The organism is Microbispora sp. H10885 (assembly GCF_014161415.1).
Lineage (GTDB): Bacteria > Actinomycetota > Actinomycetes > Streptosporangiales > Streptosporangiaceae > Microbispora > Microbispora triticiradicis.
The window spans coordinates 228899-321531 of sequence record NZ_JABBWY010000012.1 but is presented as its reverse complement, the minus strand read 5'-3'; the positions used below and the strand labels follow the sequence as shown (position 1 = coordinate 321531).

The 92633-nt window shown below is 71.9% G+C and carries 87 protein-coding genes (1 of these 87 cut by a window edge); 34 read left to right on the top strand and 53 right to left on the bottom strand.

The window, feature by feature from the left end:
• Nucleotides 1-482: 482 nt before the first annotated feature.
• Together HHX37_RS30050 and HHX37_RS30045 are read left to right on the top strand one after the other, a co-directional pair.
• Nucleotides 483-1643, top strand: coding sequence for an AI-2E family transporter (locus HHX37_RS30050; RefSeq protein ID WP_182887594.1), 1161 nt, complete (start codon nt 483-485; stop codon nt 1641-1643).
• A 100-nt stretch (nt 1644-1743) separates the two neighbouring features.
• On the top strand, nt 1744-2154 hold the full coding sequence (locus HHX37_RS30045) for a hypothetical protein (RefSeq protein ID WP_117409155.1): 411 nt from the start codon (nt 1744-1746) through the stop codon (nt 2152-2154).
• Nucleotides 2155-2189: 35 nt separating this feature from the next.
• Here the strand turns inward: HHX37_RS30045 and HHX37_RS30040 are convergent, their stop codons facing one another.
• From HHX37_RS30040 to HHX37_RS30030, 3 genes are all read right to left on the bottom strand, one after another.
• The gene (locus tag HHX37_RS30040) at nt 2190-3563 is read right to left on the bottom strand and encodes a hypothetical protein (RefSeq protein WP_182887593.1); all 1374 of its coding nucleotides are present in this window, start codon (nt 3561-3563) and stop codon (nt 2190-2192) included.
• A gap of 411 nt (nt 3564-3974) precedes the next feature.
• On the bottom strand, nt 3975-5450 hold the full coding sequence (locus HHX37_RS30035) for a carbohydrate-binding protein (protein ID WP_182877529.1): 1476 nt from the start codon (nt 5448-5450) through the stop codon (nt 3975-3977).
• Nucleotides 5451-5499: 49 nt separating this feature from the next.
• Nucleotides 5500-6960, bottom strand: a complete 1461-nt coding sequence (locus tag HHX37_RS30030; RefSeq protein WP_182887592.1) for a carbohydrate binding domain-containing protein — start codon at nt 6958-6960, stop codon at nt 5500-5502.
• A gap of 645 nt (nt 6961-7605) precedes the next feature.
• Here HHX37_RS30030 and HHX37_RS30025 point away from each other — a divergent pair.
• From HHX37_RS30025 to HHX37_RS30015, 3 genes are all read left to right on the top strand, one after another.
• The gene (locus HHX37_RS30025) at nt 7606-10470 is read left to right on the top strand and encodes a BTAD domain-containing putative transcriptional regulator (protein WP_182887591.1); all 2865 of its coding nucleotides are present in this window, start codon (nt 7606-7608) and stop codon (nt 10468-10470) included.
• Between the two features lie 279 nt (nt 10471-10749).
• Nucleotides 10750-12156 (top strand): NAD(P)/FAD-dependent oxidoreductase, encoded by a 1407-nt coding sequence (locus tag HHX37_RS30020; protein ID WP_182887590.1) that lies wholly within the window; start codon nt 10750-10752, stop codon nt 12154-12156.
• A gap of 69 nt (nt 12157-12225) precedes the next feature.
• Nucleotides 12226-12564: a hypothetical protein gene (locus HHX37_RS30015; protein WP_111701913.1), complete on the top strand. Its 339-nt coding sequence runs from the start codon at nt 12226-12228 to the stop codon at nt 12562-12564.
• A 49-nt stretch (nt 12565-12613) separates the two neighbouring features.
• Here the strand turns inward: HHX37_RS30015 and HHX37_RS30010 are convergent, their stop codons facing one another.
• From HHX37_RS30010 to HHX37_RS30000, 3 genes are all read right to left on the bottom strand, one after another.
• Nucleotides 12614-13759 carry a glycoside hydrolase family 18 protein gene (locus tag HHX37_RS30010; protein ID WP_220503256.1) on the bottom strand — a complete coding sequence of 382 codons (1146 nt, stop codon included), beginning with the start codon at nt 13757-13759 and terminating at the stop codon, nt 12614-12616.
• 230 nt (nt 13760-13989) lie between these two features.
• Nucleotides 13990-14589, bottom strand: coding sequence for a hypothetical protein (locus tag HHX37_RS30005; RefSeq protein WP_182887589.1), 600 nt, complete (start codon nt 14587-14589; stop codon nt 13990-13992).
• Nucleotides 14586-15974 carry a selenium-binding protein SBP56-related protein gene (locus HHX37_RS30000; protein WP_138463230.1) on the bottom strand — a complete coding sequence of 463 codons (1389 nt, stop codon included), beginning with the start codon at nt 15972-15974 and terminating at the stop codon, nt 14586-14588. Before HHX37_RS30000 ends, HHX37_RS30005 begins: the two co-directional genes overlap by 4 nt.
• Before the next feature lie 120 nt (nt 15975-16094).
• On the opposite strand from HHX37_RS30000, the gene leuE reads away from it, so the two are divergent.
• A complete protein-coding gene (gene leuE, locus HHX37_RS29995) occupies nt 16095-16838 on the top strand; it encodes a leucine efflux protein LeuE (RefSeq protein WP_182887588.1) in 744 nt (247 codons plus the stop codon).
• 19 nt (nt 16839-16857) lie between these two features.
• On the opposite strand, the gene HHX37_RS29990 is transcribed toward leuE, so the two are convergent.
• Nucleotides 16858-17703, bottom strand: a complete 846-nt coding sequence (locus HHX37_RS29990) for an LLM class F420-dependent oxidoreductase (RefSeq protein ID WP_182887587.1) — start codon at nt 17701-17703, stop codon at nt 16858-16860.
• Between the two features lie 281 nt (nt 17704-17984).
• Here HHX37_RS29990 and HHX37_RS29985 point away from each other — a divergent pair, with 281 nt between their 5' ends.
• Nucleotides 17985-18626, top strand: coding sequence for a VC0807 family protein (locus HHX37_RS29985; protein WP_150940329.1), 642 nt, complete (start codon nt 17985-17987; stop codon nt 18624-18626).
• A gap of 125 nt (nt 18627-18751) precedes the next feature.
• On the opposite strand, the gene HHX37_RS29980 is transcribed toward HHX37_RS29985, so the two are convergent.
• A complete protein-coding gene (locus HHX37_RS29980) occupies nt 18752-19210 on the bottom strand; it encodes a nuclear transport factor 2 family protein (RefSeq protein WP_165900768.1) in 459 nt (152 codons plus the stop codon).
• A 44-nt stretch (nt 19211-19254) separates the two neighbouring features.
• Between HHX37_RS29980 and HHX37_RS29975 the strand changes: the two genes are divergently transcribed.
• Nucleotides 19255-19980 (top strand): SDR family oxidoreductase, encoded by a 726-nt coding sequence (locus tag HHX37_RS29975; protein ID WP_182883839.1) that lies wholly within the window; start codon nt 19255-19257, stop codon nt 19978-19980.
• A gap of 73 nt (nt 19981-20053) precedes the next feature.
• The gene (locus tag HHX37_RS29970; protein ID WP_182887586.1) at nt 20054-20947 is read left to right on the top strand and encodes an aryldialkylphosphatase; all 894 of its coding nucleotides are present in this window, start codon (nt 20054-20056) and stop codon (nt 20945-20947) included.
• A 54-nt stretch (nt 20948-21001) separates the two neighbouring features.
• Here HHX37_RS29970 and HHX37_RS29965 read toward each other — a convergent pair whose 3' ends face one another.
• From HHX37_RS29965 to HHX37_RS29950, 4 genes are all read right to left on the bottom strand, one after another.
• Nucleotides 21002-22081: a sensor histidine kinase gene (locus HHX37_RS29965; RefSeq protein ID WP_182887585.1), complete on the bottom strand. Its 1080-nt coding sequence runs from the start codon at nt 22079-22081 to the stop codon at nt 21002-21004.
• On the bottom strand, nt 22078-22746 hold the full coding sequence (locus tag HHX37_RS37985; RefSeq protein ID WP_138463237.1) for a response regulator transcription factor: 669 nt from the start codon (nt 22744-22746) through the stop codon (nt 22078-22080). Before HHX37_RS37985 ends, HHX37_RS29965 begins: the two co-directional genes overlap by 4 nt.
• Nucleotides 22747-22752: 6 nt before the next feature.
• Entirely contained in the window at nt 22753-24459 is a 1707-nt protein-coding gene (locus tag HHX37_RS29955) for a serine hydrolase domain-containing protein (protein ID WP_182887584.1), read from the bottom strand.
• 78 nt (nt 24460-24537) lie between these two features.
• Nucleotides 24538-25509, bottom strand: a complete 972-nt coding sequence (locus tag HHX37_RS29950) for a helix-turn-helix transcriptional regulator (RefSeq protein ID WP_182883835.1) — start codon at nt 25507-25509, stop codon at nt 24538-24540.
• Between the two features lie 90 nt (nt 25510-25599).
• Here HHX37_RS29950 and HHX37_RS29945 point away from each other — a divergent pair, with 90 nt between their 5' ends.
• A complete protein-coding gene (locus HHX37_RS29945) occupies nt 25600-26004 on the top strand; it encodes a VOC family protein (protein ID WP_182887583.1) in 405 nt (134 codons plus the stop codon).
• Between the two features lie 13 nt (nt 26005-26017).
• Here HHX37_RS29945 and HHX37_RS29940 read toward each other — a convergent pair whose 3' ends face one another.
• The 6 genes from HHX37_RS29940 to HHX37_RS29915 are packed head-to-tail and all read right to left on the bottom strand — an operon-like array spanning nt 26018 to nt 32999.
• Nucleotides 26018-27412 carry an NAD(P)/FAD-dependent oxidoreductase gene (locus HHX37_RS29940; protein WP_182887614.1) on the bottom strand — a complete coding sequence of 465 codons (1395 nt, stop codon included), beginning with the start codon at nt 27410-27412 and terminating at the stop codon, nt 26018-26020.
• A gap of 16 nt (nt 27413-27428) precedes the next feature.
• Nucleotides 27429-28220, bottom strand: a complete 792-nt coding sequence (locus HHX37_RS29935) for an ABC transporter permease (RefSeq protein ID WP_111701945.1) — start codon at nt 28218-28220, stop codon at nt 27429-27431.
• Nucleotides 28217-29080, bottom strand: a complete 864-nt coding sequence (locus HHX37_RS29930) for an ABC transporter permease (RefSeq protein WP_111701947.1) — start codon at nt 29078-29080, stop codon at nt 28217-28219. The genes HHX37_RS29935 and HHX37_RS29930 overlap by 4 nt, the downstream gene beginning before the upstream one ends.
• Nucleotides 29077-30336, bottom strand: a complete 1260-nt coding sequence (locus tag HHX37_RS29925; protein ID WP_182877513.1) for a polyamine ABC transporter substrate-binding protein — start codon at nt 30334-30336, stop codon at nt 29077-29079. The genes HHX37_RS29930 and HHX37_RS29925 overlap by 4 nt, the downstream gene beginning before the upstream one ends.
• A 31-nt stretch (nt 30337-30367) precedes the next feature.
• Complete coding sequence (locus HHX37_RS29920; protein WP_182887582.1) at nt 30368-31513, bottom strand: ABC transporter ATP-binding protein; 1146 nt, start codon at nt 31511-31513, stop codon at nt 30368-30370.
• A gap of 52 nt (nt 31514-31565) precedes the next feature.
• Nucleotides 31566-32999 (bottom strand): gamma-aminobutyraldehyde dehydrogenase, encoded by a 1434-nt coding sequence (locus tag HHX37_RS29915; RefSeq protein WP_310738396.1) that lies wholly within the window; start codon nt 32997-32999, stop codon nt 31566-31568.
• Between the two features lie 223 nt (nt 33000-33222).
• Between HHX37_RS29915 and HHX37_RS29910 the strand changes: the two genes are divergently transcribed.
• Complete coding sequence (locus HHX37_RS29910) at nt 33223-33714, top strand: Lrp/AsnC family transcriptional regulator (protein ID WP_111701955.1); 492 nt, start codon at nt 33223-33225, stop codon at nt 33712-33714.
• A 7-nt stretch (nt 33715-33721) separates the two neighbouring features.
• On the opposite strand, the gene HHX37_RS29905 is transcribed toward HHX37_RS29910, so the two are convergent.
• Together HHX37_RS29905 and HHX37_RS29900 are read right to left on the bottom strand one after the other, a co-directional pair.
• Entirely contained in the window at nt 33722-34375 is a 654-nt protein-coding gene (locus HHX37_RS29905) for a cyclase family protein (protein WP_182883832.1), read from the bottom strand.
• 44 nt (nt 34376-34419) lie between these two features.
• The gene (locus tag HHX37_RS29900) at nt 34420-34623 is read right to left on the bottom strand and encodes a hypothetical protein (RefSeq protein ID WP_182887581.1); all 204 of its coding nucleotides are present in this window, start codon (nt 34621-34623) and stop codon (nt 34420-34422) included.
• Nucleotides 34624-34715: 92 nt separating this feature from the next.
• Between HHX37_RS29900 and HHX37_RS29895 the strand changes: the two genes are divergently transcribed.
• Entirely contained in the window at nt 34716-36239 is a 1524-nt protein-coding gene (locus tag HHX37_RS29895; protein ID WP_182887580.1) for a PucR family transcriptional regulator, read from the top strand.
• A gap of 77 nt (nt 36240-36316) precedes the next feature.
• Here the strand turns inward: HHX37_RS29895 and HHX37_RS29890 are convergent, their stop codons facing one another.
• Nucleotides 36317-37213: a sigma-70 family RNA polymerase sigma factor gene (locus tag HHX37_RS29890; RefSeq protein ID WP_182887579.1), complete on the bottom strand. Its 897-nt coding sequence runs from the start codon at nt 37211-37213 to the stop codon at nt 36317-36319.
• Nucleotides 37214-37296: 83 nt separating this feature from the next.
• On the opposite strand from HHX37_RS29890, the gene HHX37_RS29885 reads away from it, so the two are divergent.
• The gene (locus HHX37_RS29885) at nt 37297-37746 is read left to right on the top strand and encodes a carboxymuconolactone decarboxylase family protein (RefSeq protein WP_182883828.1); all 450 of its coding nucleotides are present in this window, start codon (nt 37297-37299) and stop codon (nt 37744-37746) included.
• 96 nt (nt 37747-37842) lie between these two features.
• Here the strand turns inward: HHX37_RS29885 and HHX37_RS29880 are convergent, their stop codons facing one another.
• Entirely contained in the window at nt 37843-38586 is a 744-nt protein-coding gene (locus HHX37_RS29880) for a GntR family transcriptional regulator (RefSeq protein ID WP_182877509.1), read from the bottom strand.
• A 249-nt stretch (nt 38587-38835) separates the two neighbouring features.
• Between HHX37_RS29880 and HHX37_RS29875 the strand changes: the two genes are divergently transcribed.
• From HHX37_RS29875 to HHX37_RS29845, 7 genes are all read left to right on the top strand, one after another.
• Complete coding sequence (locus tag HHX37_RS29875; protein WP_259406856.1) at nt 38836-39954, top strand: ABC transporter substrate-binding protein; 1119 nt, start codon at nt 38836-38838, stop codon at nt 39952-39954.
• 42 nt (nt 39955-39996) lie between these two features.
• A complete protein-coding gene (locus HHX37_RS29870; RefSeq protein ID WP_182877507.1) occupies nt 39997-41505 on the top strand; it encodes a sugar ABC transporter ATP-binding protein in 1509 nt (502 codons plus the stop codon).
• Nucleotides 41505-42464: an ABC transporter permease gene (locus HHX37_RS29865; protein ID WP_182877506.1), complete on the top strand. Its 960-nt coding sequence runs from the start codon at nt 41505-41507 to the stop codon at nt 42462-42464. Before HHX37_RS29870 ends, HHX37_RS29865 begins: the two co-directional genes overlap by 1 nt.
• Complete coding sequence (locus HHX37_RS29860) at nt 42461-43507, top strand: ABC transporter permease (protein WP_182883826.1); 1047 nt, start codon at nt 42461-42463, stop codon at nt 43505-43507. Before HHX37_RS29865 ends, HHX37_RS29860 begins: the two co-directional genes overlap by 4 nt.
• Nucleotides 43500-44384: a 3-hydroxy-5-phosphonooxypentane-2,4-dione thiolase gene (gene lsrF, locus HHX37_RS29855; protein WP_182887577.1), complete on the top strand. Its 885-nt coding sequence runs from the start codon at nt 43500-43502 to the stop codon at nt 44382-44384. Before HHX37_RS29860 ends, lsrF begins: the two co-directional genes overlap by 8 nt.
• A gap of 70 nt (nt 44385-44454) precedes the next feature.
• Nucleotides 44455-46146, top strand: coding sequence for a glycerol-3-phosphate dehydrogenase/oxidase (locus HHX37_RS29850; protein WP_182887576.1), 1692 nt, complete (start codon nt 44455-44457; stop codon nt 46144-46146).
• Nucleotides 46143-47696: an FGGY-family carbohydrate kinase gene (locus HHX37_RS29845; RefSeq protein WP_182883823.1), complete on the top strand. Its 1554-nt coding sequence runs from the start codon at nt 46143-46145 to the stop codon at nt 47694-47696. Before HHX37_RS29850 ends, HHX37_RS29845 begins: the two co-directional genes overlap by 4 nt.
• Nucleotides 47697-48037: 341 nt before the next feature.
• On the opposite strand, the gene HHX37_RS29840 is transcribed toward HHX37_RS29845, so the two are convergent.
• Nucleotides 48038-49441: a M1 family metallopeptidase gene (locus tag HHX37_RS29840; RefSeq protein WP_182887575.1), complete on the bottom strand. Its 1404-nt coding sequence runs from the start codon at nt 49439-49441 to the stop codon at nt 48038-48040.
• 155 nt (nt 49442-49596) lie between these two features.
• Between HHX37_RS29840 and HHX37_RS29835 the strand changes: the two genes are divergently transcribed.
• A complete protein-coding gene (locus tag HHX37_RS29835) occupies nt 49597-50343 on the top strand; it encodes an ABC transporter ATP-binding protein (protein WP_182887574.1) in 747 nt (248 codons plus the stop codon).
• Nucleotides 50340-51011: a hypothetical protein gene (locus HHX37_RS29830; RefSeq protein WP_182887573.1), complete on the top strand. Its 672-nt coding sequence runs from the start codon at nt 50340-50342 to the stop codon at nt 51009-51011. Before HHX37_RS29835 ends, HHX37_RS29830 begins: the two co-directional genes overlap by 4 nt.
• Before the next feature lie 56 nt (nt 51012-51067).
• Here HHX37_RS29830 and rlmN read toward each other — a convergent pair whose 3' ends face one another.
• Entirely contained in the window at nt 51068-52183 is a 1116-nt protein-coding gene (rlmN, locus tag HHX37_RS29825; protein ID WP_182883820.1) for a 23S rRNA (adenine(2503)-C(2))-methyltransferase RlmN, read from the bottom strand.
• Nucleotides 52184-52288: 105 nt separating this feature from the next.
• Here rlmN and HHX37_RS29820 point away from each other — a divergent pair, with 105 nt between their 5' ends.
• Complete coding sequence (locus HHX37_RS29820; protein WP_182887572.1) at nt 52289-53323, top strand: suppressor of fused domain protein; 1035 nt, start codon at nt 52289-52291, stop codon at nt 53321-53323.
• A 73-nt stretch (nt 53324-53396) separates the two neighbouring features.
• Here HHX37_RS29820 and HHX37_RS29815 read toward each other — a convergent pair whose 3' ends face one another.
• The 6 genes from HHX37_RS29815 to HHX37_RS29790 form a co-directional block, all read right to left on the bottom strand.
• Complete coding sequence (locus HHX37_RS29815; RefSeq protein ID WP_182883818.1) at nt 53397-54341, bottom strand: phosphatidate cytidylyltransferase; 945 nt, start codon at nt 54339-54341, stop codon at nt 53397-53399.
• Nucleotides 54342-54465: 124 nt separating this feature from the next.
• Complete coding sequence (gene frr / locus HHX37_RS29810; RefSeq protein ID WP_111701990.1) at nt 54466-55023, bottom strand: ribosome recycling factor; 558 nt, start codon at nt 55021-55023, stop codon at nt 54466-54468.
• 9 nt (nt 55024-55032) lie between these two features.
• Nucleotides 55033-55731 (bottom strand): UMP kinase, encoded by a 699-nt coding sequence (pyrH, locus tag HHX37_RS29805; RefSeq protein WP_244460937.1) that lies wholly within the window; start codon nt 55729-55731, stop codon nt 55033-55035.
• A gap of 118 nt (nt 55732-55849) precedes the next feature.
• Complete coding sequence (gene tsf, locus HHX37_RS29800) at nt 55850-56683, bottom strand: translation elongation factor Ts (RefSeq protein WP_111701995.1); 834 nt, start codon at nt 56681-56683, stop codon at nt 55850-55852.
• A 191-nt stretch (nt 56684-56874) separates the two neighbouring features.
• Nucleotides 56875-57786 (bottom strand): 30S ribosomal protein S2, encoded by a 912-nt coding sequence (gene rpsB, locus HHX37_RS29795; protein WP_138463255.1) that lies wholly within the window; start codon nt 57784-57786, stop codon nt 56875-56877.
• Between the two features lie 296 nt (nt 57787-58082).
• Nucleotides 58083-59657, bottom strand: a complete 1575-nt coding sequence (locus HHX37_RS29790) for a CoA transferase (protein WP_310740598.1) — start codon at nt 59655-59657, stop codon at nt 58083-58085.
• 287 nt (nt 59658-59944) lie between these two features.
• On the opposite strand from HHX37_RS29790, the gene HHX37_RS29785 reads away from it, so the two are divergent.
• The 5 genes from HHX37_RS29785 (at nt 59945) to HHX37_RS29765 (ending at nt 65073) form a co-directional block, all read left to right on the top strand.
• The gene (locus tag HHX37_RS29785) at nt 59945-60298 is read left to right on the top strand and encodes a YraN family protein (RefSeq protein WP_117409805.1); all 354 of its coding nucleotides are present in this window, start codon (nt 59945-59947) and stop codon (nt 60296-60298) included.
• 1 nt (nt 60299) lies between these two features.
• Complete coding sequence (locus HHX37_RS29780; protein WP_182887571.1) at nt 60300-61847, top strand: YifB family Mg chelatase-like AAA ATPase; 1548 nt, start codon at nt 60300-60302, stop codon at nt 61845-61847.
• Complete coding sequence (gene dprA / locus HHX37_RS29775) at nt 61847-63172, top strand: DNA-processing protein DprA (protein WP_220503254.1); 1326 nt, start codon at nt 61847-61849, stop codon at nt 63170-63172. The genes HHX37_RS29780 and dprA overlap by 1 nt, the downstream gene beginning before the upstream one ends.
• A 114-nt stretch (nt 63173-63286) precedes the next feature.
• Nucleotides 63287-64207, top strand: a complete 921-nt coding sequence (locus HHX37_RS29770) for a tyrosine recombinase XerC (RefSeq protein ID WP_182887569.1) — start codon at nt 63287-63289, stop codon at nt 64205-64207.
• Between the two features lie 146 nt (nt 64208-64353).
• Complete coding sequence (locus HHX37_RS29765; protein ID WP_220503253.1) at nt 64354-65073, top strand: cytidylate kinase family protein; 720 nt, start codon at nt 64354-64356, stop codon at nt 65071-65073.
• Here HHX37_RS29765 and HHX37_RS29760 read toward each other — a convergent pair.
• The 10 genes from HHX37_RS29760 to rpsP form a co-directional block, all read right to left on the bottom strand.
• Nucleotides 65053-65727: a M23 family metallopeptidase gene (locus tag HHX37_RS29760; protein WP_182887568.1), complete on the bottom strand. Its 675-nt coding sequence runs from the start codon at nt 65725-65727 to the stop codon at nt 65053-65055. The two genes, HHX37_RS29765 and HHX37_RS29760, sit on opposite strands and share 21 nt — an antisense overlap.
• 179 nt (nt 65728-65906) lie before the next feature.
• On the bottom strand, nt 65907-66230 hold the full coding sequence (locus HHX37_RS29755; protein WP_012888569.1) for a DUF2469 domain-containing protein: 324 nt from the start codon (nt 66228-66230) through the stop codon (nt 65907-65909).
• Nucleotides 66231-66308: 78 nt separating this feature from the next.
• Entirely contained in the window at nt 66309-67034 is a 726-nt protein-coding gene (locus HHX37_RS29750) for a ribonuclease HII (protein ID WP_182883813.1), read from the bottom strand.
• A 78-nt stretch (nt 67035-67112) separates the two neighbouring features.
• A complete protein-coding gene (gene lepB / locus HHX37_RS29745) occupies nt 67113-67805 on the bottom strand; it encodes a signal peptidase I (protein ID WP_310740596.1) in 693 nt (230 codons plus the stop codon).
• A gap of 80 nt (nt 67806-67885) precedes the next feature.
• Nucleotides 67886-68698 carry a signal peptidase I gene (gene lepB, locus HHX37_RS29740; protein WP_117409799.1) on the bottom strand — a complete coding sequence of 271 codons (813 nt, stop codon included), beginning with the start codon at nt 68696-68698 and terminating at the stop codon, nt 67886-67888.
• 158 nt (nt 68699-68856) lie between these two features.
• Nucleotides 68857-69222 carry a 50S ribosomal protein L19 gene (rplS, locus tag HHX37_RS29735; protein WP_117409798.1) on the bottom strand — a complete coding sequence of 122 codons (366 nt, stop codon included), beginning with the start codon at nt 69220-69222 and terminating at the stop codon, nt 68857-68859.
• A gap of 154 nt (nt 69223-69376) precedes the next feature.
• Nucleotides 69377-70225, bottom strand: a complete 849-nt coding sequence (gene trmD / locus HHX37_RS29730; protein WP_182887567.1) for a tRNA (guanosine(37)-N1)-methyltransferase TrmD — start codon at nt 70223-70225, stop codon at nt 69377-69379.
• Nucleotides 70226-70235: 10 nt separating this feature from the next.
• Nucleotides 70236-70751: a ribosome maturation factor RimM gene (rimM, locus tag HHX37_RS29725; protein ID WP_138463261.1), complete on the bottom strand. Its 516-nt coding sequence runs from the start codon at nt 70749-70751 to the stop codon at nt 70236-70238.
• Between the two features lie 189 nt (nt 70752-70940).
• The gene (locus tag HHX37_RS29720) at nt 70941-71183 is read right to left on the bottom strand and encodes an RNA-binding protein (RefSeq protein ID WP_117409795.1); all 243 of its coding nucleotides are present in this window, start codon (nt 71181-71183) and stop codon (nt 70941-70943) included.
• A gap of 1 nt (nt 71184) precedes the next feature.
• On the bottom strand, nt 71185-71640 hold the full coding sequence (gene rpsP, locus HHX37_RS29715; protein ID WP_117409794.1) for a 30S ribosomal protein S16: 456 nt from the start codon (nt 71638-71640) through the stop codon (nt 71185-71187).
• A 340-nt stretch (nt 71641-71980) separates the two neighbouring features.
• Here rpsP and HHX37_RS29710 point away from each other — a divergent pair, with 340 nt between their 5' ends.
• A complete protein-coding gene (locus tag HHX37_RS29710) occupies nt 71981-72649 on the top strand; it encodes a DUF4232 domain-containing protein (protein ID WP_182887566.1) in 669 nt (222 codons plus the stop codon).
• 10 nt (nt 72650-72659) lie between these two features.
• Here HHX37_RS29710 and ffh read toward each other — a convergent pair whose 3' ends face one another.
• The 5 genes from ffh to HHX37_RS29685 form a co-directional block, all read right to left on the bottom strand.
• Entirely contained in the window at nt 72660-74216 is a 1557-nt protein-coding gene (gene ffh, locus HHX37_RS29705) for a signal recognition particle protein (RefSeq protein WP_182877489.1), read from the bottom strand.
• 127 nt (nt 74217-74343) lie between these two features.
• Entirely contained in the window at nt 74344-74895 is a 552-nt protein-coding gene (locus tag HHX37_RS29700; protein WP_182887611.1) for a GTP-binding protein, read from the bottom strand.
• Nucleotides 74896-74902: 7 nt separating this feature from the next.
• Nucleotides 74903-75283, bottom strand: coding sequence for a DUF742 domain-containing protein (locus HHX37_RS29695; RefSeq protein WP_182887565.1), 381 nt, complete (start codon nt 75281-75283; stop codon nt 74903-74905).
• 3 nt (nt 75284-75286) lie between these two features.
• Nucleotides 75287-75703 (bottom strand): roadblock/LC7 domain-containing protein, encoded by a 417-nt coding sequence (locus HHX37_RS29690; RefSeq protein WP_208759341.1) that lies wholly within the window; start codon nt 75701-75703, stop codon nt 75287-75289.
• Nucleotides 75704-75708: 5 nt separating this feature from the next.
• Entirely contained in the window at nt 75709-78612 is a 2904-nt protein-coding gene (locus tag HHX37_RS29685) for a nitrate- and nitrite sensing domain-containing protein (RefSeq protein ID WP_310740595.1), read from the bottom strand.
• Between the two features lie 404 nt (nt 78613-79016).
• Between HHX37_RS29685 and HHX37_RS29680 the strand changes: the two genes are divergently transcribed.
• The 5 genes from HHX37_RS29680 to HHX37_RS29660 are packed head-to-tail and all read left to right on the top strand — an operon-like array spanning nt 79017 to nt 83441.
• A complete protein-coding gene (locus HHX37_RS29680) occupies nt 79017-79994 on the top strand; it encodes an ABC transporter substrate-binding protein (protein ID WP_259404199.1) in 978 nt (325 codons plus the stop codon).
• Entirely contained in the window at nt 79991-80764 is a 774-nt protein-coding gene (locus tag HHX37_RS29675) for an ABC transporter permease (protein ID WP_182887563.1), read from the top strand. The genes HHX37_RS29680 and HHX37_RS29675 overlap by 4 nt, the downstream gene beginning before the upstream one ends.
• Nucleotides 80761-81588 carry an ABC transporter permease gene (locus HHX37_RS29670; protein ID WP_310740594.1) on the top strand — a complete coding sequence of 276 codons (828 nt, stop codon included), beginning with the start codon at nt 80761-80763 and terminating at the stop codon, nt 81586-81588. The genes HHX37_RS29675 and HHX37_RS29670 overlap by 4 nt, the downstream gene beginning before the upstream one ends.
• Before the next feature lie 9 nt (nt 81589-81597).
• Complete coding sequence (locus HHX37_RS29665; protein ID WP_182884036.1) at nt 81598-82431, top strand: ABC transporter ATP-binding protein; 834 nt, start codon at nt 81598-81600, stop codon at nt 82429-82431.
• Nucleotides 82432-82436: 5 nt separating this feature from the next.
• Nucleotides 82437-83441, top strand: coding sequence for a methyltransferase (locus tag HHX37_RS29660; RefSeq protein ID WP_182887562.1), 1005 nt, complete (start codon nt 82437-82439; stop codon nt 83439-83441).
• A gap of 28 nt (nt 83442-83469) precedes the next feature.
• Here HHX37_RS29660 and HHX37_RS29655 read toward each other — a convergent pair whose 3' ends face one another.
• From HHX37_RS29655 to HHX37_RS29620, 8 genes are all read right to left on the bottom strand, one after another.
• On the bottom strand, nt 83470-84033 hold the full coding sequence (locus tag HHX37_RS29655) for a GTP-binding protein (RefSeq protein WP_182887609.1): 564 nt from the start codon (nt 84031-84033) through the stop codon (nt 83470-83472).
• A 7-nt stretch (nt 84034-84040) separates the two neighbouring features.
• Entirely contained in the window at nt 84041-84478 is a 438-nt protein-coding gene (locus HHX37_RS29650) for a DUF742 domain-containing protein (RefSeq protein ID WP_182887561.1), read from the bottom strand.
• 122 nt (nt 84479-84600) lie between these two features.
• On the bottom strand, nt 84601-85014 hold the full coding sequence (locus tag HHX37_RS29645) for a roadblock/LC7 domain-containing protein (protein WP_204288658.1): 414 nt from the start codon (nt 85012-85014) through the stop codon (nt 84601-84603).
• Between the two features lie 8 nt (nt 85015-85022).
• Nucleotides 85023-88367, bottom strand: a complete 3345-nt coding sequence (locus HHX37_RS37280; RefSeq protein WP_310738297.1) for a nitrate- and nitrite sensing domain-containing protein — start codon at nt 88365-88367, stop codon at nt 85023-85025.
• A 377-nt stretch (nt 88368-88744) separates the two neighbouring features.
• Nucleotides 88745-89329: a GTP-binding protein gene (locus HHX37_RS29635; protein ID WP_182887560.1), complete on the bottom strand. Its 585-nt coding sequence runs from the start codon at nt 89327-89329 to the stop codon at nt 88745-88747.
• Nucleotides 89310-89669 (bottom strand): DUF742 domain-containing protein, encoded by a 360-nt coding sequence (locus tag HHX37_RS29630; protein WP_111699516.1) that lies wholly within the window; start codon nt 89667-89669, stop codon nt 89310-89312. Before HHX37_RS29630 ends, HHX37_RS29635 begins: the two co-directional genes overlap by 20 nt.
• A 15-nt stretch (nt 89670-89684) precedes the next feature.
• Nucleotides 89685-90104, bottom strand: coding sequence for a roadblock/LC7 domain-containing protein (locus tag HHX37_RS29625; RefSeq protein WP_111699517.1), 420 nt, complete (start codon nt 90102-90104; stop codon nt 89685-89687).
• Nucleotides 90101-92633: the 3' portion of a sensor histidine kinase gene (locus tag HHX37_RS29620; RefSeq protein WP_259406869.1), read on the bottom strand. The gene runs 953 nt beyond the window's last position; the window shows 2533 of its 3486 coding nt (coding positions 954-3486); its start codon lies off the right edge, out of view — the gene reads right to left on this strand; its stop codon occupies nt 90101-90103. Before HHX37_RS29620 ends, HHX37_RS29625 begins: the two co-directional genes overlap by 4 nt.

Genomic DNA, 92633 nt, shown 5'->3' with positions numbered 1-92633 from the left:
CGATCAGCCATTCCGTGTCAAATCCGCCCTGTTCAGAACCGACTTGACCCGAAACCCGCCAACCGACAGGAATTCGACCGCCCCGTTTCCGGGGCAACCCCTCTAACTTACCCGAACCCTCACCCCGGCGCAAAACCACCGGTGCGAAGACCCAGAAGCCACAGGAGACGCCGGCCAACCGGCCGCGCACACACAACACAACCACCCAGGTGATCGAAGAGGAGTGCGCCGGACCGCGCCGACATCACAAGATTACCAGGCCCTGTCACTGTCTTGGCCCGGTTCGCGTCCAACGCACTCGCGCACGGATCTGTTCCCAGCTCAGTGCCGGGAAGGAAGTTCCGCGGAGCCACGGGCCCCGGTTGAACGACGTGCCGCCCGGCGTCATTCCCGTCACGAGTCACGTACACGCGCAGGGGCAGAGACAGAGGCGTGCTAGGACTGGTCCACCTTGGGTGGCGAAGAAGGGGTAGGAGCCGGACGTGATTCGACAGGGATTCCCTCGTGCCCTGATCGTGCTGGTCGGTACCGCGGCCGCGGTCATCACCCTCGCCGGTGTCCAGGCGGTGGGTTCGATCGTCGGCCCGGTCGTCCTGGCGCTGACACTCGTCATCGCCGTCTCCCCGGTGCGCGGGTGGCTCGTCCGCCGCCGGGCCCCGGTGTGGCTGCAGGTGGCCGTACCTCTGGCGCTGGTGCTGCTGGTCCTGCTCGGCATGGTCGCGGTGCTCAGCATCGCCGCCGCGCAACTCGCCATCCTGGCGCCGACCTACACGGTCCAGTTCAACGCCATGGTCACCGACCTGCAGCACTGGGCCGCCGGGCTCGGCTACGGCAGCGACCAACTCAACAAGGCCCTGTCGTCGCTCGATCCCGGCAAGCTGATCGGCGTCGCCCAGAGTCTGCTCAGCAGTCTCCTCGGCGTGCTGTCGAGCCTGTTCCTCATCGTCGTCCTGCTCCTGGCCATGAGCCTCGACGCCCCCGTCATCACGCGGATCGTCGACGCCGCCTCCACAGAGCGGCCGGCGCTCACCAACGCCCTCAAGACGTTCAGCTCCAAGACCCGCCGCTATCTGATCGTCTCGACGGTCTTCGGCCTGATCTGCTCGGTCCTCGACGTCACCGCGCTGTACATCCTGGACGTGCCGCTCCCACTGCTGTGGGGCGTCCTGGCCCTGATCACCAACTACATTCCGAACATCGGGTTCATCCTCGGCCTCATCCCCCCGGCGCTGCTCGGGCTGCTGGAGGGCGGGCCCAAGACGATGCTGCTGGTGATCGCGGCCTACATGGCGATCAACGTGGTGATCCAGTCGTTCATCCAGCCGAAGTTCCTGGGGGACGCCGTGGGCCTGTCCACGACGGCCACGTTCCTCTCGCTGATCGTCTGGGGATGGGTGCTGGGCCCGCTCGGCGCCCTGCTCGCGATTCCGCTGAGCCTGCTCGTCCGCGCTCTGCTCGTCGACAGCGATCCGGACGGCGCCTGGACCGCCGCACTCATCTCCGGGCGGCTGCCGGAACGCTCTTCGCAACCCCGCCCCGATACGCATCCCGATACGCACCCCGACCCGCACCCCGACCCGCGCCCTGACCCACGCCCCGAAACGCGTCCCGGAACGCGCTCGGAGCAGTCCGGCGATCACTGACGGCGCTCCGGCCGGGCACGGCCCGGCGCTCCCCGACACGGAGCGGTTCCGCAGGGTACGGCGGGGGGTACGGCGGGGCGCTCCGGCTTAGGGTCTGGTCATGCGGCGATGGGACGACGACGAGCGGCTGACCGGGATCACGGACGCCTCGGCGATGGAGCCACAGGTGCGGGCCCTGCTCGACGCGATGGGGAGGGACGGGTGGGTCACCGAGGAGCCCGAGGCGCACCTGCTCCCCCATCTGCGCCGGGCGTGCGGCTCGGAGTGGCTGCTCACCGGTGAACGCCTGCTCGACGACGGCGTGTACGAGGTGACGGTCTCGCTGGCCGGCGACAGGGAGGGCGTCCACGTGCACCGCGACGTGATCCGTCTGCTGTCGTCGATCGCCGAGACCGCCTTCTTCGTACGGGAGGCGGGGCCGGGCGTCTTCGAGTGCGTGACCGGGCGGCTCGACGGCGATCCGCCCGGTTACAAGAGCCATGGTCACCTGGTCCGGCTCATCGTGACCTGAGCGGCCTTCGCGAAACCGAACCCAGTCGGCCGGGCTCAGGCGGCCTGTACGCGTGCTCTCCCGTCCGGCGAGGGCAACGGCGCGCCCTCGGCGTACCTGCGCTTCCACGGGATGGCCGCGGCCAGCAGCGGGAAGACCAGCAGCGAACTGATCGCCCAGGGCGCGTGCAGTTCCATCCAGGCGGGCCCGTGGAACTGGGTGAGCACGATGTATCCGGCCGCGGCCCACAGCGTGCTGCCGAGGATCGCCGGCCAGGCCCAGCGGGTGGGCCGGGCGACCAGGAACGGCATGAACCACAGCAGGTACTGCGCGCCGAGGCGCGGCGTGAAGATCATGAAGGACAGCAGGATGGCGATCGTGACGTCGACGGGGTCGGCCCTGCGCCACCAGACGAGGCAGGCGACGATCGAGGCGTAGATGAGGTACTGGCCGATCCGCGCCGGAGTCGGGTCGAGGTTCCAGTTGCCGCCGCTGACCAGCGCGGTCCAGCCCCAGTCTCCGGTGATCGGGCGGACGTCGCTGGGCCGCAGGCCGATGGTGTTCAGCACCTCCGGCAGCTGCCGCCACTCCGTCCAGCCGCCGATCGGGAGCGTCAGCAGGAAGAACACCGGCGGTACGGCGACGGCGACCAGCGAGACCAGCCGGCTGCGCAGCCCCGGCAGGAACATCAGCATCGCCGGGACGAGGATCACCGGCCAGCTCTTCGCGCACAGCGCGAGACCCATGAGCACGCCCGCCCAGGCCGCCCGCCACATCGCCGCGCTGTCCTCCTCCGACGGGCGGACGAGCCTCCGGACGATCTCCCCCGGCGGGATCCACGGCAGCGGCAGCGCGCGGTCCGCGATCCGCAGGCGGGCCCACGGCAGCGGCTCCGGCCGCCGCCAGTCGCCCGGGCCGCGCGCCACGACGTACGCCGCGACGCCGAAGACCAGCGACACCGGCTCGACCTGGCCGTGTACAGAGGCGACGAGGATCGCGAGGGGACTGCAGGCGTACTGGAAGGCGCGCAGTTTCGCGGTCCGCCCCCCGGCCAGCCTGCCGACCAGCGGGATCAGCACGATGTCGGAGACGACCGTGACGATCCGGCCGGCGTAGTCCCAGGTGACGCCCAGCCACAGCAGCAGGCCGTACAGGTAGGGGATCATCGGCAGGAAGTGCCAGCCGCCGTTGCTTTCGAGCACCGGGTCGCGACCGTCCACGATCGCCCGGCCCGCGGGCTGGAAGCTGTTGACGTAGTCGACCGGCTGGAACCTGGTGTCCTTCGCCGCGAGAATCATGATCAGCACACGTACGGCGATGCCGAGCGTCAGCGTGACGGCCAGAGACGGCCGCCAGCCCTTCCACTGGGCGACGAGCGCCAGTACGACGCCGGCGGCGAGGACGATGCTGGTGGGGATCGCGTATTCCATGACGCTGCCAAGCCTGCACGACGAACGGCAAAACCCGCGACTCAAGGGCGTATTCGGTCGTCCGACCGTCGCGCTACGTCACCTTTCGGGGTACTGTGAGCACGGAGCGTAGCATTCAGGAGACCTCGATGAAGATTCGCCTCTGGATCACTCTTGTCATGGCCGTGATCGTCGGGATGTTGATCGGCCTGCTGGCCCCCACACACGGGGGCGACCGGCGCGACGCGTAGGGGGTGTCGGGCTCGCGGCGCCGGCCGCCTGCCGAGGAGCGCCCGGTCTCCCGGGGCGCGCGGCCGATGCGGTCGCGGGTTGCGTGGCCGTGTCGAGTGGCCGTGTCGAGTGGCGGGGGCCGGGCCCGGTGTGCCGGGCCCGGCCCCTTTCACCAGGGCCTGCTTCTCCCGGTCGCCGGGGTCAGAAGCCCGCGGTGACCCGGGTGAAGTCCCAGTCGCTCTGCGCGATGCCGCTGCAGTTCGACACCACGCCGCCGCCCGGGCAGCCGCGGTCGCGGTTGACCGACCAGAAGGCGAGCCGGCCCAGGCCCTTCGACTTGGCGTAGTCGCGGATCTGGGTCCAGGTGGATACCGAGGTCAGCTCCTGCTGGTCGGACAGGCCGTTCATGCCGGAGATGCCCATGTGGGCGTACGCCTGGGCGTCGCTCCAGCCCCAGGCCGACTTGAGCGCGTTCTTCAGGCCCTCGGCCGCGTTGACGGTGTTCTGGTACATGTTCGCGCCGCCGCCGAAGTCGAACGGCATGATCGTGTAGTTGTCGATGTTCACGCCGAGCGCCTTGGACTGGTTGATGAGCCGCGTGCCCCACCAGCTCGGGCCGGTCGTGCTGGTGCCGAAGGTGACGACGACCTTGACGTTCGGGTTGTTCTGCTTGACGATCTTGAGCCCGCCGAGGATGCGGTCCTGGACGGCCTCGTTCTCGAACTCGTCGGTGTTCTCGATGTCGAAGTCGACCGCGGCGGGGTTGTACGCGTTGATCACCTGCTGGACCGCCGAGGCGAAGGCGGACGAGCTGGAGCAGTTCGGGCCGAGCTTGTTGCCCTGCCAGCCGCCGAAGGAGATCTGGACGTTGCCGCCGGCCGCCTTGATCTGCGAGATCGCGGTGGCGTCGGCGCTGCCGGACAGCGGGCGCGAGCCGTCCCACGCCGGGACGCAGCCGCCGCCGGAGAGCATGAAGGCCATCGTGAACTGCTTGACCCCGGTGGCGCTCATGACGGTGGCCGGGTTCGGCGGGTTCCCCCAGCCCTCGTACAGGTAGGGCGCGCCGGGAAGCTTGCCGCCGCTCGCGGGGCAGCCCGTGGTGGTGCCGGTCACCGACCCGCTCGCCGCGGACTCGCCGTTGTTGTTGTACGCCTTGACCGTGTACGTGTGGGTGGTGCAGGTGCCGAGGCCGGAGATCGTGGCGCTGGTGCCGCTGACGGTCGCCCGGACCGACGTGCCCTCGTAGACGCGGTATCCGGTCACCGTGCCGCTCGACGCCGACCAGGACAGCGAGATCGACGAACTGCCGGTGCCGGTGACGGACGGGTTGCCCGGCTTGCCCGGCGCGCCCGACGGCGGCGTCGGCGAGGGACTCTGCGACGGCGTGCCGCCGCCGACCGGCTTCCAGAGCGCCGGGACGATCGGCGGCTCCCAGCCGGTCAGGGAGGTGTGCGCCTGGATGCACTCGTAGTCGACGCCCTGGTAGGTGACGCGGGCGCCGATGGCGTACCAGGTGTTCGGGGCCCAGGCGGGGTAGGCCAGCACGACCAGGCCGCTCGGCGCCGCCGAGGCGGAGGCGGTGGTTCCCGCGACCAGTCCGGCGACCGCCAGGAGGAGGGAGGCGACCAGGGCGAGCGCGGCCCTGACGTGCCGGCCCGTACGGAGGCGAAGCTGCATTCTTCCTCGCAAGGTGGGTTGGGGGGTGAGTGGGGGGATCGAGGAGGGCTCAGCCCGTGAAGGCCTTGAAGATGTTCGTGAACTCGTAGGCGGACTGGGAGACGCCGCTGCAGGTGGGCGAGAGGGTGCCGTTCGGGCAGCCGCCGTTGTCCCGGCCCACCGACCAGAAGCCGATCCGTCCCACGTGGTTCGCCTGCGCGTACGACAGGAGCGTGCGGGCGTCGGCCTGGTAGGTCACCTGGCCCGTGTCGTTCTTGCCGATCATCGGGGTGAGGCCGAGCATCCGCCTGATCTGCGCGTCGGTCTTCGACGGCCAGATCTGCTTCATCTGGGCCACGGTGGCGTTCGCCGCCCCGACCATCGCGGCGCCCCAGGAGCCGGAGTAGCCGAAGTCCATCAGCATCGGATTGACCAGGACGTTCAGGCCCTTGGCCGCCGCGTCCTGGAGGATCTGCACCGAGAACGGATCGACGCCGTAGTCCTGGCCCTGCACCCGCAGCGTGTAGCTGATCACGGTGCCCCGCTCGGCCTGCAACTGCCTGAGCGCCGTGTTGACCTTGCCTGCGTCGATGGCCGCCTCGACGTCCACGTCGAGGTAGTTGGTGCCGACCGTGTCCAGCACCTTCTTGTACGCCGCGAGCAGCGCCGCCGAGGTGCCGCAGCTGTGCTCCAGGTAGGGCCCCACGGCGCCTCCGGTGGCCACGATCACCTGGCCGCCCCTGGCCTGCAGGGCCTTGACGTCGTTGACGATCCGCGCGTCGCCGATCGGGATCGTGCCGCCCCAGGCGGGGTTGCAGCCCGTGCTGTCCCCCAGCGCGAAGGCGAGGGTGTAGTTCTTCACCCCGGTCGCGGTGTACGCGCTGACCAGCGACGGCGTGGTCATCGTGATGTCGACGTACGGCGCGAAGGTGATGGCGCCCGGGTCGGGCGGCGGCCCGGAGGGCGACGGGCTCGCACTCGGCGAGGGCGACCGCGACGGACTGGCCGAGGCCGACGGGGACGGCGACGGTGACGGCGAGGGCGCGGTGCCCGGGCCGTCGAGGACGACGTCGTCCGCGTAGTAGGTGCCCTGGCCGTACCAGCCGTTGAGGTAGACCGTCACGCTCGTCGTGGCGGACCCCGTGGTGAAGGACGTGGTCAGGCGCGACCACGCCGACCCGGGTGAGCCCCATGTCTGGACTTCGACGGCGGCGCCGGTCGCGCCCAGGAACACGTAGTTTCCCTGCACCCAGGCCGACAACGCGTACGTCGTGGACGGCTTCACCGCGATCGTCTGCTGACACCGGGCGTAGTCGTTGCCGGCCGGCGTCGCCGACAGCGCCTTCGACCCGCCGTGCACCGGGCTCGACACCACCTGTGCCGTCGGCGCGCACGTCCAGCCCGACAGGCCCGACTCGAAGCCCGGATTGGCGGCGATGTTCGCGGCCCGGGCCGTTCCGGTGAAGGCGCCGGTGAGCAGGGCGGCGAATGCGAGGGACGCCGCCGTGGCGATGCCGACGAGCTTTCTCATGCGCGCCGTCCCGGACGCGGGGCGAGGGTCGTGGAGGACGCGCGGCGCGGATTCGTGATCTGCATGGTCACAACCTCTGTGGGGGGTGAACGGGAGGTTGGCGGAGCTCCGTACGACCGGCGCCTGACGGAGGCGGCCGATCGGGGGACACCGGCCGTACGGAAGCCGGGAGCGCGACGGGACGCGAAGAGGAGGAGACGTCAGGGATGGGAAGAGGCCATGCCGGCTCCCGGAGGGCTCTCTTTTAGGAAAGTTTCCTAAGAGTTGTACGGATCGTAGCCTCGTGGTCGCGGGTCTGCAAGACCCAATTCGACAGCGTTCCTAACGGAGACTGTCAGGCCGGGGTCGAGGCCACGGGCGCGTTATGCGGGCGTTAAGGACGGGCTGTTCGTCCGTTAAGCGGACATCTCCCCCCGCCGCGCCACACCTGCCACAGGAGCACGGACGGCGGCGACAAGCATCGACCGATCAAGGGAGTGTCCTGTGATCACGTTCGCGGCATTATTGCCTCATGGCCGAACCGGTGCCGTTAGACGGCTGCCCTCACGTCCCTCGGACGACGGTCCCCCGGGTGTCCCGCGGAGGCGCGCCGCCGCCGCGCTCGGGGACACACGTCCCGGCCGGTGATCCGGGGAGGGTCCGGCGGTGAGCGTCGCCGAGAGCGTGCGGTTCGGGGTGCTCGGCACGCTGCGCGCGGAGGTGGACGGACGCCCGGCACACCTCGGCGGTCCCCGGCAGCGGGCCGTGCTGGCGATGCTGCTGATCGCGCGGGGCAGGAACGTCTCCGCGGAGCGGATCCTCACGGACGTGTGGGAGGACTCCCGGCCGCCCTCCATGACGACCCTGCACGGATACGTCGCCGACCTGCGCAGGGTGCTGGAGCCGGAGCGGGCGTCCGGCGCCCCGGCCCGGCTGCTGGTACGCGAAGGAGCCGGATACGCCCTGCGCGCCGCCCCGGCCATGGTCGACGCCGAGCGCTTCACGGACCTGGCCGCGCGCGGCCGGCGCGCGCTGGAGGACGGCGAGCCGGACCACGCCGCGGAGCTGCTCGGGCAGGCACTCGCGCTCTGGCGTGGCCCCGCCTACGCGGAGGTGGCCGAGGCCGCGTTCGCGGTGCCCGACGCGACCCGGCTGGAGGAGCTGCGGGCCGCCGTGCGCGAGGACCGGCTCGCCGCCGTCGTCGCGTCGGGGCGGCACGTCGCCGCCGTGGGCGAGCTGGAGGCGCTGGTCTCCGAGCAGCCGCTGCGGGAACGCGGCTGGGAGCTGCTCGCCCTCGCCCTCTACCGGTCGGGACGGCAGGCCGAGGCCCTCGCCGCGCTGCGGAGGGTTCGCCGGCGGCTGGCGGACGAGCTGGGCGTCGAGCCCGGCCGCGGCCTGCGCGACCTGGAGGCGGCCGTGCTCGCCCAGGACCCCCGGCTGGCCCCGCCGCCCGCGCGGTCCGGCCCCGTGCGTTCCCCGCGGGTCGCGGAGCCCCCGCCGCCCTCGGGCAACCTGCCGTTCGCGCTGTCCGGATTCGTCGGCCGTCACTCCGACCTCGCGGCCGTCGCCGGCCTGCTGGAGGAGCACCGGCTCGTTACGCTCACCGGGCCCGGAGGGGTGGGCAAGACCCGGCTGGCCCTGGAGGTCGCCCGCGCCCGCGCTCACGACGGCACCCGCGACGGCGGCGACGGGCCCTGGCTCGTGGAGCTGGGCGCGCTACGCGCCCCCGATCTGCTGGCGGCGACCGTCGCGACCACCCTGGGCCTGCCCGCCGCGTCGTCCGCCGAGCAGCTGGCCGCGATGCTCGCCGGGCGCGACGCGCTGCTCGTCCTCGACAACTGCGAGCACCTGCTGACTCCGGTCGCGACACTGGCCCACACCCTGCTGACCCGTTGCGGAGCCGTACGGATCCTCGGCACGAGCCGCGAGGCTCTGGGCCTCACCGGTGAGGCGGTCTACGAGGTGCCGCCTCTGGACGCCGCCACGGAGGCGGCCGACCTCTTCCTCAGCCGTGCGTCCGCCGCCGTTCCCGGCTGGACGACGGGGCCGGACGACAGAGAGAGGATCACCGCCCTGTGCGCGGGGCTCGACGGGATCCCGCTGGCCATCGAGCTCGCCGCCGCGCAGTGCCGCACGCTGTCCGTGGACCAGATCGCCGACGCGCTGGAGGACCGCTTCACCCTGCTCGTGGGCGGGCCGGCCGGGCGTCCCGACCGCCACCGGACCCTGCTGGACACGATCGCGTGGAGCGACCACCTGCTGCTGCCGGACGAACGCCTCCTCTTCCACCGGCTCGGGGTGCTCGGCGGCGGCTTCGACCTGGAGACGGCGGCCGCCGTCGGCGGGATCACGCCCGTCCTCCCCCCGCTGTCGGCGCTGGTCCGCAAGTCGCTGGTCACCGCCGAGCCCGGCACGACGCCGCGCCGCTACCGGATGCTGGAGACCGTGCGCCAGTACGCCCTGGCCGCGCTCTCCCCGGAGGAACTGGAGGAGACGCGGGCCCGCCATCGCACCTGGGCGCTCGCGCGGGCCGAGAGCGTCGAACGCCACCTGCGCGGCCCCCAGGGCGCGGCGTTGCTCGACGGGCTGAGCCGCGACCAGCCGGAGTTCCGCGCCGCGTTCGCCTCCGCGCTGGCGGCGGGCGACGGCGACTACGCGCTGCGGCTGGGCGGCGCGCTCTTCTGGTTCTGGTTCCGGATGGGTCACGTGGCGGAGGGCCTGGCCTGGCTGTCGGAGGCGTTCGCCGCCGCCCCGGAGGCCGGGCCCGGTGTCCGCGCACGTGCCCGCTTCGCCATGACGGCGCTGCTCTACCTGGCCGGGCAGACCGCGCGGTCCCACGAGGCGGCCCGTGCGGCCGTCGAGGAGGCCCGCGAGGCCGGTGACCCGGTGACGGAGGCGGGCGCCACCGCCTACGGCGCGTACACGGGCGTGCTGGCCGGCCTGCCGGTCGACGCCGCGGCCCTGACCGGGCGGGCCGTCGAGATCGCCCGGAACACCGCGCTGTCCTGGCTGGAGGCCGAGACGCTCATGGTGCGGGGCATGGCGCTGCGGGCCCTGGGAGACCTGCCGGCCGCCGACGCGGTCTTCCAGGAGGCGATCGCCGCCGCCCACGCCAGCGGCCACGACTGGGCCGCGGACGGCGCCGCCTGGTGCGACATGAAGACCGCTTCGGACCGCGGGGACGGCGCCAGGGCGCTGGCCGTCGCGGGGGACCTCCTGGCGGCCATGGACCGCTACGGAGACATCTCCTTCTGGCTGGTGACGGTGCACAGCACGGCGCGGGCGCTGGCGCTGACCGGCCGGGCGGAGGAGGCCGCCGTGCTGATGGGGGCGGTGGAGGCGATCGGCGCCCGGGCGGGCGTGTCCCCTGAGCTGATGGACCCGCTGGACGGCCCGCGCGAGGCCGCCGCGGTCCGCGGGGCGCTGCCGCCGCACGAGTACGAGCGCCATGCCGCCCGCGGGCGGGAGCTGTCCCGGGAGGAGACGAGCCGCTTGGTCAGGACCCTGGTCCCGGGCCGCCGGTCCCGGTGACGCGGACGACGGTCCTCCCGGCGACCACGGTCTTCCCAGCGACCCAAGTCCTCCCGATGTCCATGGCCTCGCCGAAGGCCAGGACCTCTCCGTGACCAGGGTCTTCCCGGCGGCCGGGGCCTTCCCGGCCGCCGGGCACCACTGGGAAAGCCGCTGGGAAACCCGCTGGGAAAGCCGGTTCCCAGCCGCCCCCCAGCGGGCCCGCACATCCTCGTCGTCGTGAGCAGGCGCCGCCTTCACCCGGGCGGCCTGACGACGAGGAAGACCATGATCAAGCGAGTGACGCGCACCACGGCCGAAATCCGGCCGGACGGGCACGCCGTCGTCGCCGGGGCGGGAATCGGCGGGCTGCTGGCGGCCCGGGTGCTGACCGAGACGTTCGGCCGGGTCACGGTGATCGACCGTGACGAGCTACCGGACCAGGGTGTCCCCCGGCGGGGGGTGCCGCAGGGCCACCACGCCCACGGGCTGCTGTCCCGGGGCTGCGAGATCCTCGAGGACCTGTTCCCCGGGCTGACCGCGGACCTGATCGCCGCGGGCGCCACCCCCTGTGACATCCAGAACGACGTCCGCTGGTACAACGACGGCCGGCGACTGCGGTCCGCGCCCTCGCGGATGCGCGGCCTGACGGTCAGCAGACCGCGACTGGAGGCGTCCCTGCTGTCCCGGGTCGCGGCCCTTCCCGGCGTGACGATCCTGGAACGCCGCGAGGTGGTCGAACCGGTCACCGGCTCCGGCGGCGCGGTGACCGGCGTACGGCTGGCGGGCGCCGGTCGTGAGGCGGGGCACGGGCCGGAGGAAATGCCCGCGGACCTCGTGGTCAACGCCACGGGCCGGGGCAACCGGGGCACCGAGTGGCTGCGCCGGCTGGGGTACGAGCCCGCTCCCGAGGAGCGCGTCGACTCGCGGCTGGTATACGTCTCGCGCGAGTACCGGCGCCGTCCCGGTGACGCCGAGTTCGTCGCCCTCATCGTGGGGCACACCGCGTCGGTGCCGAGGGGCGGGGTCGCGCTCAGCGGGGAGGGCGACCGCTGGCTGGTCACCCTGTTCGGCATGGGCGACGACGTGCCGCCCGTCGACCCGGACGGCTACCACCGCTTCGCCGCCCGGCTCCCGGTGCCGGACCTGCACCTCCTCCTGGAGCGCCTGGAACCGCTCGGCGAGCCGCGGCTGATGCGCATTCCGGTGAGCATCCGCCGCCGCTATGAACGACTGGACCGTTTCCCCGAGGGCTACCTGGTCTTCGGCGACGCGCTGTGCCAGTTCAACCCGTCGTACGGGCAGGGCATGACGGTCGCCGCCTGCGAGGCCGCCGCGCTGCGCGAATGCCTGGCCGGCGGCGGGGGCACCGGCCTGGCCCGCCGCTTCTTCGAGCGCGCCGGGCGGATCATCGACGTGCCGTGGGACATGTCGGTCGGCGGCGATCTGCGGTTCCCCTCGGTCGAGGGACCGCGCACCGCGCGTACGAGGCTGCTGAACCGCTACATCTCCCGGCTGCACGTGGCGGCGGAGGCGGACCCGGTGGTCGGGCACGCGTTCCTGAGCGTCGCCAACCTGCAGGCGCCTCCGCAGCACCTCATGTCTCCGGGCGTCCTCGCCCGGGTGCTCCGGCCGCGGGCCGGCCGCACCCCGACATCACCCCCGGCGGACCCCCGGGCCACGGCCCGGGACCAGGTCCCGGCCTGAACGGCTCACCCGAGCCCTGTTTCCCCACCAGAGCGGTCCCCAAGGGACCGGAAAGAAAGGACACCTCTCATGATGAAGCGCACCTCCATCCGTCTCGCCCTCGCCGCCGCCGCCGTCGCCGGTGGGCTGGCCGTCACCGCCGCCCCGGCCCTGGCGGCCACGGGCGCCACGGCCAACTCGGGCCGGGTCGCCCCCGGCGCCACCGGGACCTTCCTGGCGATCTGCCCGTCGTACGCGCCGCACATGCTGGCCGACACCATCACGATCACCGCCCCGGCCGGGGTGGCGATCTCGACCAGCCTGACCCGCGACTCCGACGTCTTCCACCGCGACCTGCTCAAGGTGACGGCCGTCAACGGGACCGCGGCGAGCGCCTACGTGGCCGTCACGGCCTCGTGCACGAGCTGATCTCTCCTCCCCCGACCGGCGCCCGCCCGGTCACCGCGCCGGAGCGCGTTCAGCGGAGGATGGTGCCCTCGCGCAGGGCGTGCCGTCCTCCGCTCTGGACGGTGACAAAGTCGACCACGCCGGTCAGCTTCTGCAGGTCGAAGCCTGCATTGACGCGGTCCGGCTCGGCCGGCACGTAGACCGTGAGCAGGTAGCGGCGGCCGTTGGCCGCGCCGAGCGCGTCGAGTTGCGCGCGGAACTCCGCCAGCAGGGCCGTCAGGTGACGCTTGTCCTCGGCGCCGACGTGGTTGCCCAGGTGGCCCTCGCCGCCGGGCCACTCCCAGTCGACGTCGATGCCGTCGAAGACGCCCGCGGCGCTGCCGGGGCCGCCGCGGCTGCCCACGCCCGGCAGGTCACCCCTGATGTACGCGTCGAGGCACGACTTGACGAACCGCTGCCGGGTGGCGGCGGTACGCGCGACGTCCGAGAAGTACTTGGAATACGTCCAGCCTCCGATGGAGATGAGCGTCCTCAGGTTGGGGTGCCGGGCCTTCAGCTTCTTCAACTGGTTGAAGTTGCCGGCGAGCCGGGCGTCCGGCGGATCCGCCCTGCCGTCCAGCGACTCGGCCGCCGTGAAACCCCGCTGGTAGTCGGCCCAGGCGTCACCCGCGCCGTCGCCCTGGTCGGGGTCCTCGGGGTCGGGCGCGGGCGGCCGGGTGACACCGGCCAGACAGGTCAGCGACGTCGGGTCGATGTTCGCGAAGGCGTAGACGGCGTGCGTCAGCCGGCTCGCCTGCCCGCTCTCCTCCAGGTCGTGCACGGTCGACGTGGCGCCGAACGCGCCGCGCTGGGGGACGTACCCGACCCTGATCGGACGCGGCGAGGGGGAGGGCCTGGGAGAGGGTCTGGGGGTGACCGTCACGGTGACCGTCACCTCGGGCATGGGCACGGACTCGCTCTCCAGCCGGGCGGCCGCGGCCTGCACCGGCACCATCGCGCCCTGCGCGGCGGCCTGTATCGGAACCTGTGCCGGAGCCGGCGCCTTGACGGGCGCGACGGCGGGGGGCGCGACGAGACGCGGCTTCACCTGCGTGTTCCGCGCGGCGGGGGCGGCGGTCCCGGTCGCCCGGGCCGGGTCGAAGCAGGCGATGAACAGGGCGGAAAGTACGGCCGACAGGACCACGACGGTGAAGACGCCACGCGTGATCGCTTGCATGGTTGCTCCGAACGGAAAAGGGACCTCCGGCGTCGAAACGCCGAGGGAGGGAATGCCGCGGGAGCGTAGTGACGTCTTCGACCGGCCGACAACCGGTGCAGTCTTAAGGCCGGATTATGCGTGGCTCATGTCGCAGGTGGGCGCGTTCCAGCGTGCCGACCTGCTGTTTTCATCATGCCCGTCATCTCTGCAAATTTCACCCGTGCGGCGGAGAACGCGGGCGGCGGCGGTCAGACGGCGGCGACGAGGGTGAAGACGCCCGCGCCGACCAGGGCGAAGGCCCACATCCGGTCGAGGTTGAACCAGGCCCGGCGCAGGACGGCGACGCCGACGAACTCGTACACGATCACCGCGACCGCGGTCGCGGTGAGGAACATCGCGAGCGTGTGCACGCCCGCGACGAACAGCCCGCCGGACAGCGCGTGCCCGTGGTGACCCGCGGGCATCCGGGTGAGGACGGGGAGCAGCATCAGCCCGGCGCCGTGCACCGACGACATCAGGAACGACCAGGCGGCCAGTTGCGGCAGCGACAGCCGCATGCCCACCCAGCGGAAGTGCCGCCGGGCGAGCAGGTGCCACAGCCCGAACCCGACGAGCAGGACCCCCGCCCCGATCGCGAGGGCCGTCCCGGTCACGAGCGAGCCGGTCGCGGACACCACCGCCACCACGAGGGCCACCGACGCGAGGTGGCCCAGCGCGATGACCGGGAGGGACTGCAGAAGCAGGTCGCGGCTGCGCTCCTGCAGTCCCCGGGCGACGGCGAACAGCCAGCCCATCGCGGGGTTGATCCCGTGGAAGGCGCCGAGCAGGATGACCGCGGTCAGCGTCACGGGTAGCAGTAGGAGTCGGAGGACGCGTCGCCGCCCTGCAGCCGGGTCTGGTGCGGGCGCAGGCCGCGGAAGTCGTCGCCGTGCGGGAAGAACCGCTCGTCGAGCGTGAAGCCGTCCGCGTCGATCTTCGCCATCCACGCGCCGACCCCGTCCGGGTAGAACTGGTCGTCCCAGGCGCCGTAGAGGGAGTTGGTGACGTAGACCCGGCGGCCGTCGCGGCTCACCTCGACCATCTGCGGCCCGCCGGCGAGGCGCTCGTCCGGGGCGGCGGGGTGGGCGGCCCTGTCCACGATGCCGCCGAGGCGGATCGAGCCGATCTCGACCGGCTTGAACGGGTCGGACACGTCGTACTGCTTGAGCTCGCCGGTGCCCCAGCACGACACGTACAGACGCTGGTCGTCCACCGACAGGTCGATGTCGGTGACGAGCGGCGGCACCGCGCCGAACGGCTTCAGCACGTCGGGCAGGTCGTCCGGCGACGCGGGCTCGGCCGGGATCGTGATGACCTTGGTCGCCGCCCAGCGGGAGCCCTCCTTGTGCCACACCCACACCGAGGCCGACAGGTCCTCGACACTGACGACGACCCCGGCGAAGCCGTACGTCTTCGTCGGGTCGTGGGCGGGGCGCAGCTCCAGCGTCATCTGGTGCTGGTCGCCGAGGTCGACCTCCTGGACGTGCCGGCGCTTGCGCAGGTCCCAGAAGTGCAGCTTGTGGCCGTACTTGCGGCCGAGCAGCAGTTCGCCGACCACCCCGTCCTCGATCATCGAGGGCGTGCCCCACTCGGAGGTGACCAGCACGTCGTGGTTGATGTGCCACCAGAAGTCGTAGGCGAGGTACTGCGGGCCGCGGTCGACCTCCCACCGGCCGAGGACCTCGAAGGTGTTGTGGTCGAGGATGGCGATGCCGCCCGGGCCGTCGTCGCCGTAGCCGCCGAGCGCGCTGACGTACAGCCCCTCGGGGCCGCAGTGGACGGTGTGCGGGCGGGAGTAGCCGGCCCGCTTGCCCAGCTCCTCGGGCTCCACGACCTTCACGAGCTCGGGGCTGACCCGGTCCTTGGTGTCGTACACGTAGATGCGCGACGACCGCAGGCCGGGGACGATCAGGTAGCGCCGCTCCACGTGCGGGTGCGGCGCGTACGGGCAGAGGGCGCTGCTGCAGGCGTTCCAGCCGAAGTGGTGCAGCTCGTCCCCCGTGTGCGGCAGGTCCGTCCAGCCGACCACCGTCCCGTACGCCGAGGAGGCGGGGTCGGTGTCGAGCACGGCGAGCGCGTCGGGCCGCTGGGCCGACCGGTCGAAGGCGGCCACGTAGGCCAGCTTCTCCGGCGGCGCCTCGGCGGCGTCGCGGGGCGAGGGATAGAAGGTCGGATCGGGCTTCCACAGCGTCATGAACTTAAGGATTGTCCCTATTCCCCACACGGTCAATAGGGATCTTCGGTGTCTTATCCTGCCGTGACCACAGACCGTGATGACCTATACCCTGACTTATCTCGCTTTACGGAGGCAGGGTTGTTCTTCGGCATCACCAACATCTGGACCTACGTGGTCGGCTCGTTCCTGATCATCCTGCTGCCCGGGCCGAACTCGCTGTTCGTCCTGTCCACCGCCGCCCAGCACGGGATCCGGCGGGGCTACCGGGCGGCCGCCGGGGTCTTCGCCGGCGACTCGGCGCTGATGTTCCTGTCGGCCGCCGGGGTCGCGTCGCTGCTCAAGTCCACGCCGGTCCTGTTCACGATCGTGAAGTACTCGGGCGCGGTCTACCTCGGCTGGATCGGCTTCGGCATGCTGCGCGGCGCCTGGCGCTCGCTGCGCGCCTCCCGCTCCAGAACCTCACCGCCCGGGACCACGGCCGGGACGACGGCCGGGACGACGGCCGGGACGATGACGGGAGGCGCGGCCGTCGCTCCGTCCTCCGCTCCGGTCGGGGCGGCCGGGGCGGCCGGTGAGGGGCGCGACCCGTTCCGGAAGGCGCTCACGATCAGCCTCCTCAACCCCAAGGCGATCCTGTTCTTCGTGGCGTTCTTCGTGCAGTTCGTGGACCCGTCGTACGGCGCGCCGGCGCTGTCGTTCCTGATCCTGGCCCTGATCGTGCAGGTGTTCAGCGTGACCTACCTGACCACCCTCATCTTCGGCGGCACGTTCCTCGCGGCGCACTTCCGCCGCCGCCGCAGGCTCGCGGCCGGGCTGACGTCGGGGGTGGGCGCGCTCTTCCTGGGCTTCGGCGCCAAGCTGGCCACCGCAACGCTGAACTGACCGCGCCGGGGTCACGAGCTCACTCGCCGTGCGCTTCGGCGAGTGCGGTCTCGAAAGCGTCCATCTCCCGCTGGACCCGGTCGTACCCGGCCGACGGCAGCCAGGCCATGACGCGGGAGACCCCCGCCTCCTCGCACCGCTCCAGCGCGCCGGGGTCCGCCGGGACCGCCAGCATGACGACCTCGACGCGCCGGCCCGCCTCCTCCGCCCGCCGGAACAGTTCGGGGATCCGCTCCAGCACCCCCGGGCCGTAGTTGGGCAGCCAGGCGTCCCCGTACTCCAGGACCCGGTCGAACACCCGCGGCCCGACGCCGCCCACGAGGATCGGCGGGTGCGGGCGCTGGGCCGGCTTGGGCCACGACCAGACGGGGTCGAACGACACGAACTCCCCGTGGAACTCCGCCTCGTCGCGGGTCCAGATCTCCCGCATGGCCTGCACGCGCTCCCGCATCAGCGCGAACCGGAGGGCCGGGTCGGTTCCATGGTTGCGCATCTCCTCGCGGTTCCAGCCCGCGCCGATGCCGAACTCGAAGCGCCCGCCGGTCAGGTCGTCCACGCTCGCGACCGTCTTCGCGAGGCCGATGGGCTCGTGCTCCGGCACCAGGCAGATGCCGGTGCCCACCCGCAGCCGGGTCGTCGCGGCCCCGGCCGCCATCGAGGCGACGAACGGGTCGTAGGTGTGCCAGTAGCGCCGCGGCAGTTCGCCGCCCCGCTCGTCCTTCGGCGCCTCGCCGCCGGGCGGCACGGGAATGTGCGTGTGTTCGGTGAACAGCAGCGCCGCGTGGCCGCGCTGCTCCACGAGGCGGGCGAGCGTATCCGGACGAACCGCATCATGAGTTGCGAAGTACCCGAATCCCGTATTCATCCCGTCACCGTAACCCGCGTCCGTGTTCACGGGGGAAGCGGCCCGAGTCGCATGACGAAGCGATGACCAGTGCGTTCGTTCCGTCCACGGACTCTCAAATGACATGCCGCATCGGTATCGGATGTCACCTCGGACAGTGCTTCCGGCCCGTCAAGGCCGTACCGTCAGGTACGGTAAGCCACCGATGCAACACCTTTCCTGGGCGTTTCCGACCGCGATGTCCGGGTAGGCGCGTTTGCCAACTACAGCGTCGGTCTCCCCCGCCGGCCCGTTGGAGTGTCATGAACCACACGCCCTTCGCCATGCCCAGGCTCACCGCCCTGATCAAACAGGCGGTCCCCCGGCTCCTCGAAGGCGTGGTGGCTCCTCTCGCCGTGTTCTACGCGGCGCTCGCGGTGCTCGGCCTGCGCGGCGCGCTGATGGCCGCGATCTCCTGGGTCTACCTGGGCGTGCTGTGGCGGCTGGTGCGCCGCCAGCCGGTGCCCGGCACCATGATCTTCGCCGCCATCGCCATCACCGTACGGACGGTGCTCGGCCTGTGGAGCGGCAGCGCGGTGGTCTACTTCATCCAGCCGGAACTCGGCACGATCGTCATCAGCATGGTGTTGCTGGCGTCCGTCCGGATGCGCCGCCCCCTCGTGGAGAAGCTGACGCTCGACTACATCCACCTGCCGTCGTTCGTGCTGCGGCACCAGCGCGTCCAGCGGTTCTTCGCCCGGATCACGCTGCTGTGGGCGTTCGTCCTGCTGGTCAACTCGAGCGTGAGCATCTGGCTGCTGCTGCACCAGTCGATCGGCACCTACCTGCTGGTGCGGACGACGGCCGTGGCGGTCATCACCGGGATCGCGTTCCTCGCGTCCGTCTGGGCGTTCCGCCGGGTCCTGCGGCGGCTGCACACGGAGGCCCCGGCGGTCACCGGTTAGCGACGGCCGCCCGGCGGCGTCCCCGGGTCCGCGCGGGTTGTGCACAGACGGGGGCCGAGGCAGGTGCCGCCGGTGGCGTCGACGAGATCGCCGGCGGCCACTTCGCCCCCGGCGGCCGCGGGATCTCAGTCCATCGTGTGGGCGCGCACCGCCTCGTCGCCCCGGGTGTGCCAGGCGTCGAACGTCAGGGCCGTGACCTTCCAGCCCTCGGCCTGCCGTACGAGCCCGAGCCGGTAGACGCCCCACACCTCCCACAGGCCGCCGCCGAGCCCTTCGTCGAGCACGTTGTAGGCGTAGCCCTTCGCGGTCACGTGCGCCTCGGCGCCGTCCACGGTCACCGCGAAGTTGCTCACGGTGTGGAAGCTCTGCTTGCGGGCGTGCAGCCCGGTACGCCAGCCGTCCACGAGGGCGTCGGCGCTGATCCGGGCCGGTTCCCCGCCGTTCAGGCTGGTGAAGTCGACGTCGACCCCCTCGTCGAACAGTTCCCGGCACACCGGCCAGTTCTTTGCGTCCACGGTGTCGAAGACTGCGGTCACCACGTCCACGATCTCGGCGCGGTCGACCAGTGCGGCGATCTGATCCATGCGCCCCATCATGCCCATGAGATCGTGTGATAGGCACGGTTCCCATGGGAATCGCACTTGTCACCGGCGCCTCGCGAGGGCTCGGCGCCGTCATCGCGGAACGGCTCGCCGCGGACGGCTGGCACGTCGCCGTCAACTACGCCAACGACACCGCCGGAGCGTCCGCCGTCGCCGACCGCATCACCGCCGCCGGCGGCTCGGCGGCCCCGGCCCGGTTCGACGTCACCGACGAGCAGTCGGTGCAGGAGGGCGTGGCCGCGCTAGGGCGGGTGGACGTCGTGGTGAACAACGCCACCGGCCCGCAGCCGATGATGCCGGTGGAGAAGCAGACCTGGGACGACCACCTCGGCCAGCTCCGCTTCTTCGTCAAGGCCCCGCTGCTGCTCCTGCAGGCCGTGCTGCCCGGCATGCGCGAGGCCGGCTCGGGCCGGATCGTGAACGTGGGGAGCGAGGTCGCCGACCTCGGCAACGCCGAGTTCGGGCACTACGTCTCGGCCAAGGCCGCGATGCACGGGCTCACCCGGTCGTGGGCGCGGGAGCTGGGGCCGTACGGGATCACCGTCAACACGGTCGAGCCCGGCTGGATCCCGGTGGAGCGCCACGCGGACGTGCCGCCCGAGGACTACACCGGTTATCTGCGTGACGTGCCGCTGGGACACATGGGCGTGCCGCTCGACATCGCCGAGGCGGTGGCGTTCCTGGCCTCCCCCGGCGCCCGGTTCGTGACGGGTCAACGTCTCGCCGTCAACGGCGGCAGGACGATGAGCTGACCAAACCTTAAGAGAGGTAAAGAATCTGGAGATCCAGAGAGGGTTTCGTCAAAAAATGAGTTAATGTCCGTTCATGTCCGGCGCATATTTCCCCCGTATCCAGACCGTCACCGGCGCCCTTCCCGTCTCTGAGATCGACGGGCCGGTGCTCCCCCACGAGCACCTGCGCACAGACACCCGCTGGGGGATCGGCGTGGACTCCGATCCCGCCCGGTGGCTGGACGAGGAGCGATACGTGCTGGCCGAGATCAAGGATCTCGGCAGGGGCCGGGAGCTGGGTCTCGTCGTCGAGCACAGCTGCGTCGGCATGGCCCGCGACCCCGCGGCCCTCGCCCGGATCTCCATGGCCGCGCGGGTCCCGATCGTCGCCGCCACCGGCTTCGCCGCCCAGCCGTTCGCCGGCGCGGCGATCACCCGGTACGGCGCCGACGACCTGACCGCCGACCTGCTCCACGAGATCGGCGCCGGGCTGGACGGGACCGGCGCCCGGCCGGGCGTCATCGTCGCCGCGTCGTGGGACGAGACGCCCACCCCCGCCGAGGAGCGGGCGGTCACCGCCGCCGCCCGCGCCTCGCTGCGCACCGACCTCCCGGTGGCCGCCAGCGGGCTGGAGCTGCTGGAACTGCTGCTCTCCCAGAACGTGCCCGCCCAGCGGCTCAGCGCCCCGGGCGCCGACACGCCGGCCCAGCGCAAGATCGCCGAGACCGGCGCGTACGTGAGCGTCTCCTGCGCGGAGGACGTGCTCACCCTCCTCGACGCCGGTCACGCGGAGCGCATCCTGGTCAGCAGCGGCGTACGGCTGCGCGAGCACCTCGCCGGCTACGGCGGGCAGGGGTACGGCCGGCTGTTCTCCTCGGTCGTCCCGGCCCTGCGAGCGGCAGGGGTGGACGACGTCACCCTCCGCCTCGTCACCCGCGACAACCCCGTCCGCTGGCTCACCGCCGGCCAGAGCCGCCTCGCCGCCTGACCACACAGCCTGACCGCACCGCCTGACCGCACCGCCTGACCGCACCGGCTGATCTCACCGCCGTACCTGGCCGCGCGGGCGGCGCAGGGTGAGGCGGAAGGCGCAGCCCGGGGCGCCGGGATCGCGGGACACGACGGTGAGGTCGCCGCCGTGGGCCCGGGCGATCTGCCGGGCGATGGGCAGGCCGAGGCCGGTGCCGGGCACGTCGCGGTGGCCGCGCCAGAACCGCTCGAACACGCGCTCCCGCTCCTCCTCGGGAATGCCCGTCCCCCGGTCGGCGACCGTGACCACGGCCAGGCCGGGCGTGAGGCCGATCTCCACGGTCACCGGCGTGCCCTCCGGGCCGTAGCGGACGGCGTTGTCGACGAGGTTCGCGAGGGCGCGGCTCACTGTGGCCTCGTCGACCGGGCACACGGCCTCCGCCGGGCCTGCCAAGGACAGCGTCATCCGCTTCCCGGCGGCCAGGACCTCGGCCTGCCGGAGCACGTCACGCGCCACCACCATGAGGTCGGCCGGCCGGTGGTCGAGCGTACGGGCGCGTCCGCGGGCCTCGGTCAGCAGGTCGTCGACGGTCGCCCGCAACCGCCGGGCCACGCTCTCCGAACGGCGCAGCCCGTCGCGGTAGACCTCCAGGGTGGGCCGGGGGTGGGCGAGCAGGACCTCGGCGTTGGTCATCAGCACCGACAGCGGGCTGCGCAGCTCGTGGCTCGTCTCCTCCAGCAGCCGCCGCTGGGCCGCCGCGGCCGCCGCCAGCCGGTCCAGCATCGCGTCGAACTCGGCGGCCAGCCCCACCACCTCCAGTGGGCCGTGGCCGAGCCCGATCCGGCGGCTCAGGTCGGTGCCGCCGATCTCCCGGGCCACCGCGCGGACCCGGTTGATCGGGGCGACGGCCCGTCCCGCCCACCACCAGGCGGCCGCGGCGGCGGCCGGGGCGAGCGCGAGGAGGGTCCAGGAGAGCCACGGCAGGCGGTGCGCCGAGGCGCTGCGCACGTGCTCGGCCCCGTTGAGCGCCTGCGCGGTCGTCTCGGTGTCGGTCAGCAGGACCACGCCGAACAGCAGCAGCGGCGGGACGTAGAACCCCAGGAAGGCGAGCACGGCGAGCCGGACGCGGAGCGAGCGCCAGGGCCGCGTCACGGTCCCTCCAGGCGGTAACCGGCGGCGGTGACGGTGGTGATGACGGGCGGGTCGCCGAGCTTCCTGCGCAGCCTGCTGAGGATCACCCGCACCGAGGTGGTGAAGGGGTTGGCGTTGGCGTCCCACACGTGCTCCAGCAGGTCCTCGGCCGACAGCACCCGGCCGGGGTGGTGCATGAAGTAGCGCAGCAGGGCGAACTCGCGCGACGTCAGCTCCAGCTCGTCGCCCGCCCGCCAGGCCCGGTGGGTGACCTGGTCGAGTTCCAGGTCGCCCACCCGCAGCAGCGAGCCGTGCTGGTCGCCGCGACGGCCCAGCGCCCGCAGCCGGGCCACCAGCTCGGCGAAGTGGAACGGCTTGACCAGGTAGTCGTCGGCGCCCGCGTCCAGCCCCGCGACGCGGTCGCCGACCGCGTCGCGGGCGGTGACCACGAGCGTGCGCCGGGGGCGGCGCAGGTGCGCGTCGCCGGCGAGCCGGCGCAGCAGGTCCAGGCCGTCGCCGTCGGGCAGGCCCAGATCGAGGCAGGCCACGTCGTAGGAGGTGACCCGCAGCGACTCCTCCGCCTCGCGGTACGTCGCCGCCACGTCCACGGCGTACGACTCGTTGCGCAGGCCGAGGGCGACCAGTTCCGACAGCTCGGGGTCGTCTTCGACGAGGAGCACGCGCACGGCGGGTCAGCCGGACCGCTCGGCGGTGACGGTGCCGGGCGCGCCGGTGACGGTCATGCGGCGGCCCTCGAACGCGACCTCGACGCGGGGGCCGGTGCCGGTGGGATCGTCCGGGCGGAACCGGCCGGCGCCGCCCGACGGCACGAGCGTCAGCGCCGGCGGCTTCGCCGGGACCTCGGCGGCCATCACCCCGCCCTGCTGGTTGACCGCGTACCAGCCCAGGACCGGCCCCCTGCCGGTGGTGAGCGTGACGTACGTGCGGGTGTCGGCGCCCTTCGTGACCGTGCCGGCGAGCGCGAGCCCCGACACCGCGCCGAAGGCCTTCTCAAGGGAGGCCCGTTCCCTGCGGCCCTCCTGGGTCCGGCCGTTCAGCAGCGCCAGCACCCGCTGTTCGTGCGCGCGCAGCGCCGCCTCCGTCACCTTTGGGCCGGGCGGCGCCAGCGCGCGGACCGCGTCGGCCCCGGTCGCGGAGACGGTCAGCCTGCCCCCTTCGGCGGACACCTGGAACCCGCCTCCCCTCTCCAGCCGGTACGTCCCGACCATAGCCGCGAGATCGCCGCCGCGGGCGGGGCCCGCGGCAGTGGTGGCGGGGCTGGGTCCGGGCAGCGGGCGGCCGGCCAGCAGCGCCGGTCCCACCGCCCGCAGCAGCGCCTCGGCCGGCAGCGTCGCGGTGTTCGACGCGATGGCGACCACGCGCCGCTGGGCCGGGACCCAGGCGACGACCGCGTTGTGGCCGACGTCGCCACCGCCGCCTGCGGCGCTCAGGAACCGCTCGCCGTAGACCGACCGGTCGAAGGCGACCCAGCCGGGCGTCTCGGACCTGCCGTTTCCCAGCGGCCACCCCGGGCGGGCGACGAGTCCGGCCGACGCGGGCGTGACCACCCGGCCGGTGAACAGCGCGTACGTCCACTCCGCCAGATCGGGCATGGTCATCGCCAGCCCGCCGTTGCCCTCCGCGCCCCAGTACGGACCGGCGAAGCCGCCCCGGTGTCCCGGCTTGCCGTCGTCGAGGTAGCCGACCGCTCTCGGGCCCGGCGCGGCCGGGCGCCCGTCCCAGAACCCGCCCGCCGTACGACCGCCGGGCAGCCGCAGGACGGCGGAGCCCACGTAGTCGCGGTAGCCGCGGCCCGACAGGCGTTCGACGACGAGGGCCAGCAGGGTGTATCCGGCGTTGGAGTAGACGTATCCGGCGCCCGGCGGGAAGGCGAGCTTCAGCCTGCCGATCGCGGCCAGCGCCGCGTCCGGCGACAGCGGCTCGTAGTCGCCGCCGTGGGTGCCGTTGAGCCCGCTCGTGTGCAGCAGAAGCTGCCTGACCGTCGCGCCGGCCACCGGGCCGCGCAGCCGCGGCAGGATCGCGCCCACCCGGTCGTCGAGCGACAGCCGCCCCTCGTCGGCGAGCCGGAGGATCGCGGCCGCGGTGACCGCCTTGGTCACCGAGCCGATGCTGAACACCGTGCCGGGCGTGTTCGGCCGGTGGGCGGCGACGTCGGCCGTGCCGTACGCGGCGCGGCACTCGAACGCGCCGTCCCGGAGGATCGCGACCGACCCGCTGAACCCCGCCCCCGCCCAGGCCTTGAACGCGCGGTCGAGTGCGGGGGCGCACGCGGGCGCCTCAGGGGTACGCGCCGGCCGGCCGGGCCCGGCGCCGCAGGCCGTCAGGAGCAGGGAGGCGACGGTCAGTCCCGCCGGCAGTCCCACCAGGAGTCTTCGCATGCGGGAAACGTACGGACCCCCGCGCGAACCTGATGTGAACGAACTCCGACGGCGACCGGCCGGCCTAGCACGGCCGTGCTAGGCCGGCTCCCGTCCCGAGTTGCGGGCGACGAGTTCGGCGCCGATGCGGGCGAGCTCGTCCCGGACGGTGCTCGGCTCGACGACCTCGATCATGGCGCCCCACCCCGCGAGGTGACGGGCGACGTCCAGCGGGGTCGGGGCGGCGAGGCGCACCCGGACACGGCCCCGGCCCGCCTCGCCTTCGGTGTGGCAGTGCCGTCCGAACCGGTCGCGCAGGACCGGCACGAACCGCTCCTCGACGAGCACGGTCGCCCAGGTGCGCGAACGCCGCCGCTCGATCTCCTCGACGACCTCCTGCCAGGCGGCGGCGAGAACAAGGTCGGCGGGGCGTTCGGCGGTCTCGCCGGTCGCCTCGGCCCGGACGATCCTGTCGACGCGGAAGGTCCGCCGCCCCCGGTCGGTTCCCGCCAGCAGGTACCAGACGTCGTCCTTGTCGATCAGTCCCCACGGGTCGACCAGCCGCTCCGCGGGTTCCGCGTCCCTGCCGGCGTAGGTCAGGCGGACCCTGCGACGGCTCACCACGGCGGTCTGCAGCAGGTCGACCGTCGCGGGCCGCGGGCGGTCGCGTTCCCCCCACCGGACGGGATCGACCAGGGTCGCGTCGCGGGCGGCCTCGGCGTCGGCCCGGAAGGTCCGGGGCAGGGCCGCCAGGAGCTTGCGCAGCGCCGCTCCGGCCTCGGCCGGCCCCGACGCGGACGGCCCGGCCGTTGCCGGGCCGAGGAGCAGGAACAGCGCCTGTGCCTCGGCCGCCGACAGGCCGCTGAGGTCGGTACGGGCGCCGCCGACCAGCGACCAGCCGCCGCCACGTCCCGGCTGCGGATAGACCGGGACGCCCGCCGCCGACAGCGCCTCCAGGTCCCGGCGGGCGGTGGCCACGGACACCTCGAGTTCGGCGGCCAGCTCGGCCGCGGTCACCCGGCCGCGAGCCTGCATCAGCAGCAGGACGGCGACGAGACGGTCGGCGCGCATGGTTCCCGATTCTGCCCGGAAAAGTGCTCAGAAGGTGAGCACTTCAGCCCGGAGGATTGACGACATCACCCGTCGAGAAGGGAAACCCCGATGTTGCGAGGCCTCAGCACCGTCAGCTTCTACGCCGACGACGTCACCGCCGCCGCCCGCTGGTACGCCGGACTGCTCGGCGTCGAGCCGTACTTCACACGGTCCGTCGAGGGGACGCTCGCCTACGCCGAGTTCCGGATCGGCGACCACGAGGACGAGCTCGGCGTCGTCGACAGCCGCTTCGCCCCCCGCCCCCGGCCGGACGAGCCCGCGGGCGCGGTCGTCTACTGGCACGTGGACGACGTCGAGGCCGCCGTCGACCGGCTGCTCGCCCTCGGCGCCACGACGTACGAGAAGCCCGTGGAGCGCGGCCCGGGATTCGTCACCGCCTCCGTGGTCGATCCCTTCGGCAACGTCCTCGGCGTCATGTACAACCGGCACTTCCTGGAGGTCAGCGGCCGGTGACGCGGACGCCGCGTCAGGAGTCGAAGCCCACGCCGAAGGCGTCGAGGGTGCGCAGCCAGGCGTTGCGGCGGCCCTCGTGCTCGTCGGCGCGGGCGATGGCCCAGCGGGTGAGCTGGATGACGCCGGACCGCACCGGCTCGGGCGGGAAGGGCATCGGCTTGTGCCGCACCATCTCCAGCTCGGTCCGCTCGGTGAGACGCCCCTGGAGCAGGTCGAGCATGACGTTGGCGCCGAAGCGGGTCGCCCCCACGCCGAGACCGGTGTATCCGGCGGCGTAGGCGAGACGCGAGCCGTACGCCGTGCCGAAGAAGGCGCTGAACCGGCTGCAGGTGTCGATGACCCCGCCCCACCGGTGGGTGAAGCGCAGGCCGTGGAGCTGCGGGAACGTCTCGAAGAAGTGGGTGGCGAGCTTCTCGAAGGTGGCGTCGCGCTGGTCGTACTCCGCCCTGACCAGCCCGCCGTTGTGGTAGACGGCGTCGTAGCCGCCCCACAGGACGCGGTTGTCGTCGGTCAGGCGGTAGTAGTGGAACCGGTTGGCCGAGTCGCCGACGCCCTGGCGGTTCCGCCAGCCGATCTCCGCGAGCAGGTCGTCCGGCACCGGCTCGGTCATCAGCGCGTAGTCGTACACCGGCACCAGGAAGTGCCGGAGCCGGCGCAGCAGCGGCGGGAAGGCGCCGGTGCCGAGCGCCACCCGCCCGGCCCTGACCCGGCCCTTCGGCGTCCCCAGCTCCAGCGCCGGGCCGTCCTCGTGCAGCGAGCGCACCGGCGTGTGCTCGAAGACGCGCACGCCGAGCCGGACGCAGACGTCGCGCAGTCCCCAGGCGAGGCGTGCCGGGTCGACCATGGCGACGCCGTCCCGGTCCCACACCCCGCCGAGGTAGGTCGGGGAGTCGATCTCGGCTCGCACCCGCTCCCGGTCGAGCCGCTCCAGCCGCCCGCCGAGCGAGGCCGCCGCGCTGACGTCCTCGTCGAGCCCGGGGAGCTGCCACTCCTCGGTGGCGACGCGCAGCTCGCCGGTCCGCTCGAAGGAGCAGTCGACGCCGTGGCGGGAGAGCGTCCGCTCGATCTCGTCGAGGTTCTCCCGGCCGAGCCGCTCCAGCGTCGCGATCTCCGCCGGCCAGCGGTCCCGGCCGTTGCCGAGCCCGTGCGTCAGGCTCGCCGCGCAGAACCCGCCGTTGCGGCCGGAGGCGGCCCACCCGACCGCGCGGCCCTCCAGGAGGACCACGTCGAGCGAGGGGTCGCGCTCCTTGGCCATCAGGGCGGTCCACAGCCCGGTGAAGCCGCCGCCGACCACCGCGAGGTCCGCCGTGACGTCTCCGGTCAGCGGCGGCAGCGGCTCGGGTGCGAGCGGCCGGTCGAGCCAGTACGGCCTGCGCTCCGCGTCGGCGAGCGCCTTCGACGGAACCACGAATTCCACTTCCTTCTTAAGCGTTGGCGCGGCGGCGGGCCAGGAGGGCGTTGCCGAGGGCGATCAGCACACCGGCCGCGAAGATCAGCGTGCCCATGACGTTCACCTGCGGCGGGATGCCGACCCTGGTGGCGCCCCAGATCCACAGCGGGAACGTCACCGTGCCGCCGGAATTGAAGTTGGTGATGACGAAGTCGTCGATCGACAGCGCGAACGCCAGCATCGAGCCGGCCAGCACACCCGGGAAGATCATCGGCAGGGTGACCAGGCGGAACGTCGTCCACGGCCCCGCGCCGAGGTCGCGCGCCGCCTCCTCCAGGGAGGCGTCCAGCGTCATCACCCTGGCCCGCACGGTCACGGCCACGAACGAGATCGAGAACATGACGTGCGAGATCACGATCGTCCAGAACCCGAGCGGCACGGCGAGCGTGACGAACAGCGACAGCAGCGACGCGCCCATCACGATCTCGGCGCAGGAGATCGCCGCGAACATGACCAGGTTCATCGCCCCTGCCCCGCGGAAGCGGTAGCGGCCGAGCGCCAGCCCGATCAGCGACCCGAGCACCCCGGCGACCAGCATCGTCAGCACGGCGATGACCAGCGAGTTCACCAGGGCCTGGGTGAGGTCGCCGATCTCGAACAGCTTGCCGTACCACTTGAGCGTGAAGCCCTGCCAGCTCGTGTTGAACCGGCCGTGGGTGTCGTTGAAGCCGAAGAGGATCATGACGGCGATCGGCAGCACCAGCCACGCGATCACGAGCCAGGTGTAGATCTGCAGGAGGCGGCCCCGCAGCAGGCCACGCTTCATCGCGCCGCCACCTCCAGCACGTCCTCGGTGCCGAGCGCCCTCGCGTACGCGAAGATGCCCACCAGCAGCAGGGCCATCAGCGTGAACGACAGCGCCGAGGCGGTCGGGTAGTCCTGGTTGATCAGGAACTGGTTCTGGATGACGTTGCCGACCATCGTGTTGCTGGTGCCGCCGAGCACGGACGCGTTGACGTAGTCGGACGTGGCCGGGACGAACGTCATCAGCACCCCGGCGAAGACCCCCGGCAGCGACAGCGGCAGCACCACCCGCAGGAAGGTCTGCGCCTTGCTGGCGTACAGGTCCTGCGCGGCCTCCAGGACGCGCGGGTCGATCCGCTCCAGCGCGACGTACATCGGCAAGATCATGAACGGCAGGAAGTTGTACGCCAGGCCGCCGATCACCGCCGCGCTCGTGGCCAGGATGTGGAAGTCCTGCGGCACCAGCCCCGCCGACTTCAGCGGCCCGAGCAGCAGGCCGTTGTCGGACAGGAAGAACTGCCAGGAGATGGTGCGCAGCACGAACGACACGAGGAACGGCAGCAGCAGCATGAACAGGTAGACCGACTTGCGGCTACCCCCCTTGAAGGCGATCCAGTACGCCACGGGGAACCCGATGACGATCTGGATCAGGGTCGAGGCCAGGCCGTACACCAGGGACCGGATGATCTGGTCGTGGTAGGTGCTGATCCCGTCCACGTAGCTGTGCCAGTTGAACGTGAACGCGTAGCCGTTGACCACGTCGCCGGACTGCAGCGACAGCGACAGCATGACCACCGTCGGGATGACGAAGAAGATCGCCAGCCAGAGCGTGCCCGGGAAGAGCAGCGCGTACGGCGTCAGCGAAGCCCTGAGCCTGCTCATGCCGTCGTGATCGCCTGGAAGATGGACTCGAACTTCTTCTGCTCCTGCGGCGTCGCGAAGTTCTTGTAGCTGCGCAGCCTGGCGTAGTCGTCCTCGGTCGGGAACACCAGCTCGCTGCCCGCCACCGCGTCGAGGAGCTTCTTGTCCTCCCCGGTGGCCTTCGCGGCGTCGGCGGCGATGACGTCCTTGGCGGCCGGGACCGGGGTGACGTAGTTGATGTACTCCGCCAGCCGCCCGGCGACGTTCACGTCGTAGAAGAAGTCCATCAGCGTGATCGCGTCGACCGGGTTCGTCGCGGTCTTCGGGATCATCATGTTGTCGGTCCAGATGGTCGCGCCCTCCTTGGGGAGCACGAACTTCAGGTCCGTGCCGTCGGAGACGTTCTTCTGGAAGACGTCGCCCGACCACGCCATGGTGAGCCAGATGTCGCCCTTCGCCAGCGGGTCGATGTACGCCTGGTCGTAGTACTTGCGCACGATGCCGGCGTCGCGCTGCTCCCGGAGCTTGGCCGCGGCCTTCTCCCAGTCGGCCTCGGTCGACTTGTCGGGGTCGATGCCGAGCGCGAACAGGCCGAAGTTGGCGATCTCCTGGGAGTCGGACATCATGCCGACCTTGCCCTTGTACTTGGGGTTCCACAGGTCGGCCATGCTGGTCGGCGGCGTGTCGACGTACTTCGGGTTGTACGCGATGCCGGTCATGCCGGACGCCCACGGGATGCTGTAGACGTTGCCGGGGTCGAACGACTCGTTCTTGTACCGGTCGCCGGCGTTGGCCGCGAAGTTCGGCAGCTTGGAGTGGTCGAGCGGGACGAGGTAGCCGAGCTGCACGAGCTGGGTGAAGTGCAGGCCGTTGGTGACGACCATCAGGTCGTAGTCGATCGACTGCCCGGCCGCGAGCTGCGGCTGGATCTTGGCGAACCAGCTCGGGTTGTCCTGGATGACCTCCTTGTAGGTCACCGTGATCCCGGTCTGCTTGGTGAACTGCTTGAGCTCGGGCTGCTTGGGGTCCATGTAGAGCGGCCAGTTGGCGAAGTCCACGTGGCCGTTCCCGGTCTTGCCCGACCAGTACTTCTCCACCTCGGACTGGGCCTGCGCGGAGGAGGTCGGCTTGGCCGTGCCCTTGCCCTGCACGCCGCAGGCGGCGAGGGCGAGCCCGGCGGCCGACAGTCCCGCGAGCCGGAAGGCGTCGCGCCTGCCGAGCCGGCGCTGGGTCGTGCCGCGGAGGAAGGCGGGGTCCTGCCTGTGAGGATGGTTCATGGGGTTCGTGTGCTCCGGGGAGTTCGGGGTTTTACCTCAGCGCGTAGGAATGCCAGGGCTGCCAGGAGAGCCATACCTCGTCGCCGCGCTCGGCGGTGATCGTGCTGTCGTTCGCGTTCTGCTCGAACACCGTGATCTCGGCCCCGTCGCCGAGCACCACGACGTAGCTGTTGTACGTCCCGAGGTAGACGACCTCGGCCACGGTCCCCCGGACGACGCTCAGGTCGCCCTCCGGCTGCTCCTTGGCGAGTTTGATCTTCTCGGGGCGGACGGTGAGATCGACCGCCTGCCCGGCGGACAGCGCGCCGTCCGCGGGGATGAGGATGCGGTCGCTCGGGCCGAGGGCGAGCACGGCCGTGTCGCCGCTCACCTGCTGCACCGTGCCGCTGAACAGGTTGGAGGTGCCGATGAAGCCGGCGACGAACTTGCTGGCGGGCCGCTCGTAGATCTCGCGGGGTTCGGCGAGCTGCTCCACCAGGCCGTCGTTCATGACCGCGATGCGGTCGCTCATCGTCAGCGCCTCGCTCTGGTCGTGCGTCACGTAGACGAACGTGATCCCGACCTCGCGCTGGATGCGCTTGAGCTCGATCTGCATGGCCTGGCGGAGCTTGAGGTCGAGCGCGCCGAGCGGCTCGTCGAGCAGCAGCGCGCGGGGCCGGTTGACCAGCGCGCGGGCGAGCGCGACCCGCTGCTGCTGGCCGCCGGACATCTCCTTGGGACGGCGCTTCTCACGGCCGGTGAGGTCCACGACCTCCAGGATCTCGCCGACGCGGCGCGTGATCTCCGCGTCGGGGACCTTCTTGCGCCTGAGCCCGAACGCGACGTTGTCCCAGACGTTCATGTGCGGGAACAACGCGTACGACTGGAACACCATGTTGATGTCACGCTTGTTCGGCGGGACGTGCGTCACGTCCTCCCCGTGGAGCCTGACGACCCCCTGCGTGGGGTCCTCGAACCCGGCGATCATTCGCATACTGGTGGTCTTGCCGCAGCCGGAGGGCCCGAGGAGGGAGAAGAACTCCCCTTCCGCGATCGCGAGGCTCACGCCCTTGACCGCCCGTACGACCTCGCCGTGCGAGGTGTACTCCTTGACCACGTTGTCGAGTTCGATGGCGGGCACGCGGACTGATCCGGGGGCGGCGACCGCCGCCCCCGGGCCCGCCTGGATATCTGTCATTCCAGGCTTATCCCTCTTTATCGATAGGTCGTACGGCTCGCGCCGGGGGAACCTATTCGCCGATGTAGTGCATCACGTGCTTGACGCGGGTGTAGTCGTGCAGCCCGAAGACGGACAGGTCCTTGCCGTAACCCGAGTGCTTGAAGCCGCCGTGCGGCATCTCGGACACGAACGGGATGTGGGTGTTGACCCAGACCACGCCGAAGTCGAGGCGCTTGGACATCCGCATCGCGCGCCCGTGGTCGGAGGTCCAGACCGAGCCCGACAGGCCGTAGCGGACGCCGTTCGCCTTGGCCAGCGCGTCGGCCTCGTCGGTGAACGTCTGGACGGTGATGACGGGACCGAAGATCTCGTCCTGCACCATCTCGTCGTCCTGCCGCAGCCCGTCGACCACCGTGGGGGCGAAGAAGTAGCCCTTGTCGCCGACGCGGGCGCCGCCGGTGAGGACCTTCGCGTGCTCGGGCAGCCGCTCGAAGAACGACTCGACCCGGGCGAGCTGGTTGGCGTTGTTCAGCGGGCCGAAGTAGGCGTCCTCCTCGTCGAGCCCGCCCAGCTTGGTGGCGGCGGCGGCCTCGGTCAGCGCCGCGGCGAACTCGTCGTGGATGCTCTCGTGCACCAGCACCCGGCAGGCCGCGGTGCAGTCCTGGCCGGCGTTGTAGAGGGCCGCCCCGGCGATCCCCTCGGCGACGGCCCTGATGTCCTTCACGTCGTCGAAGACCACGACGGGGGCCTTGCCGCCCAGCTCCAGGTGGACCCGTTTGACGTCGTCGGCGGCGGTCTTCGCGACCGCCATGCCCGCGCCCACCGAGCCGGTGATCGCGACCATGCTCGCGGCCGGGTGACCGACCACCAGCGCGCCGGTCTCCCGGTCGCCGGTGACGACGTTGAAGACGCCGGCCGGCAGGACGTCGCCCAGGATCTCGGCCAGCTTCAGCGTGGAGGCCGGGGTGGTGTCGGACGGCTTGAGCACGACCGTGTTGCCGGCCGCGAGCGCGGGGGCGATCTTCCACACGGCCATCATCATCGGGTAGTTCCACGGCGTGACCTGGCCGATGACGCCGATCGGCTCGTGCCGGATGACGGAGGTGTGGTCGGCCATGAACTCGCCGGAGGTCGGGCCCTCCAGGGTGCGGGCCGCGCCCGCGAAGAAGCGGAAGTGGTCGGCGGCGACCGGGGTCTCGTCCTCGGCCATGCGCGCCCGGGGCTTGCCGGTGTTGCGGCACTCGGCCTCGTTGATCTCGTCGGCCCGGGCCTCGATCGCGTCGGCGACCTTCAGCAGCAGCGCCGCCCGCTCACCCGGCGTCGTCTGGCCCCACGTCTCGAAGGCGGCCGTCGCGGCGGCGTACGCGGCGTCGACGTCCTCCTGGGCCGACACCGGTGCCTGGGCGTAGACCTCTCCCGTCGTAGGGTCTACGACGTCGGAGAAACGGCCGCTCGCGGCGTCGACGAACTTCCCGTTCACGAAGTTCTGGAGACGGGTGGTCACCGTTGACCTCCTGTTGAGGTAGCTAGGATGTCGCGACTCTGACAGAGGAAAGAGCCTACGACAAGGGATTTCGTGGCTAAGATACCAAATTGCTACGGAATCGCTTGACGGAAGCGGTTGAGCTGACACCATGTCAGACCACGATCGCAACATGGCAAAAACGGTGCCGTAACACGAGGTCGGTAGGACCGACGCGCTCTCCAAGAGAGGACACCCCCCGAGGATGACGACTCCGCCTAGATCCCGCGCGGCTGCCGCGAAGGGCGGGCCGGTGGTGCTCGACGAGATCTCCAAGCAGATCATCGAGCAGCTTCAGACGGACGGGCGCAAGCCGTACGCCGCGATCGGCAAGGCCGTGGGCCTGTCGGAGGCGGCGGTGCGCCAGCGGGTGCAGCGCCTGCTGGATCTCGGCGTCATGCAGATCGTCGCCGTGACCGACCCGCTGACCCTGGGCTTCCCGCGCCAGGCGATGATCGGCATCAAGTGCGAGGGCGACCTGGAGCAGGTCGCCGACGAACTGTCGCAGATCCCCGAGATCGACTACGTCGTGCTCACGGCCGGCTCGGTGGACATCATGGTCGAGGTGGTCTGCGAGGGCGACACCCACCTGCTGGAGATCCTCGGCAAGATCCGGGCCATCTCCAGCGTCCGCGCCACCGAGACGTTCGTCTACCTCAAGCTGCACAAGCAGACCTACTCCTGGGGCACGCGCTGACCTCCGCCTAGCGCGTGACCGCGACGGCGCGTACGGGAGACCCGTCGGCCGCGTGGAGGCGCAGCGGCAGCAGGGAGACCTCGATCGGACGACCGGCGGCCTGGGCCTCCAGGAGCGGGCCGAGGTTGCGCAGGTTCTCCGCGATGACGGCGTGCGCGCCGCACAGCACGCGGTGCGCGGGCAGGTCGGCGGGAGCGGGAGTCGGGTCGACGCTGAGGGCGTCGACGCCGACGGTCCGCACGCCCGCGGCGACGATCAGGCGGGCCGTCTCCGCCTCCAGGTACGGGTGGGCCAGGTAGCCGGATGTGCCCCAGTGGGCGTCCCAGCCGGTGGCGACCAGCAACACGGTCCCCGGCCCGAGCCGCCCGCCGACCGGGCCGAGCATCGCGGGGGTGATCGGCGCGTGCGGCGGCAGGCCCCGGGCGTCGAGGACCGCCGCCGGGCCGAGGAACCGCTCCAGCGGCAGGTCGTCGAGCGTGGGCAGCGCGTCGTCGATGTGGCACGGCGCGTCCACGTGAGTGCCCGACTGCGACCCGAGGTGCAGGCGGAGCACGTTCACGCCCTCCTCCGCCACCGTGAGGGCGGGCGCGATCTCCACCTCCGGATCGCCGGGGTAGACGGGCATGCCGCTCTCGACGGGCACCGACAGGTCGACGATCATTGCTTCTCCCCGGCGTCAGGCCGTGCCCGGCGCGAGCAGGCCGATCAGATCGTAGGCCACGTCGAGCGTCGGTAGAGGTCCGTCCGGCGGTCGCGGTGGACGTCGTTGCGGGGGCCGGTGGCCTTGTCCCTCGCCCGGGCCAGGTCGCAGTCGGCCGTCAGCACGACGGGGCCGTCCGTCAGCACGGGCCCCGCGAGCGTACGCGGCGGTCCCGCCGGGGCGTCGATCAGGGTGGGGCGGCCGGTCATGCGTTCCTCCAGGTCAAGGGAGACCGCTTGGGTGTGCCCCACCCCTCCGAATAAGGACAATTGGGTCTATCACCAGAAATAGGCTCCACGATGTGGACACGCACACCACGGTGGAGGATCTGCTGCGCTCCCCCGCGCTGCAGCTGAGGGTCGTGGCCGGTGAGCGCGGCCTCGGCAGGTCGGTCTCCTGGGCACACGTGAGCGAGCTCGACGACCCGACCCCCTGGCTGCTCGGGGCCGAGGTCATCATGACGACCGGCATCGGCGTGCCGCGCGCCGCCGCCGCGCAGCGCGCGTACCTGGAACGGCTGGACGACGCGGGAGTGGCCGCGCTCGCGCTCAGCGCGGGCCTGCACGTGCCGCCGCTGCGCCGGGCCTTCCTCGACGCCGCCGAGGAGCGGGGGTTCCCGGTGCTGGAGGTGCCGCTGGCCGTGCCGTTCATCGCGATCGCGCAGGAGGTCGCGGCGGCCGTGCAGGAGGACGCCCGGCAGCGGCTGGGAGCACAGCTCCAGGTGTTCGGCGCGCTGCGCTGGCTCGCCTCGGAAGGGCTGGACACGGCCGGGCTGTTCCAGCGGCTCGAACGGCTGTCGGGGTACGCCATCCACCTGAGCACCCCGCAGGGGCGGCCGCTGCTGCCCGGCGTGCCCGCGCCCCCTCCCGGCGTACGGCTGCCCGCCTCGGCGGACGCGCCGCCGACCATCCCCGGCGGTTTCGCGCTCCCGGTCCCCGCGCCCGGCGGCCCGGCGGGATGGCTGGTGGCCTTCGAGCGGCAGGGCGCCCGCCCGGCCGGGCTGGCCGTGGTGCAGCACATCGCGACCGTCGCCGCGCTGCGGCTCGCGATGGTGCGCAGCCGGCGCGAGACGCTGCGGCGGCAGGGCGCGGAGACGCTGGCCGAACTGCTGCAGGACGTGCTCGACCCGGAGACCGCCCGGCGCAGGCTCGCCCTCATGGGCCTCCTCCCGGACATCGAGGTCGTGCTGCTCGTGGCGCGCGACGCCGAAGACGACGCCGTCGTGGGCGCCCTCGGCGAGCACCCCCACCTCATGCTCCGCCGGCACCGCGACCTGTACGTGCTGACGCCGGCCTCCGTGATCACCGGCGACGCGGGGACGGGCGCCGCACCGCGTGGGGAGGACGGCGGGGCGGGCGCCGGAGAGGCGGGGGCCGCGTTGCGGGAGATCCCGGGGATCGCGGCGGGCGTCAGCCGCCCGCTCCCGCCCGGCTCGTCGCTGCGGGTCGCCCAGCGCGAGGCGCTGTGGGCGGCCTCCCGCGCCGCCGAGTCCGGCCGGCCGCTGGTGACGTACGGCGAGGACACCACGGGCCGGTGGCTGCCGGACGACGTGGGCGTGCTGGCCGCCCTGGTCGAGCACGTGCTCGGCGACGCCCTGCGGTACGACACCGCGCACGGATCGGACCTGGTCGCGTCGGTGCGGACCTGGATGGAACGCGACCGCCGCGTCGACGACGCCGCGCGGGCCCTGCACGTCCACCCCAACACGCTGGCGTACCGGCTGCGCCGGTTCGGCGCGCTGACCGGCCGCGACCTGTCGGCGACCGGCGACTTCGCCGAGGTGTGGCTCGCCATCCGCGCCGCCTCCCAGCTCGGCGGACTCTAGGACCGGTACGGACTTCGGTCTCCACGACGGCTTCGCGGGCCCGGGTGGCCCACGGTGCCGCGATCTCATGCGGTAACTCACCCCGGATCCGGGAGATCCGCCGACGCGAGCCTGGCCGGGTCGATGACGGTGGAGATGGCCACGATCCGGCCGTCGACGACGGTGAACGCCATGACCGAGAGCGGAGTCCCGTCCTCGCGCCAGGAGACGAATCCGGGAAGGCCGTTGACGAGCACCGCTCGCCCTCGCGCGGCCGCGCCGGCGGCGACTCGCGCGGTCGCGCCCGCGGCGACCTTGGTGGCGCCGAGGACGACGACCACACCGTCGGAGGTGTCGACGGTCAGCTTCACCTCGGGGTCGAGCACGCGCAGCAGCCCCTCGAAATCGCCGCGGTGGGCCGCCGCCAGGAAGGCCTGGACCACCTCGCGCTGTTCCCGTCCGGCGGCCCTCGGCCGTCCGGGCTCCTGAGGGTTCGCCCGCACCTTCCCGCGGGCGCGGCTGGCGAGCATCTTGGCGGCGTCGGCGGACCTGCCGAGAATCCGGCCGATCTCGTCGAACGGCACCGCGAACAGGTCGTGCAGCACGAACGCCAGCCGCTCGCTCGGCCGGAGCGACTCCAGGACGACCAGGAGCGCGACCCCGACCGAGTCGGCGAGCGCCACGTCGTCCTCCGGCGCAAGGCCGTCGTCGGCCGTCACCACGAGTTCGGCCAGCCGGTCGTCGTAGGACGCCTCGGGGCGGGCCCGGCGCGACCGCAGGACATCCAGGCTGATCCGGCCGACCACCGTGGTCAGCCAGCCGTCGAGGTTGTCGATGCTCTCGGTGCCCTGACGGGAGAGCCGCAGCCAGGCCTCCTGGACCACGTCCTCGGCGTCGGCCCGCGAGCCGAGCATGCGGTAGGCGACCGCGCGCAGCCGGTCGCGCTGGGCCTCGAACGCCTCGCCCACCGGGTCGGCCGGGTTGGTGTCGGACATGTTGTTACCTTCCTCGAATCCGCCACGTCATGGGTGATGACGCGCCCGGACGGGCGCGGGTAACCGATGAAGGGGCGACACCGATGGAAGCACGCATGAAGAGCCGGGCGAATCCCGACGTGACGACGGCGATCCAGCACCTCTACAAGGCGATTCACGCCAGTGGCGTCGAGCCGCGCGTGCTCGACCTGGTCCACCTGCGGGCCAGCCAGATCAACGGCTGCAGCCCGTGCGTCTTCGCCGGGGTCGCGGCGGCCAGGAAGCACGGGGAGACCGACGAGCGGCTGCACAACGTGGTCGCGTGGCGCGAGACGCCCTTCTTCACCGAGGCGGAGCGAGCCGCGCTCGCGCTGACCGAGGCCGCCACCCGGATCCAGGACGGCGCGCCGGGTGTGACCGACGAGATCTGGGACGCCGCCGCCGCGCACTTCGACGAGGCGCAGCTGTCCGCGATCAATCTGGAGATCGCGCTGACCAACTTCTTCAACCGGATCAACCGTACGGTCCGGGAGCAGGCCGGCAAGAGCTGGTGAGCCGGGCGGGGCGTCGTCCGTCCGGAGGCCGCGGCCTCCGAAGCGAGGGATGACGCCCCGCCGCCCGGGACGCCGGAGGCACGGACGACGGCGTGGTCAGCGGATGCCGACGTAGAAGCGGGTCTGGTCGCTGCGGTGGAGGGCGTGGTAGGCCTCGAACCTGGTGTTGTCCTCCAGCCACGCGACCGACTCGATGCCGAGGAGCGGCGTCGAGGTGGACACCTCCAGGAGCGCCGCGTCCTCCCGGTCGGGGAAGACCGCCTCGATCCAGCGGTCGGCCGCCGCGGGCTCGATGCCGTACCGGCGCCGCAGCGTGTCGTAGAGCGACTGGTTCTCCAGGACGACCCGCTCCAGGCCGGGGACGAGCCGGGCGGGCAGGGCCGTCTCGACGAGCAGCCACGGCTGGCCGTCGACGCGGCGGAGCCTGCGCAGCCGTACGACCTGTTCCCCCTGCGGGATCCGCAGCAGCGCGGCCTCCCGCTCGTCGGCCTCGCCGAGCGCCTGGCGGATGGTCTGGGTGGTCACCCGGCGGCCCGACTCCCGCAGGTCGTCGGCGGATCCGGACATCGATCCGACGAACCTCAGCTCGGTCTTGCGGGGGGCGACGAAGGCCCCCTTGCCCTTCACCTTGTAGATCAGTCGCTGCTGGACCAGCTCGCGCAGCGCCTCCCTGACCACCGTGCGGGAGACGCCGAACAGGTCGCTCAGCTCGGCCTCCGACGGCAGCGGCCGGTCGGGGCCGCGCTCGCCGCTCTCGATCTCCGCGCGCAACGCCCGCATGAGCTGCATCCACAGCGGTTCCGCCCCGTCGCGGTCCAGGGGCGGATAGGTCAGGGTCACGGGAACCTCCTTGGCGGCACCGCAGCAGCATGCCCGACCAACACCTGTCACTACAAGTGGTCGGAGCCGTCATCAAGATTATCCATGACTCTCCAAGTAGTCCGACCGGAAACAGCCTCTTGACATGCCCGAAACGCCGTCTTAGTTTGCTTGTCACTACAGGCCTGTAATGACAAGTCGGCACCGGGCCGACGTGTCCCAGCCGATCTCCCCCCTCGCGAACCCGCTCTGACTGGAGACACCATGCACATGCGTCCCACACGCCGGCCCTGGCGCGCCGCCTCGGCCGCGGCGATCTCCGCTCTCGCCGTCCTGGCCGCGGGCTGCGGCTCCGGTGACACCGGTGACACCGCCGCCGCGGACGGGGCCACGAGCGGCGGCAACGGCGGCGGCAAGCCCTTCATCGCGCTGAGCAACGGCTTCATCGGCAACGGCTGGCGGCAGACGATGATCGCCAAGTTCGAGGCCGCCGCCCAGCAGGCCAAGAGCGACGGGCTGATCGGCAAGTACAAGGTCGTCAACGCGCCGGGCGACAACTCCGCGACCGAGCAGGTCGCCCAGATCAAGAGCCTGCTGCTGCAGAAGCCCGACGCCCTGCTCATCGACCCGGCCTCGCCGACCGCGCTCCAGCCCGTCATCCAGCAGGCCTGCAATTCGGGCGTCAAGGTCGTGGTCTTCGACTCGGCCATCGACGCGCCCTGCGCGCACGTGCTGCAGAACAGCTTCGTCGACTGGGCGACCTACGCCGCGAAGCCGCTCCTGGAGGGCATCGGCGGCAAGGGCTCGGTCATCGTGAGCCGCGGCGTCGTCGGGTCCCAGCCCGAGGCCGAGATGCTCGACACCACCAAGAAGATCCTCGGGGACTACCCCGGGGTGAAGACCGTGGCGACGGTGACGGGCATGTGCGACGGCGCCACCGCGCAGAAGGCGGTGCTCGGCGTGCTGTCCAGCGTGCCGAAGGTCGACGGCGTCATCGGCTGCGGCGACGGCTACGGCGTGGCCCAGGCGTTCGCCACGGCCGGCAAGACCGTGCCCGCGGTGGACTTCGAGACCAACGGCCGCGCGCTGAGCTACTGGCGGGACAACAAGATCGACAACGGCTCGGTCGCCGTCATGTCCGACCCCGGCCAGTCGGTCGCGGCCCTCTGGGAGGCGCTCGACCTGCTCGACGGCAAGGACGTGCCCAAGCAGATGACCTTCCCGATCGTCCTGATCGAGCAGAAGGACCGCGACGCCTGGGCCTCGGTGCTCAAGCCCGACGAGTACGCCGCCTGGCCGTGGACCCGCGACCTGTTCCGGCAGCAGGTCGAGGCCGTCAAGACCGGTGGCAAGCCGGTGCAGCCGCCGATCCCGTCGGCGCAGGGCTGACCCGCTCCACACACCGCACGCAGGAGACGGAGGAGACCGGGCATGCACGTCGACAATCTCCCGGCCGGCGGCACCGCGCCGCCGGACACGGACACCGGACCGGCCGGCCGGCCGCCCGTCGTCACCGCCAGGGGCGTGACCAAGACGTACGGGCGCACCCGGGCGCTGGCGGGCGTGGACCTGGAGGTCCGCGCGGGTGAGGTGCTCGGGCTGGTCGGCCACAACGGCGCCGGCAAGAGCACCCTCATGCGGGTCCTCGCCGGGCTGGAGCCCTGCGACGCCGGCACGGTCCTCGTCCACGGCGCGAAGGCGTCCGCCGGAGACTTCCGCACGGTGCGGATGGCCTACCAGGAGACGTCGCTGTGCCCCGATCTCACCGTGGCGGAGAACATGTGGGTGTCCTCGCGGCACTGCCTGCCCCGCCTGCGGTGGCGGCGGGCCGCGAGCGACGCGGTGCGCCGCCGCCTCGACGAGATGTTCCCCGGTCACGGCGTCTCCCCGCGCGATCGGGTGGAGGACCTGTCGCTCGCCCGCCGCCAGATGGTGGAGATCGCCCGCGCCTGCCTGGTGGACCGGCTCGACCTGCTGATCCTCGACGAGCCCACCGAGTCGCTCGGCCCGGACGCCGCCCGGTCGCTGTACGCCTACGTGCGGCGGCTGACCGAGGCCGGGACGGCCGTGCTGCTCATCTCGCACCGCATCCGGGAGGTCCTCTCGGTGGCCGACCGCGTCGCCGTCCTGCGCGACGGCGCGGTCACCGCCGAGCGGCCCGCCTCCGGCCTGAGCGAACCGGACGTCCTCGGGCTGATGGGCGCGCACGTCGCCGCTCCGCCGACGTTCGGCGCGCCGGCCGCCGCCGGGACCGCCGCCCGCGAGACGGTGGCCGAACTGCTCGGGGCCACCGGCCCCGGCCTGCGGGAGGTCACCCTGCGGGTCGGCAGGGGCGAGGTCGTGGGCCTCGCCGGGCTGGCCGGTCAGGGCCAGCAGGAGGTGCTCGAACGCCTGTGGCGGCCCGTCCGCCGCGACACCACCGTCGGTGTGAGCCGGGCGTACGTACCCGGCGACCGGCAGCGCTCGGGGGTGCTGCCCCTGTGGAGCGTGGGCGACAACCTGATCGTGACCGCGCTGCGCGGGATCGCCCGGCGCGGGCTGCGCCGCCCGGCGGAGGAACGCGCCGTCGTCGCCGACTGGGTGAAGCGCCTGTCGATCAGGGGCGGCGCGGAGGCCGGGATCACCGAACTGAGCGGCGGCAACCAGCAGAAGGTCATCGTCGCCCGCGCGTTCGCCTCCCCCGCCGGGCTCGTGCTGCTCGACGACCCGTTCCGGGGCGTGGACGTGCACACCAAGACCGATCTGTACGGCCTGATCCGGCAGGAGGCGGCGAAGGGCCGCAGCGTCGTCTGGTACTCCAGCGAGAACGCCGAGATGGCCCACTGCGACCGGGTCTACGTCTTCCGCGCCGGCCGGGTGGTGGCCGAACTCACCGGCGAGGAGATCTCCGAGGAACGCATCATCGGCGTCTCCTTCGCCGAGAAGGGAGAAGACGACTGATGGCCCAGCTTCTCGCCCCCGCCCTGCCGGGCCGGGCGCGGATGCGCCGCTCCGCACCCGCCGCGGTCAGCGCCGTGGCCCTGATCGTGATGATCGGCGTCTGCTCGTCGCTCCAGCCGGGCGTGCTGACCGTGGAGGGCCTCACCCTGGTCCTGTCCGCGACCGTGCCGCTGGTGATCGCCGCGCAGGCCCAGATGACGCTGATGGCCGTCGGCGACATCGACCTCGGGATCGGCAACTTCGTCGGCCTGGTCACCGTGGTCTCCGCCACGCTGCTGGTGTCGTCGCCCCTGACCGGCGTCCTCGTGCTGGCCGGGCTGGTCGCGGCGTACGCCGTCCTCGGCCTCCTCATCCACCTGCGGCAGGTGCCGGCGCTGATCGCGACCCTCGGCGCGTCGTTCGTCTGGCTGGGCCTCGGCCTGTTCCTGCTGCCCACGCCCGGCGGCACGACCCCGGAGTGGCTGGCGTCCTTCGGCGCGTGGCAGCCCGCCGGCTTCCCCGCGCCGCTGCTGCCGATCGTGGTCGTCGCCCTGCTGGTCTACCTGCTCTCCGCGCGCAGCGCCCTCGGGGTGCGGATGCGCGGCCTCGGCAGCAACCCGGTCGCGCTGCGGCGGGCCGGGCTGCGCCCGGTGACCTCCCGCGTCGTCGCCTACGCCGCGGCGGGCGTGCTCGGCGTGCTGTCCGGCCTCGTCCTGGCCTCCCAGACGGGCGGCGGGGACGTGTCGTCGGCCTCCAGCTACACGCTCATGACGGTGGCCGCGGTGATCCTCGGCGGCGGCTCCTTCGCCGGCGGCACCGCGGTGCCCTGGGGCGCGGCCGTCGGCGGGGTCACGCTGGGCCTGGTCAGCGTGGTTCTCAGCCTGCTCGACGTGCGGTCCGACATGCAGTCGGCCGTACAGGGAGTGATCGTCCTGGCCGTGCTCGCCGGCCGCGTCGTCGTGGGGAAGGTGCTGCGATGAACATCCGCGTGGCCGGGCCGCGCTCCTGGAGCGGCCCCCGGAACGGCGCCCCCTGGGTCTGGGGCTTCGCCGCCGCCGCGCTCGTGTGGCTGGTGATCCTGGTCATCTCGGGCCAGGGCGGCGGGCAGACGGTCTCCCTGGCCCTGTCCCTCGCGCCCTACCTCGTCATCGTCGGGCTCGGGCAGATGCTGGTCGTCACCGCGGGCCCGGGCAACATCGACGTGTCGGTCTCTTCGGTCATCTCGCTCGCCGGGTTCGTCTCGGTGGCGGCGGCCTCCGCGACCGGCTCGGCGGCCGTGGGCATCCTCGCGGGCATCGGCGTGGGCGTCCTCGTCGCGGCGGTCAGCACCGTGGCCATCCTCGGCCTGTCCGTCCCCCCGATCATCGCCACGCTGGCCGCGGGGCTCGTCGCCTCGTCGATCACGCTGTCGACGGCCAACGGCTTCACCGCCGTGCCCGACGCCGGGCTCCGCGCGGCGCTCAACCTCCGCCCGGCGGGCGTACCGGTCCTCGCGCTGGCGATCGCGGTGCTGACCGTGCTCGTCGCCGCCCTGCTGCGCCGTACGGTCTACGGGCGGTCGCTGGTCGCGGTGGGGCAGAACCGCCGCGCCGCCGAACGGGCCGGCGTCCCGGTGGCCCGGGTCATCGCCACGACGTACCTGCTGAGCGGGGCGCTGGCCGGGCTTACCGGCGCGCTGCTCGCCGCCTACATCGCGCCCTCGGCCGATCTCGGCACCCGCTACCTGCTCGACTCCGTGGCCGTCGTGGTCATCGGCGGCACGCTGATCTCCGGCGGCCGGGCGGTCCCGGTGGGCGTGTGGGGCGCGGCCCTGTTCTTCATCCTCCTCGACGGCCTGGTCAACCTCGTCGGCTGGAGCACCGCGGCGCAGAACCTGCTCAAGGGCGGCCTGGTGCTCTTCGTCCTGTTCCTCGCAGGCGGAGGCGACCGTAGCGGAGGCCTGGCCTCCCTGTTCAGACGGCGGCCGCGACCCGCGGCCGCCACGACCACCACCACTATCACAGGAGACGACACTGATGGCTGACACCGACGGCCTGCTCGACGCCCGCGACTTCGGGACGTCCGGGCCCGCGGCGGGCGGCTTCCACGTCAAGGGCGCGCACGGGCAGGACTGGGGCCTGCGCAACCGCCTGTCGCGCATCTTCCGGCCGGACACCGGGCGCACGGTCATGCTCGCCTTCGACCACGGATACTTCGTGGGGCCGATGGCCGGTCTGGAGCGCCTCGACACCCGGATCGCCCCGCTCACGCCGCACGCCGACGCGATCATGATGACCCGCGGCGCGCTGCGCACCAGCATCCCCGCGACCACGGGCGCGGGAATCGTGCTGCGCGCCAGCGGCGGCCCGAGCATCCTGCGCGAGCTGTCCGACGAGCACATCGCGCTCGACATGGAGGACGCGCTGCGCCTCAACGCCGCGGCCGTGGCCATCCAGGTGTTCATCGGCGGCGAGCACGAGTCGCGGTCGGTGGCCAACCTGGCCGCGCTGGTCGACGCCGGTCAGCGGCACGGCGTGGCCGTGCTCGGCGTCACCGCCGTCGGCAAGGACATGGTCCGCGACGCGCGCTACTTCCGCCTCGCCACCCGGATCAGCGCGGAGATGGGCGCCCACATCGTCAAGACGTACTACGTGGAGGACGGCTTCGAGACCGTCACCGCGAGCTGCCCGGTGCCGATCATCGTGGCCGGCGGCAAGAAGCTGCCGGAGCTGGACGCCCTGACGATGGCCTACCGGTCGATCCAGGAGGGCGCCGCGGGCGTCGACATGGGCCGCAACATCTTCCAGAGCGAGAACCCCGCCGGGATGCTCGCCGCCGTCCGCGGGGTCGTGCACGACGGGCTCAAGCCCGAGGAGGCGTACGAGATCTTCCAGGAGAAGACGGCCGGCGCCGCGATCTGAATCCCCAAGGGCGCGGGTCCGGCGAGCGCCGCCCGCGGACCCGCGCCCGTCATTCCCCCGGGAGCCTCCCATGTCGCACCATGTCCCCTCCGGCGAGAACGACGTCGTCGATCTCGCCGTCATCGGAGCCGGTATCAACGGGCTCGCCATCGCCCGGGACGCCGCGGCCCGCGGCCTGCGCGTCGTCGTCGTCGACCGCGCCGACGTGGGCTCGGGCACGTCGAGCACCTCCAGCCGGCTCATCCACGGCGGCCTCAAGTACCTGGAGCGCTACGACCTCGCGCTCGTGCACGAATCCATCCGGGAGCGGCACCTGCTGTTCCGCACCGCTCCGCACCTCGTCCGCGACTACCCGATGCTGATCCCCTTCTACAAGGGGAACACCCGGCCCGGCACGCTCATCCGCCTCGGCCTGCTGGCGTTCGACCTGCTGGCTCTGGGCCGGGGACGCGGCCTGAGCCGGACCGTCCCGGTCCGCACCGTGGCCCGCAGGTGGCCCACGCTCTCCCGCGACGGCCTGCGCGGGGCCGCGCTCTTCCACGACGCGCAGGTGCCCTGGGCGGAGCGGCTCTGCGTCGAGCTGTTCCTCGACGCGCACCGCCTCGGCGTGCGGGTGCTGACCTACACCTCCGTCACCGGACTCGTCGTCGAGGGCGACCGCGTCGCGGGCCTGCGCACCGAGGACGTGCGGACGGGGGCGCGCGGCGAGATCCGGGCCGCCGTCACCGTCAACGCCGCCGGGCCGTGGATCGACCGGATCCTCGACGGCCAGATCGAGAGCCGCCGCCTGAACGGCGGCACCAAGGGCAGCCACGTCGTGCTCGACCCGTTCCCCGGCGCCCCCGACACCTGCATCTTCTTCGAGGCGGCGGCCGACGGCAGGCCGATCTTCGTCTTCCCCTGGCAGGGCCGCTACGTGCTCGGCAGCACCGACCTGACGTACGAGGGCGACCTGGACGAGGTCGTCGCGAGCGACGCCGAGATCGAGTATCTGCTCTCGGAGACCAACCGGATCTTCCCCGGGGCCGGGCTGACCCCCTCCGACGTGCTGTGGAGCGTCGCCGGGATCCGGCCCCTGCCGTACACGAGCGGGGTGTCGGACAACGCGAAGATCAGCCGTGGGCACACGGTGCTCGACCACGGGCCGGCGTACCGGGGGCTGCTGACCGTCATCGGCGGCAAGCTCACCACCCACCGGGCGCTGGCGGAGGACGTCACCGACGCGGCGCTGCGCGTGCTCGGCCGCCGTCCCCGCCCGTGCGTCACCCGGGAACGGCCCCTGCCCGGCGCGGAGACCTCGGCCTGGCCGGAGTTCGTCCGCGACTTCCTCCGCGACTCGCCGCTCGACCGGGCGTCCTCCCGCCGCCTGCTGCAGCTCTACGGCGTGCGCGCCCGCAGGGTGCTGGAGATCGCCGCCGGGGACCCCTCGCTCGCCGAGGTGGTCGACAAGGAGACCGGGGCGCTCGCCGCCGAGGTCGTCATGGCCGTACGCGAGGAGGGGGCGGTGACGCTGGCCGACGTCATGCTGCGGCGTATCCTTGTCGGGCTCAACGGCGACATGGGCCTGAACAGCGCCGCGACCTGCGCGGACGTCGCCGTACGCCACCTCGGTTGGGACGAGGACCGGGCCCGTTCCGAGGTGGCCGCGTACGAGAGGGAGCTGTGGCGCCACCGTCCCCGCGCCCTGGCCGAGGCGGCGGGCACTGGCGGAAGCACTGGCGGGGGCACGGGCGGGAGCAGGGGCAGCGGGAGGACGGCATGACGAACCAGGCCACGTGTTACATCGGGGTCGACGTGGGCCTGACCGCGTCGAAGGCGGCGGCGTTCGACGCGGAGGGACGCGAGGTGGGGGTGGTGCACGCCCGCACGCCGCGCACCAGCGTGACGGCCCACCGCCACGACGTGGACATGGCCGGCCTCGCCGAGACCGTCGTGTCGCTGCTCGGCGACCTCGCGGGCAAGCTCGCGGCCGACGGGTACGTGCCGGCCGGGATCGGCGTCGCGGCCCACGGCAACGGGCTCTATCCCGTCGACGAGTCGCTGCGGCCGGTCGGGCCGGCCATCGCGTCGTCCGACAGCCGCGCCCAGCACATCGTGGACGCGATCGAGCCGGAGGCGGCCCGCCGCCTCGCCGCCGAGACCGGCTCCATCCCGTGGGCCGCCCAGCCCGCCGTGCTGCTGCGCTGGATGCACGACGCCGAGCCGGAGGCGTACGCGAGGACCCGGTGGGCGCTGTCGTGCAAGGACTGGGTGACCTCGCGGCTCACCGGCGTGCCCAGCGCCGACTACAGCGACGCGAGCGCGTTCGGGATGGTCGCGCTGGACACCCGCGCCTACACCCCGACGGCACTCGAACTCGTGGGGCTGCCGGCCGCGGACCTCGACCGCTTCCCGCCGCTGCGTGAGTCGGGCCAGGTCGTCGCCGGGCTGAGCGCGCGGGTCGCGGAGCTGACCGGGCTGCCCGAAGGGCTGCCGGTCATCGCGGGCTGCATGGACTGCGTGGCCGCGACGCTCGGCGCGGGCGGCCGGGCGCCGGGCGACGTCACGATCATCGTGGGGACGTGGGCCATCAACGGGGTCGTCGTCCCCGCGGCGACGCCCGCCCCCGAGGTCACGCTCAGCGCGCTGATGCCGGACTCGGGCACGATGCTCGCCATGGAGGTCGCGCCCACGTCGGCCGCCAACCTCGACTGGCTGAGCTCGGCCTCGGCCCCGCACCGGCAGACGGGCGGCGGCGTCCCCGCGGCGGAACTGCTGGAGGAGGCGGCGACGGTCGAGCCGGGCGCCGGCGGTCTGCTGTTCCTGCCCTTCGTCAACGGCGCCCCCGAGCATCCGGCGGCCTCCGGGACGTTCCTCGGCGTCTCCGCCGTCCACCGCCGCGGTCACCTCACCCGCGCGGTCATCGAGGGCGTCGCCCAGTATCACCGGGTCCAGCTCGACCGGGTCCTGGCCAGCGGGGCCGACGTCGGCGACCGGCCCTGGCGGCTGGCCGGCGGCGGCGCGCGGTCGGAGGTCTGGGCGCAGGTGTTCGCCGACGTGCTCGGCCGTCCCGTCCGGCGGCAGCTCACCAGCGAGCTGGGCGCGCGGGGGGTCGCCTCGCTGCTGCCCGCCGCGCTCGGCCACAGCGACGTGCCGTGGTCGGTCAGCGACACCGACGACCTGTGCGTGCGTCCCGGTCCCGCCCGGGAGGCGTACGTCCGGCAGGCGGAGGTGTTCGACCGGTGCCTCACCGGGATGTCGGCCGCATGGGTGGAGATCGAGCGGTACCGTACGGCGGGGTTCGAACCCGCTCCCGCGGCCTCCGCGGGCTGAGCCCCGCCCGCCACCTCCGGCGTGGATCCGTCGTCGCGTGGCGCCCGCGTCGCGGGCGCGTGGAGGCCGGACGTCGCGCGTGACGTCCGGCGGACGCGTGAAGCCCGGTGTCGCGGCCGTGCGGGGTCGCGAACGCCGTGGGCGTCACGCTGACGGCCGCCCGGAGACGGCGGGTGCGGGGGCGGGTGCGCGGGCGGCGGGTGTCTCACCGGCCGCCCGCGCCCGCCCGAACTCCTCGCATGACCCGGTCGCGTCACATGACCCGGTCGCGTGGCGCGGCCCGGACTCGTCGCGAGTGCCCCGGCGCGTCGCACCGCCCTTCGCGAGGGAGTCGGCGCGTCTCAGAGCTTGGGCTTGTGCGCCTTGTAGAGCCAGGCGTCGAACAGGGCGTCGAGGTCCTGGCCGGAGAGCCGCTCGGCGAGGTCCACGAAGTCCTTCGTGGTGACCGTGGAGTGCCGGTTCTCCTCCGTCCACGTGCGCAGCAGCGTGAAGAACGTCTCGTCGCCGATCTTCTTGCGCAGGGCGTGCACGGTCATGGCGCCGCGCGTGTAGATCGCGTCGCCGTCGAACATCCCGGCGCGTCCCGGATCGCCCGTCCTGAGCTTCCAGAAATCGCTGCCGCTCTTGTTCTTGTAGAGCTTCGCGAAGGTCTTCTCGGCCGACGGACCGCCGTGCTGCTCCTCGTACAACCACTCGGCGTACGTCGCGAAGCCCTCGTTGAGCCAGATGTCCTTCCAGCTCCGCAGGCCGACGCTGTCACCGAACCACTGGTGGGCCAGCTCGTGCACGATGACCAGGTCGTCGGCCATGCCCTTGTCGTACACCGGCCTGCCCTGGGTCTCCAGCGAGTAGGAGACGCCGAGCCTGTCGGCGATGCCGCCGGTGGACGTGAACGGGTAGGCGCCGAAGACCTTCGACTCCCACCTGATCGCCTTGGCGGTGGTGCGGTGCAGGTACCTGAACTCCTTGGCCAGCGAGGGGTCGACCGCCGTGATGCTGGGGACGCCGTCGACGGTGCCCTCGGTGACCTTGAACTTCCCGATCGCGACCGTGGCGAGGTACGGCGCCATGGGCTGGGACATCTCCCACCTCCACGTGCTGTAGCCGCCGCGGACGCCGACGATCCCGGAGTTCTTCGGCTCGCCGTTGGCGAGGACCGTGACGCCGTGGGGCGCGGAGACCTGGAAGCTGAAGGTGGCCTTGTCGCGGGGGTTGTCGTTGACCGGGAACCAGCTGCGGGCGCCGTCCGGCTCGGCCACGACGACGGCGCCGTCCGTGGTGTTGATCCAGCCGGAGGCGCCGAGCGCCTCGTCCTGGATCGACTTCGGCCGGCCCGCGTAGGACACCTCGACCGTGAACTTCTCCCCCGACGGCAGCCCGTGCCGGGGGGTGACGACGAGTTCCTGACCCTTCCGCCGGTACGCCGCCCGCTTGCCGTTGACCTCGACGCGGCTGATCTTCGGCCCGGAGAAGTCGAGGTTGAAGCGGGACAGGTTCTTGGTCGCCGTGGCCGTGATCGTGGTGGTGGCGCTGATGTGGTGCGTCTTCGGCGTGAACCTCAGCTTGATCGCGTAGTGGCCGGCGTCGTACCCGCCGTTGCCCGCGTGCGGGAAGTACGGGTCTCCCAGGCCGGCCGAGCCCGGCGTGTAGGTGTCGGCCCAGGCCGCGGGGGCGGCCACAAGGGAGGCGGTCAATGTGAGACCGGCGGCGAGGACAGCCGTCAGGGGGGATGATCTGCGAAGCATGAGCACCATCGTGGTGCATCGCGCCACGAAATTGACACTTGTTGCGATTTATGAGGGTTTTCCGGCGGAGCCGGATGCCGCTTCAGCCCGGACGCCGGGCTATTGATCACGAATACCCGAAATGGGCGGAGATCCTTCGATAGGCTCGGGAACCTATGCGGATCGCCAGCGTCTCCTTCCGGTACGGACGGCGCGACCCGTGGGTCCTGTCCGACGCCGATCTGGTCCTCGATCCCGGGGATGTCGCCGAGGTCGTGGGCCCCAACGGCACCGGCAAGTCGACCCTCCTGCGGCTCACCGCCGGGCTGCTCAGGCCCGTACGCGGACGCGTGGAGGGCCGCCCCCGGGTCGTCGGGTACGCCCCCGAGCGCTTCCCCGCCGACCAGCCGTTCACGGTGGCGGCCTATCTGCGGCACATGGCGGCGGTCCGCCGCGTGACCCAGGACGCGATCGGCCACTGGAGCGAGCGGCTCGGCATGGACCACCTGCTCGGCCGGCGCCTGCCGGACCTGTCCAAGGGCAGCGCCCACAAGGTGGGCCTCGCCCAGGCGCTGCTCGCCGAGCCGGGGCTGCTCGTGCTCGACGAACCGTTCGCCGGGCTCGACACCGCCACCCGCGCCGAGCTTCCCCGGATCATCGGAGAGATCCGCGCGCGCGGCGGGATCGTGGTGGTGAGCGACCACCAGGGCGACCTGCGCGACTTCCCCGGGCTGCGCCGTTTCGAGGTCCGCGACCGCGCCGTACGGGAACTGGAGCCGGTCGAGCGGACCGGCGAGGAGCCCCTGACCGTGCTGGAGGTGGCGGTGCCCGCGTCGAGGGCCGCGGAACTGGCCGACCGCCTGCGCGCCGAGGGCTGCACGGTGCGTAGCACGGCCCGCGTCGCCGGGGAGGCCGCGGGATGACCTCCGTGATCGCCCTGGCGCGGTTCCGCGTCGCCGGATACGTCGCCTCGCACCGGGCCCTGCAACCACTGTTCGCGCTGCTCGCGCTGCTCGCGGTCCTCTACGCGACCGCCGTGCCCACCGGGCAGGAGATCGCCGCCACGGCCGACTCGGCGGCCATGCTCGTGCCGGTGCTCGCGTGGGCCGCCCGCGGCCTGCTGGACACCGAGCCGGACGAGCAGCGCGCCGTCGCCCTGTCCGCCCTGCGAACGCGGGAGCAGGTGAGCGGCCTGCTGGCGGCGTTCGCCTCGCTGCTCGTGCTCGCCGCGATCGCCGAAGCCGCGCTGCTCGGCCGGCTGACCACCGTCCCCACGACCGGCGTGCTGCTGACCGGCGTGTGGCTGCATCTGCTGTCGGCGGCGGCGGGGCTCGCCCTCGGGGCGTTGACGAGCCGCCCGATCCTGCGCTCCCCGGCGGTCTCCACGATGGCCCTGATCTTCGGGTACCTGCTGATGCTGATGCTCAGCCTCACCGGGGCCCGCTGGCTCACCGTGCCGGTGATGGGCTGGATGCGGGACGCCCACCACGGAGTGCTGCTGGCGAACGCGCCCCTGATCACGGCGCAGTCGGTGCTGTGGCCCGCGATCGGCCTGGCGGCCTACACGTGGCTGCGCCGCACCCGGCCGTGACCCGCCGCGGCCGACCCTGCGGCTGACTCTGCGGCCGACCCGCTACGGCCGACGCGCTACGGCTGGGGCGCGGCGGCGAGCTGGCCGCACGCCCCGTCGATCTCCCGTCCCCGCGTGTCCCGCACGGTGACGGCGACGCCATGGGACTCCAGGCGGCGTACGAAGGCCCGCTCGTCCTCGGGACGCGACGCGGTCCACTTCGAGCCGGGGGTGGGGTTGAGCGGGATGAGGTTGACGTGCACCAGCTTGCCCTTGAGCAGGCGGCCGAGCAGGTCGGCCCGCCACTCCTGGTCGTTGACGTCCTTGATCAGCGCGTACTCGATGGAGACGCGCCGCTTGGTCCTGGCCGCGTAGCTCCAGGCCGCGTCGAGCACCTCGGCGACCTTCCACCGCGTGTTGATCGGCACGAGCGTGTCCCTGAGCTCGTCGTCCGGAGCGTGGAGGGAGACGGCGAGCGTCACCGGCAGGCCCTCGTCGGCCAGCTTGCCGATCGCCGGCACCAGGCCGACCGTGGAGACGGTGACCCCGCGGGCCGAGATGCCGAGGCCCTCCGGCGCGGGATCGACCAGGCGGCGGACGGCGCCGATGACGGCCTTGTAGTTGGCCATCGGCTCACCCATGCCCATGAAGACCACGTTGGTGACGCGCCCCGGCCCGCCCGGGACCTCGCCCCGCGCCAGCGCCCGCGCCCCCGCGACGACCTGCTCGACGATCTCGGCGGTGGACATGTTGCGGGTGAGCCCCGCCTGCCCCGTCGCGCAGAACGGGCAGTTCATGCCACACCCGGCCTGGGAGGACACGCACATCGTGACGCGGTCGGGATAACGCATGAGGACCGACTCGACCAGCGAGCCGTCGAACAGCTTCCACAGGTTCTTGCGGGTGGTGCCGCCGTCGCAGGTTATCTCGCGTACGGACGTCAGCAGCGGAGGCATGAGCTGCTCCACCAGCCGCTCGCGCAGCGGCGCCGGCAGGTCGGTCATCTGCTCCGGCGAGCCGGTCAGCCGGGTGAAGTAGTGCCGCGAGAGCTGGTCGGCGCGGAACGGCTTCTCGCCGATCTCGGCCACGGCCGCCCTGCGCTCGGCCATCGTGAGGTCGGCCAGATGGCGCTGCGGCTTGGCCCGTCGGGGCGCGACGAAGGTCAGCTGCCCGGTCTTCGGCTGCTCGCTCACGCGAAACCCTTTCCATCTCCTCGCGGCCGTCCTCTTAACGACTGCCGCGAGCGGTTCTACATTCTGTCTGGCGGCCGAATCCCGCAGGCCTACGAGAGGTGAGGTGTGGACATCACTGTCGTGCTCACCAGCCCCAACCCCTACGGGAGCCGCACACTGACGATCGAAGCCGACCGGACCTCCTCCGTAGCTTACCTTCGCGACGCGCGGGGGATCGTCCACGGAGCGGTCTGGCTGGCCAACCACGTCCCGGCCCCCGCCGAGGCGGACCCCGCACGGGTGGGCGCCGGGCTGCCGCCGGTGCTGCCCGCGAACCGCACCACGCGGCCGCAGGGCACCTCGCCGCTCGACCCCGCGGCGCTGTCGGTGCTGTGGTTCGAGGAGGGCGACGGCGTCGCCCTGTACGAGAACGGCGAACTCCTCGCGGTCATTCCGTCCTGGGCCGACCTCGACCGCGGCCTGCCCGGATACGCCAGGGACGCGGTCGGGGAGTCGCCGTACGCATGGTCGCTCGCGGAGGCGCTGGAGGGGCTGGCCCCCCGCGTGGCCAAGGCCCGCGCCTACTGGCAGTGGCGGCAGGCGGAGGGAAGCTGGGCCACCTTCCAGCAGTTCGTGCTGGGCCACCTCGACGGCAGGCTCGGCCCGCCGGGGCGCTACTGGGACGTCGGCGGCGACCGCCTGCCGCTCGTCGGCGTCAGCGAGCGCCCGCCGACGTTCACCAGGGACTACACCGTCCTGTCGACCGTGGGCATGAGCTGCCAGCGGATGCCCACCGCGGAGATGTACGACACGGCGTGCCGGGTGGAACTCGCGCTCGCGACCAGGAAGGATCCGAGGGTCGCCGCCCGGTTGTTCTCCTGGCTCGGGCAGTACCCGTGGCGGTCGGTGACCTGGCTGGGGCATGGGCACACGGCCCGCTGGTTCCAGAAGCCGGTGACGTTCCCGCTGGGCGGCGGGCATGAGGGGGTCCTCATGCTGATGGACCCGCCAGGACTACCGGATATGTCCGGATTCATGTTTGGCGGGGACGTCGTACGGTGGCTGTGGCTGCTCCCGCTCACCGACGCCGAACTCCGCTTGGTGGCCGAGCACGGGCATCGGGCGGTGACCGAGCGGCTCGCCCTCACCAGCCGGATCTGACCCGGCGTCGCGGTCGCACCGGTTGTGCGGCGTTCGGTTGTCCGGCGCGGTCGGTTATGAGGCGCGGTGGTTGTCAGGCGACCGGAACGAGCAGGGTGAGCAGCAGCCACACGGGGACGAGCGTGAACAGCAGCGAGTCGAGACGGTCCATCGCCCCGCCGTGGCCCGGCAGCAGCGTGCCCATGTCCTTGATCCCGATGTCGCGCTTGATCACCGATTCGACCAGGTCGCCGAGCGTCGCGCAGGTGACTCCGGCCAGGCCGACGACCGCGCCCTCCCAGTACTCGCCGCCCAGCAGGAAGTGCACCAGTAAGGCGCCGGCGACGACGCAGGCGAGGGTGGACCCGGCGAAGCCCTCCCAGGTCTTCTTCGGGCTGATGAGCGGCGACATGCGGTGCCTGCCGAAGAAGATTCCGGCGAAGTAGCCCCCGATGTCACTGCAGACCGTCACCGCGACGAACACGATCACCCGGTCGGGCCCGTCCTCGGGGGCCAGCAGCAGGGGGACGAACCCGGCGATCAGCGCCGGGTAGGCCGCGACGAACAACGCGGCCGTCGCGTCCCGGACGAAGCCCTCGGCGCCCTGGAACATCCGCCACGCCAGCAGCACCATCACGGTCACCGCGAACGCGCCGACCAGGAACGTGGCGCCGCCCCAGTACGGGCCGAGCACCATGGCCGCCATGCCCGCGAGCAGCGGCGCGAGGGGCACCCGCACGCCGTAGCCGCCGAGCGCCTTGACGATCTCGTGAACACCCACGCCGACGGCCACCAGGACCACGACGAGGAACGCCACCTTGACAAAGTAGAGCGAGCCGATGACCACCGCGCCCAGCGCGACGCCGACCGCCACGGCGGCCGGGAGGTTGCGCCCGGTGCGGCCGGTGGCCTTCCCGGCGTCGCCGGACGGCGCGGCCGCGTCCGCCGGGTCGTCCCTCTCGGTGCCGTGCCCGGCGCCGGAGGGGCCGGTCGCGCCCCCCGCCGGGTTCCGGTCGCCGGCGGCAGCAGTTCCGTCCACAGCGTCTCACTCTCCATATACGCGTGATCCTTGTGCCGCACCTGCCCATGGCGCGGCACAAGGATCACGGTCATGCCGTTCGGCCCTAGGTAGCCTTTGTCAGGCACTCCCGGGGGCTGCGGTGTCAGACCTCGAGCAGCTCGGCTTCCTTGTGCTTCAGCAGCTCGTCGATCTTCGCGACGTGCTTCTGGGTGAGGTCGTCGAGTTCCTTGACCGCGCGGTGGACCTCGTCCTCGCCGGCCTCGCCGTCCTTGACGAGCCTGTCGAGGATCTCCTTGGCGTGCCGCCGGATGTTCCGCACGGACACCCGGCCGTGCTCCGCCTTGTTGCGGGCGACCTTGATGTACTCCTTGCGGCGTTCCTCCGACAGCTCGGGGAACACCACGCGGATCACGGTGCCGTCGTTGCTGGGGTTGACGCCGAGGTCGCTGTCGCGGATGGCCCTCTCGACCCCGTTCAGCGAGCCCTTGTCGTACGGCTGGATGAGCACCATGCGCGCCTCGGGGACGTGGAACGACGCGAGCTGCTGGATGGGCGTCGGCGACCCGTAGTAGTCAACGTTGATCTTGTTGAACATCGAGGGCGTCACGCGGCCGGTGCGGATGCTCGCGAAGTCGTCCTTGGCGACCGTCACCGCCTTGTCCATCTTCTCCTCGGCCTCGAGGAGGGTTTCGTCGATCACTGCGGCTCCCTACTTCCCTGCCGGACTCACCAGCGTGCCGATCTTCTCACCGCGGACCGCCCGCAGGATGTTGCCCTCGCCCATGAGGTCGAAGACCACGATGGGCAGGCCGTTGTCCATGCACAGGCTGATCGCGGTGGCGTCCATGACCCCGAGTCCCCGCGTCAGCACCTCACCGTACTCAAGCTGGTCGAATCGGACCGCGTCGGGGTTCTTGCGCGGGTCCGAGTCGTACACGCCGTCGACCTGGGTGCCCTTCAGCAGCGCCTCGGCGCCGATCTCCAGCGCGCGCTGCGCGGCACAGGTGTCGGTCGAGAAGAACGGCGACCCGAGGCCCGCGCCGAAGATGACCACGCGCCCCTTCTCCAGGTGGCGGATCGCCCGGCGCGGCAGGAACGGCTCGGCCACCTGCTGCATCGTTATGGCCGTCTGCACGCGGGTGTCGATGCCGCGCTTCTCCAGGAAGTCCTGCAGGGCGAGACAGTTGATGACCGTCCCCAGCATCCCCATGTAGTCGGCCCGGGCGCGGTCCATGCCGCCCTGCGACAGGGCCGCGCCGCGGAACATGTTGCCCCCGCCGACGACGACGGCCACCTGCACGCCCTCGCGGACCGCCTCGGCGACCGAGTCCGCGAGCTGGGCGACGACGCGCGGGTCGATCCCGAGGGACTCGCCGCCGGCGAACGCCTCACCCGACAGCTTCAGCATCACCCGCTTCCACCGCAGCGGCCCGTCGTACGACGAAGCCGCCGGCGTGGCGGGTCTGGTGTTCTCCTGCACGGCGGCGGCCTCCTCGTGTCGCGTGGGTCGATCCTGGCAATTAAGCCTAAGCCTGGCCGACCTTGTAGCGGGTGAAGGCCAGGACCTTGACGCCGGCCTCGTCCGCGACCTTCGCGATCGTCTTCTTGTTGTCCTTGACGAACGCCTGCTCAAGGAGCGTGAAGTCCTTGTACCAGCCGTTGACCCGGCCATCGACGATCTTCGGGATGGCGCCCTCGGGCTTGCCCTCCTCGCGGGTCATCTGCTCGAACAGCGACCGCTCCTTCTCGATGACCTCGGCGGGCACCTCGGCGGGGCTGAGGTACTTCGGGGCCATCGCGGCGGTGTGCTGGGCGATGTCCTTGGCGATCTCGGCGTTCGGCGTGTCGAGCTGCACGAGCACGCCCACGGCCGGCGGGAGCTGCGGGTCGGTCTTGTGCATGTAGGAGGTGATGAAGCCACCCTCCAGCACGGAGAACCGGCGGATCTCGATCTTCTCGCCGAGCGCCGCGTTGGCCTCGTCGAGCAGCTCCTTGACGGTCTTGCCGTTCAGCTCGGACTCGAGCAGGGACGGCACGTCGGCGGGCTTGCTCGCGACGATGTGCGCGACGATGTCGGCGGCGAGCTCCTGGAAACGCTCGTTCTTGGCGACGAAGTCGGTCTCGCAGTTGAGCTCCAGCAGCGCCGCGAGGGAGTCGCCCTCGTGCTTGACGGCGACCAGGCCGTTCGACGCGGTGCGGGCCTCGCGCTTGCCGACGTCCTTGGCGCCCTTGAGGCGCAGGATGTCGACGGCCTTGTCGAAGTCGCCCTCGGACTCCTCGAGCGCCTTCTTGCAGTCCATCATGCCGGCGGCGGTCAGCTCACGAAGCCGCTTGACGTCGGCCATGTTTACGGAAGCCATTGTCCAATTTCCTCTTCGGGACCCGGATGCGAATCGTCGTGGGGGCGGGGCCGGCCGTGTGGCGCGCCCGCCCGGTGGAGCCGTGGGCGCCGGTGCCCGGTACGGCACCGGCGCCTGGACCAGGTCTTCCCTGGGGTCCCCGCCTGTCGGAAGCGGCCGGAGCCGCGCCGGCGGGGACCGGTGGTTCTACCCTAGGCCTGCTCGGCCTGCTCGCCCTGCTCGGCGGCGGGAGCCTCGGCGGCCTCGGCAGCCGGGGCCTCCGCGGTCTCGGCGGCCGGAGCCTCGGCGGTCTCGGCGGTCTCAGCGGCCGGAGCCTCGGCGGCGGGGGCCTCCAGGAGCTCGCGCTCCCACTCGGCCAGCGGCTCGGCGGCGGCGACGCCCGCGGGCTTCTCGTCACCGCGACCGGCGCCCGCACGGGTCATCAGGCCGTCGGCGACGGCGTCGGCGATCACGCGAGTGAGGAGGCTGACGGCGCGGATGGCGTCGTCGTTGCCCGGGATCGGGTAGTCGACCTCGTCGGGGTCGCAGTTGGTGTCCAGGATCGCGACGACCGGGATGCCGAGCTTCTTGGCCTCGTTGATCGCGATGTGCTCCTTCTTGGTGTCCACGACCCAGACCGCGCTCGGGACGCGGGCCATGTCACGGATACCGCCGAGGGTGCGCTCCAGCTTCTCCTTCTCGCGGCGGCGCATGAGGAGCTCCTTCTTGGTGAGCCCGGAGCCGGCCACGTTGTCGAAGTCGAGCTCCTCCAGCTCCTTGAGCCGCTGGAGCCTCTTGTGCACGGTGGAGAAGTTGGTGAGCATGCCGCCCAGCCAGCGCTGGTTCACGTACGGCATGCCGACGCGCGACGCCTGCTCGACGATCGACTCCTGCGCCTGCTTCTTCGTGCCGATGAACATGATGGTGCCGCCGTGCGCGACGGTCTCCTTCACGAAGTCGTAGGCACGGTCGATGTACGACAGCGACTTCTGCAGGTCGATGATGTAGATGCCGTTGCGCTCGGTGAAGATGAAGCGCTTCATCTTCGGGTTCCACCGGCGGGTCTGGTGGCCGAAGTGAACGCCGCTCTCCAGCAGCTGCCGCATGGTGACGACAGGGGCCATGGTGATGGTCCTCCATGGTCGTGTGCCCTTGGGCACGGTCTCGGTTGGTCACGCGGGCCCTCTTGCCCGCGCCCTGACGCCCCGGGCCGCCACTTTCACCGGACGCGGTCCGGACCGAGAAAGGCGGCTCGTGAATGGGCGTGCGAATTCGGCCTAACAGGCCGTCGAACAGTCTACCCGGATCCGCCCCTTCCGATGACCCTCCGCGGGCGCGGCACCCGGCGGCGCCCCGCAGGCTCCTCCCGGCGCTCCCGAAGAGGGTCTTCACCTCGGCGGCTCCCGCGGGCGCGGCCCCTTCAGAGCGCCCAGGCGGCGGGGTGCTCACCCTGGCGGGGCGGCGGGGTCGTCCAGCCCGGCCGCACGCCCCCGGCGAGGCCGGGGGGCGTCACATAGGTGAGCGTGCCGAAGGAACTGTCCATCGTCGCCAGCAGATCCTCGACCGCAGGTCGCGGCACTCCCCCGCCGTCGATCCGGCCGAGATCGTCGAGCCAGGTCGCGGTCCGCGCCAGCGACACCTCGACGTGCCAGGAGCCGCCCTCGGCGGTGCGCCGGATCAGCGCCGCGACCGCGCCGAAGGCCGCCAGATATCCCGTGGCGTGATCGAGAGCCTGGGCGGGCAGCGGCGCGGGCCGCAGCCCGTCGCCGTTCTCATGGGCGATCCCGCTCGCCATCTGGACGAGGCTGTCGAACCCGCGCCGGGAGGCCCACGGCCCCCGGCTTCCGTAGGCGGAGACGTCGACGCAGACGACGCCCGGCCGCAGGGCGGCCAGGTCGTCCGGCCCGAAGCCCCTGGCCCGGAGTGTCCCCGGCCGATACGCCTGGATGACGACGTCGGCCCCGCGGACCAGTTCCCGCAGCCGCTCCCGGCCCGTCTCCGAGCGCAGGTCGACGTGGCACGACCGTTTGCCGAACGCCGTCTCCACCACGAGCCCCGGCACCTCCGGCAGGTGTGCGGCGCCCACCCGCAGGACGTCCGCGCCGTAGGCCGCGAGAGTGCGGGCGGCCACCGGACCGGCGATCACCCTGGTGAGATCGAGCGCCCGGACGCCGCCGAGCGGTCGTGCCCAGCCGCCCGCGCCGTGCTCCCCCACCTCGCCCCGGCCACGGCTCCCGCCGCCGTCCTCCGGGCCACCGGGGGCGGGCAGCCGGGAGAGACCGACCAGAGGGAGGCCGGCCAGGGCCCGCGCCTGCGGGTGCGCGAGCCATTCCGCCCTGCTCCGCATCGCGGCCGCGCAGCCGCCCTCGCGGACGACCGCCTCCTCGACCTCCACGGCCGTACGGCCGGCGCACGCCCTCTCGACGGCCTCCTTGCCCGACCCCGGGGCGAGCCCGAGCGCGCGCAGGGCGGCGTCCCTGTGGTGGTCGAAGTTGCAGTGGAGCCGGACCCAGCCGTCCGAGGCGGGGTAGTCCCCCGACAGGGCCGCCCAGACGTCCATGGCCTTCCCGTCTGTACGGAAGTGCCGCTCGCTCTGGAAGGCCACGGCGGCGTGGCGGACGTCGATCGCCACCTCGGGGTCACCGCTCCCCGCCCCCGAGTTCGGCCCGAGGCCCGGCACTGGGTCCGGCACTGGGTCCGGCACTGGGTCCGGCTTGGAGCTCGGCCCGAGGCCCGGCACTGGGCCCGGCACTGGGTCCGGCACTGGGTCCGGCTCGGAGCTCGGTCCCGCGATCGGCCCGGGATTCGGCCCGGCCGGGTGCCCGTGCCGGGTGGCGTACGCGGCGACGGCGGCGCTCACCGCGCCGGCCGACGCCGCGGCCATCGTGCCGAGCGGGAAGACGGACGGCAGCACGGGGTCCTGTCCCGTGACGCGCACGGAGGGCAGGGCGACCCCGACACCCGCCCCCAGATCCCGGATCAACTTCTCGATCACCGCCGACTCCTCACTCCCGAACGCCCGGCGAACCCTCCGCGTACGGCGCGTCACGTCGCCGCGGCGCGGTGCTTCGCCGTCCCGCCCGGGTGGACCGGGGCAAGTATCCACGCCGGTGCCCAGCCTGCCGCGGCCACCCCTCCCGATATCCCGCAGCGGGCCGGACTGTGGACAAGGGAGCGCTCCCCGTCCCGCGCCTGTGGATCGCTCCGCCTGTCCACAGAAAGGCGTTCGGCCGGACGTGGCCGAGGCGGGCTCGGCGAGTGTCGGGGGCCGGAGGTGGTCCCATGGCCGCGAAAGATCAATTGGGCAGGCACGGCGAGCAACTGGCCGTGACCTATCTGACGGCGCGAGGCATGCGCGTCCTCGACCGGAACTGGCGCTGCGCCGACGGCGAGATCGACATCGTCGCCCGGGACGGGAACGCGCTGGTCGTCGTGGAGGTGAAGACCCGCTCCGGGCGCAGCCACGGCACGGCCTTCGAGGCGGTGACCGGCGACAAACTGCTGCGCCTGCGCGCGCTGGCCGGCCGGTGGCTGGCCGCGCACGCCGAGCGGTTCGACACGATAAGGGTCGATGTGATCGCGCTGGAGAGGTTCGCGGGCGACTTCTCGCTCCGGCATGAACGCGGGGTGGTCTGAGGTGCCCGTCGCCCGGACCCACTGCGCCGGCATCGTGGGCGTCGCCGGACGCCTCGTGGAGGTCGAGGCCGACGTCGGCCGCGGCATAGCGGGAACGCACTTCATCGGGCTCCTCGACACCGCGATCAGCGAGGCCCGGGGGCGCGTGCGGTCCGCGTTGATCAACAGCGGGTTCGCCTGGCCGGACGCGCGGATCACCGTGAGCCTGTTCCCGGCCACCCTGCCCAAACGCGGATCGATCTTCGACCTGGCCATCGCTGTGGCCATCCTCGGCGCGGCCGGCGCGGTGCCCGCGCAGCGGATCGCGACGCCGGCGTTCCTCGGCGAGCTCGGCCTCGACGGGCGGGTGCGGCCCGTCAGGGGCGTGTTGCCCGCCGCGCTCGCCGCGGCCCAGGCGGGTGTGGGCACCATCGTGGTGCCCGCGTTCAACGCCACCGAGGCCGCTCTGGTGCCCGGCCTCACGGTCGTCCCGGTCACCTCCCTCGGCGAGCTCGTGGGATGGCTGCGAGCGGGCGACCTGCGCCGGCTCCCGATGGTGGCGGACGCCGCGTCCCTGACGGGGGACGACGACCGCACGGAGGACGCATCCGGGCCCGACCTGTGCGACGTGGCCGGGCAGCCGATGGGCCGCAAGGCGCTGGAGGTGTGCGCCGCCGGAGGGCACAACCTGTGGATGCTTGGTCCCCCGGGAAGCGGCAAGACCATGCTCGCCGAGCGCCTGCCGACCCTGCTGCCTCCACTGGACCAGGACAAGGCCCTGGAGGTGTCGGCCATCCACTCGGTGGCGGGCACGCTGCCGCCGGGACGCCCGCTGCTCACCCGGCCGCCCTTCATGGCCCCGCATCACAGCGCGACGATGGCGGCCGTCGTGGGTGGCGGGAGCGGCGGTGTCGTACGGCCCGGGGCGGTGTCGCTCGCGCATCGAGGCGTGCTCTTCCTCGACGAGGCGCCGGAGTTCGCGACCACCGTGCTCGACTCCCTGCGCCAGCCGCTCGAGTCGGGAAGGGTCACGATCTCCCGGGCCGTCGGCACGGTCACGTTCCCCGCCCGGTTCATGCTGGTGCTGGCGGCCAACCCCTGCCCCTGCGGGCTTCAGGGCACCGGCGGGCATCCCTGCAGATGCACCCCGGCGGGCCGGCGCCGCTACCTCGACCGGCTCTCCGGGCCGCTGCTCGACCGCATCGACGTCAAGGTGCGGATCGGCCGGGCCACCCGGGCCGAGTTGCTCGCCGACCGGCACTTCGTGGAGAACAGCGCGACCGTGGCCGAGCGGGTCCGGCAGGCCCGGGAGCGGGCCGCCCGAAGGCTTGCGGGCACTCCATGGCACACCAACGCCGAGGTGTCCTCGTCCGCGCTGCACCGCCGGTTCCGCCTGCCCGACACCGTCATGGCCCCGCTGCACCGGGGGCTCGACGTGGGCACGCTCAGCGCGCGCGGCCTCGACCGCGTGCTCCGGATCTCCTGGACGCTCGCGGACCTCGCGGGCGAAGACCGTCCGGGCCGCACCGAGACATCGGCGGCCCTCGCACTATGGCTCGGAGTGGACTGATGCGAGTGACCGACCCCTCGAAGAAGACCGAACGGCCCGGCGAGCCGGAGCGGCCGGATGGAGCGGAACACCCAGGCAAGCTGGAACAGCCAGGCGGAGCGGAACAACCGGGCGGAGCGGAACAGCCGGGCGGGACAGGGCAACCGGGCGGAGCGGAACAGCCGGACGAGTCGGCACGGCTGGCGCGGGTGGCTCTCATGCGCATGGCGGAGGCGGGTGACGCCGTGATGGGCCGCCTGATCGCCCGCCACGGCCCGCTGGACGCCATGGAGCAGGCGAGGCGGGGCCGGCTCGACCCCGGCTTCGTGCGTGAGGAGCGCGACCGCGGTGGCCCGTCGACCCGCCACGTGGACCTCGATCGGCACGCGGCCGCCTGGGCGGCCCGCTACAGAGATCCGGCCGCCGACCTCGCGGAGGGCCGGCGGCAGGGGGCGCGGCTCGTCGTCCCGGGCGACGCCGAGTGGCCCACCCAGCTCGATGATCTTGGGCATGTCAGGCCTTTCGGGCTCTGGGTGGACGGACCGGCAAACCTGCGTTTCTCCTGCCTGCGTTCGGTGTCGGTCGTCGGGGCCAGAGCCGCCACCGCGTACGGCACGACCGTGGCGGCCGAGTTCGCCATGAGCCTCGGCGGGCGAGGCTGGACCGTGATCAGCGGCGGCGCGTACGGGATCGACGGCGCGGCGCACCGGGGAGCACTGGCCTCCGGTTCGCCGACGATCGTCGTGCTGGCCTGCGGAACAGACGTCTGTTATCCCAGCGCGCACGAGGACCTCTTCCGCGTCGTGCGGGAGCGAGGGGTGATCCTCAGCGAGTGGCCACCGGGTACGCACCCCACCCGGCTCCGCTTCCTCGTCCGCAACCGGGTGATCGCCGCCCTGTCCCGGGGAACGGTCGTCGTCCAGGCCGCCGCCCGCAGTGGGGCGCTCAACACGGCCTCCCACGCCTCAGGCCTCAACAGGCACCTGATGGCCGTGCCCGGTCCCGTCACCACCGAGGTCTCCGCGGGCTGCCACATCCTGATCCGGCAGGGCAGGGCCGTCTGCGTGACCTCCCCGGAGGAGGTCGTCGAATTGGTCGGCTCCATCGGGGACGACCTCGCCCCGGAGCGGCGCGGCCCCGTCCGGCCTCGCGACGGGCTGAACGAGGAGACCAGGCGCGTCCTGGAGGCGATCCCGGCGCGTGGCGCGGCGGGTCCCGCGGCGATCGCCGTCTCAGCCGGGGTGGACATCGGGACGGCGCTGGCCTGCCTCGGCGTCCTGGCCGCCGCGGGATTCGTCGAGAACGCCGACCGAGGTTGGCGGCTGCGGCCCGCCGCCCGAACCTGACAGGGCGCCTCGGCACTCCCCCACATCGCCCCGAGCGCGCGTAGGTTCACCTGTGTGGGCCGCCCGCGCGGCCCGCCGGCGCGACAAGGGTGGAGTGCGAGAGGGTATGGCGGCATGACAGCGGGCGAAGGGCGGGACCGGGGACGGTTCGACGTCGTGCTGGAGCAGTTCGAGCGGCATCTGCGCCTCGAACGGGACCTGTCTCCGCACACGGTGCGGGCCTACCTGGGCGACGTCACCGCGCTGATCACGCACCTGACGGCCGCCGGGCAGACGGATCTGTCCGGCCTGGACATCACCGGCCTGCGTGACTGGCTGGGCGACCAGCACCAGGCCGGGCGCTCCAGGGCCACGCTGGCCCGCCGGACGGCGTGTGCGCGGGTCTTCACCGCCTTCTGTCACCGCCGGGGGTGGCTGGCGAGCGACCCGGGTCTGCTTCTCGGCACCGCCAAGGCGGAGCGCCGGCTGCCCAAGGTGCTGGACCAGACCGAGGCCGGGGCCGTTCTCGACGGGCCCCAAGCGGACGAACCCAAGGACCTGCGCGATCGGGCCATGCTCGAACTGCTGTACGCCACAGGCATGCGGGTGAGCGAGTTGTGCGGCCTCGATGTCGACGACGTGGACCGGGACCGCAACACGGTCCGGGTGATGGGAAAGGGGCGCAGGGAGCGGACCGTCCCGTTCGGCCTGCCCGCGCTCCGGGCGCTCGACGCGTGGTGTGTGCGTGGCAGGCCCCTGTGGGTCCGCGAAGGGAGCGGCCCGGCGCTCTTCCTCGGCGTCCGGGGAGGCCGCGTCGACCAGGGCACCGTCCGGCGCGTCGTCCACGCCCGGCTGGCCCGGGTGGAGGGGGCACCCGACATGGGGCCCCACGGGCTCCGTCACACCGCCGCCACCCACCTGCTCGAAGGCGGGGCCGACCTCCGGTCCGTCCAGGAGTTGCTCGGACACGCCTCGCTGGCCACCACGCAGATCTACACCCACGTGTCGATCGAGCGGCTCCGGGCGGCCTACCGCCAAGCCCACCCCCGGGCCTGACGCTCGTCGTGCCGACCCTTCATCGGCCAACCCCGCCCTCCTTCAGCGCCCGGCCGAGCCACCCCCGGACCAGTACGCAACGAGTCGTCCCCGTCGAACGCGAGCCGGCGACCGCAGCCTGACGTACGGTGCTGAAAAGAGACCCGGTGAGTGAGGCGGCGATGGACCAGGGCACCCGCGGCGAGCTCATCAGCCGGCTGGCCGAGGCGATCAGGTCCGTCACGGTCGGGCACCCGCTACGGGTCGCCATCGACGGCCCGCCCGCCTCCGGCAAGACCACGCTGGCCGACGAGCTCGCCGTCGTCCTGCGCGCGCAGGACCGCGACGTCATCCGCGCGACCATCGACGACTTTCTTCTCCCCCGTGCACAGCGCTACCGGCGCGGCCAGTACTCGGCCGAAGGCTGCTACTTCGACGCCCACGACCATGCCGCGCTGTGCCGGGTCCTGCTCGATCCGCTGGGTCCAGGCGGAGACCGCAGGTTCCGACACGCCGTCTACGACAGAGACGCCGACGCCCCGACGTCCCCGCCGGCCACGAGCGCCCCGGTGGACGCCGTACTGCTCTTCGACGGCGTCTTCCTCCTGCGCCCGGAACTCATCGACCGGTGGGACCTGCGCGTCTTCGTGTCCGTCCCATTCGAGACGACGGTGAATCGCGCCCGGGAGCGGAGCACAGCGCTGGCCGGATCCACCGCCGACACCGCCGCAGTCGAACGGACCTGGCGCGGCCGCTACATCCCCTCCCAGCAGCTCTACTTCGCCACCGCCCGCCCCACCGAGCACGCCGACATCGTCGTGTACAACGACCAGCTCCAACGGCCGGCCTGGGAGGTCCAGCCGCACTCATCGATACGCGGGATCTGACGATCGCTCGATGGGCCATCGGGGCAGGAGACGGACCTGCCCCTGACCGAAGAGGAGGAGCGGGTCGAGGTAGAGCCGGTCACGCAACGGGCCCCGCTCGCGCAGTAAGCCCGGGTCGCGCAACAAGCCCCAGTGGAGGCATGACACCGGGCAGTGCGCGGCGCCGTCCTCGATGACGCCGATGACCTGTCCGGCCACGACGACCTCACCGGGGCGTACCAGGGCGCGCACCGGCAGGTAGGTGGTGCGCAGCCCTCCGGCGTGCACGACCGTCACGACTCCCCGCCCGGCGACCCGCTCCGCCACTCCGGCCGTTCCCGGCCCCGCGGCCCTGACCTCCTCGCCGGGATCCGCCGCGAGGTCCACGCCCCGGTGCCCGGCGAGCCAGCGCTGTGCGGGCGGATCGAAGCGCCTGAGCGGCCGTGCCGGCCGGGAAAGCGGCCACATCCACCTGGGCGCGCCTCCGGGGAGCCGCATCCCCACGGGGCGGAACGGGCGGAACGGGCGGGGCGCCTTCGAGGACGCGGCGGACTGGGACGGCTTCGGGGAGAGGTTCGGGGGAAGAACCGCGCCGGTGAGGCGGGCGGCGGCCGAGGGAGAGGCCGCAGCCGCGATCAGCAGGACGACGACGAGCGGACAAGTGACGAGTCGCATGCGGCCAGGGTGCGCCGTACAGCCCCGCACCAGGCGGCCGAACGCCGTTCTGTGGACAGGCACCCACGTGGAAGACAACCGCCGCGCACGATCGGCCGCCGCACCGGATCGGCCGCCGCACCGGATCGGCCGCCGTGCCGGGTCAGCCGTCGTGCCGGGTCAGCCGTCGCCGGACGTGATCAGTTGGAGAAGCCTTCCTTCGGCATCTCGAGGTCCGGCTTGGCCAGTTCCTCGACGTTGACGTCCTTGAAGGTCACGACCCGCACGTTCTTCACGAAGCGGGCCGGGCGGTACATGTCCCAGACCCAGGCGTCCTGCATCTTGACGTCGAAGAAGACGTCGCCGTTCTCGGCGGTGCGCACGTCGAGATCGACGGAGTTGGTGAGATAGAAGCGCCGCTCGGTCTCGACCACGTAGGTGAACAGTCCGACCACATCGCGGTACTCCCGGTAGAGCTGCAACTCCATCTCGGTCTCGTACTTTTCGAGATCTTCGGCGCTCATCCCGGTCCTCCTCTTCCGCTCCCCGTCGAGATCCCCGTCGAGGTCCCCATCAAGATCGCCGGTCGAGACCGGCCCTCTTCAGAGGGCACCGGCCCCGACCTCATTCTCGCGCATGTCCCCATCCTGCCCCGTCCGCAGTCCCCGCGCCGGGACCGATGTCCCATGAGTCACCCTGGCCACCGTCACGAACGAGAACCGGTGCTGGGCGCACGGCCCGTGGCGGGCCAGCGCCCGTCTGTGGCCCGGCGTGACGTACCCCTTGTGCAGGGCGAAGCCGTACTGCGGGAAGGTCTCGTCGAGACCGTGCATCAGCCGGTCCCTGGTCACCTTCGCCACGATCGAGGCCGCCGCCACGCATGCCGCGACCTGGTCGCCCTTCCAGACGGCCAGCGACGGCGCGGGCAGCCCGGCCACCGGGAAGCCGTCCACGAGGACGTAACCGGGGACGAGCCCCAGCCCGGCGACGGCCCGCCGCATGCCGGAGACGTTGCACTTGTGCAGGCCGCGCTCGTCGATCTCCCCGGGCGGGATGACCACGACGCTCACGGCCCGCGCGGTCGCCACGATCCGCTCGTGGAGACGTTCGCGGACGGCCTCGGTGAGCAGCTTGGAATCGGCCAGCCCGTCGATCTCCCGCCCCAGCACGACCGCGGCGACCACCAGCGGTCCGGCGCAGGCGCCGCGCCCGGCCTCGTCCACCCCGGCGACCGGCGTGAAGCCCCGCCGGGCCAGGGCCCGCTCGTAGCCGTAGAGTCCGGAGTCCCGCCGTACGACACTCGGGCGCGGACGATAGGCAGCTGTCATGACGAGAAGCAGATTACGCCCCATTCGGGACCCGCGATACGGCCGAAACCGCCTCCCGCGGCAAAGCCGCAGGTGAGCTCAGTGAACGACCGAGAAAGTGTCGGGACGGGACAGGAACGAGATCCGGTTCAGCGGCCAGTAGCGCAGGAACGCGCGCCCGATGATGTCGTCCTCCGAGATCGTGCCCTGGTGTCCGTCGTCCATGTAGAAGCGCGAGTCGGCGGAGTTGTTCCGGTGGTCGCCCATCAGCCACACCCGTCCCTTGGGGACCTTCACGTCGAAGTCCCGGCCGGAGGGATAGACCCCTGGGTAGAGGTACTTGCCCTCCTCGTCCAGGGGCGTCCCGTTCACGGTGATGCGGCGCTTGTCGTCGCAGCACTTCACATGGTCGCCGCCGACGCCGATCACCCGCTTGATCGTGTCCTCGCCGTCCCAGCCCTTGAAGACCACGATGTCGCCGCGCTGCACGGACCCCAGCTTGTACGCGAGCTTGTTGACCACGACGTAGTCGTTGATCAGCAGCGTGTTCTGCATCGACTCCGACGGGATGTAGAACGACTGCAGGAGGAACGTGTGGATCAGCAGGGCGGCGACCACTCCGCCGACCATGTACAGGAGGGTGTCCCGCAGGCCCGAGGCCTTCTTGGCGGGCGCGCCCTTCCCCGGTTCCCCCGGCCCGGTCTCCGTCGGCACCGTCCCCGCCGGCCCGATCCCGGACGGCACCGTCTCCGGGGGTCCGGCCACGGCCGGGTCCTCGTCGACGGGACGCACGGGCCTACCCGCGCCTAAGCGGCTCTCGTCGGCCTCGCTCACTTGCTCTCGCTCTCTCCTCCGGGCTCGCCACGTCCGCCCTACCGCCGCCGCCTCAGCCTGCGCCCGAACCCGCGGCCCACCGCGACCAGCGGCACGGCCCCGGCGAAGCCCGCCACGAACGGCGCGGCTCCGGCGGCGGCCGCCTGGAGGGCCGGCTGCCCGAACGTGTCCGGGATCGGAAGGATCTTCGCCCGGTCGAACGGCCAGACGATGACGAACGCGCGCCCGATCACCTTGTCGGCGGGGATCGTACCGCCGCCCGGATCACCGGTGTGCAGGCGGGAGTCCCAGGAGAGCGAGCGGTGGTCGCCCATGACCCACAGGCGGCCCGGCGGCACGGTCACCTCGAACGGCCGGTCCGACGGCGCGTTGCCCGGGTACAGGTACGACTTCTCGTCGAGCGGCACGCCGTTGACGGTGACGCGGCCCTGGGCGTCGCAGCACTTGACCTTGTCTCCGGGCACGCCGATGACCCGCTTGATGTAGTCCTTCTCCCCCGGCACCATTCCGAAGGCCGTGCCGATCCAGCGCATGGCCCCGACGACGGGATTCGACGGCTCCTCTATCTGGACCTCGGGGTCCCAGGAGTCCACTCCGGAGAACACGACGACGTCACCGCGCGCGATGTCGCGTACGCGGTAGACGAGCTTGTTGACCAGGACCCGGTCGTTGATGAGGAGCGTGTTCTCCATCGACCCCGAGGGGATGTAGAACGCCTGGACCACGAAAGACTTGATCAGCAGGGCCAGAGCGAGAGCGACCACGATCAGAACGGGCAGCTCCCGCCAGAACGAGCCTTTCTTCTTGCCGTCCTCGGCGTTCTGCTTGACGTCTTCGGCGACCACGTCCACCCCGTCCTCGACAGGCGACTCGTGCCCGGCCCCTGTCCTCGCTAGCCAACGCTGCTGAGCCTAGATGATGTCCAGGACGGCGAGCGTCGAGGACACCGCATCCCCGGCCAAAAAGAAAGTGGCCCGCACCTGAGGCGCGGACCACCATCCCCAAGGCCCTACTTGGCGGCCGGCAGCGCCTCGCGCTTCTCGCGGATGCGGGCGGCCTTTCCGCGCAGGTCACGCATGTAGTACAGCTTGGCCCTGCGGACGTCGCCGCGGGTGACCAGAGTGATCTTCTCGATCACCGGGCTGTGGACCGGGAAGGTGCGCTCGACGCCGACGCCGTAGCTGACCTTGCGGACCGTGAACGTCTCACGGATGCCGCCGCCCTGACGGCGCAGGACGAACCCCTTGAACACCTGGATACGGGACCGGTTGCCCTCGACGACGCGGACGTGAACCTCCAGCGTGTCACCCGGGCGGAAGTCCGGTACGTCGCTGCGCAGGGCAGCCTTCTCGAGCTCCTGGATCTGCGTGTGCATGGCGGCGGTTCCTCATTGACATGAGCACGCGGAGGTCCACCCGGCCGGGCCACGGCTCGGCATCGAGGGGGACACGCGCGCTTGGCTTGATACGTCTTGTCTGCCACGTCTCGACCGGGGCTCACCCGGACATGCCGAAGGAGGCAGCAGCGGTTCAGTCTGCCACATCTTCCGGCGCTTCGCGAAACGCGGCACCCGGCGCGCCCTCCGGCGCGGCGGCGGACCGGCGTTCCCCGAACTCCTCGACGACCCGCCGGTCGTGCTTGTCGAGGCTCTCCGGGTCGAACCTGGCGGCCAGTTCCGGCCTGCGCTCCAGCGTGCGGCGCAGCGCCTCGTCCCGCCGCCACCGGGCGATCCTGCCGTGATGGCCCGACAGGAGGACCTCGGGCACCTCGTGCCCCCGCCACACGGGCGGTTTCGTGTAGACGGGGCCTTCCAGCAGGTTGGCCATCGCACCGGGGGCGAAGGAGTCGTCGGCCACCGACCGCGCGTTGCCGAGGACCCCCGGCAGCAGCCTGCCCACGGCCTCGACCATCACCAGGACGGCGGCCTCTCCCCCGGCCAGGACGTAGTCGCCGATGCTCACCTCGTCGGCCCGCAGGCGGGCGCCGTACTCCGCCACCACCCGGGAGTCGATGCCCTCGTACCGGGCGGGCGCGAACAGCAGCCACGGCTCCTTGGCGTACTCCAGCGCCACTTCCTGGGTGAACGGCCGTCCGCTCGGCGTGGGCACGATCAGCCGGGGCAGCGTGTCCTCGCCGGAGGCGGCGCGTCCCTCGCCGATCACGGCGTCGACGGCCGCGCCCCAGATCTCCGGTTTCATCACCATGCCGGGGCCCCCGCCGTACGGCGTGTCGTCCACCGTCTTGTGGACGTCCTGGGTCCAGTCGCGGAGTTGGTGCAGGTGGATGTCCAGGATGCCGCGCTCGCGCGCCTTGCCCATCAGGGAGACGTCGAGCGGGGCGAAGTACTCCGGAAAGATCGAGATGATGTCGACGCGCACGCGGCCGCTCCTACTCCGCCTCGGTGTCGAGCAGTCCGGGCGGAGGGTCGACGACCAGGATCCCCTTCCCGAGGTCGATCTCGGGCACGAGCGCCTTGACGAACGGGATGTACGCGTCGTCGCGGGACGGCCGGGTCACCACGAGAAGGTCCTGGCCGTGGTGGAGGACGTCGGCCACCTCGCCGACGCGTTCTCCCCCGGTCGTCACGACCGTCAGGCCGATGAGTTCGTGGTCGTGGAACTCGTCGGGGTCCGCCAGCGGCGGCAGGTCCGCCGAGTCGACGACGAGCAGGGTGCCGCGCAGCGCCTCGGCGGCGTCGCGGTCCGCCACGCCCTCGATGGTCAGCAGCAGGATGTCCTTGTGCCACCGGGACCGCTCGACGGTCACCGGGCCGGCCGAGGCCGGTTCGGTGGCGAGCGTCGTACCCGGGGCGAAACGCGAATCCGGGTCGTCGGTGCGCACCTCGACCGTGACCTCGCCTCGCACGCCGTGCGGACGGCCGATCCTGCCCACGACTAGCTGCACGTGCCGCCTACCTCCGCAACAATCCTTCTTCGTCACTTTCAGCCCGGGAAACCCGCACCGGGAGGCCCGTCCCGAGGCGTCACCGCATCCCGCGGACCACCCTCGGAAAGCCCCGGAGGACCCCGGAAAACACACCGGGGGACCCCGGTGCGGGGTCCCCCGGGCGCGAGTATCGCCGCCAGAGCCGGCTCAGCGCGCCTCTTCAAGGTCGACCAGGTCGATCCGCACGTACTTGCCGTCCGACAGCGCGTTGACGACGGTGCGCAACGCTCTGGCCGTACGGCCGCCACGGCCGATCACCTTGCCGAGGTCGTCGGGGTGCACCCGGACCTCGAGAACGCGCCCGGTGCGAATGCGCCGGGCGCGGACCCGGACGTCGTCCGGGTGCTCGACGATGCCCTTGACCAGGTGTTCGAGGGCTTCCTCGAGCACCTCAGGCCTCGCCTTCCGGCTTCTCCTCCGCGGCCGGGGCCTCGGCGGTCTCTTCGGCCTTCACGGGCTTCCTGGCCTTCTTCGGCGTGGTGGCGGCGGCGCCGGTGTCGCCCGACAGCGACTCCCGGGCCGCGGCCTCGTACGCCGCGTGCCGGTCGGGCTTGGGCTCGGCGACCTGGAGCGGCGTGGCGGGGGCGGGCTCGCCCTTGAACTTCTGCCAGTCGCCGGTCAGCTTGAAGATCTTGAGGACCGGGTCGGTCGGCTGCGCGCCGACGCTCAGCCAGTACTGCGCCCGCTCGGAGTTCACCTCGATGCGCGAGGGGTTCTCCTTCGGGTGGTAGAGGCCGATCTCCTCGATCGCACGGCCGTCCCGCTTGCTCCGGGCGTCGGCGATGACGATGCGGTACTGCGGGTTGCGGATCATTCCGAGCCGCTTGAGCTTGATCTTGACTGCCACGGGTGTGGTCTCTCCTGCATTAGAGCGTGGGTGAGCGGTGTCTCGTCGAGTGGGGCACGACGGGAGCCCGCTCGAGGGACAGACGCGGCCGGCGGAGGTGAGAGGGCATCCGCCTGGTCACGATGTTCCAGCCTGACATTCTGCCAGATGATTGCGCATGCTCGGGCAACGACGGCCCCGCCGCCGTCCCCGTTTTCCCGCCACCCGGCAATGGCAGCCCGAAGAAGGACCACCCGGAGAAGGACCCGGAGAGGCCGCGCCGGAGTCAGGGAGACGCACGTCCACGTGAAAGGGCGTCCGATCACGCGAACTGACCGGCGGCATCGGCCGTCCAACAGGCATGCGAGCAATCACGAGCAGGGCCGGCGTCGCGGCGGCGGCCATCCTGCTGTCCACCGGCTGCGCCCTGTCCACCGGCCACGCCGCGCCCCCGGCCGCCACCGGGGCGTCGGCCGCCGGCACAGGCGGAGACACGGGCACGGTCTCCACCGTCCCGGCACGCACCGCCGCCCTGACACCGGCGGCGGCTCGCGGCACCGTCCGCGCGGCCTCCGCCTCCATCGCCTCCACCGCTTCCACGGCCTCCGCCGCGAAGGGGCCCGCTCGGTGCCGTACGACGGGACTGCGGGCCCGCGTCGGACGGCAGGACCCCGGGGCGGGCAACCGCTACGCGCCGCTCGTCCTGACCAACGCCTCGGGCCGGACCTGCTGGGTCTACGGCTTCGTCGGGCTCGTCCTGATCGACGGCCGGGGCGACGTGCTGCGCACCCGCACCCGGCGCGAGAGCGTGACGCCGCACCGGGTCACGCTGCGGCCCGGCGCGAGCGCGCACGCGCGGCTCCACTGGACGGTGGTGCCGACCGACCACGAGACCCGGTGCCCCGTCTCGGCCCGGCTGATGATCATTCCGCCGGACGAGGTGGCGCACCTGGAGGTCCCGTTCACCGCCTCGATCTGCGACGACGGCAGGATCGACGCCAGGCCGATGTCTCCCGGCTCCGGCCTCTGACCCGCGCTCGTTACTTCTGGCCGGGCAGCTTGAGCTTGGAGGGGTCGAAGCCGGGCGGAAGCTCCAGGCCGGGAGGCAGCTGACCGCCGTTCCCAAGGTTGCCGAGCAGGCCCTTGGGCAGCTTCGGCTCGGCCGAGCCGTCCGACGACGCGTTCGCCCCGGCCTTGCCGAGCGCGGCCTTGCGGGGGTCGCCGCTGACGCGGCGGCCCTTCTTGGCCTTCTGCGCCTTCTGCTTGCGCCCTCCGGGCATCCCCGGGATGCCCATGCCCTGGGTCATCCGCTTCATCATCTTCTGCGCCTCGAAGAACCGGACGACCAGGTTGTTCACCTCGGTGACCGTCACTCCGGAGCCCTTGGCGATGCGCGCCCGGCGGGAGCCGTTGATGATCTTCGGGTCCTGCCGCTCGCCCGGGGTCATCGAGCGGATGATGGCGGCGACGCGGTCCAGGTCGCGGTCGTCGACCTGGTTGAGCTGCTCGCGCATCTGGCCCATGCCCGGCATCATGCCGAGGAGGTTCTTGATGGGCCCCATACGGCGGACCATCATCATCTGCTCGAGGAAGTCGTCCAGGGTGAAGCCGTCGCCGGAGACGAGCTTGCCCGCCATCTTGGCGGCCTCCTGCTCGTCGAACGTCTTCTGCGCCTGCTCGATCAGGGTGAGGATGTCACCCATGTCGAGGATCCGGCCGGCCATCCGGTCGGGGTGGAAGGCGTCGAAGTCCTCAAGCTTCTCGCCGGTGCTGGCGAACATGATCGGCCGGCCGGTGACGTGCCGCACCGACAGGGCCGCGCCGCCGCGGGCGTCGCCGTCGAGCTTGGTCAGCACGACGCCGTCGAAGCCGACGCCCTCCATGAACGCGCCGGCGGTGCTCACGGCGTCCTGGCCGATCATCGCGTCCAGCACGAACAGGACCTCGTCCGGCGTGACCGCGTCGCGGATGTCGGCGGCCTGCTTCATCAGCTCCTGGTCGATGCCGAGGCGGCCGGCGGTGTCGACGATGACCACGTCGTGCTGCTGGCGCCGCGCGTGGTCCACCGACTGCCGCGCCACCGCGACCGGGTCGCCCACGCCGTTGCCGGGCTCGGGGGCGTACACCGCCACCCCGGCCCGCTCGGCCATGACGGCGAGCTGCTGCACGGCATTGGGTCGCTGCAGGTCGCAGGCCACGAGCAGCGGGGCGTGCCCCTGGTCGCGCAGCCACTTGGCGAGCTTGCCGGCGAGGGTCGTCTTACCCGAGCCCTGGAGACCGGCCAGCATGATCACGGTCGGCGGGTTCTTGGCGAAGCGGAGCCGCCGCGTCTCACCGCCGAGCACCTCGATCAGCTCGTCGTTGACGATCTTCACGACCTGCTGGGCGGGGTTCAGCGCCTGGGAGACCTCGGCGCCGCGGGCCCGCTCCTTGATCCGGGCCACGAAGTCCTTCACGACCGGCAGCGCGACGTCCGCCTCAAGAAGCGCGATACGGATCTCGCGGCAGGTCGCGTCGATGTCGGCGTCGGAAAGCCTGCCTTTGGACCGAAGGGAGGAGAAGACCGAAGTCAGCCGGTCGGAAAGCGTCTCGAACACGTGTTTGGCCAGCCTCGAAGCGAGTGGACGGGTCGGTGAACCATCAGTCTCCCCAGACTATCCGCCCGTACGGCGTTCACGCCCGCGCCGCCAAGGTGAGATCGCAGGACGGCGGCGTCCGGGGTCGTCAACGGAGCGCGCCGACGTGCGACGTCAGGGCGTGCTCGACGAGCCTGATCAGGGTGCTCTTCACCGACTCCCGGTCCCGGGCGTCCGTACGGACGATCGGAATCCCGGGTGAGATCGTGAGCGCCTCCCGCAGTTCGTCGTCCGAATGGGTGTGCTGCCCGTCGAAGCCGTTGACGCCGACGACGAACGGCAGCCGCGCCTCCTCGAAGTAGTCCACCGCGGGAAAACTGTCGGCCAACCGCCGGGTGTCGACCAGCACCACCGCACCGATCGCCCCCCGCACCAGGTCATCCCACATGAACCAGAACCGATGCTGACCCGGCGTACCGAACAGATAAAGAATCAGATCCCGGTCCAGCGATACCCGCCCGAAATCCATCGCCACCGTCGTGGTCGTCTTGTGCGGCACCAGCCCCACGTCATCCACACCCGCCGACGCGTCGGTCATCACCGCCTCCGTCGTCAACGGCACGATCTCCGACACCGCCCCCACGAAAGTCGTCTTGCCCACACCGAAACCCCCCGCGACCACGATCTTCGTCGAGGTCAGCCCCCGGCTAGAGCCTGCGAAGTCCACTGAGCACCCTTTCCAGCAAGTTCAGATCCGGCTTACCCGCCTCCAACTGCGGCTGATGCACATGCACCAACCCCTCCGCCGCCATGTCCGCGATCACCACACGAACCACACCCAGCGGAATCCGCAGCAACGCCGACACCTCCGCCACCGACCGCACCTGACGGCACAGGGAGGCGATGGCCCGGTGCTCCGGCGGCCTCGTGGACAGGTCGTAGTGCGTGGTCGTGGCGGAGGAGACCAGCGCCTCCAGCGCGAGCTGCATACGTGGCGTCGTACGCCCGCCGGTGACGGTGAACGGGCGCACCGGGGAGGCAGGCTCCTCCGGGAGCGGGCCACCGGGCCGCTGTCCCCAGGGGTCCATGCGTCACCTCCGCGGGTGGGAGGCTTGCAGCTCGGCCCGGACCGCGGGGGTCAGCACCTGCCCCGCACGCTCCACCAGCAACGTCATCTGATAGGCCACCAGACCGAGATCGGAGTCCGCCGCAGCCAGCACCGCCAGACACGACCCGTCACTGATCGACATGATCAGCAACAAACCCCGCTGCATCTCCACGACCGTCTGCACCACCGGGCCGCCCTCGAACACCCGGGACGCCCCCTGCGTCAGACTGATCAACCCCGCGGCCACCGCCGCCAGCTGATCCGCCCGATCCTTGGGGAACCCGTTCGAGAACGCCAGAGGCAACCCGTCGGCCGACACCACCACGGTGTGCGCGACCCCCGGGACCGCACTCACGAAATCACTGATCAGCCAGTTCAGGCCGCGTGCGCCCTGGCTCAACTCCCTCATGCGCCGTCCCCTTTCTTCGTCGGATAGCCCTCGTCCTCACTCAGCTCGCCCCGGGCCACCGCCCGCCCCTGCCGCACTCCCTGCTGGAAGCTGGACAGACGGCTGCGCGCCCGGTCCGGCGACAGGGGCGGCCGCGGCTGCTGTGGCGCCGGCGGCGTCTGCTGCGCCGCCGCCGGCGCCGCCGGCGGCTGCTGTGGTCCGGTCGAATCCGCCGAGCCGGGCACCAGATTGGCCTTCGGGACCCGCTTCGGCAGGCCGGAGGTCGTCGTGCCCTCCCACGCCGGTTTCTCGGCGGCCGCGGCGGCGGCCTGCCATCCCGCGTCCGTGGCCTGCTCACGCTGCCACTCCGACGGACCGGTGTCGGTGGCGGGCGTGCGCCGGAACCACGCCGACTCCACGGAGGCGAAGATCGGCAGGAACTCCTCGGCCGGCGGCGCCGGCGGCGCTCCGCCCGTTCCCACCGGCGCTCCGTACACCGGACCGGTCTGCGTGGGGCCGGCAACGGGGCCGGACGGCATGGGGACCGGCCCGGTGTTGACGGAGAACGCCCCGGACTGGGCCGTGATCGGACCCGAAACGGCGGGATCGGAGAAAGCGGGAGCGGAGAAGGCGGAACCGGAGAAAGCGGAACCGGAGAAAGCGGACCCGGCGACGGTGGGAATCGGGCCGGTCGCCTCGCCGGGCAGGGGCTCGAACGGGCGCATCCGCGAGAACGCCCCGGGCTGCCGGGCGGCAGGCAGCGCCGCCGGCGCCGCCGCGGGAAGGCCCTGCGGGCGGTCGTTCCAGCCGGACGACTGGCCGGTCTGCCCGCTCCAGGCGGGCGCGAAGGCTCCCGCGTAGGACTGCTCCGGGTACGACGCGCGGCCCATGAGGCTCTCCGGCAGCAGGACCATGGCGGTCAGCCCACCCCCGTCGTGCGGCCTGAGCTGCACCCGGATGCCGTTGCGCATGGCGAGACGGCCGACCACGAAAAGGCCCATCCGGCGGGACACCGACACGTCCACCACCGGCGGGTTCGCCAGCCTCCAGTTGGCCTGGGTGATCTCCTCGGTGGTCATCCCGATGCCGGAGTCGGTGACGGAGATCATCACGCCCCCGCCGTCGATCCGGTTGCCCGAGACGGCCACGCGGGTGTCGCGGGCGGAGAACGACAGCGCGTTCTCGACCAGCTCCGCCATCAGGTGGATGACGTCGTTGACGGCCTGGCCGGCGATCGAGACGTCCGAGGGGAAGTTCAGCACCACCCGCTCGTAACCCTCGACCTCCGACAGCGAGGCCCGCAGGACGTCGGTGATCTCGACGGGCCGGCTCCAGCGGCGGGCGGTCTCCTGCCCTGCGAGGACCAGCAGGTTCTCACTGTTACGGCGCATGCGGGTCGCGAGATGGTCGAGCTTGAACAGGTTCCCGAGCCGCTCCTCGTCCTGCTCGCCCTGCTCCAGCCCGTCGATCAGGGTGATCTGCCGCTCCACCAGCGTCTGCGTGCGCCGCGACAGGTTCACGAACATCGCGTTGACGTTGCCGCGCAGGCGCGCCTCGTCGCCCGCCAGCCGTACGGCCTCGCGGTGGACCTCGTCGAAGGCCCGCGCCACCTCGCCGATCTCGTCCGCCGACATCACCCCGATCGGCTGCACCTGCTGAGTGCCGGCCGAGTCGGACTCGCGCAGCCGCTGGACGAGGTCGGGCAGCCGGTGACCGGCGATCTCCAGCGCCTCGCTGCGCAGCCGCCGCAGCGGCCGGACGACCGAGCGGGCCATGACCAGGGTGATGATCAGGACCACTATCAGGACGGCGACGACCAGGATCACGTTGATCGCGGCGACCCTCTGGTCGGATGCCTGGAACTCCTCGCTGCGCCCGATCACCGAGCGAGCGAGCGCCAGGTTGACCTTGTGCATCTGGTCGCCGGTCTCGGTGATCGCGTCGAACCAGGTGTCCGCGGCCTGTCCGCCGGGCTCGATGCGGTGCAGTGGCAGGCCGTCGCGGGTGAGGCTCAGGGCGAGGGCGCGCAGGTACTCGGCCCGGTCGACCTTCTGGCCGGTGACGGTGTCCGAGAAGAGCTGGCGCTGCGTGGCCGTGGCCTGCGCGAGGAACGCGTTGCGCTCGCTGACCTCGCGGGCGCGGGCGGCGGTGAACGCGTCGATCTCCGCGTTCTCGAACCGGTTCCGCACCAGGGCGGCGGCGAGCAGCGCGCGCTGCTTGGAGACCTCCTCCTCGGTTCGCGCGAGCGAGGCCATCGACTTGAGACCGGTGATGACGCCTTCGTCCACCGCGCCCTGCACGGTCTCGTCGTACAGCCGCAGCGCGTCGGCGACGAACAGCGAGTACTTCTCGATCGCGGGCAGCGCGGGAAGCTTGCTCTCCAGGACCGTGGTGCGCAGCGCGGGCAGCTCGTCGAGGCGGCCGCGCAGGCGGACGAGGTCGGCGCGGCCGATGTCGCCGAACGCGGCGCCCGCGGTGTCCGCCTTCGCCCGCACCCGCTGCGCCGCCGCGTCGACCGCCGACTGCTGGTCGCGGATCAGCGAGAGCATCGCCCCGCCCCGGCGGTCCAGCGCCACGTAACGGGCCGTCAGGTCGCGTTCGAGCTGCAGCTCGTGGACGAAGTCACCGACGCCGAGGACCAGCTCGGCCACGTCCTGCACCCGGCGGTACTCCGCCGCGCTGCTGATGGAGGAGGTCACCCGCAGGCCGCCCAGCGAGACCGCGACGGCGGTCGGCACCAGGATCAACGCCAGCAGCCGGGTGCGCAGCCGCCAGTTCTTCAGCGCCAGCCGGCTGCCCGCGTCCTGCCCGGGCTGCGCCGGTTGCTCTCCCTGCTCCCCGGCGGACGCCTCGGAGCCGGCCGGCAGCGGGGGCGGCTTCCGTTCACTACGACGACCGCTCTCGGCTGTTGCCGTCCTCACTGATGCAACCTCACGCGGTTCTTCTAGATGGGATTCGGACCTATCACTCGGGATACCTCCCACAAGACATCGGCAATTGGAGCATAAGGCGACGAGATAGACCAACCTCTCGAATAATTTGGCACGGTCCAAGGAGGGAGAGTTTCGCGCGGCGGCGCATCGGGAAAGCTTTCCACGAGCAACACCGAGCGGGACCCGGCATTTCCGAATCAAGTTCTGGACATGCATCGGTCCAAACGACCACACCTCGGGTTACGGGGCATAGTGGATTTACCGACAAGTTTGGTGACATAGGGCTCCTAATCCTGTTATCGCGGTTTAAGTCCCGCTACGCTTCTCGCCCGTCGCCCGGTGCCGCCATCTCTCGCACCGGGCGCCTCCGCTTCCCCACCCCAGGAGACTCCATGAGGCTGACGGGTCACAGGACCGTCATAGGCGTCATAGCAGCGTTGACACTCACCGCGTGTGGCGGTGCGGACACGAATACGACAGCGACCGGCAATAACGGACTGGAGAAAACTACCCTAAAGGTCGGCATTCTCCCCATCGCCGACGTCGCGGCGCTGTTCATCGCGCAGGAACGGGGGTTCTTCAAGGCCGAAGGGCTGACCATCAAGCCCGAAGTCGTGCAGAGCACCACCGTCGCCATCCCGCAACTGGTGAGCGGCGCGACGGACATCACAATCGGCAACTACTTCACGGTGATTTCGGCCCAGGAGGCGAAAGCAGGGAACTTCCGCATCCTCGCTGATACATATCAGGCGAAACCGGACACCTTTGACATCGTGGTGAAGAAGGACTCACCGATCCAGTCGGTCAAGGACCTCAAGGGCAAGAAGGTCACCATCGCGTCGCTGAACAGCATCGGCGAGCTCGCCGTCGCCTCGACCCTGCGGGCCAACGGGCTGTCCCCCAAGGACGTCCAGTACGTCCCCGTGCCCTTCCCCCAGGCGCCGGGCAAGCTGGCGTCGGGCCAGGCGGACGCGGCCTGGCTCAACGAGCCGTTCCTGACCGGCGTGCAGAAGGACATGGGCGCCCGCAAGATCGCCGACACGATGACCGGCGCGATGGCGGACTTCCCGATCGCAGGCTGGACCACGACCGAGCCCATCCTGTCGAAGTATCCCAAGGCGATGGCCGCCTTCCAGCGCGCGATCGTGAAGGCCCAGCAGATCGCCGGCTCCGACCGAAAGGCAGTGGAGAAGGTACTGCCGAACTACACGCAGATCAAACCGGAGGCGGCGTCCATCATCACCCTCGGCGCCTACCCGTCCACCCTCAACCCGACGCGCATCCAGCGGGTGGCCGACCTGATGCTGGAGTACGGCTACCTGAAGGCCAAGATGGACGTGACTCCGCTGCTGGTGCCGATGCCGCAATGATCGTCAGCAAGGTGGTCCGCGGCGCCGTCGGCGTCGCGGTCCTGCTCGTCGTCGCGGAGATCGCCGGCCGTACCGGCCTGATGGACACCCAGATCATGCCGCTGGCGTCCACCGTGCTCGCCGGGGCGGCCGGGCTCGCCGTCGACTCCGAGTTCCTGCACGACGCCTCGGCCACCGTCGAGGTGTGGGCGGAGGGTCTCCTCCTCGCGACCCTGCTGGCCGTACCCGCGGGGGTGCTGCTGGGGAGCCTGCCGAAAGTGGAGATCGGGCTGCGGCCGCTGATCGAGTTCCTCCGGCCGATTCCGTCCATCGCGCTCATCCCGCTGGTCACGCTCATCGCGGCCTCCGACGGCGCGATGAAGGTCACGATCGTCGTCTACGCCGCGTGCTGGCCGGTGCTCGTCAACACCATGTACGGCCTGCACGACGTGGACCCGGTCGCCAGGGACACGATGCGGGCCTTCGGCTTCGGCCGCCTGGCCGTGCTGCTGCGGGTGGCGCTGCCGAGCGCCGCTCCGTTCGTCCTGACCGGCGTACGGCTGGCGGCGTCGGTCGCGCTGGTGGTGGCCGTCAGCGCGGAACTGCTCTCCGGCGGCGCGGGCGGCATCGGCGTGTACATCATCAAGGCGGGATCGGGCTACCGGATCGACCTCATGCTGGCGGCCACGGTGTGGGCGGGGCTCATCGGCCTGGTCGTGAACGCGCTGCTCGTCCGGGCCGAGCGCGGCCTGTTCCGCTGGCACGCCGCGCGTGCGGGGGTGGCCCAGTGACGAACACGGCCGTGAGCGGCGTCCGGTGGGCCGGCCGGGCGCGCGGGCTCGCCGTGCGGCTGTGGGCGGTGCCGGTCGTCGTCGCCGTGTGGGAGGCCTCCGCGCGGGCGGTGGAGTCCGTCTACTTCCCTCCGCCGTCGGCGATCCTGGCCCGGCTGCGCGAGCTGTGGTTCTCCGGGCCGCCGGCCCGCCTGTTCCTCAGCGACGCCGCCCTCGCCGACTTCGTGCCCAGCCTCGGTCATCTGTTCGGCGGATGGGCGCTCGCCTGCCTGGGCGGGATCGCCCTCGGCGTGGCGATCGGCCGGTCCCGGACGCTGGCGGGCTACGTCGACCCGCTGATCGAGTTCGGCCGGGCGATCCCGCCGCCGACGCTCATCCCGCTGTTCATCGTGCTGTTCAAGGCGGACACGCGGATGCAGCTCGCCACCATCGTGTACGGCGTGATCTGGCCGGTCCTGGTCAACTCGGTGGACGGCGCCCGCTACGTGGACCGCCTCCACATCGAGACGGCGCGCGTGTTCGGCCTGTCCCGGGCCGAACGGCTCGTCATGGTGATCCTGCCGGCGGCGGCGCCGAAGATCTTCGCGGGACTGCGGCTGAGCCTGTCGCTCGCGCTCATCCTGATGGTCGTCGCCGAACTCGTGGGCAGCGCCACCAGCGGGATCGGCTACGAGCTGATCTACACGCAGCAGAACTTCGACCTGCCGGGGATGTGGGGGACGATCGCGGTGCTCGGCGTCCTTGGCTTCCTCCTCAACTCGTCGTTCCTCGTGGTGGAGCGGCGCACCCTGTCCTGGCACCGGCGTGCCGGGCGAAAAGGCTGAGGTGACACCGTGCTCGACGTCGTCAACCTGACCCACACCTACGGCAGCGGTCCGGATGCCCACCGGGCGCTCGGCGGGATCGACCTCAAGGTCTCCGAGGGCGAGCTCGTCTGCGTCGTCGGCCCGTCGGGCTGCGGGAAGTCGACGCTCCTGCGGTCGATCGCGGGGCTCGTACGGCCGACCGGAGGAGAGGTCCGCGTCAAGGGCCGTCCGGTCAGCGGGACGCCCGACGACCTCGCGGTGGTCTTCCAGGACTACAGCAGGTCGTTGTTCCCCTGGCTGTCGGTGCGCGACAACGTGGCGCTGCCACTGCGGCGGCGCGGCCTCGACCGGGCGGCCCGGCGTGCGGCGGCGGCCGAGGCGCTGGCGGCGGTGAGCCTGGAAAGCGCCGCGGCCAAGTATCCCTGGCAGCTGTCCGGCGGCATGCAGCAGCGGGTGGCCATCGCCCGGGCCCTCGCCTACCGTCCCTCGCTGCTGCTGATGGACGAGCCGTTCGGCTCCGTCGACGCCCAGACCCGCGAGGATCTGGAGGATCTCGTCCTCGCCGTACGCGGGCACCACAGCATGACGATCGTCCTGATCACCCACGACATCGACGAGAGCGTCTACGTCGGCGACCGGGTGGTGGTGCTGACCCGGGCGCCCGCCGTTGTAGCCGCCGACCTGCGGGTAGACCTGCCCGGTCCCCGCGACCAGATCGCGACCCGGGAGCTGCCCGCATTCGTGCACCTGCGGGCCGAGGTGAGCCGCCTGGTGCGCGGCAGACCCGAGTTCGGGGCGACCACGCCTGACATGGTCACCCCGCCTCACATGATGGCCCCCTCGTATCTGAACAAGGAGTAGTGAACGTGACAGAAGCCAGCAGCGTCGTGTGGGAGCACCTGCGCGGGTTCTACCGGGCCGCGGCGCTCGGCGCGATCGTCGACCTCGACTGCGCCGGCCACCTGAAGGACGGACCGCTCACCGTCGAGGAGCTCGCCACCCGCTGCGGCGCGCACGCGCCGTCCCTCGCCCGCCTGCTGCGCACGTGCGCCGCGAACGGGCTGTTCACCGCCGTCTCCCCCGGCACGTACGCGCTGACCGACGCCGGTCGGCTGCTGGTGGACGGCGTGCCCGGCTCTCTGCGCACGGCCGTCCAGTTCAACACCGCGCCCACGCTCGCGTACGGCATGAACAGCCTGACCAAGACGGTGCGCGAGGGACGGTCGGCGTTCGTCGAGAAGTACGGAGTGCTCTACGACCACCTCGGGACCGAACCCGAACTGAACCGGATCTTCAACGACTTCATGACCCAGCGGTCGCAGCCGATGGCGGACGGGGTGGCCGCGAGCTACGACTTCTCGTCGGTCAAGACGCTGGTGGACGTGGGCGGCGGCCGGGGCCACATCCTGGCGACGGCGCTGCGGGCCAACCCGCATCTGCGGGGTGTGCTGGTGGAGCTGGCGCACGTGCTGCCGGACGCGCGGGCGGCCTTCGACGAGTGGGGGCTGTCGGAGCGGGTGGAGATCGTCGAGGGCGACTTCTTCTCCTCGGTCCCCGCGGGTCACGACGCCTACCTGCTGGGCAGCGTGATCCACAACTGGGACGACGAGGACGCGACCAGGATTCTGCGCGTGGTCCGCGACGCGATGAGTGACGACGGCCGGGTGCTGCTGGTGGAGTTGGTCCTGCCGGACGACGACTCGGCGCACTTCGGGAAGGACCTGGACATGCGGATGCTCGGCCTGTTCGGACAGGGAAAGGAGCGCAGCAGGTCGGAGCACGACGCGCTGCTGCGGGCGGCCGGGCTGCGCCTGGTCGGCACCTACGGCCTGCCGTTCCACGCCACCCTCGTCGAGGCGGTCCGCGCCTAGACCGGTGACGCCCGAGCCGGGGGCCGCCTCAGGCGCGCCCCCCGCCGGGTACGGCGACCCGCATGGTCAGCGCGTGCTCGACGAGGGTGATCAGGGTGCTCTTCACCGATCCCCGGTCCCGGGCGTCCGTGCGGACGACGGGGATCCGCGGCGACAGGGTCAGCGCCTCCCGCACCTCGTCCTCGGCGTGCGGGTACTGACCGTCGAAGCCGTTGACGCCGACGACGAACGGCAGCCGCGCCTCCTCGAAGTAGTCCACCGCGGGAAAACTGTCGGCCAACCGCCGGGTGTCGACCAGCACCACCGCACCGATCGCCCCCCGCACCAGGTCATCCCACATGAACCAGAACCGATGCTGACCCGGCGTACCGAACAGATAAAGAATCAGATCCCGGTCCAGCGACACCCGCCCGAAATCCATCGCCACCGTCGTGGTCGTCTTGTGCGGCACCAGCCCCACATCATCCACACCCGCCGACGCGTCGGTCATCACCGCCTCCGTCGTCAACGGCACGATCTCCGACACCGCCCCCACGAAAGTCGTCTTGCCCACACCGAAACCCCCCGCGACCACGATCTTCGTCGAGGTCAGCCCCCGGCTAGAGCCTGCGAAGTCCACTGAGCACCCTTTCCAGCAAGTTCAGATCCGGCTTACCCGCCTCCAACTGCGGCTGATGCACATGCACCAACCCCTCCGCCGCCATGTCCGCGATCACCACACGAACCACACCCAGCGGAATCCGCAGCAACGCCGACACCTCCGCCACCGACCGCACCTGACGGCACAGCGTGCTGATCGCTTGGCGCTCCGGGGTGAGCGTGGAAAGGTCCTGGTGCATCGAGGTGGCGGAGGACACGAGTGCCTCCATCGCCAGCTGGAGGCGTGGCGTCGTCCGTCCTCCCGTCACCGCGTAGGGCCGGACGAGGGAGCTCTGCTCCGTCGGCGCCGGCCTCGGGACGGGGGTCGCACCGCCGTACTGCCGGTGGGCGTCGGCCACCGGCGGGTAGGGCTCGTTGTTCCAGCCGCCGCCTGCCACAACGTCCTCCTGACGTTCTTGTTGTCACTCCGGAATCCCGGTGGCCACCCCGTGCGCCCCGCTCCCGGGGCGCGTTTCCCGATCTGTCCTCCGCCGCGGTTCTCAGCTCACGGAACGGCGGGTCACCTCGGGTGGGACGACTGCAGCTCGGCCCGGACCGCGGGGGTCAGCACCTGCCCCGCACGCTCCACCAGCAACGTCATCTGATAGGCCACCAGACCGAGATCGGAGTCCGCCGCAGCCAGCACGGCCAGACACGACCCGTCACTGATCGACATGATCAGCAACAAACCCCGCTGCATCTCCACCACGGTCTGCGTGACGGGGCCGCCCTCGAACACCCGGGACGCCCCCTGCGTCAGACTGATCAACCCCGCGGCCACCGCCGCCAGCTGATCCGCCCGATCCTTGGGAAATCCGTCCGAGAACGCCAGAGGCAACCCGTCGGCCGACACCACCACGGTGTGCGCCACACCGGGCACGTTGTTCACGAAGTCCGTGATCAACCAGTTGATGCCGCGTGCGGCCTGACTCATCTCCCTCATCAGTCCTCCTTCTCACTGTCCTGGGCATCAGGCATGCCCAGGGACGCCGCCCCGGGGTATCCCTGGTCCTCTCCGGCCTCCCCGCGCGCGACCGCACGGCCCTGCCGTACGCCCTGCTGGAAGCTGGAGAGCCTGCTGCGCACCCGCTCGGGCGAGAGCACGGGCGGGGGTGGCGGCGGGGTGGCCGCCGCCGCGGGGGCGGGTTCCGCGGAGGGCGCGGGAGCGTTGGCAGAACCCGGCACGAGGTTGGCCTTGGGCACCCGCTTGGGCAGACCCGACGAGGTGACCCCGCCGAGGGCCGGCTCGCTGGCCGCCTGGGCCGCCTGCCAGCCGACGTCGGCCGGGGACGACCAGGCCCTGCTCTCCGCGCCGTCTTCGGCGGAGTCGTCCTTCTCCTCCGGGCCGTCGGCCTTCTTGAACCAGTCCGACTCCACCGCGGCGAAGATGGGGAGGTACTCCTCCTCCGACTCCAGCGGCGAGCTGCGCACCACCGGAAGCGGGCCGGTGTTGTCCTCGCCTTCGAAGGAACCGCGTCCGGCCCAGCCGGGCCAGCCCGCGCCGCCCTCCTCCTGCCCTCCCGGCCAGGAGGCGCTCCCCGGCGGCGGCAGGTGGCCGGGCCAGGGCGTGTCGACGGGCGCCTCACCCACGCGGCCGCGGTTGAAGGGGTTGGTGTCGAAGGGACTGGACTCGAACGAGCCCGCGTCGAACGCGCCCGAGTCGAACGGGCGTGACTCGAACGCGCGTGAGTCGAAGGGTCCGGAGTCGAAGGTCGTGGTCTCGAACGGGTCCCGCTCGGCCGGCGTCTTCTCGAACGGCGTCCTGTCGGCGAAGCCCCTGTCGGGGGCCTCCTTGTCGAGGGGCGTCTTGTCGAAGGCCGCCCGGTCGAAGGGGCCGGACTCGAACGGGCTGCGGGCGAACGGGTCGGGCTGGCCGAACCCCCCACTGTCGAAGGGGTTGCGGGCGAAGGGATCCGGCTCCGCGGGGCGCTCGAAGCCGCCCGATTCGAAGGGGTTGCGGGCGAAGGGGTCGTTGCCCGCGTTCCGCTGCGGCGGCTCGAACGGATTGCGCGAGAACGGGTCGGGGTCGAAACCGGTCGTCTCGCGCGGGAAGGTCTCGAAGGGCCCGCGCTCGAAGGAGGCGGCGGCCGGGGCGCCGACCCCCGGCGCGTCCGCGCCGAACACGGGGGTGCGCGGCGGGTTGTCGAACGAGGTCGGGCTGGCGAGGGCCGGCGCGCCGAACGCGGGCTCGCCGAACGCGGGGGCGCCGAACTGCGGCCCGGTCCCGACGGCCGGCATCGGGCTGGTCAGCTCCGGCTGGGGCATGCCCGGCACTCCCGGGAAGGCCGGGCCGGCGTGGGCCAGCAGCGACTCGGGCAGCAGCACCATGGCCGTCAGGCCGCCGCTGTCCTGCTGGCGCAACTGCACCCGGACGCCGTGGCGCAGCGCGAGGCGGCCGACCACGAACAGGCCCATCCGGCGGGACACCGACACGTCCACCACCGGCGGGTTCGCCAGGCGGTAGTTCGTCTCCGCCAGTTCCTCGGGCGTCATGCCGATGCCGAGGTCGCTCACGGAGATGATCAGACCGCCGCCGTCGATGCGGTTGCTCGACACGGTGACCTTGGTGTCGCGCGGCGAGAAGGAGATGGCGTTCTCGACCAGCTCGGCCACCAGGTGGACGACGTCGTTGACCGCCTGGCCGACGATGGACGCGCCGGGCTGCACCTGGATGTCGACGCGCTCGTAGTTCTCGACCTCCGACAGGGAGGCGCGGACGATGTCGACGATGGGCACCGGCTGGCCCCAGCGGCGCGCGGCCTCCTGCCCGGCGAGGACCAGCAGGTTCTCACTGTTACGGCGCATGCGGGTGGCCAGGTGGTCGAGCTTGAACAGGTTGCCCAGCCGGTCCTCGTCCTGCTCGCCCTGCTCCAGTCCCTCGATCAGGGACAGCTGGCGTTCCACCAGGGTCTGCGTGCGCCGCGACAGGTTCACGAACATCGCGTTGACGTTGCTGCGCAGGCGCGCCTCGTCGCCCGCGAGGCGGATGGCCTCACGGTGGACCTCGTCGAAGGCCCGGGCCACCTCACCGATCTCGTCGCGGCCGACCACGCCGATCGGGACGATGGCCGGCGCCTGGGCGTTGTCACCGGCCTCCCGCAGCTTCTGGACGGTGTCGGGCAGGCGCTGCCCGGCGACCTCCAGGGCCTCGCTGCGCAGTCGTCGCAGCGGGCGTACGAGCGAGCGGGCGACGCCGGCGGTGACGAGCAGCACCGCGATCAGCAGGAGGGCGACGGCGACGGCGATGACGACGGCCCGCTGCTGCTCGTCGTCCTTGAGCGACTGGGCGCGGGCCACGATCGCCGACGTCAGCTTGGCCTCGACGGTGCGCATCCGGTTGATCGGCTGCGAGATCGCGTCGAACCACAGACGGGTGTCGTCGCGTACGGACTGGTCGAGGCCTCTGAGGTCGAAGCCCGAGTTGGCCCGGTCGAGCACGAGTGTCCGGAGGAACTCCGCCTGGTCGACCCTGCCGCCGGAGACCGTGTTGTCGTAGTCGGTCCGTTCCTCCGGCGTGGCGCTCTTGCGGAACGCGCGCAGCTCGCTCTCCTGGGCGGACATCGCGCCGAGGAAGCTCTGGAGCTGGGCCTGCTCGAACCGGCCGGAGGTCAGCACCGTGGACAGCAGGCCGCGCTGCTGGGAGGCGCTCTCCTTCGCGCGGGCGAGTGCGGCCAGGGTGACCGACATGGAGCCGAGCCGGTCGTCGACCGTGCCCTTGGCCAGTTCGTCCTGCAGGGCCAGCAGGTTGTCGATGACGAGGGTGTACTGGTCGAGCACCGCCCGCGGCTGCAGGTTCCCCTCCGCGGCCTGGCCGCGCAGCGACTCCACGCCGTCGAGCTTGCCGAGGATGTGCTCGATCTCGGCGGAGGCCCGGTCGCTCACGCCGGACCTGATCTCGTTCGCCAGGTCGCGTACGGCGGTGGCCGCCTTGTTCGTGAGGATGGTCTGCGCCTTGACGGCGGCGGCCGCCTTGGCCGGGCGGCCGATCGTGGCGTTCCACGCGGCCCGGTCCCGCTCGGCCTGCAGTTCGTGGGTGAGGTTCGCGACGCGGTCCACCAGCCGGGCCAGCTGGCTCGTCTGCTGGTACTGCGCCGCCGTGGCCACCGAGGTCACGATGCGGAACCCGCCGAGCACCAGTGCGGCCAGCGTGGGTATGAGGATCAGCGCCACCAGCCGGGAACGCACCCGCCAGTTACGCAGGAGGAAACGGCTTCCCTCGTCGGGCTCCTGCTCAGCCGGAACCCCGGTCCCGGGGCTCTCATCGGTCCGGGGGTCTAGTGTCCTCACAGGCTTCGCAACCTCTCGCCGTATGTGCGCGCAGGGGGAGTGTCTCGTCACGGATGTGGTCGGCGTGACACGGGAGACGTCCTGCAGGCGAGGGTAATTGCAGCACACCGACACCAGGGAGGCCAACCGAACACCCGTGCACAAACAACCTATACAGGCACGGAGATGATGTTATTTGATTAAATATCGGGTCGTCATCATTACCGGATTCTGCCCTTCCGGCTAGGTCACCATCTCACGAAACCACAGGCAGAAGGCTGGGAATCCGGTGACGCGGGCGGCCCGGACGGGCGCGGCCGCGGCCGGACGCCACGAAGGGCGGCACCCCGGGGGTACCGCCCTCGCCGCCCTCTCCCCGAGGGCCCACGGGACCGCGCTCAGTACGTCCTGCCGTACGCGCTCCGGACCGTGAGCACGTACTCGACCAGGCTGATGAGCGTGGACTTGACGGCGTCCCGCGACCTGGCGTCCGTACGGACGACCGGAACGTGCGGGGGCAGGGACAGCGCCTCGCGGACCTCGTCCTCCGAGTGGAGGAACTGCCCCTCCCAGCCGTTCATCGCGACGAGGAACGGAAGCTGGGCCTCCTCGAAGTAGTCGATGGCCGGGAAGCAGTCGGCGAGCCTGCGGCTGTCCACGAGCACGACCGCCCCGATGGCACCGCGGACGAGGTCGTCCCACATGAACCAGAAGCGGTGCTGCCCCGGAGTGCCGAACAGATAGAGAATGAGGTCCTGGTCGAGCGAGAGCCGGCCGAAGTCCATCGCGACCGTCGTGGTCGTCTTGTTCGGCGTGAGCCCCAGGTCGTCGATGCCGGCGCTGGCGTCGGTCATCACGGCCTCGGTCGTCAGCGGAAGGATCTCGGAGACGGCACCGACGAAGGTCGTCTTCCCGACGCCGAACCCACCCGCCACGACGATCTTCGTCGAGGTAAGACCACGACTAGAGCCTGCGTAGTCCACTGAGCACCCTTTCGAGCAGGTTGAGGTCTGGCTGTCCCTGGTTGAGCTGCGGCATGTGCAGGCGGACCAGACCCTCGTCGGCCATGTCGGCGATGAGCACACGGGCCACGCCGAGCGGGACCCGGAGCAGCGCCGAGATCTCCGCGACCGATCGTACGGTACGACACAGCATCATGATCGATTCCTGCTCCGGACCGAGCAGGGAATAGTCATTGCTCTTCAAGGCCACCGATGATACGAGCGTTTCCATCGCCAGGTGATAACGCGGCTCGGCTCGCCCACCGGTGACGGCGTACGGACGGAACAGAGGTTCGTCCTCTGTCCCGTCACGATCGCGCATGCCTCACTCCCATGGTCATCGCCGCGATGTCTGCAGCTCGGCGCGCAGCGCCGGGGTGAGCACCTGTCCGGCCCGTTCCACGAGCAGGGTCATCTGGTAGGCCACCAGACCCATGTCGCAGTCCGGGGAGGCCAGCACGGCCAGGCAGGAGCCGTCGCTGATCGCCATGACCAGCAGCAGGCCGCGCTGCATCTCGACCACGGTCTGGGTGACCGAGCCTCCCTCGAACACCCGCGAGGCGCCGACGGTGAGGCTGAGCAGGCCGGCGGCGACCGCCGCGAGCTGGTCGGCTCGGTCAGGGGGGAAGCCGTCCGATTGGGCCAGCCGCAGGCCGTCCGACGAGACCACCACCGCGTGCGCCACCCCAGGGGTGGTGCCGACGAAGTCGGTGATCAGCCAGTCGAACCTGCGTGCTTCCACGCTCAGCTCAGTCACGAGCCCTCCTCCTCTTTACCCGACCCTTCGGTGAGGCCGCCGGCCGCTTGGGCCCGGCCCCGCCGCACACCCTGCTGGAAGCTGGAGAGGCGGTTGCGCACCGCCTCGGCCGAGACCGGCGGACGCGGAGGCGCGGCGCTCTCCGTGCCGACCGAGCCGGGCACCAGGTTGGCCTTCGGCATGCGCTTGGGCAGTCCGGCGGCGGTGACGCCGCCGAGCGACGGGTCGCGCACGCTCGCCGCGGCCTGGAAACCGCTGTCGGCCCGCGACCGCCACAAGCCGGTGTCGCCGGCCTGCTCGGCGGCGTTCGCCCGTCCGTCCGCCGGCCCGTCCATCGGCCGGGGGGCCGGTGCCGGGGCCGCGGCGGCCCGGGGGGTTCTCGCGATCTCTCCTGTGGTCTCCGCCGCGGTCTCCCCGTCCGCGGGCGGGACCGCGGTGGGACCGGTGTCGGAAGGACGGCGGAACCAGGCCGACTCGACCGAGGCGAAGATCGGCAGGAACTCGTCGCCGCGCTCCAGCGGCGAGTCCTCCGCCTCCGGCAGCGGACCGGTCGCCGACGCGAGGTCCCCCGCGCCGCCGGTCCGCGCCCTGGCGGGCGGCGGAGGGAAGGCGGTCGGCCCGGTGTCTCCCGGCGATCTCGTGCCTCCCGGCGCCGGAGTGAAAGCGCTCACCCCCGTGCTTTCCCGAGTGAAGGCGTTCGGACCCGTGCTCTGCGGTGACGGCGAGAACGCGTTCGGCCCGGTGCTCTGCGGTGACGGGGGGAAAGCGTTCGGCCCGGTGCTCTGGGGCGAGGACGGGAACGCGTTCTCACCCGTGCTCTGGGGTGACGGCGGGAACGCGTTCGGCCCGGTGCTCTGAGGCGGGGACGGGAACGCGTTCGGCCCGGTGCTGTAAGCAGAGGGTGCGAGCGCGTTCTCACCCGTGCTCTGCGGCGGCTGCGGGAAGGCGTTCGGCCCGGTCGTGCCGGCCGGGGTGGCCGCGTCCCGCCGCGGGAGCGGGGTCGGCCCGGTGGGCAGCGACGGCCAGGAGGATTCGGACCGGCCGGGCGCGGGCTCCTCATCGAGCGGCGTGCCGAACGCCGGGGGCCACGACGCGCCCGCCTGCCCGCCGAAGGCCGGGCGGGGGGAGTCCGCGTCCGGAGACCCTCCCGGTGCTCCGGGCATCGGCTGCGGACCCGAGTTCCCCGTGTACGTGTTACCGGTGGCCGTGTTTCCGGCGTATGGGGTCTCGGCCGGCGGCGCCTCGGCGGGACCCGGCGCGCCGTAAGGGTTCTCGGGCGGCGCGGGCGCCTCCCTGACCGGAGCGCCGAACGCGGAGAAGCCACCCGAGCCGTTTCCGCCGGGCCCGGCGACGCCCGCCACCGGGGGACGGCGCGATCCCACGCCGCCGGCCGCGCCGTTGCCGGGGTTCCACGGCTCGAACGGGCCCGCTCCCGGCGCCTGGCCGGTGGGGTTGGGCTCGGCGAACGCCTGCCGGGCCGGCAGCCCGGCCGCGGTCTGCCCGACCGGGACCGACGGACGCGGCATTACGGGCTGGTCGGCGTTGGAGATGAGCTGCGCGGGGAACAGCACCATCGCGATGATGCCCGCGCCGTCACCCCGGCGCAGCTGCACCCGGATGCCGTGACGCAGCGCGAGGCGGCCGACCACGAACAGGCCCATCCGGCGGGACACCGACACGTCGATCGTGGGCGGCTCGGCGAGGCGGCGGTTGATCTCCGCCAGTTCCTCGGCGGACATGCCGATTCCGGCGTCGGTGACCCCGAGCATCACGGCCCCGCCCTCGACCGGGCTGCTGGAGACCACGACCTTGGTGTTGCGCGGCGAGAAGGCGATGGCGTTCTCGACGAGCTCGGCCAGGAGGTGGACGACGTCGTTGGCGGCGTGCCCGGCCAGGGCGATGCTGCGGGGAATCCGGACGACGACCCGTTCGTAGTCCTCGACCTCCGACAGCGAGGCGCGGACCACGTCGACCAGCCGGGCGGGCTGGCTGCGCTTGCGCGGCGGCTCGTGGCCGGCGAGCACCAGGAGGTTCTCACTGTTGCGGCGCATGCGGGTGGCGAGGTGGTCCAGCTTGAACAGGTCGGCGAGGCGCCGGCCGTCCTCCTCGCCCCGCTCCAGGCCGTCGATCAGTGAGATCTGACGCTCCACCAGCGTCTGGGTGCGGCGCGAGAGGTTCACGAACATCGAGTTGACGTTGGCCCGCAGGCGCGACTCCTCGGCGGCCAGCCGTACGGCCTGCAGGTGGACCTCGTCGAATGCCTGGGCGACCTCGCCGATCTCGTCGGTGCTGCCGACCGCGATCGGCTGCACCTGCGACTCCCGGTCGGGGTCGTCCGACTCGCGCATCCGCCGCACGATCTCGGGCAGCCTGCGTCCGGCGATGTCGAGCGCCTCCACCCGCAGGCGGCGCAGCGGCCGGACCATCGAGCGCGCGATGAGCGCCGTGGTGGCCAGCACGAGGACGAGGAGGGCGAGGATCAGTGCTCCGGCGATGAGGGCGTTGCGCTGCTCGGCCGACTGCAGGTCG

Excerpts from the sequence above, each read along its gene's own strand:
- pyrH (WP_244460937.1), bottom strand. The coding sequence starts at position 55,731 with ATGCTGAAGCTGTCGGGTGAGGCGTTCGCCGGCGGCGAGTCCCTCGGG.
- HHX37_RS29930 (WP_111701947.1), bottom strand. The coding sequence starts at position 29,080 with ATGAGCAGGCTCAGGGCTTCGCTGACGCCGTACGCGCTGCTCTTCCCG.
- HHX37_RS29955 (WP_182887584.1), bottom strand. The coding sequence starts at position 24,459 with ATGCGAAGACTCCTGGTGGGACTGCCGGCGGGACTGACCGTCGCCTCC.
- HHX37_RS29760 (WP_182887568.1), bottom strand. The coding sequence starts at position 65,727 with ATGCGACTCGTCACTTGTCCGCTCGTCGTCGTCCTGCTGATCGCGGCT.
- HHX37_RS29680 (WP_259404199.1), top strand. The coding sequence starts at position 79,017 with ATGAGGCTGACGGGTCACAGGACCGTCATAGGCGTCATAGCAGCGTTG.
- HHX37_RS29840 (WP_182887575.1), bottom strand. The coding sequence starts at position 49,441 with ATGCTTCGCAGATCATCCCCCCTGACGGCTGTCCTCGCCGCCGGTCTC.
- HHX37_RS29905 (WP_182883832.1), bottom strand. The coding sequence starts at position 34,375 with ATGATCGTCGACCTGTCGGTGCCCGTCGAGAGCGGCATGCCCGTCTAC.
- lsrF (WP_182887577.1), top strand. The coding sequence starts at position 43,500 with ATGGCTGACACCGACGGCCTGCTCGACGCCCGCGACTTCGGGACGTCC.
- HHX37_RS29985 (WP_150940329.1), top strand. The coding sequence starts at position 17,985 with ATGAACCACACGCCCTTCGCCATGCCCAGGCTCACCGCCCTGATCAAA.
- HHX37_RS29675 (WP_182887563.1), top strand. The coding sequence starts at position 79,991 with ATGATCGTCAGCAAGGTGGTCCGCGGCGCCGTCGGCGTCGCGGTCCTG.
- HHX37_RS29925 (WP_182877513.1), bottom strand. The coding sequence starts at position 30,336 with ATGAACCATCCTCACAGGCAGGACCCCGCCTTCCTCCGCGGCACGACC.
- HHX37_RS29980 (WP_165900768.1), bottom strand. The coding sequence starts at position 19,210 with ATGGATCAGATCGCCGCACTGGTCGACCGCGCCGAGATCGTGGACGTG.
- HHX37_RS29970 (WP_182887586.1), top strand. The coding sequence starts at position 20,054 with ATGTCCGGCGCATATTTCCCCCGTATCCAGACCGTCACCGGCGCCCTT.
- HHX37_RS29695 (WP_182887565.1), bottom strand. The coding sequence starts at position 75,283 with ATGGACCCCTGGGGACAGCGGCCCGGTGGCCCGCTCCCGGAGGAGCCT.
- HHX37_RS29865 (WP_182877506.1), top strand. The coding sequence starts at position 41,505 with ATGGCCCAGCTTCTCGCCCCCGCCCTGCCGGGCCGGGCGCGGATGCGC.
- HHX37_RS29630 (WP_111699516.1), bottom strand. The coding sequence starts at position 89,669 with ATGCGCGATCGTGACGGGACAGAGGACGAACCTCTGTTCCGTCCGTAC.
- HHX37_RS30035 (WP_182877529.1), bottom strand. The coding sequence starts at position 5,450 with ATGCAGCTTCGCCTCCGTACGGGCCGGCACGTCAGGGCCGCGCTCGCC.
- rplS (WP_117409798.1), bottom strand. The coding sequence starts at position 69,222 with ATGCACACGCAGATCCAGGAGCTCGAGAAGGCTGCCCTGCGCAGCGAC.
- HHX37_RS30000 (WP_138463230.1), bottom strand. The coding sequence starts at position 15,974 with ATGACGCTGTGGAAGCCCGATCCGACCTTCTATCCCTCGCCCCGCGAC.
- HHX37_RS29975 (WP_182883839.1), top strand. The coding sequence starts at position 19,255 with ATGGGAATCGCACTTGTCACCGGCGCCTCGCGAGGGCTCGGCGCCGTC.
- HHX37_RS29770 (WP_182887569.1), top strand. The coding sequence starts at position 63,287 with ATGACAGCGGGCGAAGGGCGGGACCGGGGACGGTTCGACGTCGTGCTG.
- dprA (WP_220503254.1), top strand. The coding sequence starts at position 61,847 with ATGCGAGTGACCGACCCCTCGAAGAAGACCGAACGGCCCGGCGAGCCG.
- HHX37_RS29830 (WP_182887573.1), top strand. The coding sequence starts at position 50,340 with ATGACCTCCGTGATCGCCCTGGCGCGGTTCCGCGTCGCCGGATACGTC.
- HHX37_RS30045 (WP_117409155.1), top strand. The coding sequence starts at position 1,744 with ATGCGGCGATGGGACGACGACGAGCGGCTGACCGGGATCACGGACGCC.
- HHX37_RS30030 (WP_182887592.1), bottom strand. The coding sequence starts at position 6,960 with ATGAGAAAGCTCGTCGGCATCGCCACGGCGGCGTCCCTCGCATTCGCC.
- rpsB (WP_138463255.1), bottom strand. The coding sequence starts at position 57,786 with ATGGCCCCTGTCGTCACCATGCGGCAGCTGCTGGAGAGCGGCGTTCAC.
- HHX37_RS29910 (WP_111701955.1), top strand. The coding sequence starts at position 33,223 with ATGACGACTCCGCCTAGATCCCGCGCGGCTGCCGCGAAGGGCGGGCCG.
- HHX37_RS29990 (WP_182887587.1), bottom strand. The coding sequence starts at position 17,703 with ATGAATACGGGATTCGGGTACTTCGCAACTCATGATGCGGTTCGTCCG.
- HHX37_RS30010 (WP_220503256.1), bottom strand. The coding sequence starts at position 13,759 with ATGCAAGCGATCACGCGTGGCGTCTTCACCGTCGTGGTCCTGTCGGCC.
- HHX37_RS29850 (WP_182887576.1), top strand. The coding sequence starts at position 44,455 with ATGTCGCACCATGTCCCCTCCGGCGAGAACGACGTCGTCGATCTCGCC.
- HHX37_RS29755 (WP_012888569.1), bottom strand. The coding sequence starts at position 66,230 with ATGAGCGCCGAAGATCTCGAAAAGTACGAGACCGAGATGGAGTTGCAG.
- HHX37_RS29935 (WP_111701945.1), bottom strand. The coding sequence starts at position 28,220 with ATGAAGCGTGGCCTGCTGCGGGGCCGCCTCCTGCAGATCTACACCTGG.
- HHX37_RS29890 (WP_182887579.1), bottom strand. The coding sequence starts at position 37,213 with ATGTCCGACACCAACCCGGCCGACCCGGTGGGCGAGGCGTTCGAGGCC.
- HHX37_RS29860 (WP_182883826.1), top strand. The coding sequence starts at position 42,461 with ATGAACATCCGCGTGGCCGGGCCGCGCTCCTGGAGCGGCCCCCGGAAC.
- HHX37_RS29945 (WP_182887583.1), top strand. The coding sequence starts at position 25,600 with ATGTTGCGAGGCCTCAGCACCGTCAGCTTCTACGCCGACGACGTCACC.
- HHX37_RS29875 (WP_259406856.1), top strand. The coding sequence starts at position 38,836 with ATGCGTCCCACACGCCGGCCCTGGCGCGCCGCCTCGGCCGCGGCGATC.
- HHX37_RS29900 (WP_182887581.1), bottom strand. The coding sequence starts at position 34,623 with ATGACCGGCCGCCCCACCCTGATCGACGCCCCGGCGGGACCGCCGCGT.
- HHX37_RS29785 (WP_117409805.1), top strand. The coding sequence starts at position 59,945 with ATGGCCGCGAAAGATCAATTGGGCAGGCACGGCGAGCAACTGGCCGTG.
- HHX37_RS29885 (WP_182883828.1), top strand. The coding sequence starts at position 37,297 with ATGGAAGCACGCATGAAGAGCCGGGCGAATCCCGACGTGACGACGGCG.
- HHX37_RS30015 (WP_111701913.1), top strand. The coding sequence starts at position 12,226 with ATGATGAAGCGCACCTCCATCCGTCTCGCCCTCGCCGCCGCCGCCGTC.
- HHX37_RS29835 (WP_182887574.1), top strand. The coding sequence starts at position 49,597 with ATGCGGATCGCCAGCGTCTCCTTCCGGTACGGACGGCGCGACCCGTGG.
- HHX37_RS30040 (WP_182887593.1), bottom strand. The coding sequence starts at position 3,563 with ATGGAATACGCGATCCCCACCAGCATCGTCCTCGCCGCCGGCGTCGTA.
- HHX37_RS29750 (WP_182883813.1), bottom strand. The coding sequence starts at position 67,034 with ATGACAGCTGCCTATCGTCCGCGCCCGAGTGTCGTACGGCGGGACTCC.
- HHX37_RS29950 (WP_182883835.1), bottom strand. The coding sequence starts at position 25,509 with ATGCGCGCCGACCGTCTCGTCGCCGTCCTGCTGCTGATGCAGGCTCGC.
- tsf (WP_111701995.1), bottom strand. The coding sequence starts at position 56,683 with ATGGCTTCCGTAAACATGGCCGACGTCAAGCGGCTTCGTGAGCTGACC.
- HHX37_RS29645 (WP_204288658.1), bottom strand. The coding sequence starts at position 85,014 with ATGAGTCAGGCCGCACGCGGCATCAACTGGTTGATCACGGACTTCGTG.
- HHX37_RS29845 (WP_182883823.1), top strand. The coding sequence starts at position 46,143 with ATGACGAACCAGGCCACGTGTTACATCGGGGTCGACGTGGGCCTGACC.
- HHX37_RS29920 (WP_182887582.1), bottom strand. The coding sequence starts at position 31,513 with ATGACAGATATCCAGGCGGGCCCGGGGGCGGCGGTCGCCGCCCCCGGA.
- HHX37_RS29870 (WP_182877507.1), top strand. The coding sequence starts at position 39,997 with ATGCACGTCGACAATCTCCCGGCCGGCGGCACCGCGCCGCCGGACACG.
- HHX37_RS29710 (WP_182887566.1), top strand. The coding sequence starts at position 71,981 with ATGCGAGCAATCACGAGCAGGGCCGGCGTCGCGGCGGCGGCCATCCTG.